Source organism: Cryobacterium lyxosi, assembly GCF_004403345.1.
Classification (GTDB): Bacteria; Actinomycetota; Actinomycetes; order Actinomycetales; family Microbacteriaceae; genus Cryobacterium; species Cryobacterium lyxosi.
Genome location: NZ_SOGT01000011.1, coordinates 230,687 through 345,333 on the forward strand (window position 1 = coordinate 230,687; position 114,647 = coordinate 345,333).

The 114,647-nt window shown below is 61.9% G+C and carries 109 protein-coding genes and 1 tRNA gene (2 of these 110 running past the window's edge); 64 read left to right on the forward strand and 46 right to left on the reverse strand.

What is annotated here, in order from left to right; translation table 11 throughout:
* The 7 genes from whiA to E3T27_RS09135 all read left to right on the forward strand — a co-directional run.
* Window positions 1-922 carry the 3' portion of a DNA-binding protein WhiA gene (gene whiA / locus E3T27_RS09105; protein ID WP_104197975.1) on the forward strand. The gene continues 68 nt to the left of window position 1, outside the view, so the window shows 922 of its 990 coding nt (coding positions 69-990); its start codon lies beyond the left edge, outside the window; its stop codon occupies window positions 920-922.
* 124 nt (window positions 923-1,046) lie between these two features.
* Window positions 1,047-1,673: a superoxide dismutase gene (locus E3T27_RS09110; RefSeq protein WP_104197976.1), complete on the forward strand. Its 627-nt coding sequence runs from the start codon at window positions 1,047-1,049 to the stop codon at window positions 1,671-1,673.
* Between the two features lie 93 nt (window positions 1,674-1,766).
* On the forward strand, window positions 1,767-2,774 hold the full coding sequence (gap, locus tag E3T27_RS09115; protein WP_104197977.1) for a type I glyceraldehyde-3-phosphate dehydrogenase: 1,008 nt from the start codon (window positions 1,767-1,769) through the stop codon (window positions 2,772-2,774).
* 10 nt (window positions 2,775-2,784) lie between these two features.
* A complete protein-coding gene (locus E3T27_RS09120) occupies window positions 2,785-3,999 on the forward strand; it encodes a phosphoglycerate kinase (RefSeq protein WP_134572308.1) in 1,215 nt (404 codons plus the stop codon).
* Window positions 3,990-4,790, forward strand: a complete 801-nt coding sequence (gene tpiA, locus E3T27_RS09125; protein WP_174722201.1) for a triose-phosphate isomerase — start codon at window positions 3,990-3,992, stop codon at window positions 4,788-4,790. The genes E3T27_RS09120 and tpiA overlap by 10 nt, the downstream gene beginning before the upstream one ends.
* A gap of 130 nt (window positions 4,791-4,920) precedes the next feature.
* A complete protein-coding gene (gene secG / locus E3T27_RS09130) occupies window positions 4,921-5,172 on the forward strand; it encodes a preprotein translocase subunit SecG (protein WP_092340102.1) in 252 nt (83 codons plus the stop codon).
* Window positions 5,173-5,301: 129 nt separating this feature from the next.
* Window positions 5,302-5,670 (forward strand): RNA polymerase-binding protein RbpA, encoded by a 369-nt coding sequence (locus tag E3T27_RS09135; protein WP_104197979.1) that lies wholly within the window; start codon window positions 5,302-5,304, stop codon window positions 5,668-5,670.
* A gap of 114 nt (window positions 5,671-5,784) precedes the next feature.
* Here the strand turns inward: E3T27_RS09135 and pgl are convergent, their stop codons facing one another.
* The 6 genes from pgl to tkt form a co-directional block, all read right to left on the reverse strand.
* Window positions 5,785-6,570: a 6-phosphogluconolactonase gene (gene pgl, locus E3T27_RS09140; protein ID WP_104197980.1), complete on the reverse strand. Its 786-nt coding sequence runs from the start codon at window positions 6,568-6,570 to the stop codon at window positions 5,785-5,787.
* A gap of 14 nt (window positions 6,571-6,584) precedes the next feature.
* Window positions 6,585-7,529 carry a glucose-6-phosphate dehydrogenase assembly protein OpcA gene (locus E3T27_RS09145; protein ID WP_104197981.1) on the reverse strand — a complete coding sequence of 315 codons (945 nt, stop codon included), beginning with the start codon at window positions 7,527-7,529 and terminating at the stop codon, window positions 6,585-6,587.
* On the reverse strand, window positions 7,526-9,067 hold the full coding sequence (zwf, locus tag E3T27_RS09150; protein WP_104197982.1) for a glucose-6-phosphate dehydrogenase: 1,542 nt from the start codon (window positions 9,065-9,067) through the stop codon (window positions 7,526-7,528). Before zwf ends, E3T27_RS09145 begins: the two co-directional genes overlap by 4 nt.
* Window positions 9,068-9,210: 143 nt before the next feature.
* Window positions 9,211-10,812, reverse strand: a complete 1,602-nt coding sequence (locus tag E3T27_RS09155; RefSeq protein ID WP_104197983.1) for a glucose-6-phosphate isomerase — start codon at window positions 10,810-10,812, stop codon at window positions 9,211-9,213.
* Window positions 10,812-11,939: a transaldolase gene (gene tal / locus E3T27_RS09160; protein ID WP_134572309.1), complete on the reverse strand. Its 1,128-nt coding sequence runs from the start codon at window positions 11,937-11,939 to the stop codon at window positions 10,812-10,814. Before tal ends, E3T27_RS09155 begins: the two co-directional genes overlap by 1 nt.
* Window positions 11,940-12,039: 100 nt before the next feature.
* Complete coding sequence (gene tkt, locus E3T27_RS09165) at window positions 12,040-14,133, reverse strand: transketolase (RefSeq protein ID WP_134572310.1); 2,094 nt, start codon at window positions 14,131-14,133, stop codon at window positions 12,040-12,042.
* A 324-nt stretch (window positions 14,134-14,457) separates the two neighbouring features.
* On the opposite strand from tkt, the gene E3T27_RS09170 reads away from it, so the two are divergent.
* A complete protein-coding gene (locus E3T27_RS09170; RefSeq protein WP_134572311.1) occupies window positions 14,458-15,375 on the forward strand; it encodes a heme o synthase in 918 nt (305 codons plus the stop codon).
* A 35-nt stretch (window positions 15,376-15,410) separates the two neighbouring features.
* Here E3T27_RS09170 and E3T27_RS09175 read toward each other — a convergent pair whose 3' ends face one another.
* Entirely contained in the window at window positions 15,411-15,998 is a 588-nt protein-coding gene (locus tag E3T27_RS09175; protein WP_134572312.1) for a hypothetical protein, read from the reverse strand.
* 123 nt (window positions 15,999-16,121) lie between these two features.
* Window positions 16,122-17,099: a COX15/CtaA family protein gene (locus tag E3T27_RS09180; protein WP_134572313.1), complete on the reverse strand. Its 978-nt coding sequence runs from the start codon at window positions 17,097-17,099 to the stop codon at window positions 16,122-16,124.
* 310 nt (window positions 17,100-17,409) lie between these two features.
* On the opposite strand from E3T27_RS09180, the gene sufB reads away from it, so the two are divergent.
* From sufB to E3T27_RS09220, 8 genes are all read left to right on the forward strand, one after another.
* Window positions 17,410-18,828: a Fe-S cluster assembly protein SufB gene (gene sufB, locus E3T27_RS09185; protein WP_104197989.1), complete on the forward strand. Its 1,419-nt coding sequence runs from the start codon at window positions 17,410-17,412 to the stop codon at window positions 18,826-18,828.
* A 42-nt stretch (window positions 18,829-18,870) separates the two neighbouring features.
* Window positions 18,871-20,076: a Fe-S cluster assembly protein SufD gene (sufD, locus tag E3T27_RS09190; RefSeq protein ID WP_241992188.1), complete on the forward strand. Its 1,206-nt coding sequence runs from the start codon at window positions 18,871-18,873 to the stop codon at window positions 20,074-20,076.
* A 2-nt stretch (window positions 20,077-20,078) separates the two neighbouring features.
* Complete coding sequence (locus E3T27_RS09195) at window positions 20,079-20,405, forward strand: non-heme iron oxygenase ferredoxin subunit (protein WP_104129097.1); 327 nt, start codon at window positions 20,079-20,081, stop codon at window positions 20,403-20,405.
* A gap of 66 nt (window positions 20,406-20,471) precedes the next feature.
* The gene (gene sufC / locus E3T27_RS09200) at window positions 20,472-21,236 is read left to right on the forward strand and encodes a Fe-S cluster assembly ATPase SufC (RefSeq protein ID WP_104129098.1); all 765 of its coding nucleotides are present in this window, start codon (window positions 20,472-20,474) and stop codon (window positions 21,234-21,236) included.
* Window positions 21,237-21,240: 4 nt separating this feature from the next.
* The gene (locus E3T27_RS09205; protein WP_104129099.1) at window positions 21,241-21,570 is read left to right on the forward strand and encodes a metal-sulfur cluster assembly factor; all 330 of its coding nucleotides are present in this window, start codon (window positions 21,241-21,243) and stop codon (window positions 21,568-21,570) included.
* Between the two features lie 148 nt (window positions 21,571-21,718).
* Window positions 21,719-22,366: a TetR/AcrR family transcriptional regulator gene (locus E3T27_RS09210; RefSeq protein WP_104197991.1), complete on the forward strand. Its 648-nt coding sequence runs from the start codon at window positions 21,719-21,721 to the stop codon at window positions 22,364-22,366.
* Window positions 22,367-22,473: 107 nt separating this feature from the next.
* On the forward strand, window positions 22,474-24,072 hold the full coding sequence (locus E3T27_RS09215) for an ABC-F family ATP-binding cassette domain-containing protein (protein ID WP_104197992.1): 1,599 nt from the start codon (window positions 22,474-22,476) through the stop codon (window positions 24,070-24,072).
* A 53-nt stretch (window positions 24,073-24,125) separates the two neighbouring features.
* Window positions 24,126-25,394: a glycosyltransferase gene (locus E3T27_RS09220; protein ID WP_420898053.1), complete on the forward strand. Its 1,269-nt coding sequence runs from the start codon at window positions 24,126-24,128 to the stop codon at window positions 25,392-25,394.
* A 13-nt stretch (window positions 25,395-25,407) separates the two neighbouring features.
* On the opposite strand, the gene E3T27_RS09225 is transcribed toward E3T27_RS09220, so the two are convergent.
* Both E3T27_RS09225 and E3T27_RS09235 read right to left on the reverse strand, forming a co-directional pair.
* Window positions 25,408-26,256, reverse strand: a complete 849-nt coding sequence (locus tag E3T27_RS09225; RefSeq protein ID WP_134572315.1) for an SURF1 family cytochrome oxidase biogenesis protein — start codon at window positions 26,254-26,256, stop codon at window positions 25,408-25,410.
* Window positions 26,257-26,524: 268 nt separating this feature from the next.
* Window positions 26,525-26,803 (reverse strand): DUF3099 domain-containing protein, encoded by a 279-nt coding sequence (locus tag E3T27_RS09235; RefSeq protein WP_104197995.1) that lies wholly within the window; start codon window positions 26,801-26,803, stop codon window positions 26,525-26,527.
* A 168-nt stretch (window positions 26,804-26,971) separates the two neighbouring features.
* Here E3T27_RS09235 and E3T27_RS09240 point away from each other — a divergent pair, with 168 nt between their 5' ends.
* Window positions 26,972-27,682 carry a beta-ketoacyl-ACP reductase gene (locus E3T27_RS09240; protein ID WP_104197996.1) on the forward strand — a complete coding sequence of 237 codons (711 nt, stop codon included), beginning with the start codon at window positions 26,972-26,974 and terminating at the stop codon, window positions 27,680-27,682.
* Window positions 27,683-27,709: 27 nt separating this feature from the next.
* Here the strand turns inward: E3T27_RS09240 and serB are convergent, their stop codons facing one another.
* Window positions 27,710-28,363 (reverse strand): phosphoserine phosphatase SerB, encoded by a 654-nt coding sequence (gene serB / locus E3T27_RS09245; protein WP_241992190.1) that lies wholly within the window; start codon window positions 28,361-28,363, stop codon window positions 27,710-27,712.
* A complete protein-coding gene (locus tag E3T27_RS09250; RefSeq protein WP_104197997.1) occupies window positions 28,360-29,604 on the reverse strand; it encodes a glucose-1-phosphate adenylyltransferase in 1,245 nt (414 codons plus the stop codon). The genes serB and E3T27_RS09250 overlap by 4 nt, the downstream gene beginning before the upstream one ends.
* 80 nt (window positions 29,605-29,684) lie before the next feature.
* Here E3T27_RS09250 and glgA point away from each other — a divergent pair, with 80 nt between their 5' ends.
* The 3 genes from glgA (at window position 29,685) to E3T27_RS09265 (ending at window position 32,179) form a co-directional block, all read left to right on the forward strand.
* Window positions 29,685-30,866 carry a glycogen synthase gene (gene glgA / locus E3T27_RS09255; RefSeq protein WP_134572316.1) on the forward strand — a complete coding sequence of 394 codons (1,182 nt, stop codon included), beginning with the start codon at window positions 29,685-29,687 and terminating at the stop codon, window positions 30,864-30,866.
* Window positions 30,867-30,949: 83 nt separating this feature from the next.
* Complete coding sequence (locus E3T27_RS09260; RefSeq protein WP_134572317.1) at window positions 30,950-31,732, forward strand: ABC transporter ATP-binding protein; 783 nt, start codon at window positions 30,950-30,952, stop codon at window positions 31,730-31,732.
* 195 nt (window positions 31,733-31,927) lie between these two features.
* Window positions 31,928-32,179: a type B 50S ribosomal protein L31 gene (locus tag E3T27_RS09265; protein ID WP_104198000.1), complete on the forward strand. Its 252-nt coding sequence runs from the start codon at window positions 31,928-31,930 to the stop codon at window positions 32,177-32,179.
* 222 nt (window positions 32,180-32,401) lie between these two features.
* Here the strand turns inward: E3T27_RS09265 and E3T27_RS09270 are convergent, their stop codons facing one another.
* The 4 genes from E3T27_RS09270 to treS form a co-directional block, all read right to left on the reverse strand.
* Window positions 32,402-33,088, reverse strand: a complete 687-nt coding sequence (locus E3T27_RS09270) for an exonuclease domain-containing protein (protein ID WP_134572318.1) — start codon at window positions 33,086-33,088, stop codon at window positions 32,402-32,404.
* A gap of 91 nt (window positions 33,089-33,179) precedes the next feature.
* Complete coding sequence (locus tag E3T27_RS09275) at window positions 33,180-33,893, reverse strand: GAF and ANTAR domain-containing protein (protein WP_134572319.1); 714 nt, start codon at window positions 33,891-33,893, stop codon at window positions 33,180-33,182.
* A 95-nt stretch (window positions 33,894-33,988) separates the two neighbouring features.
* Window positions 33,989-34,690 carry a GAF and ANTAR domain-containing protein gene (locus E3T27_RS09280; protein WP_104198003.1) on the reverse strand — a complete coding sequence of 234 codons (702 nt, stop codon included), beginning with the start codon at window positions 34,688-34,690 and terminating at the stop codon, window positions 33,989-33,991.
* A gap of 117 nt (window positions 34,691-34,807) precedes the next feature.
* On the reverse strand, window positions 34,808-36,505 hold the full coding sequence (treS, locus tag E3T27_RS09285; RefSeq protein WP_104198004.1) for a maltose alpha-D-glucosyltransferase: 1,698 nt from the start codon (window positions 36,503-36,505) through the stop codon (window positions 34,808-34,810).
* A 117-nt stretch (window positions 36,506-36,622) separates the two neighbouring features.
* Between treS and E3T27_RS09290 the strand changes: the two genes are divergently transcribed.
* Entirely contained in the window at window positions 36,623-37,558 is a 936-nt protein-coding gene (locus E3T27_RS09290; RefSeq protein ID WP_134572320.1) for an alpha/beta fold hydrolase, read from the forward strand.
* Entirely contained in the window at window positions 37,555-38,625 is a 1,071-nt protein-coding gene (locus E3T27_RS09295) for a glycosyltransferase family 4 protein (RefSeq protein WP_134572321.1), read from the forward strand. The genes E3T27_RS09290 and E3T27_RS09295 overlap by 4 nt, the downstream gene beginning before the upstream one ends.
* A 92-nt stretch (window positions 38,626-38,717) precedes the next feature.
* Here E3T27_RS09295 and E3T27_RS09300 read toward each other — a convergent pair whose 3' ends face one another.
* The gene (locus E3T27_RS09300) at window positions 38,718-39,371 is read right to left on the reverse strand and encodes a histidine phosphatase family protein (protein WP_134572322.1); all 654 of its coding nucleotides are present in this window, start codon (window positions 39,369-39,371) and stop codon (window positions 38,718-38,720) included.
* 6 nt (window positions 39,372-39,377) lie between these two features.
* Complete coding sequence (locus tag E3T27_RS09305; RefSeq protein ID WP_134572461.1) at window positions 39,378-40,220, reverse strand: Sir2 family NAD-dependent protein deacetylase; 843 nt, start codon at window positions 40,218-40,220, stop codon at window positions 39,378-39,380.
* 220 nt (window positions 40,221-40,440) lie between these two features.
* Here E3T27_RS09305 and E3T27_RS09310 point away from each other — a divergent pair, with 220 nt between their 5' ends.
* Together E3T27_RS09310 and E3T27_RS09315 are read left to right on the forward strand one after the other, a co-directional pair.
* On the forward strand, window positions 40,441-41,250 hold the full coding sequence (locus E3T27_RS09310) for a TrmH family RNA methyltransferase (RefSeq protein ID WP_104198009.1): 810 nt from the start codon (window positions 40,441-40,443) through the stop codon (window positions 41,248-41,250).
* A 45-nt stretch (window positions 41,251-41,295) separates the two neighbouring features.
* The gene (locus E3T27_RS09315) at window positions 41,296-42,537 is read left to right on the forward strand and encodes a D-alanyl-D-alanine carboxypeptidase family protein (RefSeq protein ID WP_134572323.1); all 1,242 of its coding nucleotides are present in this window, start codon (window positions 41,296-41,298) and stop codon (window positions 42,535-42,537) included.
* Between the two features lie 72 nt (window positions 42,538-42,609).
* On the opposite strand, the gene E3T27_RS09320 is transcribed toward E3T27_RS09315, so the two are convergent.
* The gene (locus E3T27_RS09320) at window positions 42,610-43,398 is read right to left on the reverse strand and encodes an SGNH/GDSL hydrolase family protein (protein WP_134572325.1); all 789 of its coding nucleotides are present in this window, start codon (window positions 43,396-43,398) and stop codon (window positions 42,610-42,612) included.
* An 87-nt stretch (window positions 43,399-43,485) separates the two neighbouring features.
* Between E3T27_RS09320 and E3T27_RS09325 the strand changes: the two genes are divergently transcribed.
* Window positions 43,486-45,303, forward strand: a complete 1,818-nt coding sequence (locus tag E3T27_RS09325) for a DEAD/DEAH box helicase (protein ID WP_104198012.1) — start codon at window positions 43,486-43,488, stop codon at window positions 45,301-45,303.
* 164 nt (window positions 45,304-45,467) lie between these two features.
* Window positions 45,468-45,947, forward strand: a complete 480-nt coding sequence (locus tag E3T27_RS09330) for an Lrp/AsnC family transcriptional regulator (RefSeq protein WP_174722202.1) — start codon at window positions 45,468-45,470, stop codon at window positions 45,945-45,947.
* A gap of 93 nt (window positions 45,948-46,040) precedes the next feature.
* On the opposite strand, the gene cspE is transcribed toward E3T27_RS09330, so the two are convergent.
* Together cspE and E3T27_RS09340 are read right to left on the reverse strand one after the other, a co-directional pair.
* Entirely contained in the window at window positions 46,041-46,244 is a 204-nt protein-coding gene (gene cspE, locus E3T27_RS09335) for a transcription antiterminator/RNA stability regulator CspE (protein ID WP_035840308.1), read from the reverse strand.
* 311 nt (window positions 46,245-46,555) lie between these two features.
* Window positions 46,556-47,392 (reverse strand): DUF3097 domain-containing protein, encoded by an 837-nt coding sequence (locus E3T27_RS09340; RefSeq protein ID WP_134572329.1) that lies wholly within the window; start codon window positions 47,390-47,392, stop codon window positions 46,556-46,558.
* Between the two features lie 38 nt (window positions 47,393-47,430).
* On the opposite strand from E3T27_RS09340, the gene E3T27_RS09345 reads away from it, so the two are divergent.
* A complete protein-coding gene (locus E3T27_RS09345) occupies window positions 47,431-48,162 on the forward strand; it encodes an SOS response-associated peptidase (protein WP_241992191.1) in 732 nt (243 codons plus the stop codon).
* 104 nt (window positions 48,163-48,266) lie between these two features.
* Window positions 48,267-48,431, forward strand: coding sequence for a hypothetical protein (locus tag E3T27_RS16545; protein WP_166786163.1), 165 nt, complete (start codon window positions 48,267-48,269; stop codon window positions 48,429-48,431).
* Between the two features lie 38 nt (window positions 48,432-48,469).
* On the opposite strand, the gene E3T27_RS09350 is transcribed toward E3T27_RS16545, so the two are convergent.
* Complete coding sequence (locus E3T27_RS09350; RefSeq protein WP_241992192.1) at window positions 48,470-49,117, reverse strand: DUF1345 domain-containing protein; 648 nt, start codon at window positions 49,115-49,117, stop codon at window positions 48,470-48,472.
* 134 nt (window positions 49,118-49,251) lie between these two features.
* Between E3T27_RS09350 and E3T27_RS09355 the strand changes: the two genes are divergently transcribed.
* On the forward strand, window positions 49,252-50,187 hold the full coding sequence (locus E3T27_RS09355; protein ID WP_104198015.1) for a J domain-containing protein: 936 nt from the start codon (window positions 49,252-49,254) through the stop codon (window positions 50,185-50,187).
* Between the two features lie 11 nt (window positions 50,188-50,198).
* On the opposite strand, the gene E3T27_RS09360 is transcribed toward E3T27_RS09355, so the two are convergent.
* Entirely contained in the window at window positions 50,199-51,077 is an 879-nt protein-coding gene (locus E3T27_RS09360; protein ID WP_174722203.1) for a hypothetical protein, read from the reverse strand.
* 94 nt (window positions 51,078-51,171) lie between these two features.
* Between E3T27_RS09360 and E3T27_RS09365 the strand changes: the two genes are divergently transcribed.
* The 4 genes from E3T27_RS09365 to E3T27_RS09380 all read left to right on the forward strand — a co-directional run bounded on the left by E3T27_RS09365 (window position 51,172) and on the right by E3T27_RS09380 (window position 54,683).
* Complete coding sequence (locus E3T27_RS09365; RefSeq protein WP_104198119.1) at window positions 51,172-51,552, forward strand: hypothetical protein; 381 nt, start codon at window positions 51,172-51,174, stop codon at window positions 51,550-51,552.
* A gap of 99 nt (window positions 51,553-51,651) precedes the next feature.
* A complete protein-coding gene (locus E3T27_RS09370) occupies window positions 51,652-52,809 on the forward strand; it encodes a LolA family protein (protein WP_134572331.1) in 1,158 nt (385 codons plus the stop codon).
* A 43-nt stretch (window positions 52,810-52,852) separates the two neighbouring features.
* Window positions 52,853-53,821, forward strand: coding sequence for an ABC transporter ATP-binding protein (locus E3T27_RS09375; RefSeq protein ID WP_134572333.1), 969 nt, complete (start codon window positions 52,853-52,855; stop codon window positions 53,819-53,821).
* Window positions 53,808-54,683, forward strand: a complete 876-nt coding sequence (locus E3T27_RS09380; RefSeq protein ID WP_134572335.1) for an ABC transporter permease — start codon at window positions 53,808-53,810, stop codon at window positions 54,681-54,683. The genes E3T27_RS09375 and E3T27_RS09380 overlap by 14 nt, the downstream gene beginning before the upstream one ends.
* A 112-nt stretch (window positions 54,684-54,795) precedes the next feature.
* On the opposite strand, the gene E3T27_RS09385 is transcribed toward E3T27_RS09380, so the two are convergent.
* Window positions 54,796-54,880: transfer RNA gene (locus tag E3T27_RS09385), tRNA-Leu, on the reverse strand.
* Between the two features lie 106 nt (window positions 54,881-54,986).
* Between E3T27_RS09385 and E3T27_RS09390 the strand changes: the two genes are divergently transcribed.
* The 3 genes from E3T27_RS09390 to mshC all read left to right on the forward strand — a co-directional run bounded on the left by E3T27_RS09390 (window position 54,987) and on the right by mshC (window position 58,650).
* Window positions 54,987-56,354, forward strand: a complete 1,368-nt coding sequence (locus tag E3T27_RS09390) for a M20/M25/M40 family metallo-hydrolase (RefSeq protein WP_134572337.1) — start codon at window positions 54,987-54,989, stop codon at window positions 56,352-56,354.
* A 75-nt stretch (window positions 56,355-56,429) separates the two neighbouring features.
* Entirely contained in the window at window positions 56,430-57,284 is an 855-nt protein-coding gene (locus E3T27_RS09395) for an undecaprenyl-diphosphate phosphatase (RefSeq protein ID WP_134572339.1), read from the forward strand.
* Between the two features lie 73 nt (window positions 57,285-57,357).
* On the forward strand, window positions 57,358-58,650 hold the full coding sequence (mshC, locus tag E3T27_RS09400) for a cysteine--1-D-myo-inosityl 2-amino-2-deoxy-alpha-D-glucopyranoside ligase (RefSeq protein WP_104198021.1): 1,293 nt from the start codon (window positions 57,358-57,360) through the stop codon (window positions 58,648-58,650).
* A 35-nt stretch (window positions 58,651-58,685) separates the two neighbouring features.
* Here the strand turns inward: mshC and E3T27_RS09405 are convergent, their stop codons facing one another.
* Window positions 58,686-59,642 carry a proteasome assembly chaperone family protein gene (locus tag E3T27_RS09405; RefSeq protein WP_104198022.1) on the reverse strand — a complete coding sequence of 319 codons (957 nt, stop codon included), beginning with the start codon at window positions 59,640-59,642 and terminating at the stop codon, window positions 58,686-58,688.
* A gap of 106 nt (window positions 59,643-59,748) precedes the next feature.
* Between E3T27_RS09405 and E3T27_RS09410 the strand changes: the two genes are divergently transcribed.
* The 9 genes from E3T27_RS09410 (at window position 59,749) to lnt (ending at window position 70,163) form a co-directional block, all read left to right on the forward strand.
* On the forward strand, window positions 59,749-60,489 hold the full coding sequence (locus E3T27_RS09410) for an HAD family hydrolase (RefSeq protein ID WP_134572467.1): 741 nt from the start codon (window positions 59,749-59,751) through the stop codon (window positions 60,487-60,489).
* A complete protein-coding gene (locus E3T27_RS09415) occupies window positions 60,486-61,487 on the forward strand; it encodes a tRNA (adenine-N1)-methyltransferase (RefSeq protein ID WP_104198023.1) in 1,002 nt (333 codons plus the stop codon). Before E3T27_RS09410 ends, E3T27_RS09415 begins: the two co-directional genes overlap by 4 nt.
* Window positions 61,488-61,617: 130 nt before the next feature.
* Window positions 61,618-62,565 carry an FKBP-type peptidyl-prolyl cis-trans isomerase gene (locus E3T27_RS09420; protein WP_104198024.1) on the forward strand — a complete coding sequence of 316 codons (948 nt, stop codon included), beginning with the start codon at window positions 61,618-61,620 and terminating at the stop codon, window positions 62,563-62,565.
* A 14-nt stretch (window positions 62,566-62,579) separates the two neighbouring features.
* Window positions 62,580-64,721 carry a helix-turn-helix transcriptional regulator gene (locus E3T27_RS16975; RefSeq protein ID WP_241992193.1) on the forward strand — a complete coding sequence of 714 codons (2,142 nt, stop codon included), beginning with the start codon at window positions 62,580-62,582 and terminating at the stop codon, window positions 64,719-64,721.
* Window positions 64,722-64,724: 3 nt separating this feature from the next.
* Window positions 64,725-65,039: a hypothetical protein gene (locus tag E3T27_RS09435; protein WP_134572341.1), complete on the forward strand. Its 315-nt coding sequence runs from the start codon at window positions 64,725-64,727 to the stop codon at window positions 65,037-65,039.
* A gap of 22 nt (window positions 65,040-65,061) precedes the next feature.
* Entirely contained in the window at window positions 65,062-65,328 is a 267-nt protein-coding gene (gene tatA / locus E3T27_RS09440) for a twin-arginine translocase TatA/TatE family subunit (protein WP_104198026.1), read from the forward strand.
* Between the two features lie 45 nt (window positions 65,329-65,373).
* A complete protein-coding gene (gene tatC / locus E3T27_RS09445) occupies window positions 65,374-66,126 on the forward strand; it encodes a twin-arginine translocase subunit TatC (protein WP_104198027.1) in 753 nt (250 codons plus the stop codon).
* 40 nt (window positions 66,127-66,166) lie between these two features.
* Window positions 66,167-68,629 (forward strand): DEAD/DEAH box helicase, encoded by a 2,463-nt coding sequence (locus tag E3T27_RS09450; protein WP_104198028.1) that lies wholly within the window; start codon window positions 66,167-66,169, stop codon window positions 68,627-68,629.
* Between the two features lie 7 nt (window positions 68,630-68,636).
* Complete coding sequence (lnt, locus tag E3T27_RS09455) at window positions 68,637-70,163, forward strand: apolipoprotein N-acyltransferase (RefSeq protein ID WP_134572343.1); 1,527 nt, start codon at window positions 68,637-68,639, stop codon at window positions 70,161-70,163.
* Between the two features lie 82 nt (window positions 70,164-70,245).
* Here the strand turns inward: lnt and E3T27_RS09460 are convergent, their stop codons facing one another.
* The 4 genes from E3T27_RS09460 to E3T27_RS09475 form a co-directional block, all read right to left on the reverse strand.
* On the reverse strand, window positions 70,246-70,614 hold the full coding sequence (locus tag E3T27_RS09460) for an RNA polymerase-binding protein RbpA (RefSeq protein WP_104198030.1): 369 nt from the start codon (window positions 70,612-70,614) through the stop codon (window positions 70,246-70,248).
* Between the two features lie 111 nt (window positions 70,615-70,725).
* A complete protein-coding gene (locus E3T27_RS09465) occupies window positions 70,726-71,490 on the reverse strand; it encodes a glycerophosphodiester phosphodiesterase family protein (RefSeq protein WP_241992194.1) in 765 nt (254 codons plus the stop codon).
* Between the two features lie 3 nt (window positions 71,491-71,493).
* Window positions 71,494-72,489, reverse strand: coding sequence for an SPFH domain-containing protein (locus E3T27_RS09470; RefSeq protein WP_134572345.1), 996 nt, complete (start codon window positions 72,487-72,489; stop codon window positions 71,494-71,496).
* A complete protein-coding gene (locus E3T27_RS09475) occupies window positions 72,482-72,976 on the reverse strand; it encodes an NfeD family protein (RefSeq protein WP_104198032.1) in 495 nt (164 codons plus the stop codon). The genes E3T27_RS09470 and E3T27_RS09475 overlap by 8 nt, the downstream gene beginning before the upstream one ends.
* A gap of 164 nt (window positions 72,977-73,140) precedes the next feature.
* Between E3T27_RS09475 and E3T27_RS09480 the strand changes: the two genes are divergently transcribed.
* Genes E3T27_RS09480 through E3T27_RS09490 form a run of 3 tightly spaced genes read left to right on the forward strand, consistent with a single transcriptional unit; the run spans window position 73,141 to window position 78,468 of the window.
* Entirely contained in the window at window positions 73,141-73,905 is a 765-nt protein-coding gene (locus tag E3T27_RS09480; RefSeq protein ID WP_104198033.1) for an SDR family oxidoreductase, read from the forward strand.
* Between the two features lie 14 nt (window positions 73,906-73,919).
* Window positions 73,920-76,100, forward strand: a complete 2,181-nt coding sequence (locus E3T27_RS09485; protein WP_134572347.1) for an alpha/beta hydrolase family protein — start codon at window positions 73,920-73,922, stop codon at window positions 76,098-76,100.
* Window positions 76,063-78,468, forward strand: a complete 2,406-nt coding sequence (locus tag E3T27_RS09490) for an ATP-binding cassette domain-containing protein (RefSeq protein WP_134572349.1) — start codon at window positions 76,063-76,065, stop codon at window positions 78,466-78,468. The genes E3T27_RS09485 and E3T27_RS09490 overlap by 38 nt, the downstream gene beginning before the upstream one ends.
* Window positions 78,469-78,488: 20 nt before the next feature.
* Here E3T27_RS09490 and E3T27_RS09495 read toward each other — a convergent pair whose 3' ends face one another.
* Both E3T27_RS09495 and E3T27_RS09500 read right to left on the reverse strand, forming a co-directional pair.
* Window positions 78,489-79,994, reverse strand: a complete 1,506-nt coding sequence (locus tag E3T27_RS09495) for a mannitol dehydrogenase family protein (protein WP_134572351.1) — start codon at window positions 79,992-79,994, stop codon at window positions 78,489-78,491.
* Window positions 79,995-80,001: 7 nt separating this feature from the next.
* Window positions 80,002-81,372, reverse strand: a complete 1,371-nt coding sequence (locus E3T27_RS09500; RefSeq protein WP_134572353.1) for an MFS transporter — start codon at window positions 81,370-81,372, stop codon at window positions 80,002-80,004.
* Window positions 81,373-81,516: 144 nt separating this feature from the next.
* Here E3T27_RS09500 and E3T27_RS09505 point away from each other — a divergent pair, with 144 nt between their 5' ends.
* The 6 genes from E3T27_RS09505 (at window position 81,517) to E3T27_RS09535 (ending at window position 87,980) form a co-directional block, all read left to right on the forward strand.
* The gene (locus E3T27_RS09505; RefSeq protein ID WP_166786164.1) at window positions 81,517-82,362 is read left to right on the forward strand and encodes a DeoR/GlpR family DNA-binding transcription regulator; all 846 of its coding nucleotides are present in this window, start codon (window positions 81,517-81,519) and stop codon (window positions 82,360-82,362) included.
* Window positions 82,363-82,731: 369 nt separating this feature from the next.
* A complete protein-coding gene (locus E3T27_RS09515) occupies window positions 82,732-83,661 on the forward strand; it encodes an aldo/keto reductase (protein ID WP_134572359.1) in 930 nt (309 codons plus the stop codon).
* A gap of 29 nt (window positions 83,662-83,690) precedes the next feature.
* Entirely contained in the window at window positions 83,691-85,589 is a 1,899-nt protein-coding gene (locus tag E3T27_RS09520) for a Na+/H+ antiporter (protein ID WP_134572360.1), read from the forward strand.
* Window positions 85,590-85,740: 151 nt separating this feature from the next.
* Window positions 85,741-86,445 (forward strand): DNA-3-methyladenine glycosylase, encoded by a 705-nt coding sequence (locus E3T27_RS09525; RefSeq protein ID WP_134572362.1) that lies wholly within the window; start codon window positions 85,741-85,743, stop codon window positions 86,443-86,445.
* Window positions 86,446-86,499: 54 nt separating this feature from the next.
* A complete protein-coding gene (locus tag E3T27_RS09530; protein ID WP_104198042.1) occupies window positions 86,500-87,348 on the forward strand; it encodes an alpha/beta fold hydrolase in 849 nt (282 codons plus the stop codon).
* A 221-nt stretch (window positions 87,349-87,569) separates the two neighbouring features.
* Complete coding sequence (locus E3T27_RS09535) at window positions 87,570-87,980, forward strand: ester cyclase (RefSeq protein ID WP_104198043.1); 411 nt, start codon at window positions 87,570-87,572, stop codon at window positions 87,978-87,980.
* A gap of 162 nt (window positions 87,981-88,142) precedes the next feature.
* On the opposite strand, the gene E3T27_RS09540 is transcribed toward E3T27_RS09535, so the two are convergent.
* The 4 genes from E3T27_RS09540 to dhaK all read right to left on the reverse strand — a co-directional run bounded on the left by E3T27_RS09540 (window position 88,143) and on the right by dhaK (window position 90,845).
* Entirely contained in the window at window positions 88,143-88,364 is a 222-nt protein-coding gene (locus E3T27_RS09540; RefSeq protein ID WP_134572364.1) for a hypothetical protein, read from the reverse strand.
* 74 nt (window positions 88,365-88,438) lie between these two features.
* A complete protein-coding gene (gene dhaM, locus E3T27_RS09545) occupies window positions 88,439-89,101 on the reverse strand; it encodes a dihydroxyacetone kinase phosphoryl donor subunit DhaM (RefSeq protein WP_241992195.1) in 663 nt (220 codons plus the stop codon).
* A 32-nt stretch (window positions 89,102-89,133) separates the two neighbouring features.
* Window positions 89,134-89,832: a dihydroxyacetone kinase subunit DhaL gene (gene dhaL, locus E3T27_RS09550; protein ID WP_134572368.1), complete on the reverse strand. Its 699-nt coding sequence runs from the start codon at window positions 89,830-89,832 to the stop codon at window positions 89,134-89,136.
* An 11-nt stretch (window positions 89,833-89,843) separates the two neighbouring features.
* The gene (dhaK, locus tag E3T27_RS09555; protein WP_134572472.1) at window positions 89,844-90,845 is read right to left on the reverse strand and encodes a dihydroxyacetone kinase subunit DhaK; all 1,002 of its coding nucleotides are present in this window, start codon (window positions 90,843-90,845) and stop codon (window positions 89,844-89,846) included.
* Window positions 90,846-91,110: 265 nt separating this feature from the next.
* Here dhaK and E3T27_RS09560 point away from each other — a divergent pair, with 265 nt between their 5' ends.
* Together E3T27_RS09560 and glpK are read left to right on the forward strand one after the other, a co-directional pair.
* The gene (locus tag E3T27_RS09560) at window positions 91,111-91,830 is read left to right on the forward strand and encodes an MIP/aquaporin family protein (RefSeq protein ID WP_241992203.1); all 720 of its coding nucleotides are present in this window, start codon (window positions 91,111-91,113) and stop codon (window positions 91,828-91,830) included.
* 94 nt (window positions 91,831-91,924) lie between these two features.
* Window positions 91,925-93,439, forward strand: a complete 1,515-nt coding sequence (glpK, locus tag E3T27_RS09565; RefSeq protein ID WP_104198048.1) for a glycerol kinase GlpK — start codon at window positions 91,925-91,927, stop codon at window positions 93,437-93,439.
* 29 nt (window positions 93,440-93,468) lie between these two features.
* Here glpK and trpD read toward each other — a convergent pair whose 3' ends face one another.
* Window positions 93,469-94,521 carry an anthranilate phosphoribosyltransferase gene (gene trpD, locus E3T27_RS09570; RefSeq protein WP_134572370.1) on the reverse strand — a complete coding sequence of 351 codons (1,053 nt, stop codon included), beginning with the start codon at window positions 94,519-94,521 and terminating at the stop codon, window positions 93,469-93,471.
* A gap of 143 nt (window positions 94,522-94,664) precedes the next feature.
* On the opposite strand from trpD, the gene ctaE reads away from it, so the two are divergent.
* The 5 genes from ctaE to E3T27_RS09595 all read left to right on the forward strand — a co-directional run bounded on the left by ctaE (window position 94,665) and on the right by E3T27_RS09595 (window position 99,807).
* The gene (ctaE, locus tag E3T27_RS09575) at window positions 94,665-95,294 is read left to right on the forward strand and encodes an aa3-type cytochrome oxidase subunit III (protein ID WP_478213405.1); all 630 of its coding nucleotides are present in this window, start codon (window positions 94,665-94,667) and stop codon (window positions 95,292-95,294) included.
* Between the two features lie 38 nt (window positions 95,295-95,332).
* Complete coding sequence (qcrC, locus tag E3T27_RS09580; protein ID WP_134572372.1) at window positions 95,333-96,145, forward strand: cytochrome bc1 complex diheme cytochrome c subunit; 813 nt, start codon at window positions 95,333-95,335, stop codon at window positions 96,143-96,145.
* Between the two features lie 95 nt (window positions 96,146-96,240).
* The gene (qcrA, locus tag E3T27_RS09585) at window positions 96,241-97,314 is read left to right on the forward strand and encodes a cytochrome bc1 complex Rieske iron-sulfur subunit (RefSeq protein ID WP_104198051.1); all 1,074 of its coding nucleotides are present in this window, start codon (window positions 96,241-96,243) and stop codon (window positions 97,312-97,314) included.
* Window positions 97,311-98,960 (forward strand): cytochrome bc1 complex cytochrome b subunit, encoded by a 1,650-nt coding sequence (gene qcrB, locus E3T27_RS09590; protein ID WP_134548223.1) that lies wholly within the window; start codon window positions 97,311-97,313, stop codon window positions 98,958-98,960. Before qcrA ends, qcrB begins: the two co-directional genes overlap by 4 nt.
* 25 nt (window positions 98,961-98,985) lie before the next feature.
* Entirely contained in the window at window positions 98,986-99,807 is an 822-nt protein-coding gene (locus E3T27_RS09595; protein WP_134572374.1) for a methyltransferase domain-containing protein, read from the forward strand.
* A 581-nt stretch (window positions 99,808-100,388) separates the two neighbouring features.
* Here E3T27_RS09595 and E3T27_RS09600 read toward each other — a convergent pair.
* From E3T27_RS09600 to E3T27_RS09625, 6 genes are all read right to left on the reverse strand, one after another.
* The gene (locus tag E3T27_RS09600) at window positions 100,389-100,649 is read right to left on the reverse strand and encodes a hypothetical protein (RefSeq protein WP_134572376.1); all 261 of its coding nucleotides are present in this window, start codon (window positions 100,647-100,649) and stop codon (window positions 100,389-100,391) included.
* 360 nt (window positions 100,650-101,009) lie between these two features.
* Window positions 101,010-101,426 (reverse strand): cytochrome c oxidase subunit 4, encoded by a 417-nt coding sequence (locus tag E3T27_RS09605; protein ID WP_104198054.1) that lies wholly within the window; start codon window positions 101,424-101,426, stop codon window positions 101,010-101,012.
* Window positions 101,427-103,157 (reverse strand): aa3-type cytochrome oxidase subunit I, encoded by a 1,731-nt coding sequence (gene ctaD / locus E3T27_RS09610; protein WP_104198055.1) that lies wholly within the window; start codon window positions 103,155-103,157, stop codon window positions 101,427-101,429. It lies immediately after the preceding gene.
* Window positions 103,158-103,160: 3 nt separating this feature from the next.
* Window positions 103,161-104,051: an aa3-type cytochrome oxidase subunit II gene (gene ctaC, locus E3T27_RS09615; RefSeq protein ID WP_104198056.1), complete on the reverse strand. Its 891-nt coding sequence runs from the start codon at window positions 104,049-104,051 to the stop codon at window positions 103,161-103,163.
* 249 nt (window positions 104,052-104,300) lie between these two features.
* Window positions 104,301-104,687 carry a HesB/IscA family protein gene (locus E3T27_RS09620; RefSeq protein ID WP_104198057.1) on the reverse strand — a complete coding sequence of 129 codons (387 nt, stop codon included), beginning with the start codon at window positions 104,685-104,687 and terminating at the stop codon, window positions 104,301-104,303.
* A 147-nt stretch (window positions 104,688-104,834) separates the two neighbouring features.
* Window positions 104,835-106,310, reverse strand: a complete 1,476-nt coding sequence (locus E3T27_RS09625; RefSeq protein ID WP_134572378.1) for a dipeptidase — start codon at window positions 106,308-106,310, stop codon at window positions 104,835-104,837.
* A 38-nt stretch (window positions 106,311-106,348) separates the two neighbouring features.
* Between E3T27_RS09625 and E3T27_RS09630 the strand changes: the two genes are divergently transcribed.
* The gene (locus E3T27_RS09630; protein WP_134572380.1) at window positions 106,349-106,942 is read left to right on the forward strand and encodes a DUF3043 domain-containing protein; all 594 of its coding nucleotides are present in this window, start codon (window positions 106,349-106,351) and stop codon (window positions 106,940-106,942) included.
* A 33-nt stretch (window positions 106,943-106,975) separates the two neighbouring features.
* Here the strand turns inward: E3T27_RS09630 and E3T27_RS09635 are convergent, their stop codons facing one another.
* Entirely contained in the window at window positions 106,976-108,121 is a 1,146-nt protein-coding gene (locus E3T27_RS09635) for an alkaline phosphatase family protein (RefSeq protein ID WP_241992196.1), read from the reverse strand.
* A gap of 120 nt (window positions 108,122-108,241) precedes the next feature.
* Here E3T27_RS09635 and E3T27_RS09640 point away from each other — a divergent pair, with 120 nt between their 5' ends.
* On the forward strand, window positions 108,242-110,731 hold the full coding sequence (locus E3T27_RS09640; protein ID WP_134572382.1) for a DNA gyrase/topoisomerase IV subunit A: 2,490 nt from the start codon (window positions 108,242-108,244) through the stop codon (window positions 110,729-110,731).
* Window positions 110,732-110,757: 26 nt separating this feature from the next.
* On the opposite strand, the gene E3T27_RS09645 is transcribed toward E3T27_RS09640, so the two are convergent.
* Window positions 110,758-112,836 (reverse strand): DNA gyrase/topoisomerase IV subunit B, encoded by a 2,079-nt coding sequence (locus E3T27_RS09645; RefSeq protein ID WP_104198061.1) that lies wholly within the window; start codon window positions 112,834-112,836, stop codon window positions 110,758-110,760.
* Between the two features lie 183 nt (window positions 112,837-113,019).
* Between E3T27_RS09645 and E3T27_RS09650 the strand changes: the two genes are divergently transcribed.
* A complete protein-coding gene (locus tag E3T27_RS09650) occupies window positions 113,020-113,256 on the forward strand; it encodes a DUF7455 domain-containing protein (RefSeq protein WP_104129172.1) in 237 nt (78 codons plus the stop codon).
* A gap of 103 nt (window positions 113,257-113,359) precedes the next feature.
* Here the strand turns inward: E3T27_RS09650 and E3T27_RS09655 are convergent, their stop codons facing one another.
* Both E3T27_RS09655 and E3T27_RS09660 read right to left on the reverse strand, forming a co-directional pair.
* Window positions 113,360-114,121 (reverse strand): type 1 glutamine amidotransferase, encoded by a 762-nt coding sequence (locus tag E3T27_RS09655; protein WP_134572384.1) that lies wholly within the window; start codon window positions 114,119-114,121, stop codon window positions 113,360-113,362.
* Window positions 114,118-114,647: the final stretch of a Mur ligase family protein gene (locus E3T27_RS09660; protein WP_134572385.1), read on the reverse strand. The gene runs 748 nt beyond the window's last position; the window shows 530 of its 1,278 coding nt (coding positions 749-1,278); its start codon lies beyond the right edge, outside the window; it ends in the stop codon at window positions 114,118-114,120. The genes E3T27_RS09655 and E3T27_RS09660 overlap by 4 nt, the downstream gene beginning before the upstream one ends.

Below are 114,647 nucleotides of genomic sequence, written 5' to 3' on the forward strand. Positions count from 1 at the left end.
GGCCGAACTGGCCACGATTCTCCGGTTCTCCGGCGGATTACACATGATCAGCAGCCGCATCGCGATCGAGTCCGAACTCGACACTGCCATCTTGGCTCGAAGGGTGCGCAAAGATCTCGCTGAACTCTATGGGGTACGCAGCGCTCTGCAGGTCATCGCGGCCACCGGCATCCGTCAGTCCAGCCATTACCTCGTCCAGGTGATCGAGGGAGGCGAGACACTGGCGCGACAAACCGGCCTGCTGGATGCCCGCCGCCGCCCGATTCGCGGTCTGCCCAACCGTCTGACCACGGGCTCGAAGGAAGAAATCGCCGCCGTCTGGCGCGGCGCTTTCCTCGCCCATGGCACCCTGACCGATCCGGGCCGATCGGCGGCGCTTGAGGTCGTCTGTCCTGGCAACGAGGCAGCCATGGCACTTGTCGGAGCGGCTGGCCGCCTCGGCGTCGCGGCCAAGGCGCGCGAAGTCCGGGGGGTGCACCGCGTCGTTATCCGCGATGGCGACGCCATTGGGGCGATGCTCGTCCACATGGGTGCCACCAACACGGTGCTCAACTGGGAAACCTTGCGCCAACGCCGTGAAGTGCGCGCCACAGCAAACCGATTGGTCAACTTTGATGACGCCAACCTGCGTCGTTCCGCCGAAGCGGCGGTTGCGGCCTGCACCCGGGTGCAGCGAGCGATGGATATCCTCGGCGAGGATATCCCCGAGCACCTGCGCTACGCGGGAGACCTGCGTCTGAATTTTCGTGACTCCAGCCTCGACGAGCTCGGCCACCACGCCGATCCGCCCATGACCAAGGACGCCGTCGCCGGCCGAATTCGACGCCTGCTCGCTATGGCAGACAAGAAAGCGGTCGAACTCGGCATCGAAGGCACCGACGTCGGCTATCCGATTCACCCCGACGACGTAGTGCCCGTCTGAATCGAACCGTGACGGTGCGCGAGGTCATGAATTCTGTGACTTCGAACGCGCGCGGTTAGACTGAATTGTCGCTTACAACGCCGCCGCACCCGGTACGGTGGCACAACTCACAAGGAGAAAAGTAATGGCTGAATACACCCTGCCCACCCTTGATTATGATTACGCGGCTCTCGAGCCCAGCATCAGCGGCACCATCATGGAACTCCACCATGGCAAGCACCACCAGGCGTACGTCACCGGCGCCAACACGGCACTTGCCCAGCTCGCGGAAGCCCGCGACAGCGGAAGCCTCGCCAACGTGAACAAGCTCCAGAAAGACCTCGCCTTCAACCTCGGCGGTCACGTCAACCATTCCATTTTTTGGACCAACCTGTCCCCGAACGGCGGCGACAAGCCCGTTGGCGAGCTCGCGGCCGCAATCGATGACAACTTTGGATCATTCGACAAGTTCCAGGCGCACTTCACCGCTGCCGCGCTCGGTGTGCAGGGCTCCGGTTGGGCCGTGCTCGCGTGGGACTCCATCGGTCAGCGTCTGATCATCCAGCAGTTTTTCGACCAGCAGTCCAACTTCGCTGCCGGTACGGTTCCAGTTCTCATGCTCGACGTGTGGGAGCACGCCTATTACCTCGACTACCGCAACGTGCGCGCTGACTACATCAAGGCCTTCTGGAACATTGCCAACTGGGCAAACGTGCAGGAGCGCTTCACCGTCGCACGTGAGAAGACGAACGGCCTGCTACTACTCTCGTAGGCTGTTGGTGCCCCGGGCAATACGGGGCACCAACGTTCGTTTCGCATTTTTTCATCGCGCCGTCGGCGCCTTTTTCAACAACAGGAGCTATTTGTGTCCGTAAAGATCGGTATCAACGGTTTTGGCCGAATTGGTCGAAACTACTTCCGAGCCGCGCTTGCCAAGGGTAGTGACATCGAAATTGTCGCCGTCAACGACCTCAGCGACCCCGCGTCGCTCGCCCACTTGCTCAAGTACGACTCCGTCGGTGGACGCCTGAACGCCACCGTCGAGGTCGACGGCGACAACATCATCGTCAACGGCAAGGCCATCAAGGTGCTCGCCGAGCGCGACCCGGCCAACCTGCCGTGGGGCACCCTGGGTGTTGAAATCGTCATCGAATCCACCGGCCGTTTCACGAAGGCCGTCGATGCGCAGAAGCACATCGCTGCCGGTGCCAAAAAGGTCATAGTCTCGGCCCCGGCGACGGGTGCTGACGTGGCAACGCTCGTGCTCGGTGTGAACGAAGACACGTATGATTCTGCGATCCACGACATTATCTCGAACGCGTCCTGCACGACGAACTGCCTCGCGCCGCTCGTCAAGGTTTTCCTCGACAACTTCGGCATTGAGCGTGGCCTCATGACCACCATCCACGCCTACACCGCAGACCAGAACCTCCAGGACGGACCGCACAGTGACCTCCGTCGTGCCCGTGCCGCTGCGCTGAACATCATCCCGACCTCCACCGGTGCCGCTAAGGCTCTTGGCCTGGTCATCCCGGAGAGCATCGGCAAGCTCGACGGTTATGCGTTGCGCGTTCCGGTTCCGACCGGTTCGATCACGGACCTCACCCTCACCGCCTCCCGTGCGGTAACGGTCGAAGAAGTGAACGCCGCATACAAGGCTGCAGCCAATGGCCCGCTCAAAGGCATTCTCAGCTATACCGAGGACCCGATTGTGTCCAGCGACATCGTCGGCGACCCGCACTCCTCGGTCTTCGACGCCGGCCTGACCAAGGTGATCGGCGATCAGGTCAAGGTTGCCTCGTGGTACGACAACGAGTGGGGTTACTCCAACCGTCTCGTTGACCTCACCGAGTTCGTCGCCGAGCGACTCTAACGGCCGCGCGGTGACGTTACGCACGATTGACTCGCTCGGTTCGCTGACCGGCAAGCGGGTTATTGTCCGCTTCGACCTGAATGTTCCGTTGAAAGACGGGCAGATCACCGACGACGGACGAGTGCGGGCGTCACTGCCCACTCTCAACGCCCTCGTCGCCCAGGGCGCCCGCGTGGTGATTGTTTCTCACCTCGGGCGCCCCGGCGGGGCCGTTGACCCCCAATACAGCCTGAGGCCCGTCGCCGACCGCCTGAGCGAACTGGTGAACCACCCCGTGGCCTTCGCCGCCGACACCGTCGGCGATGCGGCCACGCAGGCCGTCGCGGCCTTGCAGAACGGGGACATCGTCGTTCTGGAGAACCTGCGCTTCAATGCCGGTGAAACCAGCACAGTGGATGCCGAGCGCCTCGCCTTCGCGCACAAGCTCGCACTGCTCGGCGACGCACTCGTCTCCGATGGCTTTGGCGTCGTACACCGCAAGCAGGCCAGCGTGTTCGATCTCGCCACGCTGCTTCCAAGCGCTGCCGGCCTGCTCATCGCCGCCGAACTCGGCGTGCTCGATCAGCTCACCGAAAAGCCACACGCGCCGTACACGGTCATCCTTGGCGGTTCGAAAGTGAGTGACAAGCTCGGCGTCATCGGACACCTGCTGCCGCGGGTGAACTCGCTGCTGATTGGCGGCGGCATGCTGTTTACCTTTTTGGCCGCCCAGGGGCACAAGGTTGGTGCCAGCCTCTTGGAAAGTGACCAGATTAAGACGGTTCGTGGATATCTGACCGAAGCCGAACGTCTTGGAGTGAAAATTGTGCTCCCGACAGATGTAGTGGTCGCCTCAAAGTTCGGCGCCGACGCTGAGCACGTGACCACCCCGGCAGAGGGAATCGAGGACACCCCCTTCGGTGCGAATGGTCTCGGCCTGGACATCGGGCCGGATACCGCTCAAGCATTCGCCGAGATTATTCGAGCATCGAAGACGGTATTCTGGAACGGTCCGATGGGTGTTTTCGAACTGGCACCGTTCGCAGAGGGCACCCGTACCGTGGCTGCCGCGCTCACCGAGGTCACCGGCCTCAGCGTGGTCGGTGGTGGCGACTCCGCCGGTGCTGTGCGCATTCTCGGTTTCAACGACGACCAATTCGGTCATATTTCTACCGGCGGCGGCGCAAGCCTCGAATTTCTCGAAGGCAAGCGTCTCCCAGGACTGGAGGTCCTCGGATGGCAGTGAACATCAACCCTCGGCGAACACCGCTGATTGCGGGCAACTGGAAAATGAACCTGGACCACCTCCAGGCGATTGCTTTCGTGCAGAAGCTCGCTTGGAATCTCAAGGATGCCGGCCACGACACCGCCGCCGTCGAGGTAGCCGTGTTCCCTCCGTTCACGGATCTGCGCAGCGTGCAGACCCTCATCTCGGCGGACAAGCTTCCGCTCGCCTTCGGTGCGCAAGACGTCTCAGCACACGATTCGGGAGCGTACACCGGTGAGATTTCGGGTGCCTTCCTCGCTCAGCTGGAGTGCCAATACGTCATCATCGGTCACTCCGAACGCCGCACCCTGCACAACGAGTCCGATGAGCAGGTTGCGTCCAAGGTGACCGCCGCCCTCAAGCACAACCTCGTGCCGCTGATTTGCGTCGGAGAGAGCGCCGAAGACCTCGCCGTTCATGGTCCCAGTGCGGTTCCGGTCGCCCAGCTGCGTGCCGCTCTCGCGGGCGTCACGAACGCGGTGGACATTGTCGTGGCCTATGAGCCCGTCTGGGCCATTGGGTCCGGCCAGGCCGCCACGCCGGAGCAGGCCGAGCAGGTAGCGGCCGCACTGCGTGGGGTTCTCTCCGACACCCTCGGGCAGGACGTCGCGGACAAGACCCGCATCCTCTACGGCGGTTCGGTCAAGAGCACCAACATCGCCGCGTACATGCGGGAGCCCAATGTCGACGGTGCCCTCGTTGGTGGTGCGAGCCTGGATATTGCGGAATTTTCCAGCATTATTCGGTACCAGAAGCACGTCGGCCTCTAGGACGCAGCGCACCTGACAGTGAGCAGCGAGATGGTTGCCCGTCCGGCAACCATCTCGCTGTTGCCTGCAGAGTATAATTACGATGGTCTTGGCGCCCGAGTTGCGCCCACCGTGTTTTGAAAGGTTTCGTGTGGAGATTCTCCAGGTCGTCATGCAGGTGCTCGTTGGTATCACGAGCCTCCTGCTCACCATGCTCATTCTGTTGCATAAGGGACGGGGCGGTGGATTGTCGGACATGTTTGGCGGCGGCGTAACTTCCAACCTGGGGGCGTCGGGCGTTGCCGAACGCAACCTCAATCGCATCACGGTCATTCTGGGTCTGCTGTGGATCTCCTGCATCGTAGTACTCGGATTGATCACCAAGTTCGATACAGGGGCTTAACTTTTCGCCCCGCGCGGGGTTACCCTGAGTTTTCCGGGCACAGATTTTGACGGTACATCACAACAGCAATCACACCAATAACAGCTCGAATTTGCAGCGCACAACTGCACGAGTCAACGGAGGAACAAGATGGCATCAGGCGGAAGTGCAATTCGTGGCTCGCGTGTAGGCGCGGGCCCCATGGGCGAGCAGGACCGTGGTTTTCACGCGGACCGCATCAAAATCTCGTACTGGGATGCGCATGGAAATGAAACCGTGCGGTACTTTGCGGCAAGCTTGCCGGACGAAGAAATTCCCGTCACCATCGATTGCCCATCATCGGGGCTGCCGGCCGGGCGCGACAAGGAGAATCCTCCGTCGGTCGTGAAGCTCGAGCCGTACAAAACGCACCTCGCCTACGTCAAGGAGCGCCGGACCGAAGAAGAGGCCGATTCGCTGCTCGAAGAGGCCCTCAACCAGCTGCGCGTTCGTCGTGGCAAGTTATCACCGACGAACTGACGCGAGAGCGCAAAACACCGGTTCTCGATTGGTCGAGAACCGGTGTTTTTTGTATCCGAACACGCCGATGGTGGGCGAGGGGTAAACGGATGGCCCGAATCTAATAGCCCGAATCTAATAGCCCGGAGCGATGAGGCTTTCGGGCACTTGTGCTGCTGCGTCGTTGTCAACGAAGAACACGGTGCGGTAACGGCCTTTGATTCCTGCTGCGGGTACCTCGTCGCGGCTGGCCCCGGCGAGGGCTAGCCCGAGCGCCGACGCCTTGTCCGAGCCTGCCAGCACCAGCCAGACGCGATCCGAGGAGTTGATCACGGGGCGGGTCAACGATAATCGGGCGGCCGGAGGCTTGGGGGAGTCGCGGACGGCGACGACACTGGCTTCACGCTCGCGGATACCCGATCGGTGTGGGAACAACGACGCAATGTGTCCGTCCGGTCCGACTCCGAGTAACATCACATCGATTCGGGGGTATTGGGCCCCATTAGGGGCTCGACCCAGTAACTCCGCCGTATACCGTGCGGCCGCAGCATCGAGCGCGTCCGTACCGGCTTCGACCGCATCATCCGATGCTCCGAAGGCGTGAATATTCTCTGGCGGTACCGAAATGTGGTCTAGGAGCGCTTCGCGCGCTTGCAATTCATTGCGCTCCGGATCGGTGCGTGGCAACCAACGTTCGTCGCCCCACCAGAAATTGACCCGCGACCAATCGATGGTGTCGCGGGCGGGCGATTCGTTGACGGCAGCCAGAACAGCGATACCAACGGAACCACCGGTGAGTACGACATTCGCCTCCTCCTGCTGGTGCAGAACGTCCACCATATTAGTCAGGAACCGTGCAGCGACCGACGCGGCTAGGGCGTGCTTGTTCTGGTGCAGTAGCACGCGTCGGTCATTTGTCACGGTTAGGCTCCGGTCTACTGGCTCACCACTTTTTTGAGCTGCGATAACCCGCGGGTGATGACCTCACCATACAGCTCATCGGGGTCGAGGCGGCGCAGCTCGTCGGCCAGACAGTCCCGCAGGCTGCGACGCTTGAGCGTCAGGTCCTGCAACGGCTGCCCAGGCTGGCTGAGCGTAGCGATATCAGGAATCTCGCGTTCGAGTGAAATCGTTCCCGACGCTCGCTGCAGATGTACGCCGTGCACACCATTAGCCAGGGGGCCGGTTGTCAGCTTGCACTCCACGGGTACCTGCAGCTGCATCTGGAGCCACGCGGCGAGTAGCGTCGTCGAGGGGGACGCCGCTGCGCCAATGACTTGAATACCGATGATGGGCTCGTAGGGGGGCTGATCCAGAACCGCGGCGAGTTGGGCGCGCCAGAGCGTCAGCCGAGTCCAGGCGAAGTCGTTGTCGCCTGGCCGGTAGCTGCCGGAGAGCTCGCGCAGTGCTGCCTGTGGGTCAGGCTGGGCTGAGGCATCCGTAATGCGTCGATAGGCGATCCGGCCAATAGGGGAGTCACTGGGAACGGCGGGAGCCGTGCCGGGCCACCAGGCGACAACCGGCGCATCCGACAACAGCAGACCGGTGACCAGGCTCTCCGGGTCGGCGGCGGCATCCCCGTAAACACGCAAGACGATGACTTCGCTCGCGCCAGCGTCGCCTCCGACGCGAATCTCTGCATCAACCCGCGCAACGGAATTAGCCGCATCGTGTTCCTGCGTTGACACGACGATGACGCGCATCGGGTGTTCCCTCGACGCGTCGTTGGCCGCTTCGATGGCCTCTTCCTCGTTTCCGAGCTGTGACGCGATGATCAGGGTCAGCACCCGCCCGAGGGCAACGGCACCGCCCTCCTCGCGAATACGCACGAGCGTCTTCGATATCTTCGCGGTCGTGGTGTTGGGCAGATCAACGATCATGGTCGCCTCCAGGTTCGGCCGTCGCGGGCCAGCAGGTCGTCAGCGGATGTGGGTCCCCAGGTTCCGGGGCGATAGGGTTCTGGCTGTCCTTGCGTAGCCCAGTACTCTTCGATCGGGTCGAGAATCTTCCAAGACAATTCGACCTCCTCGTGGCGCGGGAACAAGGGCGGGTCGCCGAGAAGTACGTCGAGGATGAGTCTCTCGTACGCTTCGGGGCTCGCCTCGGTGAAAGCATGTCCATAACCGAAGTCCATGGTCACGTCGCGAACCTGCATGACGACACCCGGAACTTTCGATCCAAAACGGATAGTGACGCCCTCGTCGGGCTGCACCCGAATAACCAGGGCGTTGTGGCCGAGTTCGGCGGTCTGGCCCGGTGCGAACAGGTATTGCGGTGCTCGTTTGAAGACCACGGCAATTTCCGTCACACGACGTCCGAGGCGTTTACCGGCGCGCAGATAGAACGGAACACCAGCCCAGCGTCGGGTGTCGATTGTCAGCCGCATGGCGGCGTAGGTTTCGGTGACGGAATCGGGGTTCATGCCGTCTTCCTCCAGGAACCCGACGACCTTTTCTCCGCCCTGCCAGCCGCCGGCGTACTGCCCGCGGGCGGTGCCCTCACCGAGGTCCGCGGGGAGTCGAACCGAGGCGAGTACCTTTTCCTTCTCGGCGCGCAGGTCGGCAGCGTCGAAGGAGATCGGTTCTTCCATGGCCGTGAGCGCGAGAAGCTGCAGCAGGTGGTTCTGGATCACGTCGCGGGCGGCACCAATACCGTCATAGTAGCCGGCCCGACCTCCCACGCCGATGTCTTCAGCCATGGTGATCTGCACGTGTTCGACGTGGTTGGCATTCCAGAGCGGTTCGAACATCTCGTTGGCGAAGCGCAGCGCAAGAATATTTTGCACCGTCTCCTTGCCGAGGTAGTGGTCGATCCGAAAGACCGAGTCCGGAGGAAAGACCGATTCGACGACGTCGTTGAGCTGCCGTGCCGTGGTCAGGTCACTGCCGAACGGCTTCTCGATGACGACGCGTCGCCATTGCCCATTTTTCTGCTCGGCCAGGCCGGAGCGGCGCAGCTGCTCTGTCACCTGTGGAAACGCCTTGGGCGGAATGGCCAGGTAGAACGCGTGGTTGCCCATCGTGCCACGCTCACGGTCCAACTCGTCAATGGTCTGGCTGAGGCGCGTGAACGCTTCGTCATCGTCAAAGGTGCCAGAAACAAAACGGATGCCTTCGGCCAGCTGCGCCCAAACATCCTCGTGGAACTCTGTGCGGGCATGTTCCTTCACGGCATCATGCACGACTTCCATGAAGTCTTCGTTGTCCCAGTCTCGGCGGGCAAATCCGACGAGGGCGAATCCGGGTGGCAGTAAGCCTCGATTTGCAAGGTCATAGACCGCGGGCATGAGTTTCTTGCGCGCGAGGTCACCGGTTACGCCGAAAATCACGAGGCTGGACGGCCCGGCGATACGATTCAGTCGATAGTCGGATGGCGACCTGAGCGGATTAAACTCCGGGGTAATTTCCACCGGGGACATGCAACTCCTTTAACGGTTCAGTGCGGGAAAATCGAGAACGCAGGCAACGGGGTGCTGCGGAGAAACTAATCCGTTCGCTTGGTTGGTTCCTCACGGGGCTCCGCCTGCGAAGAACCAACCAAGTGTTCGGTTTGTAGGTTTTTTTAGGCCAAAGCCTTGAACAATGTGGGGATATTCTGCTTGGGTTGCGTCAGGGTCAACGTCAATACCGGCCGCCCGTGTTCGGCGAGCACACTCGCGTCGCCACTGGCCTGCGCCTGAATCAGTTCGCCAAACGTGAAGGGGCGCTCGGGGACGTCGAGGTCTTTCGCCGGCGTGGCCAAAATCTGCAGGTATACGGCCGTTGCCGGTCCGCCCTTGTGGAACTGTCCGGTGGAGTGCAGAAAGCGTGGTCCCCAGCCGAACGTGACCGGACGCTTCGAGAGCGTGGTGAGCTTGTTGCGAATCTCGGCCAGTTCCGGCAGGGCCAGCCGGTCTACATAGGCTTGGACAGCAACATATCCGTCGGGGCCGAGTTCTTCAAGCAGAGCGTCGATTGCCGAGGCGAGATCGCTCGCCGCACCGATAACGTGCGGCGTGCCACGCACTTCGATACCGTCCGCGATGAAGGCGGCCGGTTCCGGCGCTGGGCGGGCGTCAAGCAACCCGCGCGTGGCAATCTTGGCGGACTCCACATCTGGCTGGTCGAACGGGTTGATGCCGAGTAAACGGCCGGCGACGACGGTCGCGTATTCCCAGACCAAAAACTGTGCTCCGAGGCTTCCGCTGACGCGAACCTCGTCGCCGGTTTCAGCGAAAAGATCGGTGCCGGCGTCGGCGACAACCCGCACGAGCTGCAGGTCCGGCAGCACCTCGGTCAGCTCGGGAGCGTCAAGTTCGAGAACAACCGGCAGAATGCCGGTGCCGAGCTTGCCGGTGGATTCTGCGATGAGTTGTTCGACCCAGTCAGCGAAGCCCACAATGTGGGTACCGTCCGAGACGATGGCGAGCTTGTCCCGACGAGGACTGGTAGCGGCGATCGCCGCTCCGAGCACGAGTCCCGGATTCTCGGGGGAATCAGCAGCCAGTGCCTGCGAGATGGATTCGGCTTCGTCGAGGAGCGCTCCGATGTCAACACCGGCCAAGCCTGACGGAACGAGACCAAATGCGGTCAGCGCCGAGTAGCGTCCGCCGACTGTGGGGTCAGCGTTGAACACGCGGTAACCAGCTTCCCGGGCGGATGCCTCGAGCGGCGACCCCGGGTCGGTCACGACGATGATGCGTTCGGCCGGGTCGATTCCGATATCCCGGAACGCGCGCTCGAACACGCGACGCTGGCTGTCGGTTTCAACGGTTGAGCCGCTCTTAGACGAGACAACGAGTGCCGTTCCGGCCAGATTGTCGTTCAACGCGGATAGGACTTGACCGGGGTCGGTCGCGTCGAGCACAGTGAGGTTCACTCCCGCGGTGCGGGTGATGACCTCGGGAGCGAGCGACGATCCGCCCATTCCGGCGAGTGCGATCTGGGTGACACCGCGGGCCTGGAGGGCGGCCCGCAGCTCCACAATTTGGGCGACGAGCGGGCGGGATACGGTGACAGACTCCGTCCAGCCGAGACGTACCGCGGCCTCGGCTTCGACTGCCGGACCCCACAGCGAGGGGTCCTGGGCGGTGATTCCGGACGCGACTAGGTCTGTGATCAGGGTAGGTACTGTGGCGCGCACAGCATCGGCTGCGGCACCACTCACCGAGATGCGAAAGCTCATTACGCGACCGGAGGGGTCGAGGCGGAGGTGAGGGCCGTCTGTACGGTGTCGAGCAGTTCGTTCCACGACACCTCGAACTTCGACAGGCCTTCCTCTTCAAGCAGGCGAGTGACGTCGTCGTATGAGACACCCTGTGCGGACAGCGCATCGAGTATCGCGTTTGCGGCTGCATACGAGCCGGTCACCGAGTCGGCTGGGATGACTCCGTGGTCAGCCGCCGCCTGCATGGTCTTCTCCGGCATCGTGTTGACGACTTCGGGGGCGACCAGTTCGGTGACGTACAGGGTGTCGGGAAGGCTGGCATCCTTGACGCCGGTCGAAGCCCAGAGAGGACGTTGCTTGGTCGCCCCGGCCTTGATCAGGCCGAGGGCGCGTTCACTGCTGAACGCCTGCTCGTAGACCTGATAAGCAAGCTGGGCATTGGCGACGCCAGCCTTGCTCTTGAGCGCAAGGGCTTCGGGGGTGCCGATAACTTCGAGGCGGGCGTTGACCTCAGAGTCGACGCGCGAGACGAAGAACGAGGCCACGGAGTGAATCGTGGAGAGGTCGAAACCGGCAGCCTTGGCCTGCTCGAGGCCGGCCAGGTAGGCGTTGATGACCTGGCGGTGGCGCTCGAGGCTGAAGATCAGGGTGACGTTGACGCTGATGCCGAGGGCGATCGTCGCCGTGATGGCTTCCAGGCCCTCGACCGTCGCCGGAATCTTGATCATCGCGTTGGGTCGGTTGACTTTAGCCCAAAGCTTCTGGGCTTCGGCGACTGTGCCAGCTGCGTCGCGTGCGAGGCTCGGCTCAACTTCGATCGAGACGCGTCCATCCTGGCCGTTCGTCGAGTCGTAGACCGGGCGAAAGATATCGCAGGCAGCCGCGACGTCGTCCGTGGTGATGGCGAAGACGGCGTCGGTCACGTTCGAACCGGCGGCCGCGAGGGTCGCGACCTGCTCGGTGTACGCCTCGCCCTTGGCCAGGGCGCCGGCGAAGATCGTTGGGTTGGTCGTGACGCCGACGACGTTGCTGTTCTTGATCAGGTCTTGGAGTCCACCGGAGTTGATGCGTTCGCGGGAGAGGTCGTCGAGCCAGATGCTGACGCCCGCTGCGGACAGCTGGGCGAGGGGGGTCGGATTTGTCATTGTTGAAATCTCCTGGTCGTGCTGCCGTCAGGCAGCTGGATCGTGCGGTGTGTGGAGAGGTTGGTGAAGTGCGGTGCTGGACCCGTACTAGGGGGCAACATCACGCTGCACTAATTGATTCCTTAGCGGCGGCAACTACAGCGTCGGTGGTGATGCCGAATTCGCGGAACAGCGTCTGGTAGTCAGCGGATGCCCCGAAGTGTTCGATCGAGATGCTACGGCCCGCATCGCCGACGTAGCCACGCCAGGTCAGCGCCAGGCCGGCTTCAACCGACACCCGTGCCGTGACGGCGGAAGGCAGCACTGACTCGCGGTATTCGATGCTTTGTTCTTCAAACCATTCGAGGCAGGGGGCGCTGACCACGCGCGCGTGAATGCCCGAGGCGGCGAGCTGGGCGCGAGCGTCCACGGCGAGCTGCACTTCGGAGCCGGTAGCGATGAGGATCACGTCGGGGATTCCGCCGACCGCTTCGGCCAGTACGTAGGCGCCACGAGCGACATTTTTCGCTGAGGCGAAGATTTCGCCGGATGCTGCTCCTTCGCCGCGCTCGTAGACGGGAATGTTCTGGCGGGTCAGGGCGATTCCAGCCGGGCCGCCCCGGCGTTCCAGAATGGTCTTCCAGGCCCATGCGGTTTCGTTGGCGTCGCCGGGACGAACCACATCGAGACCCGGGATAGCGCGCAGGGTCGCGAGCTGTTCGATCGGCTGGTGCGTGGGCCCGTCCTCGCCGAGAGCGACTGAGTCGTGGGTCCAGACGAAGATCGACGGCGCCCGCATGAGCGCTGCCAATCGAACGGCCGGTCGCATGTAATCGCTGAAGATCAAAAAAGTTCCACCGAACGGGCGGGTGTTGCCGTGTAGCACGATGCCGTTGAGAATCGCGGCCATGGCATGCTCACGAATACCGAAGTGCAGCACGCGACCGTGCGGGTTGCCGGTCCATTCGCCAGTCGAGTGCTCGCTCGGAATGAACGAAGCCGCACCGCCGATGGTGGTGTTGTTCGATTCGGCGAGGTCCGCCGAACCGCCCCAGAGTTCCGGGATGACGCCGCCGAGGGCGGTCAGGACCTTGCCGGAGGCTGCACGGGTGGAAACCGCGGTGCCGGCAGGGAAGACCGGGAGTGCCGCGTCGACGCCGTCCGGCAGATCGCCGGAAAGCACTCGGTCGAGCAGAACCTTGCGCTCGGGGTTCAAAGCGGCCCAGGCATCGAACTGTACGGTCCACTCAGCATGCTGGGTCGCACCGCGTTCGAGGGCCAGCCGGGTGTGAGCGATGACTTCGGGGGCCACGTCGAAGGTCTTCTCCGGGTCGAAGCCGAGAACGGTCTTCACACCGGCGAGTTCTTCGGCACCGAGGGCTGACCCGTGGATCTTGCCGGTGTTCTGTTTCTTCGGGCTCGGCCAGCCGATGATCGTTTTGAGGATGATCAGGCTGGGCTTGCCGGTTTCCTGCTGCGCAGCTTCAATGGCCGCGTGCAGCTCGGCGACGTCTTCGACGTAGGAGCCGGTTTTCTTCCAATCCACCGTTTGCACGTGCCAGTCGTAGGCGGCGTATCGAGCAGCGACGTCTTCGGTGAAGGCAATGTTGGTGTCGTCTTCAATCGAGATCTGGTTGCTGTCGTAGATGGCAATGAGATTGCCGAGCTGCTGGTGGCCGGCGAGAGAGGATGCCTCGCTCGTGATGCCTTCCTGCAAGTCGCCATCGCCGGCGATGACATACACGAAGTGATCGAACGGGCTGTCGCCGGTGGCGGCATCCGGGTCGAACAGGCCGCGCTCGAAGCGGGACGCGTAAGCGAAGCCAACAGCGGATGCCAAGCCCTGGCCGAGCGGGCCGGTGGTGATCTCGACGCCGTCGGTGTGGCCGTATTCCGGGTGGCCGGGAGTCTTGGAGCCCCACGTGCGCAGGGCCTTGAGATCGTCGAGCTCGAGGCCGTAACCGCCGAGGTAGAGCTGCACGTATTGGCTCAGCGAGCTGTGGCCGACCGAAAGAATGAATCGATCGCGACCGATCCAGTCGTTGTCGGACGGATCGCGGCGCATGACTTTCTGAAACAGGAGATATGCGGCCGGAGCGAGGCTCATCGCCGTGCCGGGATGCCCATTCCCAACTTTCTCAACGGCATCGGCCGCCAGAATGCGTGCGGTATCGACCGCCTGATCGTCAACGGAATTCCATTGGAAAGCTGCCACGTCACGTAACCCTTCATTGAAGCGAAGGCGGGTTGGGCTCAACCCATCCTTTGATAGTTGTGCAAGCGTCGGCAGCCTTCTCGCAGGACGGACCCGCACGTTGGTCACGCGGGACTGCAAGCAAAAAATCACCCCCGGCGAGTTGGCCTGCTAGATGCTGCCATCTCCCACCCGGGGGCTCGCCGATCTACTGATTCACTGTGGGGAGCCACTTAAGTATACGCATCGAAGACGCTGGGCCGTCGATATGACGTGACCTGTCATTTGCAGTGACGGGCCACTGGGTGACCTAGAATTAGAGAACTGCCTAGCATTCGAGGATTTATGGACGTCGCACTTCAGACCATCGAGAGAACTCCACGTACGCTGAAGCGCACCCTCACGGCTTACGTTTCGCTGACTAAACCGCGAGTTGTCGAGTTGCTCTTGGTTGTCACGGCGCCCACGATGCTTCTCGCCGAGCGGGGAATGCCAAGCCTCTGGCTCATCCTCGCGACGCTCGTAGGAGGTTCGCTCAGCGCCGGATCCGCGGGTGCATTCAACTGCTATCTCGACCGTGACATCGACCGTCTCATGAAGAGAACTAAAAATCGCCCCCTGGTCACCGGAGAACTCAGCGACCGGGAAGCCCTGATCTTCGCGTGGGCCCTGGGTACGGCATCCATTTTGTGGTTAGGCCTGCTGACCAACTGGCTGGCGGCCGCGCTGTCCTTCGGCGCGATTGTGCTCTACGTCGTTTTTTACACGATCATTCTCAAGCGTCGTACGCCCCAGAACATCGTTTGGGGCGGTGTAGCTGGTTGTATGCCCGTCCTCATCGGTTGGGCGGCCGTGACCGGAGACCTGTCCTGGCCGCCGGTTATTCTGTTTATGATCATTTTCCTGTGGACACCGCCGCATTACTGGCCGCTGTCAATGAAATACCGCAGCGACTACCTGGCCGCCGGCGTCCCCATGCTCGCTGTCGTGCGTGGTCGCGCTCAGGTGGGCCTACAGGTCATTCTGTACGCGTGGGCCACCGTCGCGTGCTCGCTGCTGCTGATTCCGATCGCCGACATGGGCGTGCTTTACACCTGTGTCGCGCTCGTTACAGGCGGCTGGTTCATCTACGAAACGCACCGGCTGTACAGCCTCGCGATTCGGCACGAGCACGTGTCACCGATGCGCGTCTTCCATGGCTCGATCGCCTACCTGACATTGTTGTTTGTAGCCGTCGGAGTGGATCCGCTGCTTCCGTTCTAGGCTCTTCGTGCCGTGCCGTGCCGTCCCGGTCGAGGTTAGACCCGACGGGACAGTCGATTGTCGATCTTGGCAACGTCGGCCGAATGGATGACGACGGTCACTACTCGGCCGGCCAGGGCCATACCCGTGGCAGTAAAGTCCGAGGCTGTGACCGTAATGGCGGGTAAGGCAGTATCGTCGACGACCAGGTTCGACCGGTGGGCAATCGCGAGTTCAATTTCGGACTGCTGTTGAGTGTGCCGGTCGGCCCACAACTGCGACCCGAAATCGTAGGGGTTTTTGGCATAGTTCATCACGACATACTGCAGGTGTTGGTCGAGGGCATCCCGGATCGGATCGCCCCCGCGATTGGTGGAACCGGGCACGTCCGTGAAGACGAATCCGCGCAGTTCGGCGATGCCGACCGGACCGGCTGGAGAATCTTCGAACCAGAAATTACCAGACGGGTCGGCTAGCCAATAATGTACCTGGGCTTCCAGCGTATGGCCATGGTTGCCGTACCAGCTCCATCCGCGTTCCTGGAGGCGCAGCTGGGTCACAAAACCGAATACCGCAGGACCGAACAGGGCGAGACGCGCCGCGTCGTCTGGCGGCTTCGATTTGGCTCCCGGTACGAGATGCATGTGTTGAGAATACACCGGCGGCCACCGCCGGGGGAGAGTCACGCGGCAGTTTGCCAAAGGTGGTGTATCGCCCTACGACCGGGTTGTGACCATCAACGCTTCGGCATTCGGGGAAACCGCAGGCTATCTGTGGCGGCTGCTGACCTCGTTCGTGTTGGCCAATTCGGTTGCGTCGGGCGTTATGCCGATCGGGGCCTTGAGGTTGAGCACGACGGCGGTCATCGCTGCGGCGAGGACACAGGCCAGCACCATGTGCAGGCCAACGAGAACGGGCGGCAGGCCGAGGTTTGCCTGCAACAGGCCAACAACGATCTGCAGGAGCTCGATCATCAGCAGCGTGACGATGAATGAATGAACCCTCAGCTTGATCCGAACGGATGCCACGAGGAGCATAATCGTCAAGGCCAGCGTCGCGTAGCCCGGCCAGGCGTGCAGGTGCTCCAGCAATTCAGCGTTGAAGCCCGTGCGACCCGCGGCAGCATCACCCGAATGCGGCCCGGAGGCGGTGGTCAGCACGCCCATCATCACGGTCAGTGCCACGACAAAGCTGGTGGCGTGGGCCAGCCCGGCGACGCCGACCGGAACGATCAGGGCACGCGGCCCCGGTGCGAGATAGACCCGGTGCACGAGCACGGTCGCAAGGCAGACCATGATAAGGGACGCCGTGAAGTGGAAGCCAACGATAAATGGGTTGAGACCGGTCCACACGGTGACGCCGCCGACGAGCGCCTGCGCGAGAACACCGCCACCGAGAATCACGGCGAGGACGAACAAATCTTTGCGTTCCTTGCGCAAACGCCAAAGCAAAACGACAGCGGCGATCGCGATGATTCCGATGAGCCCGGTCATCAAACGGTTGCCAAACTCAATGACGCCATGCAGGCCCATCTCCTGCGTCGGCACGAGCGACCCGGGGACGCAGGACGGCCAAGTCGGGCAGCCGAGTCCGGAGCCAGTGAGGCGTACGGCGCCGCCGGTGCCGACAATCACTATCTCGGACACCAGGGATAGCCAGGCGACCACCCGAATACGTGCGTCGATAGAGCTGGGTAACCATTGGTAAATGGAATTCACTGCTTCTGCTCCCACTGTCTTACTCATGATCGCGTGCTTTCTGATTGTGCCCTGTGCAAATGTAAATCAACCGGTAAGCACGCGTATCTTGCCGATCAACCTGTAGAATTGGAATTTCCATGGAGAACTCTCTTACGGTCATAGTGACTGCATGAGGTCGACCGGAATCGCACAGTGGCCGAAGGGGCACTGGCGACTCGGGTTCGGTTTGGCTCTATGAACATTCTAGGTACGCAACGTAGCTGTCCACACAACCCGTTCCCCGTGGTCTCCACTGAGGTCGCCCGGGAATCACCGGACTAATATCCGGGTTGTGCTGGGTAGAGAAGAGGTAAATATGTCGGATGTCCTGCTCGACCGTCCCGACCTTGAGGGGATTGGCACCTACGAATTCGGGTGGGCCGATTCAGACAAGGCCGGCGCATCCGCGCGCCGTGGCATTTCTCCCGAGGTCGTCACAGACATCTCGAACCTGAAATCCGAGCCGGATTGGATGCTGCAGCGACGGCTGAAAGCCCTGCAGCTATTTGAACGCAAGCCCATGCCCACCTGGGGCGCCGATCTTTCCGAGATCGATTTCGACAACATCAAGTACTTCGTGCGGTCTACGGAGAAGCAGGCCCAAACCTGGGAAGACCTGCCCGACGATATTAAGAACACCTACGAGAAGCTCGGGATCCCAGAAGCCGAGCGCCAACGCCTCGTCTCCGGTGTGGCAGCCCAGTACGAGTCCGAAGTGGTTTACCACCAGATCAATGAAGAACTTGCAGCCCAAGGCGTCATCTTTATGGACACCGACACGGCGCTCAAGGAGCACCCCGAATTCTTCGAAGAGTACTTCGGCACCATCATCCCCTCCGGCGACAATAAATTCGCCGCGCTCAACACGGCCGTGTGGTCTGGCGGATCCTTTGTCTACGTGCCGCCCGGCGTGCACGTAGAGATTCCGTTGCAGGCCTATTTCCGCATCAACACGGAGAACATGGGCCAGTTTGAGCGCACACTCATCATCGCCGACGAGGGCAGCTACGTGCACTACATCGAGGGCTGCACCGCCCCGATCTACAAGTCTGATTCGCTGCACTCCGCCGTCGTCGAGATCGTCGTGAAGAAAAACGCTCGCGTTCGTTACACGACCATCCAGAACTGGTCAAACAACGTCTACAACCTCGTCACCAAGCGGGCCACGGCCGGCGAAGGCGCCACGATGGAATGGATCGATGGAAACATCGGCTCCAAGGTCACCATGAAGTACCCGTCCATCTACCTGATGGGCGAGCATGCCAAGGGCGAAACCCTCTCCGTAGCCTTCGCTGGCCCCGGGCAGCACCAGGACGCCGGCGCCAAAATGATCCACATGGCCCCGTACACGCAGTCCTCAATCGTCTCCAAGTCCATCGCTCGCGGTGGGGGACGCAGCGGGTACCGGGGTGAGGTCCGAGTGGATGCCGCGGCACATCACTCCGCCAACACCGTACGCTGTGATGCACTGCTGGTCGACACCCAGTCACGTTCGGACACCTACCCGTCTATCGACATTCGGGTGGACGACGTTCAGCTTGGCCACGAAGCCACCGTCTCCCGCGTCAGCGAAGAACAGTTGTTCTACCTGATGAGCCGAGGCATGCCCGAAGACGAGGCCATGGCCATGATCGTTCGCGGATTCATCGAACCAATCGCTCGGGAGCTCCCGATGGAGTATGCCCTTGAACTCAACAAGCTCATTGAAATGGGCATGGAAGGATCCGTCGGCTAAATGTCCGCCGCTTCAGCGCTTTCGAAGAGCGCTTCAAAAACTGTGCCCGCACCTTCCACATCCGCTGCCGATTCGTCGACCCTTCCGCCGGGTCAGCATGGAATCAAAGAACACTCCGACGGCCGTTTCGGTTACGTGCCGGTGCAAACCCGCTCTGACCGCTTTAAGAGCGTCAACGTGGCCGACTTCGAGGCCGTCACCGGCCGCGAAGGCGTCTGGAAGCATTCGCCTGTCGCGAAATTCACCGACCTCACCGCCGGTGACCTCGACGGTTCCCGCTATCCGATTGAGTCGACTCCGTCAGCGGACATCTCCGTCGAATGGGTACCGAGAACGGACGCCCGGATCGGGACCGCCGGTCTGCCCGAAGAACGTGCCGCCGCCAATGCCTGGTCGGTGTTCGACGACGCCCTCGCCATCACGGTGAGTGGTGAAGACGCCAAGGAAATCGTGGTCACCCGGTCGGGACTTGGTAACAGCGCCCGCGGCGCCCACACGATCATCGAAGCCAAGCCGTTCAGCCAGGCCACGGTCATCCTGGAGAACACGGGCAACGCCCGGCTCACCGAGAATCTCGAGATCATTCTCGGCGAATCCGCAAACCTCACCGTCGTTTCACTGCAGGAATGGGACGACTCCGCGGTGCACCTCGCCAACCACTTCGCATCCGTCGGACGTGACGCCCGCCTCAAGCACGTCGTCGTCTCACTCGGCGGCAGTATCGTGCGGGTGAACCCATCGGTGCGCCTTGCCGGAACCGGTTCAGACACCCTGCTCCTCGGGCTGTACTTCGCGGATGCCGGCCAGCACCTGGAACAGCAGGTGTACGTCTTTCACGATGCCCCGAAGAGCCGCAGCCGCGTGAACTACAAGGGAGCACTGCAGGGCCAGGATGCCCGCACCGTGTGGATTGGCGATGTGCTGATCGGCAACAGGGCTGCCGGCACCGACAGCTACGAACAGAACCGCAACCTCGTACTCACCGAGGGTACCCGTGCCGATTCCATCCCCAACCTGGAGATTGAGACCGGCGACATCGTCGGGGCCGGTCACGCCAGCGCGACCGGACGGTTCGATGACGAGCAGCTGTTCTACCTTCAGGCTCGCGGCATCACCGAGGAAGAAGCACGGCGACTGGTCGTGCGCGGATTCCTCACCGAGGTTGTGCAGCAGATTGGTTCCCCCGAACTTGAAGCTCGGTTGCAACTCGCAATCGAAGCGGAACTTATTGGAACGGACGACAAGTAAGCATGACCGCAACGAAGATTTGCGCTCTCGATGAGCTCGAAGTGAACCAGGCCATCAAGGTTGAAATCGATGGAGTCGCCATCGCCCTCGTCCGTGATGCCGCCGGCGATGTTTTCGCCATCGGAGACACATGCACGCACGGTGATATCTCGCTATCCGAAGGATTCGTGGAGGGCCAGACTCTCGAGTGCTGGGCCCACGGTTCGATGTTCTCCCTCACCACCGGAAAGCCTCTGTCCCTGCCGGCCTACGATCCGGTCCCGGTTTACAACGTCGAGCTCATTGACGGTTTCGTCTTCGTCGATCCTTCCGTCACTGTCGCGGTCTGAGTCTGTCTCACGCACCGACCGTCCCACCAGCCATTCAAGCCAAATTCAGAAGGGAATAAGACATTCATGTCTGTTCTTGAGATTAAAGACCTGCACGTCAGCGTCGAGACCGACCAAGGCACCAAGCAGATCCTGCGCGGCGTCGACCTCACCATCAATGAAGGCGAAATTCACGCCATCATGGGCCCGAACGGTTCGGGCAAGTCGACCCTGGCGTACACGATCGCTGGTCACCCGAAGTATCACGTCGAGAGCGGCTCCATTTTGCTCGACGGCGCCGAGGTGCTCAAAATGACAGTGGATGCCCGTGCTCGCGCCGGTCTCTTCCTTGCCATGCAGTACCCGGTCGAGATTCCCGGTGTGACCGTCACCAACTTCCTCCGCACCGCCAAGACTGCCATTGAGGGTGAAGCCCCGCCAATCCGCACGTGGATCAAGGATGTGCGCCAGGCCATGACTGACCTGCGCATGGACAAGGCTTTCGCCGAGCGCAACGTCAATGAGGGCTTTTCCGGCGGTGAGAAGAAGCGTAACGAGATTCTCCAGCTCGAACTGCTCAAGCCCAAGTTCGCCGTACTCGATGAGACCGACTCCGGTCTCGATGTTGACGCACTCAAGATTGTGTCGGAGGGTGTCAACCGCGCCAAGGCCAACACCGGCCTCGGGTTGCTCCTCATCACGCACTACACGCGTATCCTGCGTTACATCCACCCGGACTTCGTGCATGTCTTCGTCAACGGCCGTATCGCCGAACAGGGCGGACCTGAGCTCGCTGACCGCCTCGAGGACGAGGGCTACGACCGTTTTCTCGTTCCGTCGAACGTAGGCTAAACCAATGGTTTCAACACTGAGTCCGGCGCGCTTCGATGAAATCGAAGAGGCTCTCAAAGACGTCATGGACCCGGAGCTCGGCATCAACGTCGTGGACCTCGGGCTCATCTACGACCTCGGCTGGGACGATGAGAACAATGCACTCATCATCCACATGACCCTCACCTCGGCCGGCTGTCCGCTGACCGATGTGCTCGAGGAGCAGACGGCTGAGGCGCTGGATGGTGTTGTCGACCAGTTCCGCATCAACTGGGTCTGGATGCCGCCGTGGGGTCCCGAAAAGATCACCGACGACGGCCGCGACATGATGCGTGCTCTCGGCTTCGCGATGTAACTCCTGTCCGAATTGGAAGCCCCGTCTGTATTAGCAGGCGGGGTTTTTTCGTGCCCGCCCTTCGTGTTGCCCGCCCTTCGTGTTGCCCGCCCGTCAACCGTCCATAATTAGATGCATGTTCTACTGACTAGAATGATATGCTAACAATATGGATATCGGGGAAAATGGCGTGGTCCGGCGGCGGGCTTCCCAGGCGGCGAGCACGCGGGCTGAGATCGTAATGGCGGCGGGAAAGTTGATGCTCGAGCGCGGGTATGTTGGCACATCGGTGTCGGCAATCGCGGGGGAGGCTGGCGTGGTTGTGCAGACCATCTACAATTCGGTGGGGTCGAAGGCCGAACTGTTGGCGGCGGTGCTCGATCGAGTCGCTGCAGAACCGGGGGCGCCGGCACTGCTGTCGGGGGCCACACGGGAACGCATTGCCGCGGCGCGCACGGCAACCGAGGTTATTCGGATTGTGGCGCGGTCGAGCGCACTGGTGAATGAACGCACTTCGGGAATTTTGCGCATCGTCAGCGAAGCGGCCGTGGTCGATCCCGATGTGGGGGAATTCGAGCAGAAGCGTGACGCGGCCCGGCTGCACGGCTTTGGTGAGGTGGCAGCTGCACTGCGAGAGAAGCGCGGCCTGCGCGCGGGCCTGATCTATAGCGGGGGGATGAGTGACCATGAGGCGGCGGCGACGATGTGGGCGCTGGCCCATCCCCACACCTTCCGCACCCTCGTACTGTCCCTGGGGTGGTCGACCGAAGCGTACCTGAACTGGCTCGAAAAATCGCTTCTGGCCGCTTTGCTCTAGGCCTCCATGTGCCGAGCACAGCCTGAAGGCAAATATACTAGTGAGTTGGACCGCTTTGGCCCACCCACACTTCACATCCGTAAACACACCTCGAATGGACTATCGCTGTGCTCAACGTGCAAGATCTCGAAATCCGCGTTGGAGCCCGCGTGCTCATGGAGGGCGTCAACTTCCGCGTCGCGAGCGGCGACAAGATCGGCCTCGTCGGTCGTAACGGCGCGGGCAAGACGACCCTGACGAAGACGCTCGCGGGGGAGACCAACCCGACCAAGGGTTCGATCAGCCATTCCGGTGAAATTGGCTACCTGCCCCAGGACCCCCGTGCGGGTGACCCGACCATGCTCGCCCGCACCCGCATTCTGGACGCGCGCGGCCTCGGCACCATTGCCCTCGGCATGCACGAGTCCAGCTTGGCCATGGCTGACCCCGATCCCAAGATCAGCGCCGCCGCCATGAAAAAGTATGGTCGCCTGACGGATGAGTTCAACGGTTTGGGCGGTTATTCCGCTGAGGCTGAAGCCGCATCGATCGCGAGCAACTTGAAACTGCCCGACCATATCCTCGACCAGGCCCTCAGTACCCTCTCCGGTGGTCAGCGTCGCCGCATCGAACTGGCCCGCATCTTGTTCTCGGCCGCCGAGATGATGATTCTCGATGAACCCACCAACCACCTCGATGCCGACTCGGTGGCCTGGCTGCGCGAGTTTGTGAAGAATTACAAGGGCGGCTGCATCATCATCAGCCACGACATCGAGCTTGTCGGAGAGACGGTCAACCGCGTCTTCTACCTTGATGCGAATCGCATGATGATCGACATTTACAACATGAACTGGAAGAACTACCTGCTGCAGCGCACGGCGGATGCCGACCGTCGTAAGAAGGAACGCTCCAACGCCGAGAAAAAGGCCTCAACCCTGCAGCTTCAGGCTGCCAGGTTTGGCGCTAAGGCCAGCAAGGCCGCCGCTGCCCACCAGATGGTTGCTCGAGCCGAGAAGCTTCTCTCCGGGCTCGACGCCGTGCGCGCCGTGGAACGCGTCGCCAAGTTGCGCTTCCCCGAGCCGGCACCGTGTGGTCGAACCCCGCTGATGGCCAAGGACCTGTCCAAGAGCTACGGTTCCCTGGAAATCTTCACCGCCGTCGACCTTGCGATCGACCGCGGCTCCAAGGTTGTCATCCTCGGCCTCAACGGGGCCGGAAAGACCACCCTCTTGCGCATGCTTGCCGGTGTCGACGAGTCCGACACCGGCTCGATCGAACCCGGGCACGGGCTACGGATCGGCTATTACGCGCAGGAACATGAAACGATCGACGTCACACGCAGCGTGCTCGAGAACATGGTTTCCTCCTCGCCCAGCATCACCGAGATGGAAGCCCGTCGGGTACTGGGCTCGTTCCTGTTTACCGGTGACGACTCCAACAAGCCAGCCGGTGTGCTGTCCGGCGGCGAGAAGACCCGTCTTGCCTTGGCCATGATCGTCGTCTCCGGTGCCAACGTGCTGCTACTAGACGAGCCGACTAACAACCTCGACCCGGCCAGCCGCGAGGAAATTCTTGATGCTCTTGCGCACTACGCGGGTGCTGTTGTACTCGTGAGCCATGATGAGGGCGCAGTGCAGGCCCTTAACCCGGAGCGCGTGTTGATCATGCCCGAGGGTACGGAAGACCACTGGAACAAGGATTATCTCGACCTCATCGAGCTGTCCTAACTGATTCTTTAATTCGGCGTCGCCTCATCGGATTCGATTCACAGGAAGGGCGTGTGTTGTCCCTCGACAGATCGCTGCGCATCGCGCTGGTGTGCCTGCATACTTCACCGGGTGCTGATCCCGGTGCCGGCGATGCTGGCGGTATGAACGTCGTCGTACGACATCAAGCCGAAGCTCTTGCAGGTCTCGGTCACTCCGTGACCATTCTGACCCGCCGTTCGGCGGCCAAGCAGCCGACGACGATGCAGCTCCTACCCGGTGTGACTTTGGAGTTTCTTGACGCTGGTCCGGCAACTGCACTGCACAAGGGCGACCACGAACATTGGATCGAGGAGTTTTCGACCCAATTGGCGGCGCGACCGCCCTGGGACATCGTCCACTCGCATCACTGGTTTTCCGGCATGGCCGCTTTGCCGGTAGCCAGGGGGTGGGGCGTACCGCACGTACAAAGCTTCCACAGCATCGCTGCCAACGATTTAACGCCGCTCTCAGCGGGGGAACGTTCCGAATCGCCAGGACGGATGCTCGGCGAGGCGTGGCTGGCCCGTGAATCGGATTCACTCGTCGCAATCAGTGCGTCCGAGGCGGCGACGATCACTGGTCGACTGGGCGGTGCTGCGCAACGCACGGTTGTTGTTTCGCCCGGTGTCGACAGCAGCATGTTCTCACCGCGCGTGCCGCTTGATCTGGCGGCACCAGTCGATGACCGTGGTTACGTTCTCGTCGCAGCGCGTCTGCAACCACTCAAAGGCATCGACCTGGCCATTGCCGCGGTTGCGGCCGTGCCGGCGGCCATTCGTCCGGCTCTCCTGGTCGCAGGCGCGGCTTCGGCCGACTACGACGGCTACGTCGACGAATTGCGGGCGATCGCCGAGCGGGTCGGGTTCGCTGATCAGCTGGGGCTGATCGGTCCACAGTCCCGGGTTGATATGACCGCCCTGTTTCGGGGCGCCCGGCTCGTGCTCGTGCCGTCTCACTCGGAAACCTACGGGCTCGTTGCTCTTGAAGCTGCCGCGAGCGGTGTGCCCGTCATCGCCGCAGCCTCCGGCGGCCTACGTGAAGCCGTTGCTGACGGGGTGACCGGCCTGGTCCTGGAGTCGCGTGAACCACTGGTGTGGGCCGAGGCGATCGCTCATCTACTGACCGATCCGCAGCGGGCGCGGCAGCTTTCGGTGGCGGCGCGGGAGCACGCACTCGGCCTGAAATGGACCCGGTCGGCCGCGTCGCTGCTCGAGGTCTACCGTGGACTTCTCGCGCTAGGCGCCCATGGGGGACGTCAGGGTCCAGCGAAAAGCCCGCAGGACCGCCGCGACGTCGCCTGACGCTTCTTTTGACTTAGGTCAGTTGGCGGTCGAGCAGCGCATCTTCAATTTCCGCGTCGTCGCGCGGTTTTGCCGCCCGCTTGCGGGCACGCTCATCGGCGCGTGCGCGTTCTTCTGGATCTTCGGCATTCACGCTGCGGTATTCCTCGCGCAGTGCCCAGCCGAGGCCGATGAAGGCGAGCAGACCGAACACAAACCATTGAAAGGCATACGACAGGTGGGGGCCCTCGTCGCGGACCGGTTTGACCACAGCGATCGGGCGTTTCTCGTTCGCCGCGGGACTTTCCGAGTCCATGAGGCCGTATGCACCGGTGTAGGTCGGCGCGTTGAGCCGCTCGGCAATAGACGTGAGGTTGATCGTTGCCACTTGGGTACCGCTCGCCGTGCGACCGGGCAGGTCGGGTTCGGTGGCTTTGAGCCGGGCTACGACGGTGACGGTTCCGCTCGGCGGTGCCGGGACGGTGTCGGGAGCATCCTGCTCCTGGCCGGTCGGCAGCCAACCGCGGTTGACGATGAAAATCGTGCCATCGGAAAGCAGTAGCGGTGTCAGCACCTCGAAGCCCGGATTGACGTTGAGCGGGCGGTTGCGTGCGAGCATTTCCTCGTCGATGAGGTAGGTGCCGGTGAGCTTCACCGGCATCCACTTCTGGGAGTCGTCGAAGGACGTCAGGTCGGGGAGCGCTTCGACAACGGGAACGGGGTTCGCGTCAAAATTGGATTCGATCTTGAACAGCTCGGTGAGGGCTTCATCACGCCGGGCGAGTTGCCAGACGCCAAGCCCGGAACACACCACGGCGAAGAGAATGGCGAGTGCCAGATACCCCGCCCAGCGTCGGCTGAAGGCGAATTGCCAGCCCGTCATTGCGCATCTCCAGCGTGCTCTGGCCCGACGAGCGCAAGCGGGCTTACGGTGAGAGGAAAATCACGGGCGGCGAGAAATTCACGCAGGTAGTCGACATGGTCGTCGCAGGCCAACCAAGTTTTGACGCGGTCAGTTGAGTGGATGCGCGGGTTGCGCCAATCTAGGCGCCAATGACCTACATTTCGGCAGTCTGCGCGCGAGCAGGTTGACGTGTGCATGGGCGCGCCCAGCCCGATCATCGGACCGCCCCGAGCGGCCGCGCGAGCAATTACCGAGCCTCATCGTCGGTGTTGCGGTACGTTGCGACGGTGCCGGGCCGTAATACTTCGGCTCCGCGCGGCGCGACGTGCACGTTCGCGACCACGACCGCGAAGTAAGGAAGCACGATCGCACCGATGGCGCAGAGCAGCAGCCACCAACCCTGCACGAACAGCATCAGCACAATGCACACGATACGGACACCCATCGCAATGGAGTACTTGATCATCCGGTTGCGTCGTTCAACCTCTGGGGAGGCGGGGAGCGAAGTGATCGACTGCTGCTTCATGGGTCCGTCGGGTTCGTGATCGGGTTAGTCAGCGGGGAATAGTCCGCTCTGTCCAGCCTACGTCTGTGTGGCGTGATTCTTGCACGCCTTAAACTTGAATCTGCCGGGTATTTTGTAAAACTCTCCACCGGCAGCCCGCAGCTGAGTGAACAACAGAAGAGGAACTTTATGACAACGGCTCGAACAGTGCTCGTCACCGGCGGTAACCGCGGCATCGGGTTTGCCATCGCGGAGGAATTTCTCGCCCAGGGCCATCGCGTCGCTGTGACTTCGCGGTCTGGACACGGACCGGCCGGTAGCCTCACCGTGCGCGCCGACGTGACCGATGCCGCTTCGATCGATGCCGCGTATACCGAGATTGAGGCGACATACGGTCCGGTTGAGGTTGTCGTTGCGAACGCCGGAATCACCCGTGACACCCTGCTTATGCGTATGTCCGATGATGATTTCACGTCGGTGATCGACACGAACCTCAACGGAGCGTTCCGCGTGGTCAAAAGGGCGAGCAAAGGCATGCTCAAGGCCCGTTTCGGTCGCATCGTGTTGATTTCCAGCGTGGTCGGACTCTATGGGTCACCGGGACAGGTGAATTATTCGGCATCGAAGAGCGGGCTAATCGGCCTGGCCCGCTCGATCACACGCGAGCTTGGTGCTCGCGGCATTACTGCAAACGTCATCGCTCCAGGTTTTATCGAAACCGACATGACCGCTGCTCTTCCCGAAGCGCAACAGGCGGACTACAAGCGCAACATTCCGGCCGGCCGTTTTGCCACTCCATTGGAAGTTGCTCGCGTCGTCACTTGGCTCGCCAGCGATGACGCCGGGTACATTTCCGGTGCCGTTATTCCCGTCGATGGCGGCCTGGGAATGGGGCACTGAGCAAATAATCGAGGGGCGCGGACCTCGTCAGCCGCGCAGGCCGAGCAACGGCAGCACCTGGCTGAGGTCGCACCGGTCGATCACGAGGTCGGCCTCACGCTTGACCTGTGGTTTGGCGTTGAACGCGACGGCGAGGCCGGCGGCATCCATCATGCGCAGGTCGTTGGCGCCATCCCCGATTGCGACCGTCTGCGACAGGGCGATGCGTTCATGTGCCGCCCATTCGCGCAGGGCGACCGCTTTGGCCTCGGCGTCGATGATTGGTCCGAGCACCCGCCCGGTCAGGCGGCCGGCTGCGACTTCAAGTCGGTTCGCCCGCCAATGGTCGACTGTGAGATCGGCTGCGAGGGGGTCGAGCAACTCGTGAAAGCCGCCGGACACGACGCCGACGAGGCCGCCGGCAGCATGAATGCCGGCGATCAGCTCCTGCACCCCCTCGGTCGGGCGGATGCGCTGCCCCACCTCGGTGAAAACGGTGTCGGGCAGTCCCGCCAGGGTCAAAACTCGCTCGCGCAGGCTGTCGGCGAAATCAAGTTCGCCGCGCATGGCGCGCTCGGTCACGTTGGCGACGAGATCTCGCGAGCCGGCGGCATCCGCCAGCAGTTCGATCACCTCATCCTGAATCAGGGTCGAGTCTGCATCGAGCACGACCAGAAAGCGTGGTGCAGTAGCGCGGATCACGGAGTAACGAACACTCCCTTACCGACGACGGTGATACCGGATTCGGTCACACTGAAACCGCGCGCGAGGTCGCGATCACGATCGACACCGACCGTGGCGCCAGCTTCGACGATGACTTCCTTGTCGAGAATGGCACGACGCACGATCGCATCGGGTCGAATCTGCACCCGGTCAAACACGATCGAGTCGATGACTTCGCAAGCCGACCCGATCGAGGTCCAAGGCCCAAGAACGCTGCGCTCGATGTGTGCGCCGGAAATGACGCAACCCAGCGACACAATCGAGTCGATCATGGTGCCCAGGGCGCCCTTGCCGTCGCGCACGAATTTAGCCGGTGGCGAGTTCAACTGCATGCTGAATATCGGCCATTCGTGGTTGTACAGGTTGAACACGGGCAGCGCCGAAATAAGATCCTGGTGGGCCTCGAAGAACGAGTCGATCGTTCCCACATCGCGCCAGTAGTACCGATCGCGATCGGTTGACCCCGGTACCACATTGCGTTGTAGATCGTATACACCGGCTTCGCCGCGGGAGACAAAATCGGGAATGATGTCACCGCCCATGTCGTGGCTCGAATCGGTACGTTCACCATCGCGCAGCACCGCCTCGATCAGGGCGTCGGTGTTGAAGACGTAGTTACCCATCGAGGCGAACACCTCGTGGGGGGCGTCGGCAAGCCCAACGGCATCCTTGGGCTTCTCACGAAAATTGGAGATCCGATCAGGGGTGGCGGTATCCACTTCAATGACGCCGAACTGATCGGCCAAGCCGATAGGCTGGCGAATCGCGGCGACCGTGGCCGACAGGCCAGAAGCGATGTGTGCGTCGATCATCTGGCTGAAATCCATGCGATAGACGTGGTCGGCACCCACGACGACAACGATGTCGGGTTTCTCGTCGTGAATGAGATTCAGGCTCTGCAGAATCGCATCGGCCGAGCCGCTGAACCAACGCTTGCCGAGACGCTGTTGAGCGGGCACGGAGGCGATGTACGAGTTAGACAATCCACCGGACATATGCCAGGTCTGGGAGACGTGGCGGTCGAGACTGTGTGATTTGTATTGGGTCAGCACAACGACCTGGGTGAGGCCCGAATTGATCAGGTTGGACAGGGCGAAATCCACCAAGCGGTAATGCCCCCCAAAGGGGACCGCTGGCTTGGCCCGGTCCTCGGTTAGCGGCATCAGCCGTTTTCCCTCACCGCCGGCGAGCACGATTCCAAAGATTTTCGTGGCTTTCATGTGTACAGAGTAGGGCCAACCGTGCGGCTCGAGTTGCACGGCGGGATGTGGGGCGGGTTCTGCTGCGCTACCTTTGCTCCATGCGAGTGGATCTGATGACCAAGGAATACCCTCCGGAGATTTATGGGGGAGCGGGCGTTCACGTGATGGAGCTCGTGCGAGCACTTCGCGAAGATATTGACGTGTCGGTGCGCTGCTTCGGTGCACCCCGCACGGACACCGACACCTTTGCCTATGACGTTCCGGCACAGCTGGCCAACGCCAACGCTACCCTGGGTACCCTCGGCGTTGACCTGCAGATGGCACAAGACGCCGCTGACGCCGATCTGGTGCACTCGCACACCTGGTATGCCAATGCGGCCGGCCACCTCGCGAAGATGCTGCACGGAATCCCGCACGTCGTCACGGCCCACAGCCTCGAACCCCTGCGACCGTGGAAGGCCGAGCAGCTCGGTGGCGGCTACCGCGTTTCCAGCTGGATCGAGAAAACGGCCTTTGAGGCAGCAGATGCCGTGATCGCCGTCAGCGACGGCATGCGGCGCGACATTCTGCGCAGCTACCCGGCACTCGATGAGAGCCGAGTGCACACCGTGTACAACGGTATCGACCTCGACCGCTGGAAGCCCAGACTCGACGCCGACGTCGTACGGGAGCTGGGAATCGACCCTGAGCGGCCGTCTGTCGTCTTTGTTGGTCGCATCACCCGGCAAAAAGGCCTGCCGTACCTGTTACGCGCCGCCGCGTTGCTGCCGTTAGAGGTGCAGCTCGTATTGTGTGCCGGTGCGCCGGACACTCCAAAAATCCTGGCGGAAGTGACCGCTGGCGTCGAGGCGTTGCAGCGCGAACGGTCGGGGGTCGTCTGGATCAACCGACTTCTCGCCCAACCAGAGCTCGCCGCGGTTCTCACGCACGGCACCGTCTTTGTGTGCCCGTCCATTTACGAACCACTGGGAATTGTCAACCTCGAGGCAATGGCCTGTGGGTTGGCAGTTGTCGGTACCGCTACCGGCGGTATTCCCGAAGTTGTCGCCGACGGTCAAACCGGACGTCTGGTGCCGATTGAGCAGCTCACCGACGGCACGGGCACCCCGTTGAATCCCGACCAATTCGTCGCTGACCTCGCCCGCATCCTGACCGAGGTGGTGAGCGATCCGACTCGAGCGGCTGAAATGGGACGCGCTGGTCGTCTGCGCGCCGAGCACGAGTTCGGCTGGAGCCAAATCGCCACCCGCACCCGGGAGATCTATGCGTCTCTACTGTGACCCAAGCCGTCGGTGGTGCCGGTCTCAGTCTTAGGTCGAGCCCGGCGTATTTGTGCGTCGGCGCCGCCCGATAGCATGGCTATATGGTCAACGTTTTGCATTTCACCGACGTCTCGGTCGTCCGGGGTGGCACTACCATCCTCGACTCAGTGAATTGGAGTGTCGACGACGACCAGCGGTGGGTCATCCTCGGCCCGAACGGGGCTGGCAAGACCACGCTGTTACAGATTGCCGCAGCTTTCATGCATCCGTCGGCCGGTCAGGCCGAGGTACTCGATGAGACGCTGGGCGGAACGGATGTCTTTGAGCTGCGGCCCCGAATCGGGTTTGCCTCGACGGCCATGGCACGGAAAGTTCCCGCCAAAGAGAAGGTACTCGACGTAGTCATGACTGCGGCCTATTCGGTAACCGGCCGGTGGAATGAAGAATACGAGACCATCGATGAACGACGCGCTCAGCGCGTATTGCAGGAATGGAATCTCGATCATCTTGCCGAGCGCGAATTCGGCACCCTGAGCGATGGAGAACAGAAGCGGGTTCAGATCGCCCGCTCCGTCATGACCGACCCGGAAATTCTCTTACTCGACGAGCCTGCTGCGAGCCTCGACCTCGGCGCACGGGAAGCGCTTTTGCAGCTTCTCAGCGGCTTCGCTCAGGAACCCAACTCACCGGCCATCATCATGGTCACCCACCACGTTGAAGAGATTCCACTTGGATTCACCCACGTGCTACTTCTGTCCGGCGGCAAGATCGTCTCGGCCGGGCCGATCGGCACCGCACTCACCGAGACGGCTCTGAGCGAAACGTTCGGCCTGAATATCGAACTCATAGAGACCGACGGCCGCTTCGCGGCGCGCGCTGTCTAAACAGAACGCCGCGACACGACGACTTCAACTCCCAGGCTCTTTTAGTGAAAGCAAGGTCTGCTAAAGTAAGGGGCTGGCCATCAGGCCAACCAGCTTGTCGTCGTCCTTTGAGTATGCGTCGAGCGGTGCCCAACAATCGAACAGCACTGTGACCAGTTACAAGTCTGTTCACCAGAAGTGCAAAAGGAAATCTTCATGAAGTCTGACATTCATCCCGAATACTCTGCCGTCGTGTTCCGCGACCTCGCCTCCGGTGCGACCTTCCTGACCCGGTCGACGGTCTCGAGCAAGAAGACCATCGAGTGGGAAGACGGAACCACGTACCCGGTCATCGACGTGGAAATCTCCTCCGAATCGCACCCGTTCTACACGGGCAAACAGCGCATCATGGACTCCGCCGGCCGCGTCGAGAAGTTCAACTCGCGCTACAAGGGCTTCGGCAAATAACACCAGGTTTTTTTACGAACTCCCTAGCGCGAAACAAAAAAGCGACCAGCTTCGGCTGGTCGCTTTTTTGTTAGGTCTCCGAGTTGAATATTGGGGCCAATTCAGCGATTTCGGCTCAAATAATTTTTCTGGTCACCGACTACCCAGCTACCGACTACTTGGTCAGCAACTACCCGGTCACCGACTACCTGTGCAACGCTGACCGAATCAACGCTGACCGAATCAACGCTGGGGCCAGGCGGTGTCGGCTAGAAACTCGGGGTCGCGGCCGCGCCGCATGTACTCCTGAAAGCTTTGGGCCTGTTGGCGATACCAGGTGACCTGCAGGGCGTGCATCTCGTCGAGAGTGGTCGGTAGAGCACCTTCGTGCGCCCGGTGGATCGCCTGAGCGACACGACCGGCGGCGATCGCATCGGCTCCGGCATCGTGCGCATCTTCCAGGCTGACGCCGTAGAACGCGCTCGTGACCTCGAGGGTGCGCTTGCCTTTTCGATACTTGTCGACGGCTTTGTCGATGACCAGAGGATCGACGACCGGGCTGGGAGAGATCAGGGGAGCGATGCCATAGCGCAGGGCTTCGCGGTCGAGCAGGGTGAGGTCGTAGGGGGCGTTGTAGGCCACAATCGGTAGGCCGTCGCTCAGGTGACCACGAAGTGCACCGACGATCTCGGCCACAGCCTCGGCTGCCATGCGACCGTGCTCCACGGCATGCTCTGTTGTGATTCCGTGCACGTTGGTGGCGCCGACCGGAATCTCGATGCCCGGATCGACCAGCCAATCGATGCGCTCCACGGCCGTACCGCTGGCGTCGATAACGGCGACAGTGGCCGACACGATGCGACACGTTTCTACATCGATGCCGGTAGTTTCAAGGTCGAATACAGCGAGATGATCGCTCCAAGTGCTCATACTTCCACCCTAGGGGCGACCGCCGACACGTTCCGCTGCACCAGCTGGTGCTCTGCTTTGGCATGCCGGGGAACGTGGGTCCAGAGTGGAATTAGAGGTGCACACTTCGGTTGATGACGTTTTCAGCACTTTCACGCATGGTGTGATTGTTCGCCCGAGCATCCGCTCGCAGTCGTTTGAAGGCTTCGTCCATGTTGACCATGCTGACCTGGGCGATGACTCCCTTGGCCTGTTCGATCAGAATGCGACTGTTCAGTGCGCGCTGCAACTGTTCATTGACGACGGCGTCTTCGTACACGGTACGTTCCTGCAAAATACTGATAGTCGCGACATCGGCCAGGGCCTGGCCGATCGCGGCGTCTTCGGGGGTGACGTCACCGGTGTCAGAGCGAAAGAGGTTGAGCGCACCGATTGTGCGATGGTGCACCCGCATTGGAATGGCGTGCACTGAGTGAAATCCCTGAGACAACGCGGCGGCTGCAAAGTCTGGGTAGGTGTCCTGACATGCTGCGATGTCGCCCAGAGTGACGACTGTGCCGGTGAGATAGCAGTCCACACACGGACCCGCGCCAGCCTGCTGTTGCAGAACCTCCACGAGGTAGCTCTCTTCGCTCGTCGAAGCCACGACCTGTAATTCTCCACTCGGGTCGGCCAACAGCAGACCAGCCGCGGTGGCGTCGAGCACTTCGACGCACGACTCAACCAGGGTATGGAGTACGTCGAGAACGTCATATTCGCCCACGAGAGTGTCCGTCAACTTTATGAAAGCGGCGCTCACCAGTGAGGCGCGAGCCATGGTGATCATGGAAGGATTCTAGAACTTTTACTGACAATATGTCAGCTATACCGAGTGAATGTGTCCGAGTCGATTTCCGTCGAATCAATTTGCAGCGGCGTATTTCACAGGCCTTCAGCTTCCGGGCTGAATTGCAGGCGCCGTGCAACCACGTCGCCTGCAATGGCGCGCACTGTTTTACCGTGGGAAAAGGCGTGCGCGCGCAGTAGCAGCAGGGCATCCGTCGGTGTGACGTTCATCTGCACCAACACCATCCCGGTGGCCTGATGAATTTCCCGGCGTGACAGTGGGGACTCCGCGGAGGCTTGAGACGTCAACGATGTTTCGTCGGTAGCGGCCTCCTGCACTTGAAGCAGATGGTCGAGCAGATTCCAGGCGGCCTCGTTGGCCAGTACCAAAGCTTTTGCGCGGTCCGTGCGATCAAGTGCTCCCGTGGTTGTGCTGTACAGCTCGACGATACCGACATTGAGCGCGCCGAGAGTAAGCGGGAAGACGTAGAGCGCTTTGACCGTCGTGTCCATCAGGGCCATGTGGAAGACCGGCCACAACGGATGCTCTACCTCTTGTACCCGAGGTTCCAAAACGGGAAGTCGCGTACGGGCCGCTTCCCAACGAGGTCCCTCGCCGAGATCGAACTGCAGTTCGTCGAGCCGAGCGGCGAGGCGATCGGTGGCACAGACGACCGCCTCGGGTACCGCACCGACGAAAACCGAGACGGCGGCGCCGTTCACGGGTAAGGCCTCAAGAAAGTGGGCGCACAGGGCAGCGTTCTCGACACCGTCTTCGGTACTAGTCCATGTAGCCACGACCGGCCTCCAGGCTTTGAATGGCATGCTACGCCAAGGATACGTTGTGCACACGATCGCGACAATGAACGTTCACCCGGAGTTCGTCACGATCGGGCCGGCGAACGGCCAACGTGGTCAGCCGCAGTGCAACCAATAAAAACTCTGCGCCCCGAGCGTAAGGGTGAGTGAGCCTTCTTCATTGAAACTGGGAAAGACTGCGCCGCCGAATAAGTCGTACAGCCGCGTCCCGGCCATGTCGACATCATCGATCGTGAACGCGACCGGGTTGTGCGAGAAACTGAACACGCACATCACGGTTTCCGGCTGGTCGCCGAACATAGAACCGGAGCCCGCATAGTTGCGGATGAATACGAGTACGGATTCGTGGTTGGTCGTGAGCACGCGGATCGCGCCAAGCCCGAAGGTTGGATGCGCCTTGCGCACGTGGATCACATTGCGAATCCAGTGCAAAAGCGAACCGGATTGGGCGAGTTGTGACTCCACATTGGTCTGCGTGAAGTTGTAGACGAGAGACTGCACGATTGGTAGGAATAGCTTGCCGGGGTCGGCATCGGAGAAACCGGCATTGCGATCAGGGGTCCATTGCATCGGGGTACGGGAGCTATCCCGGTCGGGCAACCAGATATTGTCGCCCATGCCGATCTCGTCGCCGTAGTACAGAAACGGGCTCCCCGGGAGGGCAAAAAGCAGGGCATGGGCTAGCTCGAGTTCCGCTCGGGAGTTATCGAGTAGGGGTGCCAGTCGTCTGCGAATGCCGATGTTGGCGCGCATTCGTGGGTCGTAGGCATACCAGCCGTACATGGCCTGGCGGTATTCCTCGCTGACCATTTCGAGGGTGAGCTCGTCGTGGTTGCGCAGAAACACGCCCCAGCCGGCACCATGAGGAATGTCGGTCGTTTCGGAGAGTACGCGCACCAGTTCGTTGGCCTGCTGGGAGCGTAGGGAGTAAAAGATTCGCGGCATCACCGGAAAATCGAAGGCCATGTGGCATTCCGGTTCATCGTCGGTGCCGAAGAACGCGGCAACCTCGCGCGGCCATTGGTTGGCTTCGGCGATCATGACTCGGCCGGGATATTCCCGATCGACCAGGGCACGCAGCCGTTTGACGAACTCGTGGGTGGGCGGCTCGCCCTCACCGTTGCCCTCTTCGGACTCGAACAGGTACGGAATCGCATCCAGGCGAAAGCCATCGACACCAAGATCGAGCCAGAACCGTATGACATCAAAAATTGCTTCCTGCACGGCCGGGTTCTCAAAATTGAGGTCGGGCTGGTGTGAGAAGAACCGGTGGAAGAAGAACTGTCGACGCACTGGGTCGAAGGCCCAGTTCGATTCCTCGGTGTCAGTGAAGATGATGCGAATGTTGGGGTACCGCTCGTCAGTGTCGCTCCAAACGTAGAAATCTCCGTAGGGCCCTTCAGGGTCCTCACGGGATTGCTGGAACCATTCGTGCTGGTCGGACGTGTGGTTCAGTGGGAAATCGATCACGATGCGCATATTACGTTCGTGCGCTTTGGTCACGAGGTCTTTGAATTCCTCGAGGGTACCGAATTCCGGCAAAATCGTGCGGTAATCGGCCACGTCGTAGCCACCGTCTTTCAACGGTGAGTTGAAGAACGGTGGAATCCACAGTGCGTCGATGCCGAGCCACTGCAGGTAGTCGAGCTTCGATACGAGGCCCGCCAGGTCTCCGGAGCCGTCGGCATTGCTATCGACGAACGACCGAACCATCACCTCATAGAAGACGGCGCGGCGATACCACCGCGGATCGAGGGCCAAACCGGGCAGCTGAATGGGTGCGGTAAAGCTCACGGCTTTCCTTCCTTCCTCGCAAAAGGGCTCTCTCGATGCGTTCGATGGCTTGAGTCTAGATCGGCCACCCCGGTGCACGTCCAGCCTTGAATAAGTGTCGCGTCTAAACTAGGGCCGGTGATCGTTTCTTCTGCCTACGACAAGCTTTTACAGCGCCTCCCCGTGCGTGAGGTCACCGCATCCGTTCCCGGCACGGACCATCAGCGCACAGACACGCGGTACTGGGATTACGGCAACCCCAACGCACCGACAACCCTTCTACTCGTTCACGGGTTTCGGGGCGATCACCACGGTCTGCAACTGGTCGTGGCCGAACTGCTGGGCGACGGCGCAAACCCGGCTGACCTGCGTATAGTGGCACCCGACCTGCCCGGTTTCGGTGGATCAGCGCCGCTGCCCGGAGGCGTGCACTCGCTGGCAGCATACGTCGACTGGCTTCAGGAATTTGTCCAGGTGTTGGCCCCGGCGGGGCGGTTGGTCGTGCTGGGCCACTCGTTCGGCTCGATCGTGGTCGCTGCGGCCGTGGCCGACGGACTGGTGACGCACGACGTCATCCTGGTCAACCCGATCGCCGCGCCCGCACTGTCCGGGCCGCGCGGTGTGCTGACCCGACTGGCCGTGTTCTACTACTGGACGGCTGCGAGCCTGCCGGATCGCTGGGGCTATGCGTTGCTGCAGAACCGAGCCATCGTGCGCATCATGAGCGTGAGCATGGCCAAGACGCGTGATCCGGGCCTGCGGCGCTGGATTCACAACCAGCACGACCGTTACTTCAGCGTCTTCGCCAACCGTCGAGTCGTGATGGAGGCGTTCGCCGCTTCGGTCAGTCATGACGTGAGCGAGTTCGCTGCGCGCATCCGGCAGCCCACGCTGTTGATCGCGGCCGACAAAGACGACATCACGCCGCTGACCGCGCAGTACCGACTGCAGTCGCTGTTTCCGAACGCCACGCTGCGGGTCATCAACGGGGTCGGCCACCTCATCCACTACGAGAAGCCGAAACCGGCCGCCGCGTTCATCCGTGAATTTCTCGCGGAGGACCGACCAGCATGAGAATCGTCGTCGACTGCCGCTACGTGCGTCTGGATCACCACGACGGCATCAGCCGATACACCGCTGGCCTGGCCACCGAACTGGGCCGACTGCATCCGCTCACCATGCTGATCAGTGACCACCGCCAGCTGAAGATGCTACCCGCCCTGCCGTGGCAGCTCGTGCGTGCCCCGACCAGTCTGCTCGAACCACTCATCGCCCTCACGGTCAATCGGCTGCAGCCCGACGTCGTCTTCAGCCCCATGCAGACCATGGGCTCCTGGGGCCGCAAATACCGGTTATTTCTGACCGTGCACGATCTCATCTATTACCGCAATCGCACACCCCCGCACGACCTCCCACCGTTGATCCGGTTGCTCTGGCGCGCCTACCACCTCTCCTGGTGGCCACAACGGATGCTGCTGAACGGCGCCGACGGCATTGTGACCGTTTCCGAAACCACCCGTTCACTGATCAACGAGCATCACCTCACCCGGCGGCCGGTCACCGTGGTGCCGAACGCCGCCGACCCCGTTCCCGGCGCCCCTACCCACCGGAGTATCCCGGAAACGACTCGCCTGATTTACATGGGGTCGTTCATGCCGTACAAGAACCTGGACACGCTGGTCAAGGCTCTCGCTGACCTGCCAGACCACGAACTGCACCTGCTCAGCCGGGTTTCGGCGACGGAACGAACACGGCTGACCCGTTTGGCAACGCAAGCCCGGCTGGTCTTTCATGATGGGGTGACCGATGAGGAGTATCACCGCCTGGTGCGCTCGGCGACGGCGCTCGTGACCGCCTCACTCGATGAGGGTTTCGGAATTCCCCTGGTTGAGGCGATGAGCCTCGGCATTCCCGTCGTGGTCAGTGATATTGCGATCTTTCGTGAGATCGGCGGAGCTGCCGCGCTGTACTTCGATCCGCGCAGTGCTGACGCAATCGCGGCAGCCGTGCGTCGCCTGGCGCTTCCGGGGGAGTGGGAAGCGCGATCCGCTCTCTCGATCGAGCAGGCCGCTCGGTTCACCTGGGCGGCGTCGGCCCGCACGCTGCTCGGGGTGTTGGAGGGGACAAAACCCAGCGCGTAGCGGGCGCCGCGACTCGTCATTTCACGTCCCGGAACGGGAGACTGTGCCATTGTCTCCGACACGGCAACTCCGCACGGCCAGACCTCGCAGGGTCAGGGCAACGGCGGCGCGACAGCCTCACCACGATCGCCGGGCGATCGGATCGTCGCATCGAAATGGGTCAGTGATAGCTGATCATTCTCCCATCGAAAATCGTGCACCGAACCATTGGCAATGAACTCGCCGTGACGCGGGCGGTCGCCGTCGGTGAGGTGACGCAGCAACGCACCAATGATGCCGCCATGGCTCAGTATCAGAACGGATTGCCCGGCGCGCCCGGCGGCCAATCCCGCCAGCGCTGCGAGTACTCGGTCGACGACGTCGCGGCGGGTTTCGAGGCCAGGAACGGCCACCCCGTCGGGAAACCGGTGCTGGCGTTCAGTGAAGGTGAGCCCCTCGATGGCCCCATGGTGACGTTCGGTCAGGGTGGGAATCACGACGGGTTCGTCCAGTCCGAGTTCGGTGGCAATGATTGTGGCCGATTCAGCGGCGCGCAGCAGCGGGCTGGTCGCTATCGCATTCCAGTGTCGGGTCCGCAGGCGCGCCGCCGCTGCAACCACCTCAGCCCGCCCAGCAGCGTTGAGCGGGATATCCGTGCGACCTTGAATCCGGTGGTGCAGATTCCAATCGGTCTGGCCGTGGCGCACGATGGAGAAAACGGTCGTGCGTGATTCACCAGTCGGATTGGTGCTTCGCCGGGCGGACACGAACGGTCAACCCAGCAGTCGTTCGGTCAAGGCGGCGAGGGTTTCGGAGGTACCGGCTTCGAGTTTGTGCAGCGCACGCCCATCACCCTTGGTGACGCCGCGGTTGATGACAATGATGGGCAGCCTGCGCCGGCGAGCCTGTTCCACCAGGCGGATGCCGGAGTTGACGGCCAGCGAAGATCCTGCCACGACGAGGGCGTCGGCGCCCTGGATCACAGCGGATGCCTCGAGAAATGTTTCCGTGGGAACGAGCTCACCGAAAAAGACAACGTTTGGCTTGAGCATGCCCCCGCACACCGTGCAGTTCGGCACGACGAAGTCATCGATATTTCCCACGTCGGCATCGCCGTCGGGAGCTATGCGGATGCTTTCCGGGTGGCGGAGCACGGGATTGTCCGTTTCGAGCCTGGCAGCGATGCTGTCCCGGCCGAACGCCTGGCCACAGGCGAGACAGATCACCCGGTCGAGGGAGCCGTGCAGTTCGACGACATGGAGTGAGCCGGCGCGGGTATGCAGGCCATCTACGTTCTGGGTGATGATGCCGGCGATGGCACCGGCGTTTTCCAACTGCACCAGCGAGCGATGCCCGAGGTTGGGTTCAGCCTGGCGGAACACTCGCCAGCCCAAATGGCTGCCAGCCCAGTAGCGTTTGCGCGATCGTTCATCGGCGACGAAGGTCTGAAAGGTCATTGGAGTGCGGATCGGCGCCCCGGCGCCGCGATAGTCCGGAATGCCGGAATCGGTGCTGAGGCCGGCACCGGTGAGGACGGCGGCGCGCTTGCCGCGCAGCAGGGTGGCTACAGCATCCACTGCCCGCTCAGAATCGAGGGCGACCGCCGAGGCGAGCACAGCGGCGGCATCGGGAGCGCCGGTAGGTTCGAGCGCGTCGCCAGGCGCCGTTTCGGTGGGCAGGGCCGAGTCGGCTGTCACCGGTGCTCCTTTCACGCAGAGATGGGCGGACGAGCTGAACAAAATACCCGTTACCTGATTCTAAACTCGTCTGTTTTCCTGTTTGACTACCTACCTGTCAGGCTTGAGGTCAGTCACTCGAGTCGGAAGGCACTACTTCGTGCAGATCACCCGCATTACCGACCTGTCCAGTGCGGGTCTCGCCGACTATTCGCGGTTGACCGATGTCGCCCTCCGACGGGTTCTCGAACCGGCCGGCGGGTTGTATATCGCTGAGTCACCCAAGGTGATCGCGCGGGCGCTGAACGCCGGGCATCGGCCCCGGTCCCTGCTGATTCAGGAACAGTGGATGCCGGACGCCGCGCGTTTGCTGGTCGACTGGCCCGACGTGCCGGTTTACGTGGGTGAGCCCGGCGTGCTGGAGCAGCTCACCGGCTACAACCTGCACCGCGGAGCGCTCGCCGCCATGCACCGTCCGGCGCTGGAACCGGTCGAAGCGCTGCTGACGAGTGCCCGCCGCATTGTGATCCTTGAAGACATCGTCGACCACACGAACGTCGGCGCCATTTTTCGTTCGGTTGCCGGGCTCGGTGCCGATGCCGTGCTGATCACCCCACGCTGCGCGGACCCGCTCTACCGGCGAAGTGTGCGCGTGAGCATGGGCACGGTGCTGCAGGTACCGTGGACTCGCCTGCCGGAGTGGAGCGTGGCCACCCCGCTGTTGCACGCCGCGGGGTTTCACCTGGCCGCCCTGGCGCTGGCCGACAACGCGGTCTCTCTCGACGTATTCGCCGAGGCGGCGCCCGAACGGCTCGCCATCATCCTCGGCGCGGAGGGCGATGGGCTCAGCCAACACGCTTTGGCTGCCGCCGACACGGTCGTGACGATTCCCATGTTGCACGGCGTCGACTCGCTCAATGTCGCCTCGGCGAGCGCGGTTGCGCTCTACGCCCTGCGAATTCGCTCGTGAACTCGGCGGACCGGCTGCGCGCCGCGAAGAAGTTAGGCTGAACGAATGTCTCCCTCCCGGCGTGTCCTCCTCCGGCGCCGAAGACTGGCCGTCTTCAGCATTCTCCTCGTCGTACTGGGCGGAATCGGCTACGTTGGCGCCACTAACCTGGCTCCCGTACCGGGTAGCGCCGCGTCGATCCTGCAGCCGAACGAGCTCTCCCAACCGGCGGCTGCACCGGCCTGGCCGGCCTTCGGCGCGAGTGCTATCGGCGCGGTCGGTTTCCCCGGTGTTCTGGCCTCGACCGGCCAGGAAGACACGGTGCCGATCGCGAGCATTGCAAAAATGGTGACAGCCCTGGTCGTCCTCGAGGCCAAGCCACTCGGTGCAGGCGAGGACGGACCCGACATCACCTTCACCGACGCCGACGTGGACAGATACTACGACGCGCTCGCCGAGAACGGTTCGGTGGCACCCGTCGTCTCGGGGATGGTGCTCACGCAACGTGAGGCTTTTGAGGCAATGCTGCTGCCGTCGGCCAACAACTATGCGTCTTCCCTCGCGGTGTGGGCGTACGGATCGGTGGACAACTACCTGGCAGCGGCGAAAACCTGGCTGGCCGACAAGACCCTGACCCAGACCAGGATCGCGGATACGAGCGGTCTCTCCGCGTCGAGCGTGAGCAGCCTGGCCGACTTGGTAGAGATCGGCAAGCTCGTCGTCGGCCATCCGGCCCTCGCCGAAATCGTCGCTCTCCCGTCGGCGGTCCTGCCGGTCATCGGAACTATTATCAACACGAACAAGATGCTCGGCCGCGATGGCGTCGACGGCATCAAGACGGGCACAACGGATGTCGCCGGTGCCTGCCTGTTGTTCTCGACCGATTTCACTATCGGCACCCACGCGGTCACCCTTGTCGGTGTTGTTCTCGGGGGGGACACTCACGCCGAGCTCAATTCTGCGATTGCCGCGCTGATCGAGAGCGTCCAGCCTGGCTTTCACGAGGTCGTCCTGGCCGAAGAAGGCGCCGTGTTCGGCAGCTACACGACACCGTGGGGTGACGTGAGCGACATCGTCGCCGAGCGGGCGGCATCCGTTCTGGTCTGGTCGGACTCGCCGATCGCGGGCACCGCTACGGCCAAGGACGTGCAACTCGGCCGGGCCGGCGACGAGGTTGGCGAGGTGTCCTTCACGATCGGTACCACATCGCCGACTACGGTGACCGTGCCGCTTGAATTGCAGCTCACCCTCGCGGATCCCGGACCGGCCTGGCGCATGGGAAACCCCGGCGAGCTCGCCGCCGGCTGACCTCGCCGCGCCATCCCGACTCACCCCCTCCGGACTCATCTAATCCGGAACGTACGGCGTCGGCACAAGCGGTCAAACCGGAGGCAGGGTGAAAGGGCCGGCGTCTGGTCGTTTGGGCAGAACGTGGTCGCCGGAGGATTGGTGGCGCACCCGGCGCAGGACCCAGGGCACAAGGTATTCCCGCGCCCAGACAAGGTCTTCCGTTCGCGCCTGACGCCACGTGGTGCCCGGCATGGGTTCCGGTTCGCTCGGTGCGAGGGAACTCGTCACGTTGAGGGTCTGCAGCACCATGCGCGCGACCGTGTGATGTCCGAGAGCGTTGAGATGCAGCCGGTCCGGAGCCCACATGCGAGGGTCTTGAATCTCGGTCAACTGCCACATGTCGGCCACGATGCAGTCGTACTTGGTGGCGATCGCCCGAATGTTTTCGTTGTAGATGGCGACCTTACCGCGAATGCTGCGAAAAACAGGGGAGAAGCCCACATCCGCGCCGGTGAACAGCACGACTGTCGCGCCATCGTGCGTCAGCCGGGAAATCGCCGCGTCCAAGCGCGCTGCGATGGAATCAGGGTCGGTCCCTGGTCGAATCACGTCGTTACCGCCAGCCGAGATGGTGATCAGGTCGGGTCGTAGCGCGAGGGCAGGTTCGATCTGTTCATCGGCAATCTGCCGGAGAAGTTTGCCACGGACCGCGAGGTTGGCATAGGCGAAATCGTCGGTACCGTCACTAAGGATCTCGGCAACCCGATCTGCCCAGCCACGATGCCCGCCGGGGCTCTGCTGTTCAGGATCGCCAATGCCCTCGGTGAACGAATCGCCAAGAGCGACGTAGCGCGACCATGGATGCTGTTGCTTCGTCATCGATCCATTCTGTCGGAACTCCCAGTCTTGGGTCGAACCGACCGGTGCGAACGCGAACGTCGGTGGGCTTTGGTAGATTTGTAAGAAGTGAATACTCCATCGGTTTTCGGTCCCGCGCAGGGAACAAGTGCAGCCGAACACCTATCGCCGTCATTCCCCGAACGCGCGGCCTGGGGTACGGCCGGCAAGCTGCGTGCCTGGCAGGCTGAAGCTCTGGAAGCCTATTTCGTGCACGAACCTCGGGACTTTCTGGCCGCGGCTACACCGGGCGCAGGCAAGACCACCTTCGCCTTGCGACTGGCTGCGGAACTGCGCTCCCGACGCACGATTGATCGCATCACGGTAGTGGCGCCGACCGAGCATCTCAAGAATCAGTGGGCGGACGCCGCAGCGCGCGCAGGGATCCGTCTTGATCCAATGTTTAAGAACGCCGATCGCAGCTACGGCAGCCACTATCACGGGGTCGTCGTGACCTACGCGCAGGTAGCCGCTCGCGCCGCCTTGCACAAGCAGCTCACCGAGTCGAGTCGCACCCTTGTCATCCTCGACGAGATTCACCACGGGGGAGACGCCCTGAGCTGGGGCGACGCGATCCGCGAGGCCTTCGGCCCGGCTACCAGGCGCCTCTCGCTGACCGGGACGCCGTTTCGCTCGGATACTTCACCGATCCCCTTCGTCAGTTACCTGCCGGACAAGCACGGCATTCGCATGTCGCAGAGCGATTATGCCTACGGCTATGGGCGCGCCCTCGCCGATGGCGTGGTTCGCCCGGTGATGTTCATGGTTTACGCCGGGCACATGAAGTGGCGCACCAGGGCCGGTGATGAAATGGAAGCCAAGCTCGGCGAGGGCAATACCAAGGACATCACCAGCCAGGCCTGGCGCACCGCGCTCGAGCCCACCGGGCAATGGATTCCGTCGGTATTGCGCGCCGCGAACTCTCGCCTGACCGAGGTGCGGCACGGCATTCCGGATGCCGGTGGTCTCGTCATTGCCACCGACCAGACCGCCGCACGTGCCTACGCCGTCATTCTCGAGGACATTTGCGGCGAGCCGGTCACCATCGTGCTCTCCGATGAGAAGGAGTCGAGCGACCGCATCGATGAGTTCTCCAAGAACACCCGTCGGTGGATGGTCGCCGTGCGCATGGTGTCGGAGGGCGTGGATGTGCCACGCCTGGCCGTCGGCGTGTACGCAACCAGTGCGGCAACCCCGCTGTACTTTGCCCAGGCGATCGGCCGGTTCGTGCGAGCCCGGCGACGCGGTGAGACGGCATCCATTTTTCTGCCCAACGTTCCCGGGCTGCTCAGCCTCGCCAACGCGCTCGAATTGGAACGCGATCACGCCCTCGACCGCAGCAACCGTGAAGACGGCGATGACGGCATGTACAACCCCGAAGATGCCATGGTCGCAGCGGCGAACAAGGAGGACAAGGCCTCGGATGATCTTGGCCTGGACGACTTCACCTGGCAGGCACTGGACTCGCAGGCGACCTTCGACATGGTCATGTTCGACGGTGACGAGTTCGGAGAGCTCGCCGAACCCGGCACCGATGAAGAATTTGATTTCATCGGCATCCCTGGCCTGCTCGAACCGGAACAAGTGTCGGAGTTGCTGCGGCAACGCCAGTCGCGCCAGTCCAAACGGTCATCTGACAAACGCAAAGACCCGGTGACGGGTGAGATAGCCCCCCTTGAACCGCCGCCCCTGTATCGCACGCTCAAGGAACAGCGCACACTGCTGTCGAGCCTGGTCGGCATGTGGTCCAAACTCGCCAATGAACCCCACGGAATGATTCATGCCGAACTTCGTCGGTTGTGCGGCGGCCCGGCCGTCGCCCAGGCCAGCGTCACCCAGCTGCAGATGCGCATCGACCTGCTGCGCCGCCGCCTCGGGCGCAGCTAGCGGCGGCCATTCCGGCATGCACGGCGTGAGTTTCACGATCTGACGACGGTGACGACACAGCCACACAGGAGTAGATGCTGTCTCCTTCTGCCTGTGTCGATGCAGACCCTTGCAATTTATTTGCTCGAATCGCATAAACTCCTTAGTAACGAGGGAGTCTGTTGATGGAATCGAAGAAGCCGGAACTCGACCGGGTTGACCGCGCACTGCTGCGAGCCTTATCGGTCAATGCGCGGGCTTCGGGAGCGGCCCTGGCAAGCGTAATCGGTGTTGCCGAGTCCACTGTGTCCCTGCGCCTTCGACGTTTACAGCAGCTTGGCCATATTCGTGGCTACCGGGCCAATATCGACTTGGCTGCGCTCGGTGCCAGCCTGCAGGCCCTTATCTCGGTGCGGTTGGCCAAACACGCCAGGGTGCAGATCGATGACTTTCGTAACGCGGCCCCGCACTGGCCGGGCGTGATCGGGCTGTTCCACACCGCAGGTGCCGATGACTATCTGCTGCACGTTGCCGCAGCGGATGCCTCTCATCTGCGTGACTTCGTGCTGGAACACCTTGCGGAGCATCCGGCCGTCGCTCACACCGAGACAAACCTGATCTTCGAGTACGTCGACGGCGACGGCTGGCAAGACCTGGTGAAGTAAGGCGACCAAGCCACAACGACAGCATGCTGGTACCAACCGCTTAAAACAAGAACGCCCCCCGCAAAAGCGGGAGGCGTTCTTCGCAAGCTCTATTTAGAGGGCGCGGATGTTCTCGGCCTGAGGACCCTTGGGGCCCTGGGTTACCTCGAACTCGACCTTCTGGTTCTCATCGAGGGACTTGTAGCCATTCGACGCGATCGCGGAGTAGTGCGCGAAAACATCGGCGCTTCCGTCGTCGGGTGCGATAAAGCCGAAGCCCTTTTCAGCGTTGAACCATTTCACGGTACCTGTTGCCATTTGTAAAACTCCTCCAGGAGTGTTAGACCGGCCCCGACTGTCGGGACCGTTCGTCGCGGTATTCGTCGTCCGCTTCCGAAAGGAATGTGGCGCATCAACCGCGATTCAAGTGAATCGCAATCGGTGCGTTTAAGACGTGCAAGCACTACAACTTCGAGTCCAACACTAGCCCACAAGTCTGGACGGTTTCAAAGTTCCCAGCCTTTTTGACACGAAAGCGTTACGTTTACCAAAGAATTCACGTGAACTCCGGGGCGACCACTGCTCGGCCAGGCCCCGGGCACCCGTTGACCGAAATTGGTTACGGCGTGTCATTCGGCTGTCACGAAGTCGATCAAATGTTCCACGCGCCCTAAAAGTTGCGGTTCCAGATCGGCAAAAGTGCGCACGCGGCCGAGAATTCGCTGCCAGGCCCGGGCGATATCGGCCTGTTCCTCGTGCGGCCAGCCAAGCGCGTCGCAGATGCCGTGTTTCCATTCGATGCTCCGCGGTACGTCGGGCCAGGCTTGGAGACCGATCCGTGCGGGTTTTACCGATTGCCACACGTCGACGAACGGATGCCCCACTACGAGAACGTTCGCCGCGAACGGGCCGCGCGCCACGGCTTCTGCGATGCGACTCTCCTTGGATCCAGGCACGAGGTGGTCTACCAACACGCCGACGCGACGTGCAGAGGTCGGACGGAATTCGCGGAGGATCTCGTCGAGGTTGTCGACCCCCTCGATATATTCCACGACGACGCCTTCGATGCGCAGATCGGCGCCCCAGACTTTTTCCACCATCTCGGCGTCGTGACGCCCCTCGACAAAGATGCGACTGGCGCGCGCGACGCGAGCAGGCGCATCGGGCACGGCCGTCGAACCTGAAGCCGTGCGTACCCGTCCCAGGGCGGCCGCCATGGTCGGTGCGACCAGTGTGACGGGACGTCCGTCGATCAGAAAACCAGAGCCGAGCGGAAATAGTCGCAGCTTGCCATGCCTGTCTTCGAGTGTGACGATCTTTCTTTCTACGCGAATGACGGCACCACAAAATCCTGTGCCTGTTTCTTCGACAACCAAGTCCCGGACGGCTTCCTGGGTTGGAATAATGATGCGTCCCTCGTCGCGCCACCCGGGGGAGAGCACGTCTGCGCTGTAACGTTCGTCCATTGAATCGACGCTAGCGGAAGTCCGTGAGGTCGCCCGGCATGACGCGGTATTCTGACTATATGTGTGGTCGACTCGTCATTACCGATTCAGCGCCCGATCTGGCTGCGATGTTCGATATCGAACATGAAGGTGAGAATCTGCCGGAACCGTCCTGGAATATCCGGCCGACTGAACAGATTCCGATCGTGCTTGAATCGGCCAAAACCGACCCCGCCGTGCGTCGATTGGAATCAGCACGCTGGTCATTGATTCCATCTTTCGCGACGGAGTCGACGTCGAAATTTCCGGCCTTCAATGCTCGGGCAGAAACGGCCGCCGAGAAGCCGACCTTCACGATGTCCGTGCGGTCGCGGCGCGCTCTGGTCCCGGCGACGGGCTACTTCGAGTGGCACACCGAGGGGACCGTAAAGACCCCGTACTTCATTCAATCCGACGATGGCCTCCCGCTCGCTCTAGCTGGTCTGTATTCCTGGTGGAAGAACCCGGCTGCCGTTGACAGCGATCCGGCGCGCTGGGTGTTGTCCGCAACCATCCTGACGACTAGTGCCCAGGGTCCGCTCGCGCAGATCCACGACCGCACACCGGTTGCCCTGCCGGAGGAGTGGTGGGACCACTGGTTGGATCCGGCCACCGAGGGTGATCAAAGTCTCGTGGATGCCGCCGTCGCAGCCTCCCGGATAGTCGTAGAATCGTTCAATTTTCATGAGGTCGGCCGGGTGACCGGGAACGGCCCTGAACTGATCGAGCCGATCACCAACGCTTCGATGTAATTGCATCGGGCCCCAACCGGTACGCTCGAAGCAGTACGAATAAGCAGAACGCTCAATTCAGTGCCTAGCGAAATTACGTGGGCACTGCCGTGAAAGGAACACCCATGAACATCGTCGCCTTCGTCGTCGCGTTTGCGATTTTCGTTTTCGGTTTTTGGCTGTTTGGCCTGGCCTTCTCGGTCACGTCCCTGATGGCACCGATCTTCATTGCGGGAATCTTGTGCGTGGCCATCTCCATGGCAATCCCTTTCCACCTGCTGCGCAACTAAGCCTCGATCGGCTCGCCTGAGCGCGCGAGCTGCTGCATTCAGTGCAGGAATCCCGCTACGAGATTGATCAGCGTAGCCAAAATCACCGATCCGTACGGAAATGACAGCAGCGCATGCTGGAGCGTCGCCATCCGCAGCGAGTGATTCTGGATGTTCGTGTCCGAGACCTGGTAGGTCATGCCAATCGTGAAGGCCAGGTAGGCGAAGTCGGTATACCGCGGCGGTTCGGGCTGATTGAAGTCGATGCCGCCGGGAGTGTGACTGTAATACAGCGAGGCGTAGCGCAGGGTAAACAGTGTGTGCACCAGCACCCAGGACAAGGCGACGCTGGCAATGGCCACTGCGGCGAGAAATCCGCGCTGGGAACTCAAGGTCGCCGTCGTCCCGAGTAGCAACACGACGATCGCGCCGAGACTGGCGAGCCCGGCCAGCAGAATCAGGAATTCTGAAACGACCCGGGACGGATCTTCGCGAGTAGCGTGCTCGGCCGTCGCGTAGGCATCCTGGCGGCTGATGACAATCCAGACCCAACTTATGTAGGTCACGCAGGCAGCACCCCAGCCGAGAATTACAGCGAGAACCCAATCGCCCGAGAGACCAGCCGTGACCCCAACGGCAAGACCGGCCACGAGCATGACGACCAAACGGGTACTGTACCGGTGCAGGTGCGCAAGTGGAATGGTCACAGGCTGATCGTGGCACAGAATGGCTCCTCACCCACCCAGCTCTCACTCGGCGCGGTATCAGAATCGCACGGTAATATTGGTCTTCGATCGATTTCGCATTGATTGTCTTCAAACACGGAAAGGTCCCGCCCAGGATGCAAGACAGCCCGGCCGCATCCACCCCCTACGAGGTCCTCGGAGTGAGTCCGACCGCGACCGAGAATGAGCTACGTCGCGCCTATCGGGTGTTGTTGCGCCAGACCCATCCCGATGTCGGCGGCAGCGCGAGCAGATTTCATGCCGTGCAACTCGCCTGGGAACGGGTGGGAAGTCCACAGAACCGGGCCGACTACGATCGTCGACGCTTCGGCGACCCCGAGCAGGCCGCTCCAACGGATGCCTACGCCGCCTCCGCCGCCCGCGGCCCCGCCACAAAATCCAGCCTGAAAACCCGCATGCACGGTCATCCTGGTGGTCAGGCGCGCCTGAGATACCTCGATCTCGTGCGCGAATGGGCTGGCCGCGGCACGGTCATCGATGACCCGTACGCCCCCGCGCTCATCCGGAGCGCCCCGAAACTTGTACGGCACTGCCTCGCCAAAGCCCTGGCAGAGGAGGCTACAGCCCAGCTCGTGGCCAATCTCGGTATCGGTTTCACCGCGTGGCACGACATCGACACCGGTAGTCAGACCGACAAACTCGACCACATCGTCCTCGGCCCGGCTGGATTGTTCGGCATCTTGTCCGAAGACTGGGGCGCACCCGTGCAGCTGCGCCGCGGCGAACTGGTCGGCGACGAACTGCCGGAGGAGGATCGCCCGATCCACCAGTTCGAGGATGCCGCCCGCTCACTCAGCCGCGCATTGAAAGTACGCTTCACCGCGCTCATCGTCGTGCTGCCCGACGGAGCCCTTGACGAACCGGTATCGCTGCCCAAGCGTGGCCGGCGGCCGATGATCATTGTGATTCCGCGGTCGCGGCTCGTCGGCGTGCTGCGCGAGGGATTAGCCGGCATGGAGCGCGGAAGCTTCGAAAAGGTCTTCGAGCTGCGCAGCACCCTGCTCAACGGCATCCATTTCGTGAATACCTAGGCGTTTCGAGATTACGAGCGCAGGGCCAGCTTGTCGACCCAATAGCGCAGAAATGTGGCCCCGGCCTCATCGTGGATCTGGTCGCCGATCACGATGACCGGATATGGCCGATCAAGAATGCCATCGGACGGGCGCACGTCAACGTGGGTGACGTCGTAGCCGGCTTCGTACAGGTGATCGGCCATGCGATAGTCGCTGCGGGAATCGCCCATTGATCGCCACAGCCGGGGTAACGGACCGCTCGCCGCGAAGTAGGCAAGGGCACGTTTCGCGGCATGGTCCTTGTCGAGCGTGACCGACTCGATATCGGTTGAGATGATCGTGGCGTCGATTCGAAACGGAATCCGACCGAATTCGTCCGGCGACCGGCGATCGTCGAATTGCACACCGAGACCGTGTTCCACCAGGATGGCGAAGGCTGCCTCGTTGAATTCGGATTGGCGGGCGAGAAAGTCGGCATGGCTCACATCGGTGCGCTGTTCGACCGAGATCATCGCCTGCTTGGTCTCGTCAAAGAACATCTCGGCTGCGAACGAGTCAGAGACCAGCTGGCGCACCGCGTCAATGACCGCCACCGGCAAGGCAACGCTCTGATCGACGACGACGTCCCCCATGCCGTTCGGTCCGATCGGAAACCACACCGCGCCCTTCTCGCAGACCCCGTACATCCGAAAAGTCTCCGGCAGTCCGGCGTGCACGAGCGGGGCGATCACCTGCTCGCGAATAAAGTCGGCTGACCTCCCGGTGATGAACGCGATCGGCACGTGTCCGGCCGCCAGTGTGATCAGATCGGCCGGGATGCTCGGCGTTGAAATGGTGCGCGTGATCGGGCTCGCAATCGGGCCGTCGACGTCGAGGAGAAGTCCGAGTGGGGACACGGGAATTGACATTTCGCCATTCTCCCACGACAGGCGGAAGAGATCTCGGCATCGATCGAAAAGCGGATGCTGCGCCCGCCCATGCCAGCACTTATCGTTATCTATGATGATTACGCGACGAGAAGTAGCACTGCGCCTGGATATCCCGCTGGAAATGGCGGCACGTCACGGTATTCCCTCGCGTGTAAGCGAGGGCCAGCTGGCTAAACTCGAGGCCGAGCCGCCGGTCTGGCTGCTGCAGTCGCGCACCAATCGCACCGGCAAGAAGCCGGTGTGGGTGCAGCTCACCTGCACGATTTGTGGGTACACCGAAGCCGTACGCCCGAAAAAATGGTGGCCGACGTTCACGTATATCAGTTGCTCGAACCACGGCTTCGACGAGCTGCCTGAGCCAGCCGCCGGGTTCGGCCGCACCGAGTGCGACGGGATCGGTAGCCAATTCATTGGAATCACCGATGAGGCATCAGGCCAGAGCACACCCGTCTGATCCCCTGCCGGCACCTGAAAATACGCTGATCTCACCACCGATGCGCTCGCCCAAGGCGTACGATCGCCGTATGAATCCGAATGCACCAAGGCGTTGATCGTGTCTCGCAATTCTCTCAAATGGCTCCCCGCCGTCGTCGTACCGGCGGTCGTGGTCGCTGCGGTGATAGCCGTACCGTTCCAAGCCGGTGCCGCCGTCGATCTTCCCGATAAGACACCCGAGCAGGTTCTCCTCCTGGTGAACGACAGCACGTTGTCGACCTTCTCCGGAACGGTCTCCCAATCGTCTGATCTCGGTCTTCCCACGCTGGATTTGAGTGCGGGCATGACTAAATCCATGCAGAAATCCATGACCGAGTCCATGCCGGAAGGCGCGACCGACCTCCTCCCGGCAACGTCAACCACCGCGGCACTGAGCACGGCACTCGAATTGCTCAGCGGCTCCCACGAGTTCCGGGTCTACGTCGGTGGCGAAAACAAGTCTCGCGTGCAGATCAAGGACCGTATGGCTGAGCGTGACGTCGTGCACAACGGGAACGACGTCTGGCTGTACGACTCGAGCAGCAACGCAGCGACCCACATGAGCGTGCCGGCCGATCTCGCTGCTACTGCCGAGTCGAAGTTTGCCGAGCTCAAGTCGGAACTTCCCACCGACCTCTCGACCCCGGCGCAGGTTGCCGATCGATTGCTCAGCGAGCTGGACCCGAGTACGACGGTGTCGGTCGGCACGGACGCCCGGGTCGCTGGACGCAGTGTGTACCAGTTGGTGCTCACGCCGAAAGCAGCGGACAGCCTCGTCGCATCCGTCTCGATCGCGGTCGACTCTGAGACCGGTCTGCCAGTCCAGGTGGTCGTGATGGCCGAGGGCCAGAGCGCACCGGCACTGCAGGTCGGCTTCACCGCTCTTGATTTTGCCGCTCCCGACCCTGACCTTTTCGATTTCGTGCCGCCGGCCAACGCCACGGTGACGGAGCAGGCCCTGCCCGAGCACGTTACCGGTGACCACTCGGGGGCGCAGAGCCCGACAGCAGCTGAACTGCCCCGTGTCACGGGAAGCGGCTGGTCCAGTATCGTCGAGGTTCCCGCTGCCGCCGTATCGGCCGAGCTCGGCAACAACCCCTTGATCGACCAGCTGACCACTGCTGTAGACGGAGGTCGCGCCCTGACAACGTCCCTCATGACGGTGTTTCTGGCCACAGACGGGCGGGTATTCGCCGGCGCGGTTTCGCTCGCCCAGCTCCAGGCCGCCGCAGAGTGACCGTCACCGCAGTGACGCGCATTACAGTGAGGCGCATCACACTGTGACCGGCGACACTCCGGCTCTCGACCTCGCGATCGAGAGCCGGGGTCTCACCAAGCGGTTCGGCACGCAAGCCGCCGTGAATAGCATCGACCTTGCGGTTCCCCGCGGCTCGGTCTTCGGCTTCCTGGGTCCGAACGGTTCGGGCAAAACCACCAGCATTCGTATGCTGCTGGCACTCACCCAGGCAACCAGCGGCACAATCACCGTGCTCGGCCACAGCATGCCCGCCCGACTGCACGAGGTGTTGCCCCAAGTAGGCGCCCTGGTCGAAGGACCGGCGTTCTACCCCTTCCTTTCCGGGGCGGCGAACCTACGCCGCCTCGACACCGCCGACCGGCACGCGCCGAGTGGCACGCGTCGTGCTCGGGTGCAGCGGGCCCTCGAACGGGTCGGACTCTCCCATGCCGCCGACAAGAAGGTACACGCGTATTCGCTCGGCATGAAGCAGCGGCTCGGCATCGCCAACGCCCTGCTGCTCCCGCGGCAGCTGCTCGTACTCGATGAACCCACGAACGGCCTCGACCCCCAGGGCACACGGGAGGTGCGCAGCCTCGTTCGCTCACTGGCCGCAGAGGGAACGACAGTCTTCGTTTCAAGCCATCTGCTCGCCGAGGTCGAGCAGATGTGCACGCACGCCGCCGTGATGAGTGCTGGCCGCCTCGTTGCCCAGGGCACGCTGGCCGCGCTACGGCAGGTCGGTGAGACCCGGGTGCGGGTGCGCACACCGGATGCCCCGGGTGCGATCCGCGTGCTCAGCAACCTGGGGCTGGAGCCCACGATCCGCGTGCTCGATGATGCTGACCCGGTTGTGGTCGCGCCGCTCCTGGGTACCCACTGGCAGCCCGAGGCCATCGTGACGGCCCTCGTCGCCGATGGGGTGCGTATTCGCGGCTTCGCCATCGAGGAACCGAGCCTCGAAGAACGCTTTGTCGCACTGACCGGGGAGGGTTTCGATGTCGTCCAGTGATGTTCTGCCAGCAACGAGCCGCAGCGATATCCCGATACGCCGCGGCGCTGGCTGGGACCTGCTCGGTTCCGAAATTTCCGTGCTGTTTCGCCGTCGACGGACCTGGGCCATGTTGGTCGCCGTCGCGCTGATCCCGGTACTGCTCGCCGTCGCCGTTCGTCTGTCGTCGTCCACGCTGGCCCCGGGGGAGGGACCTCCGTTTCTTGATCGGGTGACCCAAAACGGCCTGTTCGTCGGCTTCACTGCGATGGTCGTCGCCATCCCCCTGTTTCTGCCGCTGACCATCGGTGTGGTGGCCGGAGACACGATTGCCGGGGAAGCCGGCCTGGGTACGCTGCGCTACCTGTTGGTGGCGCCAGCCGGCCGGGTACGGCTGTTATTGGTCAAGTACGCGGGCGCGGCCCTGTTCAGCCTCGTGGCGACGCTGACCCTCACCGTGTCGGGCACGCTCATCGGGGCAGCCCTGTTCCCGGTCGGACCGGTCACGCTCTTGTCGGGCGACACCATCAGCGTGACCGAGTCGCTATGGCGGTCGTTGCTGATGGCCGCCTATGTCACCGTGTCCTTGCTCGGTTTGTCGATGATCGGGCTGTTCATCTCCACGCTCACCGATGTTCCCGTGGGGGCGATGGCGGCGACGATCGTGGTCTCCGTCGTCGCACAGATCCTCGATGTCATTCCACAACTGTCCTGGCTGCATCCGTGGCTGTTCAGCCACTACTGGCTCGGTTTCGCCGATCTGCTCCGGCAACCACTCGACCTCAGCTCGTTCGGCCAGAATGCGATTGTGCAGGTCTGTTACCTGGCAGTTTTCGGGGCGTTGGCGTACAGCAGGTTCGTGACCAAGGACATCTTGTCGTGACGATCCACCCGAGGACAAGACGCTGGCTTAACGAGATAAGGCCGGATCCATGGGATCCGGCCTTATGAACTGTCTCAACCAGTCCTCGTTGATCTCCCTAAAGAAATCTCCGTGTCCGAGATGGGAATTGAACCCACACGCCCTTAACGGGCACTGGCACCTCAAGCCAGCGCGTCTACCAATTCCGCCACCCGGACTGGGTGAAACGGCCTCCGGATGAACCGGCTGCCGAGGTAATAACCTAGCACGGATTAGAACCGGCGTTGTGTCGCCTCCCCCGGCGACGACGGGTAGCGTTTGAACATGCCTTCCATTTCGAACGTGCACCCGGCCGAAAAACCCGCTGATCCAGCCGGAATCTCACCCGCAGGTCATCCTCAAAAACTTGATCTGACCGCCGAAATCGCGCGTGATCTCATCCGCTTCGACACCACGAACTATGGTGCAGGCCGTTCAAACGGCGAAACGGAGGCCGCAGAATACGTCGCCGAGAAGCTGCGAGGCCTCGGCCTCGTGCCCGAACTGTTCGATTCCGAACCCGGCCGAACCAGCGTCATCGCCCGGGTCAAGGGGCGCGACGCCGCCCGGCCGGCTCTGGTCGTGCACGGTCATCTTGATGTTGTTCCGGCCGATGCGGCGAACTGGAGCGTCGACCCGTTCGGCGGCGTCATCAAGGACGGCCTGCTGTGGGGGCGAGGCGCTGTCGATATGAAAAATATGGACGCTATGATTTTGGCCTCTCTGCAGGACGTGATCAATGCCAATGGTGCGCCAGAGCGCGACCTCGTCATCGCCTTTTTCGCCGACGAGGAGGCCGGCGGCGTGCTCGGCTCGCACTTTCTCGTTCGCGAACATCCACACCTGTTTGACGGAGCCACCGAGGCGATCAGTGAGGTGGGCGGATACTCCATTACGCTCGGCGGTCAACGCGCTTACCTCCTGCAAACGGGGGAGAAAGCGCTGATCTGGGTCAAGCTGGTTGCCCGTGGCGAGGCCGGCCACGGCTCCCGAATGCACCCCAACAACGCCGTCACTCGGCTCGCCGAGGCCGTGGCGAAACTCGGGCGTTACGAATGGCCCATTCGCCTGACCGACACAACCGAACAACTTCTTGGCGAAATCGCCCGCATTCTCGAGGTTGACCCGCAACGGGTCGGTCCGGACGAGCTCGCTCTGGCGACCGGCACGGCCTCCGGCTTCATTCAGGCCAGCCTGCGCACGACGACCAACCCGACCGGCCTCACCGCTGGCTACAAGCACAACGTCATCCCCGACACGGCAGAGGCCCTCATTGACATCCGCGCGTTGCCAGGCGAGGAAGATCTCGTGCTCTCCCAGATTCAGGAGATTGTCGGCGCTGACATCGAAATCGTCACCATGCACCGCGATATCGGTTTGGAGACTGAATTCAGCGGGCCGCTGATCGAAGCGGTCGTGAGTACCCTGGAGCGCCATGACCCCGGCGCGCCGGTGCTCCCGTACCTGCTGTCGGCGGGAACGGACAATAAAGCGCTCAGCACCCTGGGCATCAAAGGCTACGGTTTTGCGCCCCTTCGCCTCCCCGGGGACTTGGACTTTCCTGCGATGTTCCACGGAGTGGATGAGCGGGTACCGCTCGACGCACTAGTGTTTGGCAGGCAGGTTTTGACCGACCTGCTGTCACAATATTGAAGCTGTGATGTACCGCCCGAGCCCGTCGGGCACGGGTTCGCTGAGTATTATAAGTAATCCAAGAAAGCGCGGCGCGTGGACTTTCTGAATGCGATCATTCTGGGCCTCGTTCAGGGGTTGACCGAATTCCTTCCCGTGTCGTCGAGTGCGCATATCACGATCGCCGGGCAGTTTCTCGGCACCGGTGATGACCCGGGTGCCCGATTCACTGCCATCACCCAGATCGGCACTGAAGCTGCTGTCGTCATCTTCTTTTGGCGCGATATCGTGCGCATCATCGGCCAGTGGGCAAAATCGCTCACCGGCCGGGTGTCCCGCAAAGATCCGGATGCCCGCATGGGCTGGCTGATCATTCTGGGATCGCTTCCGATCATCATCCTCGGCCTGCTGTTCCAAAACCAGATCGAAACCGTGCTGCGCTCACTCTGGCTCACCGCGACCATGCTCATCACCTTCGGCATTCTGCTCGGTATCGCCGACCATGTCGGCGCCAAAAGGCGCCGACTGCAGGACATCACCGTCGGCCACGGCGTAATCTACGGATTCGCGCAGGCGCTCGCACTCATCCCCGGCGTATCACGATCGGGCGGTACCATCACTGCCGGGCTGTTCCTCGGCTACGAGCGCGCAGCAGCGGCCCGGTATGCATTCCTGCTGGCCATTCCCGCCGTGCTCGGCAGCGGCTTTTACCAGGTGTACAAGTCCGTCGCCGATCCCTGTTTGGCGGGCGTAACCACGTGCACTCCCGAAATTTTTGGACCGCTCGAAATTCTGGTGGCCACTATCGTCGCCTTCGTTGTGGGCCTCGCCGTGATCGCGTTCTTTATGAACTACATTTCGCGACGGAGTTTTCTGCCGTTCGTGATCTATCGCATCCTGCTGGGTATCGTGCTGTTCGTGCTCCTTGGAACGAACGTCATCTCCGCCTAGTCGGTTCGCGAAGCGGTCACCGCATCGACGACGGTTCGCAAACCCACCGCCGCATGGAAGCTAGGCTTGAACCATGCGTGCATGGGAACGACCCGAAATTGTCTCTGTCCCCGGCGAGTCGAATGCACCCTGGCTCCACGACACAAAAACCGACAGTCTGGTGCTGGCCGAGCCGCTCGATTCAGCCCGACTCTACGTTTGCGGCATCACGCCCTACGATGCGACCCACATTGGCCATGCCAACACCTACCTCGCTTTCGACACCCTCCAGCGGGTCTGGATCGACGCCGGCTACCGCGTGCACTATGCCCAAAATGTGACGGATGTCGATGACCCGCTCCTCGAGCGGGCGACCGCCACCGGCGTCCACTGGCGTGACCTGGCCGAATCACAGGTTGAACTCTTCCGCACCGACATGAAAGCTCTGGGCATCATTCCGCCGAATGATTTCGTCGCCGTGACCGAGGTCATCGACGAGATAGCCGCCGCCGTGGCCGTTTTGCAGGAGGCGGGGCTCGCCTATCCGGTACCGACCGGCGACGCCATCGCCGAAGCAGACGGAACGATCGCCGTCGATCTGTACTTCGACATTCGTGCCGCCGAAGCCAGTACCGGCTGGGCGCTCGGTGACGAGAGCAACCTCGACCTCGACAGCATGCTGCGCCTATTCGCCGAGCGCGGAGGAGACCCCGACCGGGCGGGCAAACGCGACCCACTCGATCCGCTGCTCTGGAAGGCTGCGCGTTCGGGGGAACCGGCGTGGGAGTCTCCGGTCGGTGCCGGGCGACCAGGCTGGCACATTGAGTGTTCGGTGATCGCCCTCAAAGAACTCGGCATAGATTTCACCGTGCAGGGGGGAGGATCTGACCTGATCTTTCCGCACCACGACATGAGCGCTGGGCATGCGCAGGCGTTGTCCGGACATCCGCTTGCCGGGGTCTACAGCCACACCGGCATGGTCGCCTATCAGGGCGAGAAGATGAGCAAGTCGCTCGGTAATCTTGTTCTAGTCTCCGGACTACGCGCTCAAGGAATTGACCCGCGCGCGATTCGCCTGGCCCTGTTGGCCCGCCACTATCGCACCGACTGGGAATGGACCGACGCGCTTTTGGAGGAGGCCATCGCGCGCCTCTCCGTGTGGTCTGCAGCCTTCGGCGCTTCGGCTGTTTCCGCAGCCAAAAACGCTGCCAGCATGGAGGCGCCTGGAACGGCTGCTTCGCTCGTGCAGTCCCTGCGCCTCGCACTCCGCCACGACCTGAACACCCCCGAGGCTCTGAAGCTCGTCGACGACGCCGCCGCCGGTCAGCTCGATGACGTGAGCCTGGTGAATCGTGCCATCAGTGCGCTGCTCGGCGTCGCTCTGTAAAGCAGAGCGTCGTCTGCAGCTGACCCGCTGCGTTCCTAGTGCCGTGGCCCGTCGGGTCGGCTTCCGGGACCATCGGGCCGGCCGTCTGCGCGCCCGTCGCGCCCGTCGGTGCCGCGCCTGCGCAGGTACTTCTCGAATTCCTGAGCGATCGCCTCGCCGCTTGCCTCTGGTGAGTCGACGGTGTCTCTGGCCTGCTCCAGCTGGGCGATGTACGCGGCCATGTCCTCGTCTTCGCCTGCTAAGACGTCAATACCGGTTTCCCACTCAGCCGCCTCGGTCACGAGCGCGCCGCGGGGGATAACCACATCTATGACCTCTTCGAGCTTGTCGATCAATGCGAGCATCGCCTTGGGCGATGGTGCGTTATGCACATAGTGGGGCACGGATGCCCAAATCGACAGGGTGGGAATTCCCACCGTCTCGGCGGCATCGGACAACACGCTGAGTATGCCGACCGGTCCCTCATAATTACTGCGCTCGATTTGCAGTTCAGCCCGCACCTGCGCGTTATCACTCGAGACGAAAATAGAGATGGGGCGGGTATGCGGAACGTCGGCCAGCATGGCGCCCAAAAAGACGACGCCGCTGACGTCGGCGGCCAGGGCCGCGTCGAGTATCTCCGCGGCGAAGCTCTTCCAACTGCGGGACGGCTCCGTACCGATCAGCAGAAAGATATTGCCCGCGTTCGTTCCACTGACCCTCAGCTCGGCATCGTCCGCCAGCGGCACGCCCAGTGTCCCGGGGGTCTTCGGACCATACATGATCGCTCCGGGCCAACCGAGGGTACGCACGCCAGCCTCGTTCGTTGACACGGTCGGTCGGTTGAACTGGTAGTCGAAGTACAACTCCGGGTCGACCTCGGTGATCTTCTCAACGTCGAGTAATTCTTTCAATGCACGAACCGCCCCCGTCGCGGCTTCTCCGGCGTCGTTCCAGCCTTCGAAAGCGACGACGAGCAGCCGTCCGCCCAGAAACCCATTACCGTCAGTCACCGTTTATATCCTCAATTCTTCGGCTTCCCATATGAAGGGCCTTCATCAAGGATAGGCGGTGGCCCTACACTTGAACCCCGTGAATGTTTTTTCTCCGCCCCTGCCCTTGCCCGCTTCCCTTCCCGCCGCCGTCCTGTGGGACATGGACGGCACGATCGTCGATACCGAACCGTACTGGATGCGTGCCGAGACCGAGCTCATGGCCGAGTTCGGCGGTGTCTGGACTCATGAAGACGGAATGTCGCTGATCGGATCAGGATTGTGGAATTCTGCGGCCATTCTGCAAGCACGAGGCGTCGATCTCACCGCGGACGCCATTGTCGCCCGCCTCACCGACCGCGTGCAGCAGCAGCTGGCCGAACACGGGATTCCCTGGCGTCCAGGATCTCGTGAGCTTTTACGGCAGCTGAAAGCCGCCGGCGTTCCGACCGCACTCGTCACGATGTCGGTGGAGCGCATGGCCCGCCAGATCATCGACCTCATCGATTTTGCAGCATTCGACGTCGTCGTCGCCGGCGATATGGTCGAAAACAGCAAGCCGCATCCTGATCCGTATCTGGTCGCCGCCAAACAACTCGGCGTGGATCCGGCAACGTGCGTCGCGATCGAGGATTCCGTGCCGGGTGTCGAATCCGCTGTTGCCGCCGGCACGATCACCATCGCCGTTCCCCACCAGATCGACCTGCCGAAGAGCGTGCTCTACACGCGCTGGCCGACGCTCGACGGGCGCACGATCCACGATATCGCCGCGTTGTATCACCAATCGAAACGTTCCGACGAGCTCTCTCCCGTTCATCCCCTCGCTCCTACCGGGGCCGCCCGAAACGAAAGCGCACCACTCGCATGAGCAGCAACCAGGTCATTCAAAACAGCGGACTTTTTCGTGTCGGCGACCGGGTGCAACTCACCGGGCCCAAGGGGCGGATGAACACCATCACCCTTCAGGAAAGCCTGACCTTCCACACCCACCGCGGCATTCTCGCGCACGACGACATCATCGGGCAGCCCGACGGGTCGGTCGTCACCAACAACGTTGGCGTTGAGCACCTGGCGCTGCGGCCGCTTTTGGTGGACTTCGTGATGAGCATGCCGCGCGGTGCAGCCATCATCTACCCCAAGGACGCAGCCCAAATTCTGGCGCAAGCCGATATCTTTCCCGGCGCCACCGTCGTTGAGGCCGGCGTTGGTTCCGGGGCACTGTCGCTCTGGCTGCTGCGCGCAATCGGGCCGGCCGGCCGTCTTGCATCCTTTGAACGGCGCGAGGAATTCGCCGACGTCGCTCGCGACAACATCGCTACCTTCCTCGGGAATGATCCGCAGAACTGGACCATCACTCTGGGCGACCTTGCCGAGACGCTGCCCGACACCATGCCGCCGCAGAGTGTCGACCGGGTGGTCCTCGACATGCTCGCGCCCTGGGAATGCCTGGGCGCCGTCTCCGAAGCTCTCAAGCCCGGAGGAGTGCTGCTGTGCTACGTCGCCACGGTGACGCAATTGTCCCGTGTGGCCGAGGCCATCCGCGGCACCGGTTTCTATACCAATCCGGATTCCCATGAAACGATGATCCGCGGTTGGCACGTGGAGGGACTCGCAGTGCGTCCCGACCACCGCATGATCGGTCACACCGGGTTCCTGATCACCGCACGTCGGCTCGCCCCCGATACAATCCTCCCCGAGCTGAAGCGACGTCCGTCCAAGACGGACTTCAGCGACGCGGATGTCGAGGCCTGGACCCCGGGGGCGCTCGGTGAACGCAACGTCAGCTCCAAAGTCATGCGCAAACGCGTGCGGGCCGCTGGCGCGAGCGCCGAGCTTTCCAAGGCTCGCGACCTCGACGCCGGTTAGGATAGGGCCCGGCCCATTTCGGTTGAACTGCGCCGAGACCGCAACCGCCTGGACCCAGACACACCCGCACCAACCTCACACTCGCGCAGCAGATTCACGCTGCAGCAACCCCGTACCGAAAGAAGGACTTGTGCGCAAAGCATCCGCGCTGATCGTCACCGCCGGCCTCGTGATGACGGCATTGACCGCCTGCGCCGGCCCCGGCACGGCCGGGACCTCCTGCGAAACCGCGGCCACGTCCGGTGCGGCCTCGGCGTTGGTCTCGACCTCCGGCGACTTCGGTTCGGCGCCCGACGTCAGCTTTCCGACACCGCTCAAGTCGTCGACTACTCAACGCACGCAAATCATCGAAGGTTCCGGTGAGAAGCTCGAAGCCGGACAGATGATCTCCGCCCTCATGACCATGTATAACGGAACGACCGGCGCTGCCATTCAACAAGCTCCGTTCGACGGCAGCGTTGCCTTTCCCATCGCCCTCGCCGACACTACTCTTCCCGGAATAGTCGCCGGCCTGCTGTGCGCCCGCGAAGGTGAGCGCATCGCGGTCGTCATTTCCCCGGATGATGGGTTCGGTCCGGCCGGCGGTAGCGAGCAGCTTCAACTTGGAGCGACGGATGCTGTAGTGGTTGTCGTTGACATCGTGAAGGCATATCTGCCGCGAGCTGACGGAGCTAACCAGATCGTGGCCAATGGCCTTCCCGCCGTGGTGCTCGATGAAAACGGTGTCCCGGGCATAGTCGTCCCCAACGGGGACGCTCCCACCACGCTCGAAATGGGTGTGCTGAAGCAGGGTGCCGGCGACAAGGTCAAGGAGGGGTCGACGGTCACGGTGAATCTCGCCGGCGTGCTGTGGAAGGAAAAGACAAGCTTCGTGTCGACCTGGACCAACGGAAGCCCCGTTCAAATGGTCCCCAACGCGGTGATCCCCGGCTTGGCAACAGCGCTCATTGGACAGACGGTCGGTTCACAGATCGTCGCTGTCATTCCTCCCGACCAGGCCTACGGTGACACAGTGGATGCCACTATTCCGGCCGGGTCCACACTCGTTTTCGTCGTCGATATTCTCGGCGTCGACTAGGTCGGCTGGCCCGCATGTCTACCCCGCCAGAGTCGGAACCTCCAAAAAGCGCGACCGAGGTCAAGCCGTTGCTGGTCACGGCCCCCGAACGGCTGTTCAGCTTGGTCCTCGCGCTCGTCGCAACGGAAACAGGGCTGACCAAGGCCGATATTCTCGCGAACGTGCAGGGTTACCGACAGCGATTCTCGTCCGCCGGCTCGAATGAGAGTCTGGAGCGCCAGTTCGAGCGAGACAAGGATGACATCCGGGAATTGGGAATTCCGCTCGAAACACTCGAATCGCCCGACGATCCGGGCAGCAATCACTTTTTGCGGTATCGAATTCCGAAGGGTCTGTACGACCTACCCGCCGACGTGAGCTTCACTTCCGATGAGGTATCCCTACTCAAACTCGCTGGCACGGTCTGGCGGGAAGGATCATTGTCCGGGGAATCCCGCCGGGCCCTGATGAAGTTGAACTCCCTCGGTGTCGAATCGAGCGAACCGGTCCTGGGCTACGCACCCTCGTTACGCACGCACGACCTGAGCTTCGAACCGTTGAGCAAAGCCCTCGACCGGGCGCAGATCGTGGCATTTCTTTACCTCAAACCGGGGGAGACCAAGCCGGTCCGTCGCGAGGTCGCTCCGCGTGCGTTGGTGCAGCACGAAGGTCGCTGGCACCTCTACGCAACGGATGAGGTCGCTCGCGCACCGCGCACCTTCCTGCTGGCTCGCATCGTGGGCACGGTGACAGTGCTCGCAAACTCCACTCCGACTTCGATTGGCGACGAAGCAGCGGGCAACACGACCGATAGTGCACGCGCTCTCTGTGAACTCGATGCCCTGTGGGCGAGTAATGTCGCCCACATCGTCGTGGTGTCAGGATCCGACGCCGCAGTTCGGCTCGCCGCGCGCCAGGCGGCTCAGTGCCCCGCGGCCCAGCCAGACCATCCAGTGACGCTCGAGCGCACCCTGCATTTCACCGACTTGAACATCCTCGCCGACGAACTGGCCGGGTTCGGCCCCGAAGTGTTCGTCGAGAGCCCACTCGTGTTACGCGCCGCCGTGCGCGATCGACTCGTTGCCGCGCGTGACGCTCATGCCAGCGCTCTCCCCGCGTTCCCACCCGGCCGCGCACAGCGCCGCCGGCCAAGTCCGCTGCATGCGCCGACCTCCCAGCCAGGCAGCCAGCCTCGAGTCGCCGGAGACCAGCTCACCCTCTTACTCTCCCTCGTTCCGTACTTGATCGATCAGGGGCCAGTCACCGTCACCGAGGTGGCCGAGCACTTCGGACTGTCAGTGGAACGAGTGCGCACACTGGTCAGCCTCATCGCGCTGTCTGGAATTCCTGGGGAAACACGTCAATACCTGCACGGTGACCTGTTCGACATTCTCTGGGACGAATTCGAAACCAATGATCGAATCGTACTTACCCACCAGGTCGCCATCGATGACTCCCCGCGATTCTCCGCGCGCGAGGCCGCAGCACTCATCGCCGGACTGCAGTACCTGTGTGCCCTGCCGCACAATGCCGACACCGATGCGATCGCGTCGCTGATGGCGAAGTTGACGCGCGGCTCATCGGCGCCACCCACCCAGGTCGCGGTCGCGCAGCGCGATGCCGGCGCGACTCGCGAGATTGTGCAGGCTGCCCTCAGTACAGGAATGCAGGTCGAGTTCGACTATCTCAATGCGCGTGGCGACCAGGAACACCGCCTCGTCGACCCCTTGCGCATTGAATCCGTCGACAGCGACTGGTACCTCCGGGGTTGGTGCCACCTTCGCGAAGCCGTGCGAACCTTCCGTCTTGACCGGATGACCGACCCTCGCGTCACCGCCTCACCGCGCAGTTCGCACACGGTGGACGTGCTGCTGCCGGACACCCTGTTCCAGCCGTCCAGGGACGACGTTGATGTGCGACTCGAGCTCCCTACCGCGGCGCTGCCGTTGCTGGCCGACTACCGACCCGAGCGGTCCGAGGTGGTCGGAACAGGCGTGCGCACGCGCACCACCCTGCGCGTCGCCCATGCCCACGTGCTCAAACGTCTCGTCACCGGCCTCGCCGGCATCGTCACCGTGCTTCAACCGGCAGAGTCACGCAAGGTTGTTTTCGACTGGGCCGCAGCCGGACTGGCTCAGTACTCCGGCGACAATCAGCCCCAGGTGGATGTGGGTTAGCGGATGCCGTGGTGGTCGTGGTTGCTTATCTGGGGCGTTCTGGTGGCCGGTCTTTTCGTGGTCCTCATGTGGTGCGCGGTGGCGCTCTACCGCAAAGCCGTCACAACCCTGCGAGCTCTCGAGGCCCTCACCGATCAAGTTTCCTCGGTGGACCTCGATGTGCCGTCGGTCTGCGCCTCGTTTATCCCCGCCGTATTCTCGGACTCGGCTGTGTTGCTCCGGAATGTCGAGCAGAATCGCGCTGAGCGCGTCCACCGGAGTCAGGTGCGTCGCGATGCGCGGATCGTGCGGGGTAAACTGATGCCAAACGCCCGCTAGCTAACACAGAGGACACACCCTCATGCTGCAAAATTTGACCGGATGGCACTTTTTGATCATCCTCGTCGTCGTACTGCTCCTTTTCGGTGCGCCAAAGCTTCCCGGACTCGCACGCAGCCTCGGGCAGTCTATGAAGATCTTCAAGAGCGAGATCAAGACCGACACTGTCGACCCTGATCCCAACGCCGCACCGCGGTCGAAGAGCACGACGAGCACAACGGGTGACGACGTGTCGAATACGTCCCTTCCGACCACGCCCGGCCCGGCCGACCCCGCCTCGAAGCCTTAGCCGCGAATGGTCCGTGCTGGGCGGAGTGCGACCGAAGCGGGAAAGATGTCGCTGGGGCAGCATCTGATCGAACTGCGCAAACGCCTCTATCTGGCTGCAGCCGGTCTCCTGATCGGTGCCGTTGCTGGTTGGTTCCTCTCCGATTTCGTCTGGGATCAATTGCGAGAGCCGATCTACGCCATCATCAATGCGCAGCATCGCAACGCCCAGATCAATTACCCCGACATTACGAGCGCTTTCGATCTCAAACTCAAAATCTCACTCTATGTCGGTCTCATAGTGTCCAGCCCGGTGTGGCTTTATCAGGTCTTTGCTTTTTTGGTTCCCGGTCTGACCCGTACCGAGAAGAAATACACGTTCGGGTTTCTTTTGACGGCCATTCCCCTGTTTCTGGCTGGTTGTGCGGCGGGTTGGGTTGTACTGCCTCACGTGGTCGAGCTCATGACGAGTTTCGCGCCCACCGAGGACTCGGCGTTCATCAATGCGCAGGGTTATTTCGACTTCGTACTCAAACTCGTCGTGGCGATCGGCATTGCCTTCGTCCTGCCGGTCTTCATTGTGCTGCTCAACTTCGCCGGCGTGATCAGTGCGGCGTCGATCATCAAATCCTGGCGGATTGCAATTTTGGTCATCGTTCTCTTCACTGCGATCGCCACTCCCGCCGCTGACGTCGTCTCGATGTTCTTGCTGGCCATTCCCATGGTCATGTTGTACTTTGCCGCCTACGGCATCGCTTGGTTGCATGATCGCCGAGCGGCTAAGAAAGTGTTGGCTTTCGAGAAAGAATTCGCGCTCTAGTCTCTGCTGAGAGTCGTTTGTAGCAATTGTTAAGGATCACGTGACGCACACGCAATCGCCGGCCGAACGGTATTCGGCCGCGCGCACCCGGGCAAGCCAACCGAAGTTGCTGGCTTTTGATCGCGGCCTCAAATTCGATCTCGATCCGTTCCAGCGTGAGGCTTGCGCGTGCCTGGAGGCCGGCAACAGCGTGCTCGTTGCTGCGCCGACCGGTGCGGGCAAAACCATCGTCGCCGAATTTGCCATCTACCTGGCAATGCAGCAGTCGCGGGCGAAGGTTTTTTATACCGCGCCCATGAAGGCCCTCAGCAATCAGAAATTTCAGGAGTTCGTTGCTGAGTACGGTGCGGACCAGGTTGGGTTGCTCACCGGGGACAGCAACGTCAACGCGGGGGCACGCATCGTCGTCATGACGACCGAGGTGCTCCGCAATATGCTCTACGCCGATTCCGACTTACTCACCGATCTCGCTTTCGTGGTGATGGACGAGGTGCACTACCTTGCGGATCGCTTTCGTGGTGCGGTGTGGGAAGAAGTGATCATCCATTTGCCGCAGTCGGTGCGCATGGTGTCGCTCAGCGCGACCGTGTCGAACGCCGAGGAATTCGGTGACTGGTTGCAGGCAGTTCGCGGTGAGACTGACGTGATCGTTTCTGAAGAGCGGCCGGTTCCGCTGGAACAGCACGTACTGGTCAAGAACAATATGCTCGATCTGTTCGATTCCTCCGGATTGATCGGCGCGCATCGGGTCAATCCCGAACTCGTTCGGTTGGCGCACGCCGGCGGGCGCTCGGCCGGTGGGCGTGGTCGCGGTTCTGGTCGTCAGGGTGGCTCATCCGCGGGCGGTTACCGGGGTCACGACAAGCAACGCGCACAGGTCGACGCCGGCCGAATGGATCGCGGCGATATCGTGCGCATGCTCGATGGCAAACACCTGCTGCCGGCTATTTTCTTCATCTTCAGCCGGGTCGGCTGTGACCAGGCCGTGCGGCAGGTGCTCCGCTCGGGGATACGTCTGACAGAGGAACACGAGCGGGATGAAATTCGTCAGATCGTGGACGATCGATGCCGCACCCTGCTCGACGAAGACCTCGGCGTGCTCGGCTACTTCGAGTGGCTCGACGGACTCGAACGCGGTGTCGCCGCGCACCACGCCGGTCTGCTGCCGGCATTCAAGGAGGTCGTTGAAGAACTTTTCCAGAAAAAGCTTGTCAAGGCTGTCTTTGCCACCGAAACGCTGGCTCTCGGAATCAATATGCCCGCCCGCACGGTCGTTCTTGACAAACTGGAGAAGTTCAACGGTGAAGCCCGCGTGCCGATCACCCCGGGGGAGTACACCCAGCTAACGGGTCGGGCCGGTCGGCGTGGAATCGACACCCTCGGGCACTCGGTCATTCAGTGGGCGCAGGGACTGGATCCGCAGGCGGTGGCCTCGCTCGCCTCCCGGCGCACGTATCCGCTGAATTCCAGCTTCAAGCCCACGTACAATATGGCCGTCAACCTCATCGACCAGTTCGGCGTCACACGCACGCGCGGTGTGCTCGAGTCGTCATTCGCCCAGTTTCAGGCCGATCGGGCCGTCGTTGATCTGGCCCGGTCTGTGCGCCAGCAAGAAGAATCCCTAGCCGGGTTCAAGGCCAGCATGACCTGCAACCTGGGCAACTTCGAAGAGTACTCGGCCATTCGTCGACGGCTCACCGAGGTGGAACGCGAGGGTGTCAAAGCCGACAATTCCCTGCGCGGTGAACGTGACAAACGCCAGCGTGAGGTGACGAGCTTACGCAAGCAGATGCGCGCCCACGGCTGCCACCACTGTCCCGATCGAGAGGCGCACTCCCGCTGGGCAGAACGCTGGTTCAAGCTCAAACGCCAAACGGATGCCCTCAACCAGCAAATATCACAGCGCACCGGGGCCATCGCCCGCGTCTTCGATCGCGTGACCGACGTCCTGCTCGGCTACGGCTACCTCGAATCGAATGCCAACGGCGTTATCGCGCTCAGCGAGAGCGGACGCATCCTGCGTCGAATCTATGCGGAAAGGGACCTCCTGGTCGCGGAGTCTTTGCGCCGAGGTCTGTGGAACGAACTCGATGCCGCGAGCCTCGCCGCGATGGCCTGTGCGCTGGTCTTCGAGCCGAGGCGTGAAGAAGGTTTGATCGACGCTCGGTACCTGCCCAAGGGACCGTTCAGACCGGCCCTCGACGAAACCCAGGAGTTGTGGAGCCGCATCGACGACCTCGAGCGGGACCACAAGCTTCCCGGGAGTAATCCGCTCGCCGTGGGCCTGAGCCTCGCCATGTGGAAGTGGGCTCGCGGCGCATCGCTCGCCGACGTACTCTATGAGGCCGAGATGGCTGCCGGTGATTTCGTGCGCTGGACCAAACAGACCATCGACCTGCTCGACCAACTCAGCATTGCCGGCGACGGACAGGTCGGGCCGACCGCTCGTAGCGCCATGGATGCGATCCGCCGCGGTATCGTGGCCTACTCCTCGGTGGCCTGAATTCACCATGTGGGGGAATGAGCGCTCGTTCAGCCTGCCGCTGTGGGCGGCTCTTGTCGTCGCGGCCGGTGCCGGCGCGGTTCTGGACGCCGGTTTTCCGGATCGCGACTGGTGGTATCTTGCGCCGGTGGGGGTCGCGCTCATGTTTCTGGCTCTGCTCGGTCGCAGCCTCGCGACGGGACTGCTCGTGGGACTGGTTGCCGGATTATCGTTTTGGCTGATTCATATCTTCTGGATCACCCTGTACCTCGGTCTCGTGCCGTGGTTTGCGCTCGGCGGGTTGGAGAGCCTGTTTTTCGCCGTGGGGCTCGGCTTGACCGCCGTCGTCCTCCGGCATGGCCCTCGGGTCTGGCCGAGTATCTGGGGTCGTCTCGGCGTTGTGCCGGTTATCGTGGCCGGTTTGTGGACGGCCAGGGAGGCAATCAGCGCGGTCTGGCCCTACGGTGGCTTTGCCTGGGGCCGAGTTGCCCTGTCACAGTCGGAGAGTCCGTTTGGTCCGCTCGTGGCCTGGGTCGGCCTGTCCGGCCTGAGCTTTATTCTGGTCTGGCTGAGTGCTCTCGCCGTACAACTATTCCGCGAACCGGAGCTGGGGCGCACGCTGCGCAAGGGCATCGCAGTCGGCGCCGTCGCGGTAGTCCTCATCGTCCCGGCATGGCCGACTACCCAGAACGGCGAGGTTCGCCTCGCTGCAGTGCAGGGAAACGCGGATGCCGGTCTGTTTGCCGAATATTCGCCGGGTCAGATTCTGCAGGACCACACGTCGGCCACCCTGCCTCTGATCGGCGAGAAGGTCGATTTCGTGGTCTGGCCGGAGAACTCGAGTGACATCGACCCCACCCGTTCGCAGGGAGCCGCGCAGGTGCTCGACTACATCAGTACCGAAATGGATGCCCCTCTCATCACCGGCACCATCACCAAGCCCGATGACACCTACTACAACAGCTCGCTGCTCTGGGAGGCCGGCCGTGGCGCCGTCGATGTCTATGACAAGGTGCACCCGGTGCCGTTTGCCGAGTACATGCCGGATCGGGCTTTCTGGCGACCATTCGCTCCGGACCTGATCGACCTCATCGGCCGGGATTACGGTATCGGCACCCGCGACAATATTTTTGACATCAACGGAGTTCTGGCTGGAATAGCGATCTGCTTCGACATCGCCGACGATCAGCTGGTGCACGAAATGATCGACGACGGAGCCCGCGTTATTCTCGCCCAAACCAACAACGCCGATTTCGGGCACACCGATGAGAGCGTGCAACAGCTGGCCATCGCCCGGTTGCGCGCGATGGAGACCAGCCGTACGGTCGTCAATATCTCAACGGTCGGCTCGAGCGCGATCATCACCCCCGATGGGGCGACGCTCGATAGCCTTCCGACCTTTACGTCGGGAGCCATGGTGCAGACCGTTCCGCTCAGCGACACCATCACACCGGCGATAGTGGCCGGCCGTGGGTTCGAATGGCTCGTCTCCGGGCTGGGCTTGGCCGGATTGGCTCTGTGCGCGCGTTCCGCGCGGCGTCGCCGACACCGTTGACCGCAGCCCCTGGCCAGAACCGACCTATTAACCAACAACGACCCCGGCACAAAGTGCGGGGTCGTGCGGGTGTGACCGGCGGTTAGGCGCCGATCTTCTGCTGGCCACCACGGCGCAGACGCAACACCGAAAGGCGCTCTTCGAGTAACTCTTCGAGTTCGTCTCTGGAGCGGCGTTCCAGCAACATGTCCCAGTGGGTCCGGGCAATTTTTTCATCAGAGTGGTCGACGATCACCGGCAGGGAGTCGACCAGTCGGGTCGCCGTCCTGGCACAGTACTTGCATTCCCACTCGTCCGGAGCCTCGGCGTCGGCCGAAAAAATCATCACTGTCTCGCGCCCACATGTTTCACACCGGTAGGTGTGAGTAACCCGGGGGGAGAAGGTGACGCCTTCTTCGCTTTGAAGGCTTTGTGCGCCCAATCTCATGCCACGCAAACTGCGGTCAGCCATAGTGTGGTCTCCTCTCGCTCGCGATCACATTCCGATCGCGATACCTATGTAGTTCTAAACCATCAAGCTGGGTATAAACCTTCCCAGACCCCCTGTTCTGGGAGGTAATTCTCAGATTCCGAGAGTAGCAGCTTTGACAGCAAGATCCGTGCGATCTGTCACGATACCGTCAACTCCCAGATCGAAGAGTCGAACCATGTCCATCGGGTCGTTGATGGTCCACACGTGCACCTCGACGTCCACCCTGTGCATCATCGCGATGAAACGGGGTGTGACAATTCGAATTGGTCCCGCCCGCTCGGGGACCTGCACGGCGACGCAGCCCGCGAGCGTTTTGCGAACGAGGGAGGTCAGGCCCAGATTCGTCGCCGCTACGGCCCGCGCCACGAGCGGCGACGACGCGGAGGAAACCACACCGGGCAGTAGATCGACCATGCGGCGGCGACGCGAGTCGTTGAACGAGGTCACGAGGACTCGAGCCGTAGCTCGCTGGTCACGAATGGCCTGTGCGGCCGGCTCGGCGGCGGCATCTGTCTTGATGTCGATATTGAACAGTGCCGATGGAAACGCTTGGAGGGCATCGGCGAGGGACGTGAACGATTGTCCGTAGCCCCTGTTGATGCGCCTCAGCTCAGGCATGGTGAGCTGGTCAATGCGAATATCGCGTCCGAGCGCAGTCAAGTCGGGGTCATGGCTGATTACAGCCACGCCGTCAAGCGAGACGTGCACGTCGGTTTCGAGATGGGTGGCCCCGGCCGCCAGGGCCTTTACGAAGGCGAGCAAGGAATTTTCCGGCGCCTCCCGTGCCAGACCGCGGTGCGCGAAAACCCGGGGGTGCGGTGCGGCCAGAAAAATGGACTGTGCGCTCTCGGCCACCGATTAGGCCTGCTGCGCTGCTGCAGCCGTGGCCGGAGAAGCGGATGCCGCCGGTGCAGCGGATGCCGCCGGTGCAGCGGACGCCGCCGGTTTTGGGTTTTCAGTATTCGCACCAAAAGCACTGCCGATACCCTTCATTGCCTCGGTCAGTTCGCTCGGCACGATCCAGAGCTTGTTGGCGCTGCCCTCGGCCAGCTTGGGTAGCGTCAGCAGGTACTGGTAGGCGAGCAGCTTCGGATCTGGATCTCCGTCATGAATGGCCTTGAACACGGTGGTGATGGCTTCGGCCTCACCCTGCGCGCGCAATACCGCAGCTTTGGCGTCACCCTCAGCCTCGAGGATCGCCGCCTGGCGCGCTCCCTCGGCGGTGAGAATCGCGGACTGCTTGGTACCCTCCGCCGTCAGGATGAGGGCGCGACGATCGCGTTCGGCGCGCATCTGCTTTTCCATCGAATCTTGGATGGAGTGAGGTGGCTCGATTGCCTTGAGCTCGACTCGACCCACCCGGATGCCCCATTTGCCGGTGGCTTCGTCGAGCACGATGCGCAACTGGCTGTTGATGTTGTCGCGGCTGGTCAGAGCCTCTTCGAGGTTCAACCCGCCGACCACGTTACGGAGGGTGGTCGTGGTGAGCTGTTCGACCGCACCGAGGTAGTTATTGATCTCGTAGGTAGCGGCGCGGGCATCTGTCACCTGAAAGTAGACGACGGTGTCGATGGACACGACGAGATTATCCTCGGTGATCACCGGCTGTGGCGGAAAAGACACCACCTGCTCGCGAATGTCGAGAAGCGGTCGCACCCGGTCGACGAACGGCACCAGAAGATTCAAACCGGGAAGCAGCGTCTTGTGGTACTTGCCGAGGCGCTCCACTACCCCGGCGTTGCCCTGGGGAATGATGCGAATGGCGCGCACGAGGATGACGATGACGAACACCGCCAACACCGCCAGGAGGGCAATCACGAAGATCTGACCGATAAAAGCTGCGGGGTCAAGCATTGTTCTGGGTCCTTTCAGCGAAGATGACGACCGCGGTGGAGCCTTCGATGAGGTGCACGGTGACCGGCTGGCCGGGCTCGACACCAGAACGGAAACCGGCGTCGTTGTCGGGGTGGGCCGGCAGAAGACGAGCGGTCCAGGTTTCGCCGTTGGCCAGTTTCACGAGCCCCCCGGTTTCGGTGACCGTCGACATGACACGGCCGGTCATTCCAATCAGCGCGGCGATGTTGCTGAGCGCCGGATCGCCCCCCTTGCGAAGGGCTCGCAGTAGGAAGGGGCGGATGGTCAAAAGCAAAAGCACCGACAACCCACCGGCTACCACGATCTGCAGCCACCAGTCCAGTCCGAGCAAGTTGGCAGCCAAACCGCCCAGACTGCCGATGGAGATCATCAGGAAGGTGAATTCCAAGCTCAGCAGTTCGATGGTGATGGCCACGAGAATGAACACGAGCCACAAAATCCAGAGATAGTCGGTCAGGTCGACCATGTGTGACACCTTCCACATTCGGTTTCACCTCGAAACTAGCAGGTACCGGGTTCAACACGCCGAGGGAGCGACTGAGGCTTGTTGATAAGGTCGAAAGAGTGGGTAGTGGCCGATCAGGTCGCACTTCATCACGGAATTAAGTTGATCAAATCAGAGGAGCATGCGTGACCAATCCACTTGCAGCAGGATCACTCGAGGGCAAGCGCGTACTCGTCACCGGCTCTTCCCGCGGTATCGGCGCCGATACTGTCGGGTATTTTGCTCAGGCCGGAGCGCGAGTCGTCATTAATTACCGTAATAAAGAGGCGCGAGCGAACAAACTCGCCGATGCCATTCGCGCCGCTGGCGGGAAGGCCATCACGGTCGGCGCCGACTTGACCGACCCGGCATCGGTTGCCGCGATGTTCGCGACCATCAGGTCCGAGTACGGGGGCCTCGACATTCTCGTGATGAACGCATCGGGCGGTATGGAAAGTGGTATGGCCGCTGACTACGCCATCAAGCTCAATCGCGATGCCCAGGTCAACTTGTTGAATGGGGCCATCCCGCTGCTCGGCGACGATTCCCGGGTTGTCTTTGTCACCAGCCACCAGGCGCACTTCATCAAGACGACAAGCACCATGCCGGAGTATGAGCCAGTCGCCCACAGCAAGCGCGCGGGCGAAGACGCCCTGCGCGCTGTCATTCCCGAACTCGAACAGTCCGGTATCGGATTCGTGGTCGTTTCCGGCGACATGATCGAGGGCACCATCACGGCGACGCTCCTCGAACGGTCCAACCCGGGCGCTCTGAACGCTCGCAAAGAGGCAGCGGGACGCCTGTACAACGTCAGCGAGTTCGCGGCGGAGATCGTCTCGGCCGCGGTGGATCCGGTCCCGGTCGGAAATACCCGATTGGTCGGCGACACGACCGGGTTTACCAGCGACTAGAAAGTGAAAAAGCAATGAAAGCTGCCGATCTTCCGTTGCTCTGTACTGTCTCGCGCCCGACGATCCATCCCGATGGGTCGCGGGCGGTTTTCTCGCGGGTGAACGCCGACTTTGCAGCGGATGACTACGTCGGCCAGCTGTGGACCGTCGCGCTAACGGGGGAGCCGTCTCCACGCCGCATCACCCGCGGCTTTCGGGACTCGGCACCCCGGTTTTCCCCGGATGGCAGCCTGATCGCTTTTCTCAGGGCCGATGCCGGCGGTAGCGCACAGTTGCACGTTGTCGATGCGGCCGGGGGCGAGCCCCTGGCAATGACCGACGCGGTTCTCGGCGTGACTGACTTTCGTTGGCATCCAAACGGTAGCCGGATCGCCTTTTTGGCTCGGGTTCCCGAACCCGGACGATACGGTACGGTCGTCGGCTTGTCAGCGGACTCGGAACCGGCCCGCCGCATCGATACCCTGCGTTACCGGTCGAATGGGGTCGGATACACCAGCGACCGTCGCGTGCACGTGTTCCTGGCCGTGGTGCCCGATGTCTGGGGCGAACCGACGCCCGCTCCCGCTCCTGTGACGGCCGATGCAACTCGCGGTGAGCCCAAAACCCCGCCGGATGCCGGGGTGAACCCCATTCTTCCGGTGCGGGCCAGCCTGCCGTCCGGACTTCCGATCGCGCGCCGGGTGACCGAGGGAGATTTCGATCACTCCGGCCTGGCCTTTGCGGCTGACGGGTCCAGGCTCTTCACCATCTCGGCGCGTCATACCGGCCGCGACAACGACCTGCGCAGCGAAGTCATCGAACTCAACCTCAGCCGCGACGAAGACGCCACCCTGGCGGAGGAAATAATCGCTCCAGCTCGTACCGTCGTGCGTTCGGCTGAGAACCTGAGTATCTCGGCTCTCGCCTGTGCCGATGACGGTACTCTCTGGCTACTCGCCACCGATGTGGGAACGACCGGCCGAGATTTCGTCGGACGGGTAAGCGCACTGTACCGCAGCGGATTCCTGATTGATGGTTCAGCACCGATACGCGTCACCGACCCGCACCAGACCGACCAGGATCTACTCGATCTGGAGGCCACCGGGGATATCAGTTTGCTGGCGGACGGCTCCGTACTCGTGCTCCGTGGCAGTCGCGGCCGCGTCGATCTGGTTCGGGTGCACCACGACGGGCACGTGGTGCCACTCGACTGCGGAGCAACCGTCGCGACCGCAGTGGGTGCCAACGGCGAATCTGTGGTCGTCGCCGTGCAGACCGCCGTCACGTCTGGTGAGCTCGTTCTCGTACACACGCACCCCCTCGGCACGCATATGCCGCGCACCGAACCCAAACGCCTCACCGATTTCTCCGTGCACCTTCGTTCTACCGGCCTGGCGATGGGCATCGAACTCACCATCACCGGGCGAGACGGCTACCCGGTGCACGGCTTTGTGCATACCCCGCCGGGGCCGGGCCCGCACCCGGTCCTCCTGACCATCCACGGAGGCCCGTACGCCCAGTACACCGACGCGCTCCTCGATGAAACCCAGGTCTACGTCGATGCGGGCTACGCCGTCGTTCTCTGCAACCCGCGCGGATCATCCGGTTATGGCGAAGCCCATGGGCGCGCCATCCGCCAGCGTATGGGTACCCTCGACCTCGCTGACGTGTTGGACTTTCTCGACGGTGCCCTCGAAGCCGAACCAGTCCTCGATGCGCAGCGCGTTGGCATCATGGGTGGGTCCTACGGCGGCTATTTGACCGCCTGGACGATCGCGCACGATCACCGATTTGCCGCCGCCATCGTGGAACGCGGTTTTCTCGATCCCGACGCATTTGTCGGTACAAGCGACATCGGCGATTTCTTCGGTGACGAGTATGCAGGAACGGATGCCGACCTGGTGCGGAGCCAAAGTCCGCAGTTCCTGGTCGGCCAGGTGAAAACCCCGACCCTCGTTCTCCATTCCGCGCAGGATCTGCGCTGCCCGTTGTCGCAGGGTGAGCGCTACTACGCGGCGCTCAAACGCGGCGGAGTTCAAACCGAACTCGTCATCTTTCCGGGGGAGAACCACGACCTCAGCCGGACCGGTCGCCCACGGCACCGTTTGCAACGGTTCGAGATTATTCTGGATTGGTGGGCCCGATTTCTGCCCAGTGCCGTCAATCATAGGAGATCCGATGAGCCCGACCATGAAAACGGACACCCCGTTCCCTGAATCGAAAATCGCGGACAGCCACGACCTGATCCGCGTGCACGGTGCCCGAGAGAACAATCTCAAGAACGTCAGCGTGCAGATCCCGAAGCGACGGCTGACCGTGTTCACCGGCGTGTCCGGCTCGGGCAAAAGCTCGCTGGTGTTCGGCACCATCGCCGCCGAATCTCAGCGAATGATCAACGAAACCTACAGCACGTTTGTGCAGGGATTCATGCCGACCCTCGCCCGGCCAGAAGTCGACCTACTCGACGGGCTGACAACGACGATCATCGTCGACCAGGAACGAATGGGTGCCAACGCGCGGTCGACCGTCGGGACCGCCACCGATGCCAACGCGTTCCTGCGCATCCTGTTCAGCCGGCTCGGCCAGCCGCACATCGGCTCTCCGCAGGCGTTCTCCTTCAACGTTGCCTCGATCAGCGGCGCGGGCGCCGTTTCGATCAAACGCGGTGAACAGACAGTCAAGGAACGGCGCAGCTTTAGCATCACCGGCGGAATGTGCGCCCGCTGCGAGGGCAGTGGCTCGGTCGACGACATCGACCTGACCGCGCTCTACGACGACACCAAATCTCTTATCGACGGCGCGCTCACCATTCCCGGCTACAGCATGGACGGCTGGTTCGGCCGCATCTTCAACGGTTGTGGGTTCTTCGACCCCCATAAACCGGTCAAGGACTTCACCGACCAGGAGCTGGATGACCTACTCCGCAAGGAGCCGACCAAGATCAAGGTCGACGGTATCAACCTCACCTACGAGGGGCTGATTCCCAAGATCCAGAAATCGATGCTTTCCAAAGACCTCGACTCGCTGCAACCGCACATCCGAGCCTTTGTGGAACGGGCGGTGACTTTCACCGTCTGCCCCGACTGCGACGGGACCCGACTCAGCGCGGGGGCCCGATCGTCGAAGATTGGCGAAATCAGCATCGCCGATGCCTGCGCGATGCAGATCAGCGACCTCGTCGAGTGGGCCGGAGGTCTGACTGATACCTCCGTCGGACCGCTACTGGAGTCGTTGCAGCGTCTGCTCAAATCTTTTGTCGAGATCGGGCTGGGCTACCTCTCGCTCGACCGCCCCTCCGGCACGCTCTCCGGCGGTGAGGCCCAGCGCACCAAGATGATCCGCCACCTCGGCTCGTCTCTCACGGATGTCACGTACGTCTTCGATGAGCCCACGATCGGCCTGCACCCGCACGACATCCAGCGAATGAACACGCTGCTGCTTCAGCTGCGTGACAAGGGCAACACCGTGCTCGTTGTCGAGCACAAGCCGGAGATGATCGCGATCGCAGACCACGTCGTCGACCTCGGCCCGGGAGCAGGATCGGCTGGTGGCGACATCGTGTTCGAGGGAACCCTGGCTGGTCTTCGATCGAGCGATACCGTGACCGGCCGGCACCTCGACGACCGTGCGACTCTGAAACCGAGCGTGCGCAGGCCTGCCGGGGTATTGCAGGTTCGCAGCGCCAGCGCACACAACCTGCAAAACGTCGATGTGGACATTCCGCTCGGTGTGCTGACCGTGGTGACCGGCGTGGCCGGGTCGGGCAAGAGCTCACTGATCCAGAGCTCGGTAACAGGCCGCGACGGAGTGGTCTCCATCGACCAGGGCGCGATTACGGGCTCCAGGCGCAGCAACGCGGCGACATACACGGGGATGCTCGAACCTATCCGCAAGGCCTTTGCCAAGGCCAACGGCGTCAAACCGGCGCTGTTCAGCTCCAATTCAGAGGGAGCCTGCCCCAACTGTAACGGCGCCGGCGTTATTTACACCGACCTGGGTGTGATGGCCGGCGTAGCAATACCCTGTGAGGTATGCCAAGGAAAGCGTTTCGAGGCATCCGTTTTGGAATACCGCCTCGCGGGACGCGACATTAGCGAGGTGCTGGCGATGTCGGTAACCGAGGCCAGGGAATTCTTTGGTGAGGGCCAGGCACGAACCCCGGCAGCCCATACGATCCTGGGCCGACTCGCCGATGTCGGCCTCGGCTATCTTGGCCTTGGCCAACAGTTGCCGACGTTGTCCGGCGGCGAACGCCAGCGGCTGAAGCTCGCCACGCACATGGCCGAAAAAGGTGAGGTGTATGTTCTGGACGAGCCCACCGCCGGCCTGCACTTGGCCGACGTCGAGAATCTGCTCGGCCTGCTCGATCGGCTCGTCGATTCCGGGAAGTCGGTCATCGTCATCGAGCACCATCAAGCCGTCATGGCGCACGCCGACTGGATCATCGACCTCGGCCCGGGCGCAGGTCACGAGGGCGGCCGAGTCGTCTTCGAAGGAACGCCCGCAGACCTCGTGGCCGCGCGTTCGTCCCTCACCGGCGAGCACCTCGCGGCCTACGTCGGTGCCGCGCCTGCGACTCCGTAGCCCACCAGTACCCCCGCAGGCTACGCGAGGAGCGCGACCAGGGTTTCGCGGGCACCGACCGTGTGCAGCAGCTCGAGCGCCCGGTCGTAGGCCCCGACAAACGTCGTGTCGTCGACAAGATCGGCGAACAGGTCGCGGTCGCGCAGGAAGGAATGCCGGTCAGAGGCGAATCCGGCAGCGTTGTTCATAACACGTTCCCTGAGACGGTCGGCGACCTCGATAGGCTGGCCCTGTTCATCCGTTCCCTCCGCGTAGCGGGCCCAGCTAGCCACGATCGCCGCTGACAGTTGCACCGAACGGCCAGCCGCGAGCTGGTCGACGATTACCGGCACGAGCCACTTCGGGATCCGGTCGGAGGACTCGTTGCAAAGCCGCGCGACGGTGTCGCGTACGCTCGGGTTCGAGAACCGCGCGATGAGCTCGTCTTTATAAGCTTCGAGGTCGATGCCGGGTACCGGCTTGAGCGTGGGGGAGCCCTCGCGGTCCATGTAGGCGCGAAGGAAGCCGGCGATCAGCGGATCAGCCGCAGCGTCGTGCACGAGTCGGTAGCCGCACAGGTGCGCGAAATAGCACAGGCCTTGATGGCTGGCATTCAACAAACGCAGCTTCATGAGCTCGTAGGGCTCAACGTCGGCGACGAGCTGAGTGCGCACGTGCTCATACGGTGGTCGACCGTTGATGAAGGAGTCCTGTAAGACCCATTGGAAAAAGGGCTCGCAGACCACGGGCCAGGCGTCGAGCACACCGAAGGTCGCGGCGACGAGAGCGCGATCCTCATCTGTCGTGCTGGGGGTGATGCGGTCGACCATGCTGTTCGGAAAACTTACGTGTGCGTCGATCCAGGTGGCCAGTTCGGCGTCGCGGGCGGTTGCGAACGCTACGAAGGTGCGGTGGGCAACCTCACCGTTGTTTTGCAGGTTGTCGCAGGACATGACCGTGAACGGGGGCACTCCGCGGTCGCGCCGGCGACGCAGAGCCTCAACGGTGATGCCAAAGACTGTGGCCGGCGCGGCGCCGGGCGCCAGGTCGGCCTGCACCTGCGGGTCGCCGAGGTCGAAAGCCCCGGTCACAGGGTTGATGTTATAGCCACCCTCGGTCACGGTGAGCGAGACGATTTTTACTTCGGGGCTAGCCATCCGCTCGATGACAGCATCGACGTCGTCGGGGGCGAACATAAAGTCGATGATCGATCCGATGACGCGGCCCTCCAGATGCCCGTCGGCGTGCTTTTCGACCAATGTATAGAGGCCATTCTGAGCGGCTAAGACGTCCCGCATGCGTGCGTCACCGGCCAGCACGCCGACTCCGCAAATGGCCCAATCGCGGGCCAGGCCCTGGCTGAGCAGGTCGTCGATCATGAGTGCCTGATGCGCCCGGTGAAACCCGCCGACACCGAAGTGCATGATGCCCGCCGTCAATCCGGTGCGGTCGTAGGACGGAACGCGCACGGTGGCGGCGAGGGTGGGTAGGGACTCCGTGGTGAGGGCGACGCCGGTGAAAAAAGGGGGAGTGGTGAGTGTGGTCATGTGGGTCTCAATTCAATCGAGCGTCATTAAATGGAATGCGAGCGGGCACACCGTGGAAGCCAGGCTGCGTTCCCCGCAAGGCGGAGGCCATCACAGCGGCCACAAGGTACAGCGCGGCAAAGAGCACCACGAGTCCGAGTGCGCCGAGGGGGCCGTAGAGCAGTGCCACGAGGAGCGGGCCGGCGAACACGGCCGCGCCGATGCCGAGGTTGTAGGAGCTCATTGCCGCACCGGGCTGCTGCGGGGCGAGCGACACGGCGATCGCGGACAGTGGCACAAACCCGGCAAGGCCGATTCCAAAAATCGCCCCGACGAGGAGGGTGAGGCCGTAGGCGAACGGCCAGCCCTGACCGATGGCGTAGACGGGAACGACGTAGAGGCCGATCATAGACACGGCGCAGAGCACGGCGCCGAACCAGGTGACGGTGCGGCTCCAGCCGAAGCGGTCGCCGAGCGCGCCGAAGACGAGGTTGAAGGGAATGTTCACCGCGTAGATCACGGTGGTGAGAATCAGGAATTGGCCGATCGACCAGCCGAACCGATCCACGAACAGGGCTGGGAAGAAGATTGCCATGCCATAGGTGGGGATCGAGTTGATCATGCGGGTGAGCATGACGAGCTGCACCCTCGGTTTGGTCGCGAGAAGTTTGAGACCGTAGGACAGGACTGTGACGACCTCCGAGGGATTGTCGACGAGGGGCTTGCGACCGGTCTTATCCTTGACGCCGACAAAGGCGACGACGGCCCCGCTGACGACGAGCACGAGGGAGACCCAGAGGGTTTGATACATCGAGAGATGGAAGATGTCGAGGGCACCGGTCGCAACGAGCGCGCCGAGGGTGGGAAGCCCGGCGGTGAAAGCCACGTAGAACCAGCCAATGGAGCTCGCGAGGTGCCTGGGGTTGGCTGTTGCGGTGATCCAGACCAGGAACCCGTAGGCGAAAAAGGGGTAGCCAAAGCCGCGCAGGCCGTAGGTGACGAAGATGAGCATGACGTTGCTCGAGGTGAGGGCGACGGTGAGAAAAAGCAGGTTGAAGACGACCCAGATACCGGCGCCGATCATCATGACGCGGCGCGGGCCCCAGAGGTCAGAGAGAGCGGCGGAGAGGAACGCGGCGATGGCGACGGCCACGCCGTAGACGGTGACGAGCGTGCCGACGAGGGGGATGCTGAAGCCGTGGTCGCCGGTGAGGAATGGCGCAAGAATATTGGTCTCGACACCGTCACCGACCATGAACAGCGCCAGTCCGATGTAGCCCCAGAGCAGTGGGCGGGGGAGTCCGAGTCGGTCGAGCAACCTGGGCCGGGCGAGGCCGTTGGTGGCGCCTGCTGCGGTGCCTGGGTGGGTGCCCGGGTGGGTGAGAGCCTGAGGTGCCATTCTTCGCGTCCTTACGATGGTCCAGAGATCGAACGCCCCAAAACTAACACACAGTCTCACGTATTTAACATGCAGTCTGTTATAAGTCAGGTAATTGAACACATCGATTTAACAAGACGCCTCAGGGCATCTATGCTGGCGATCATGAAGTTTGCCGACGTCACCGACGACGATTCCCTCACGCGCGATTCCCTCACGCGCGATGGCCTCACCGGTCCGGTGCGGCGTAGTGAACTGGTGCGCCACATCGAGGCGAACGGTCCCGTGCGACTGGAAAAGCTTGTCGAGACCTTCCGCGTCAGCGCCATGACTATTCACCGCGACCTTGATGTCCTCGCCCGCGAGGGACTCATCGAACGCGTGCGGGGCGGGGCGCGTGCAAAACCGCATCCGTTTGCCGAGCAGGATGTCCGCCTGCGCCGGGCCACCCGGGTCGGCCTCAAGAAGGCTCTCGCCGCAGAGGCAGCCCTGCTGATCCGGACCGGCGATGTTGTCGCCTTCGACGACTCGACTACGGTCGCAGCCATGCTCGGCAACCTCGCCGAGCGCGCCCCGAGCGCGGTGGTTACCCACGCGCTGGGGCTGATGCGCGAACTGACGCTGATGCACCCTCAGATCTCGCTCGTGGGCCTCGGCGGACAATACGTGCACGAGACAGACTCGTTTCTCGGCGCCATCGTGGTCGAACAGCTCAGTCGGGTCTCTGCCGACGTGGTTTTCGTGTCGACGACTGCATTGAAGAATGATGCTCTCTTTCACCCGGATGCCGCGGCCGCTGAAACGAAGCGAGCATTGCTCACTCGGGCCGACCGCAAGGTTCTGCTGCTAGACGACAGCAAGTTCGAGGCTAAGGGGCTGTACCACGTGGCCGACCTGGCCGTCTTCGATGACGTGATCGTCAATGCCGAACTCGCACCGGAGCTTCGTGAGCACCTCAACACACTCGGTCTGCGCGTGCACTACGTATCGACCCCGCCTGCCGAATTCTAGACGGGTCAAGAGCCCTCGAGCCAGACCGGTGAGTGCAGCCGGCGCGCAGCAATAAACACGGTTATACAACGTTCACCATGTGACCGATAATGCACATTATGTCAATACGTCGATAATCGTCTGCCATTACCTGGCCCGCGCTGCTTCAAGCAACCTCGACTCCCCGCCCAAGTTGAGCCCACAATTAGCGTGCCTTGAGACGCAGACAAGATTTTTCACCGCCGATATTGTTGCAGACCGCAGACCGCAGACCGCAGACCGCAGACCGCAGACCGCAGGCCGTAGACCGCAGGCCGCAGATAACACTCCGGTCGCGTTCAATCAGGTGATGAGTTGTTGTTCTTGCCCGACTGCACCCAGACTGGAGGCATGAAGACAATGACGTTACCGAATACCCACTTGGAAGTCTCGAATATCGTTCTCGGGCTGATGCGGATCGTTCCCCTCGGTGACGAAGAGATCCGATCCCTCGTTGGGGCCTCCCGAGACGCCGGCATAAACTTCTTCGATCACGCCGACGTGTATGGCAGCACGCCCCACGAATGCGAGCGTCGTTTCGGGGACGCGGTGACGTTTTCGGCAGAAGATCGGGCACGAGTGGCCATCCAGTCAAAAGTCGGTATTCGATCCGGCTTCTGGGACTTCTCCAAGGAGCACATCCTTGAATCCGTCGACGAATCGCTCTCGGCGTTGAAGACCGACTATCTCGACACGCTGCTGCTGCACCGCCCGGACGCCCTCGTGGAACCCGACGAGGTCGCCGAGGCTTTCAACGTTTTGCACGATGCGGGAAAAGTGCTCAATTTCGGCGTCAGCAACCACACCCCAGGGCAGGTCGAGCTGCTGAAACGTTCGGTGGCCCAGCCGCTCATCGTAAATCAGGTGCAGCTCAGCATCACGCACGCGCCGCTTATCGCCGCTGGTATGTCGGCCAACATGGCCGGCCTCGACCAGTCCATCGACCGGGACAACGGCATTCTCGATTACTGCCGACTCAACAACATCACGCTGCAGGCATGGTCGCCGTTTCAGAAGGGTTTCTTCGATGGTATTTTTCTGAACGATCGAGAGAGCTATTCCGCGTTGAACGATGTCATCGATGACCTTGCTCGAACCTATGACGCTCCCCCGGCTGCCATCGCCGTCGCCTGGATCACCCGTCATCCTGCCCACATGCAGGTAGTGCTCGGAACGACCAGCGTTCGGCACCTTCTCGATTCGGCCGTGGGGTCTGATATCGCTCTTACTCGGGGAGAATGGTATCGACTCTTCACTGCCGCTGGACATATCTTGCCGTAGTCCAGCCCCAGAAACCCTTGGCGGAAAAAATGGATGTTTCACTCGCTCTGCTCACTCTTGTCGTCGTTGTCTGCGCCGCCAGCGCCCTAGCGAGACGCTTGAACTTGTCTGTTCCGCTGCTGCTGGTGGTTATCGGTGTCGTCGGCTCGTATCTGCCGTTTATTCCGGCGGTACAGTTGGACCCGGAACTGGTGCTGGTGGGAATTCTTCCTCCGCTGCTGTACGCAGCCGCCATCCGTACCTCCCTGGTCGAGTTCCGCACCAACCTGCGCTCCATCGGCCTGCTGTCGGTCGGTTATGTCATTTTCGGTACCGTGGCCATCGGTCTCATCGTCTGGTGGCTGATCCCGGAAATTCCCTTGGCAGCGGCGTTCGCCCTGGGGGCGGTGGTGGCTCCCCCGGATGCGGTGGCGGCGACTACGATTGCCCGCCGAGTTGGGCTCCCGCGCCGGGTAGTGAGTCTTCTGGAAGGTGAGTCGCTGGTCAACGATGCGACCGCTCTGGTACTTCTTCGCACGGCGATCGTTGCCATTGGTGGCAGTGTCACCGTCTGGCAGGTGGCGTCAGATCTTGCTTTTGCTGCCGTTGGCGGTGTCGTGATCGGCCTGATTGCTGCATGGCTCCTGCTGCAGATCCGAAAACGCGTGCGTAATGTGGCCATAAACACGTCCATGTCGCTAGCAGCCCCGTTCGTGGCCTACATTCCGGCCGAGGAAATCAACGCATCTGGCGTGTTGGCTGTCGTTGTGGCTGGCCTGGTGATCGGCACCAAGACGCCCGCTATGCCGGGCGGCGCGTCGCGACTGAGCCAGCGCAGCAACTGGGCCACGGTGCAGTTCCTGCTCGAGAACTCTGTTTTCCTGCTGATCGGGTTACAAGTGCGATCGATCATTGAAGCGACCTCGGGTGACTCGCTGGGTGCCGGGCGCATTTGGGGTGCTTGCGCTGTCATACTCGTCGCGGTTCTCTTGTTGCGCCCGATTTGGGTGTTCCCGGCGATTTATCTCCCTCGCCTGTTCCCCAAAATTCGAAAGGCCGACCCCGCACCACCCTGGCAGTTGCCCGCCATCGTGTCGTGGGCCGGCATGCGCGGTGTGGTCACCCTGGCTGCCGTGTTCGCCCTGCCCGAAGACGTCGCACACCGTCCCGTCCTCGTTCTCGCGGCCCTGGGGGTGGTGGCTGGAACCCTGGTCGTGCAGGGCCTGAGCCTGCCGTGGCTGGTTCGTATCTTGGGGGTACGTGGTCCAGATACCAAAGCGGATGCGCTCAGCCAGGCCGCGCTCATGGATCAGGCCACCGCCGCGGGGATAGCAAACCTGCGCCGGCACGCCCGGCCCGACGATCCACCGGAGGTACTCGACATGCTCGAACGCCGCACACAGGAACGCAACCGGGCGGCCTGGGAGCGCCTCGGACGTTCAGAGCTTGCAGACCGCACTCCCAGTAAGCGTTATGTACAGTTGCGGCTGACCATGCTCGACGCTGAGCGCGCCAAGGTTCTGAAACTGCGCCATTCGGGTGAATATGCCCACGAGGTGATCAGCGAAGTGCTTGAGATGCTCGATGTTGAGGAATCTATGTTGGACACCTCGCCCGACGACCTGAGCATCGACTTCAGCGCCGAAACTCATCCCGTGACCAAGCCCGACACCTCTGGAGTGCCTCTGGGCGCCGGCGGCTGTGAGCACTTACGAGCCGTCGGTGAGCATCCGGTACCGCCGGATGCGGAATGCAGCGACTGTGTGCGCGAAGGCACCAGCCCGGTACACCTTCGGATGTGCCTAATCTGCGGCAACGTGGGGTGCTGCGATTCATCCGTCGGTCAGCACGCGACCAGGCACTTCCAAGAGTCCGGCCACCCCATCATGTGCAGCGCCGAGCCACGGGAATTGTGGCGTTGGTGCTACGTTGACGAACTCCTCGGTTAGCGAGTGCTCGTCGACACGCCCATGACGCACCGTAGATCTTCGCCGCGGACCCGCGTCGTGCGCTGGTACTGCTGTTCTGCCACGTCGACGTCCCAGATTCACGGAACGGCTCGGGCGAGCGCTTCTCACCGGGCGTCGATACGCTGACCAGATGAGTGTTCTCAATGGGTTTCATTTAGCGGACCGAGGGTTCTTTTCCCGCGAGGTGCTCCTCGTTGCGCCGGAAATTCTCGGCTGCATCCTTCAACACACCGATGACGATGGCACTGTGGCCATTCGTATTACCGAGGTTGAGGCGTATGCGGGAGAACGCGACCCCGGCGCGCACAGTTATCGGGGCGAGACGAATCGGAATAGGACAATGTTCGGCCCCGCCGGCCACCTGTACTGCTACTTCACCTACGGAATGCACCACGCTCTCAACGTCGTCGCTGGACAACCCGGCCAGCCATACGGTTGTCTCATTAGGGCGGGAGACGTGATCGAAGGTTCCGACATTGCCCGAATCCGGCGAGAAAGCAAGCCACGAAAGGTTCCTCTCCTGGATAAGAGTTTGGCGCGAGGCCCCGGCTGCGTTGCCCAAAGCTTTGGAGCAACCCTGGTCAACGACGGTGACGATCTTTTCGGTGGACAGTGGAAGTTCTTCATTCCGGATGACGGTGTGATTTTAACGCACCAAACCGGACCCCGCGTTGGCGTCAGCGGGCCCGGCGGAGATGCGACCAACTTCCCTTGGCGGTATTGGTTAGCTGATGCGTCATCCGTCTCAACCTACAAACCAGCGAAATACCGCGGTTCGACCGGCTCCCCTCGCACCGTCGTTTCAGCGATTTCCCAGCGAACCTCGATTGTCTAAGACGCACAAACTCCGTTACCTCCAACGAACCATCAACGATTGCGAGGAGAGACCATGCCTTTCATTACCGTCCCTGGTCAAAACGGGCCTGACGTCGAACTGCACTATCAAGACGTCGGTGCCGGCAAGCCCGTTGTACTGATTCACGGCTGGCCACTCAGCAGCAGGTCCTGGGAAGGTCAGGTACCTGCGCTGGTCGACGCCGGTCGCAGAGTCATCACATACGATCGCCGCGGGTTCGGCCAGTCATCTCAGCCGTGGAACGGGTACGACTATGACACGTTTGCCGCCGACTTGAAGGCCGTTCTTGATGCCCTCGACCTGCGAGACGTCACTCTTATTGGATTTTCAATGGGTGGCGGCGAGGTTGCACGTTACGTGGGAACGTACGGCACCGACCGCATCGCGAAGCTCGTCTTCGCCAGCGCAGTACCGCCGTACCTCTGGAAATCGGATGATAATCCTGATGGAGGTGTCGATGCCGAACTGGCACAGTGGTTCCACGACGGCTTGACCGAAGACCGCCCGGCATTCCTGCATGAATTTGTTCAGATGTTCTTTACTGCGGGTAAGCCCTCGTTGGTCAATAAGCCGAAGGTCAGTTCCGAGCAGATTGCGTACAACCGTAGTCTGGCCGAAATGGCCTCGCCTAAAGGCACACTCGACTGCACGGCCGCATTCGCTACGACAGACTTCCGCGATGATCTGTCGAAAATTACCGTACCGACCCTGGTGATACACGGCGACTCCGACACGATCGTGCCATTCGAGGTCAGTGGAAAGCGTACTCACGCAGCCATTTCCGGCAGCGAACTCGTCGTGATCGAAGGTGCCCCGCACGGTCTGACCGTTTCACATCGGGAGGAATGGAACCGGCACGTACTCGCCTTCCTCGCCAAATAGCGAAACCGGAAAGGGTTTGCTCTGACGGGCAGAGTCCAACGCGCAAATTTGTCATCTCTTTTGGAGTCGTGGCCGTGCGGCAGCGTGCAGGAGCTGAAGCTTTTTTCGGCCTGATCCCATAGCCTCCTGCCGCTGGCGGAGCGCTGAGCGTTAGCCGGGGTCCGGTCACCCAACACCTACATAGAACAATCCATGTCAAACCCCACGAAAAGAGTGAATACATGAGTACAGAAGCGAATATCGCGGCACAGCAGAAGTTCGGTGAAGCCGTGAATAACGGAGAACTTGATCTTTTGGACGACCTCGTGGCCGAAGATGCAGTCGATAACGACCCTGCGCCAGGTCAAGGCCCGGGCCCAGCAGGCTACAAAGCATTCTTCGGTGAGATGATTGCCGCTTTCCCGGACCTGCACATCGAAGTCGAGCGCCTTGTAGCAAACGACACCGACGTCGCATTTGCCTATACGCTCACCGGTACCCACCAGGGGTCCTTCATGGGCCACTCCGCCAGCGGTAAAACGATGTCGGTCCGTGGCATGCAAATCAGCCGGTTCGAGAACGAGAAACTTGTAGAGCGGTGGGGCAGCAGCGACCAACAGGGCATGCTCGAACAACTGGGCCTCGCACCTTAGCCTGCGACAGGGGGCTTCCTCAATCGAAATGGCTAGGGCCGAAGATGGATTTATGTATCTGACCTACGACGCGAGACGGCCTTGACCGCGCCCGGCCGATCATTTCGCCCGGTTCTGGGCTATTTGTCCCGCACTCCCGCAGCGCCAGGTTGCCCTAACGAATCAGGTGCGTGTCTGGTGTATAGTCATGCCAAATTCATTGACCGGTTCGAAGGCATCGCGGTCCCACGCTCCCGGATGCGCAACCGGGCAGTTGACCACGGTATTTCGGGTGGAATGATCAATGGTGTGTTCGTGCATGGCATGGCCGCAGATGGGGCATGCCTGTGCATTGGTCGTGGTCGGCTCTTCCGAACCTTTTGAGGTATTCCTGTCCTGAATCATGCCCTCACGATACGCCGGATTGGACAATAAGGCACGGAACTGCTAGGCGTTTTCCTCAAGTTTGCGACGGCGGCTCACTGCTCGCCGAAGCCTGATTCCAGCAGGTCCGCGAGGGCGTTGATCGCCGGTCCAGCCGCGGGGTCTGTGGACGTGAGTTGCACACTGCTCCCCCGGGCCAGGCCGAGCGACATTATGCTCAGCAGACTGCGGGCGTCCGTGCCGTTCACGCTGATCGGAACCGAGAATGTGCTCGCGAGGTTGACGAATTCTGCGGCTGGTCGTGCGTGAAGGCCGTCCTTGTTGATGAGGATCACCGTGCGTGACACCCCGGTCGCAGCGGGAGGCTGGATCGCCAGCGTGGCTTCACTCATCACATGCAGCGCTGACTGCGCCGCCGCCACGACCTCGTCGAGGTCTCCCCCGGTTTCTGCGGCCACCGCCGCAGCCACCCCGCCTTCGACGAAGGGCGCGTCGACAATCCGCACCTGGTCTTGCTCGGCCTCCTCGAGAAAATCGCGCACTGTTTCCGCGGTCAGGATGGCCGAACCGAGATCGCACAAGATCACCACCCCGGCACCATCGTTCGCCGCGCTGATTCCGACGCTGATCTTCTCAAAGCTCGTACCGATTCCACCGGAATCTGTTCCACCCGCGGCGGCAAGACGCACCGTCGGCGCCATTTGGCGCGCCAGTTCGACCAAGCCCGTCGCGATCTTCTCGCTGTGCGAAACGAACACGATACCGACGCGTCCAGCGGATTCCGCCACCATCAATGGTGCGACATCAGGTCGGCCGCGGCGCGCAGCAGCAGTGACGTCGACTGGGAGCCCGGGTCTCGGTGACCGATTGCTCGCTCTCCGAGATAACTCGCCCGTCCCTTGCGTGCTACCAGTGGCTCGGTAGACTGCGCGCCGTGCTCTGCAGCGTCTGCTGCGGCCAGCAGGACGGTGCCAACGGGTGAGCCCGCCGTCTGCGCGGCCGACGCCGCGTTCACCGCCGGTGTCCAGGCGTCGATCATGGTCTTGTCACCCTCCACTGCTTTGCCCCGCAGCACGATGCCATCCCGCGCCGCCGTCAGCAGGGCGACCAATGCAATCGCATCCAATGACTGCACCGCCCCGACAGCACCGGCGGCTTTGAGAAAGGCTGTGCCGTACAACGGACCGGCAGCGCCGCCCACAGTAGAGATCAGGGTTGTGGCAACGAGTTTCAACACGGCCCCCGGCGTTGTCTCATCGGTGACTTCCTCGAGCTTGGGCAGGATCGCCTGAAAACCACGATCCATGTTCTCCCCGTGGTCGCCGTCGCCGATGTCGCGGTCGAGGGTGTTCAGGGCGGCACGATTGGCTGCGAGTACCTCGGCGCTTCGCCGAATCCAGCGAATAGTCCAGCCAGTGTCCAGCCGGAGAGCTGCGTTGGCGAGGGCGGCGTCACCGACAACTGCGCCAGGTTCGTCGTTCGGGGTCATTGAATCTCCTTCTATCGTCCCCACCGTAGCGCGGCCGTCTGCACCGGGGCGTCCCATAGCGCCGTGAGTTCGTCGTCGAGTTTCAGAACGGAGATCGATGCTCCCGCCATCTCGAGGCTCGTCGTGTAATTGCCGACCAAGCTCCGGGTGACCGTGATGCCGCACTCCTGCAGAACTTCGGCGGCCCGGCGGAACACGATGTACAGCTCAATCTGTGGTGTGCCGCCCATACCGTTGACGAGCAGGAGCACCTCGTCGCCACTGGCAAATGGCAGGTCCTCAAGAATGGGGCCGAGGAGCCGGTCCACGATGGCGTCGGCGGGCTCGAGCTTGATTCGCTCTCGCCCTGGCTCGCCGTGAATGCCAATGCCGATTTCGATTTCGTCGTCGGCCAGGGTGAAACTCGGTTCCCCCGCGTGCGGCACGACGCACGGGGTGAGCGCAACACCCATGGTGCGCACGTGGGAATTCACTTTCTCGGCCACGGCGGTCACGGCATCCAGGTCATCTCCGCGCTCAGCGGCAGCTCCGGCAATCTTCTCAACGAGGATCGTTCCGGCCACGCCGCGGCGTCCGGCCGTGTACAGCGAGTCCTTGACGGCGACATCGTCGTTGATGATGACCGTGCGAACCTGGATGCCATCAGCGGCTGCAAGATCAGCAGCGGTCTCAAAATTCAGCACGTCGCCGGTGTAGTTCTTGACGATGTGGAGCACTCCCGCTCCACCGTCGACGGCCTGTGTCGCTGCCAGGATGGGGTCCGGTGTTGGCGAGGTGAAAACGGGGCCGGGAACGGCGGCATCCAGCATTCCGAATCCTACAAATCCTCCGTGCATTGGTTCGTGTCCGCTGCCGCCTCCACTGACGATTCCGACCTTGCCGTGCAGCGGCGCGTCCGCGCGCACAATGAAAACCGGATCGTGCGAGACCCGCACAATGTCGGCGTGCGCCACCTCGAACCCGGCGACGGCTTCATTGACGACATTCTTCGGATCGTTGATGAGCTTCTTCATGACCAGCCATTCACTCGGTGGTGCCACGGATTCATTCGGGTGCTTCGCCCAAGCGCATTTTCCCACGCCCAACATACGCGGTATTACCACGATCAGTAAGAGTCAGGGCGAACTCGCCTGGCCTATTCCCCTTCGTGACGCCCCGCGCTATGTTATGTCCGTCCGCTCACCGCAGAGGGGAAGCTGCAGCATCCCCTGCTTGACCAGAAAGGTTCTCGTGGAAAATATCGGAGCTGTATTCGTCTCGGAGGTCGTGGGCACTGCGATGCTGGTTCTCCTCGGAACCGGCGTGGTTGCCAACGTCGCCTTAGCCAAGAACAAGGGCCTCGGGGGTGGATTCCTCATGGTGACCATCGGCTGGGGCTTTGCGGTGTTCGCCGGTGTCATCGTCGCCTACCGTTCGGGGGCGCACCTCAACCCGGCCGTCACTTTAGGTCTCGTCGCCAACAACGCAGAGAGCTTCGGGATGGGAGTTCCCATCAACCCGATCTCTGTGTTGGTCTACATCGGGGCCCAAATGCTCGGCGCCTTTCTCGGTGCCATCGCCTGCTGGCTTGCTTACAAGCAGCACTTCGACACCGAACCAGACCCGGCTAACAAACTCGGCGTCTTCTCGACCGGGCCAGCCATCCGCTCGTACGGCTGGAACCTGGTCACCGAAATCATCGGTACCTTCGTGCTGGTTTTCGTCGTTATCGCCTTCGGTGGGGACCGGCAGGGAGTCAGTGGCGGTTTGGCGGGTCTCGGTGCGCTTCCCGTCGCCATCCTGGTTATTGCGATCGGTGCTTCCCTCGGTGGTCCGACCGGTTACGCCATCAATCCGGCTCGAGACCTCGGTCCACGCATCGCCCACTTCATCCTGCCGATCAAAGGCAAGGGAGGCTCCGACTGGGCCTACTCTTGGGTGCCCGTCGTCGGGCCAATCATCGGTGGCCTGCTCGCCGGCTGGGCTGCGCTGATTCTGCTGCCCTTACTGGCCATTTGATTTGAACGAAGGGGCCCGTCCCTTGAACGGATGGGCCCGTTGTCATGCGACCACAGCTGAACTTCACACATACTCACAGGGAGGACACGCACCAATGACTGACTACATTCTCGCCATCGACCAGGGAACGACCAGTTCTCGGGCAATTATCTTCGACCGGGCCGGATCAATCGTGTCGACCGGGCAACTCGAACACGAACAGATTTTTCCCCAGGCCGGCTGGGTTGAACACGACCCGAAAGAAATTTGGGACAACACCCGCGAAGTGATCGGGCAGGCATTGTCCAAAGCGAACCTCACACGGCACGACATCAGGGCCATCGGCATCACAAACCAGCGGGAAACCGCCGTGGTGTGGGACAAGACGACCGGTGTTCCCGTCTACAACGCGATCGTGTGGCAGGACACCCGCACCCAGCCCATCGTCGACCGCCTCGCCGCCGACGGGGGCGTCGAACGGTTCAAGAAGAAGGTTGGGTTGCCCTTGGCTACCTACTTCTCCGGCACGAAAATAGTTTGGATTCTGGAGAACGTTGAGGGCGCCAGGGCCAAGGCCGACTCCGGCGACCTGCTCTTTGGAACGACGGACTCCTGGGTGTTGTGGAACCTCACCGGCGGAGTGGACGGCGGCGTGCACGCTACCGACGTTACCAACGCAAGCCGTACCCTGCTCATGGATCTGGAAACCTTGCAATGGGACGACGAGATTCTTGCTATTTTCGACGTGCCCAAGTCGATGCTGCCCTCGATCCGATCGTCGTCGGAGGTGTACGGCACTGCACACACCTCGAGCCTGCTGCGTGAGGTGCCTATCGCCGGCATCCTCGGTGACCAGCAGGCCGCGACCTTCGGTCAGGCGGCGTTTGACCAAGGCGAAGCCAAGAACACGTACGGCACCGGCAATTTCCTGATCTTCAACACGGGTACCGAGATTGTGCATTCCAAGAACGGACTTCTCACGACTGTGGGGTACAAGCTCGGCGACGATGCCCCGCACTACGCCCTGGAGGGATCCATCGCCGTGACGGGCGCCTTGGTGCAGTGGATGCGCGACAATCTTGGAATGATCAGCTCGGCCTCCGAGATTGAGGCTTTGGCAAAAACCGTCGATGACAATGGCGGAGCCTACTTTGTACCAGCGTTTTCGGGATTGTTTGCGCCGTACTGGCGTTCCGACGCGCGCGGTGCCCTCGTCGGTCTCACCCGATTTGTGAACAGAGGCCACATCGCACGAGCAGCGCTAGAGGCGACGGCGTTCCAAACCCGGGAGGTCATCGATGCGGTCAATGCCGACTCGGGTGTTCCCCTCACGGAGATCAAGGTCGATGGCGGAATGATCGCCAACAACCTGCTCATGCAGTTTCAGGCCGACATTCTCGGCGTTCCCGTGGTTCGCCCGGTCGTTGCGGAGACGACAGCGTTAGGTGCAGCCTATGCTGCCGGTCTTGCGGTGGGCTTCTGGGCGGGGCTCGACGAACTGCGCACCAATTGGCAGGAAGACAGCCGGTGGACGCCCCAGATGGACTCAACCGAACGCAACCGCCAGCTGCGCAACTGGAAAAAAGCGGTCACGAAGACTTTCGGGTGGGTCGACGAGGACGTTCTCTAGTGAGCCTCAACCGCACGGCGGCCTCGGTTTCAGACCTCGGTCGCCGCAATCCACGCTGATAATTTGGCCGTGGCCACACCGGAGTCAATGGCTTCGGCGGCCACGGCCAACTTATTGCGGAAGCGGTCCACTATCGCCACTTGCACTTGAGACGCGTCATTGGCCAGGTCGAAGGCCACCAACCCGGCTGCGGCATTGAGCAAAACGATGTCGCGAATGGGGCCTGGCTCCCCGGCGAGGACGGAGTGCACGATGTCCGCGTTGTGCTGAGGTGAACCGCCGACCAGATCGCTAATCTGCGCTCGCTGGATGCCGAGGTCCCGCGGGTCGATGTCGTGTTCGGTCACCAGGCCGCGTGACACTTCCCAAACGTGGCTGTGCCCGGTTGTCGTCATTTCGTCGAGGCCATCGTCTCCCCGAAAGACCAGGGCCGTTGCACCGCGAGTTTGAAACACACCAACGAAGAGCGGCACCCGATCAAGGTCGGCCACGCCGACGGCGGATGCCTCGGGTCGCGCCGGATTGCACAGTGGACCGAGGTAGTTGAATACGGTGGGAATACCCAACTCTTTGCGAGTGAGGGCCACGTGGCGAAACCCAGGATGAAAAGCCGCAGCAAAGGCAAAGGTGATCCCGGTTTCCTTGAATACCTGGGCAACACGCGTCGCGTCCCGCGACAGGTCAATCCCCAATTCGCCGAGGACGTCGGACGATCCAGAAGCGGAACTCGCGGCGCGGTTACCGTGCTTGACTACCGGCACACCCGCTGCCGCGCAGACGATCGACGCCATGGTCGAAATATTAACGGTATTGAACTTGTCGCCCCCCGTTCCGACGATGTCGAGGGCCATGGGGTTGACCGGCAGGGCAACCGCATGCTCAAGAATTGCATCACGAAATCCAACAATTTCGTCGACAGTCTCTCCTTTTGCACGCAGCGCCACTAGGAAAGCGCCGAGTTGGGACGGGGAAGCCTCCCCGAGCATGATCTGTTCCATGCTCCAGGCAGCATCCGCCACGCTCAGATCCCGTCCCTCCAAGAGGGAATTCAGTATGTTAGGCCAAGACTGCGATTCAAGCATGTTTCCGATCATAGGAGAACGAGCGCAACTCCCCCGAATTCACGCCGTTCGTGCGCTGAATCAGCAGACTCCCAGCGGGTAGAAACTCCCAATTACACGCCCGAATGAGAAAAACCTGTGGGATTATCGGCCATAATAGAAGGGTGACCAGCACCTCAATTACTCAAACGGCGAGTGCGCCCGTCGTGAACCGGCCCAACAGCGTGGCTGTGGGCACCATTGTGTGGTTGGGCAGCGAGGTGATGTTTTTCGCGGGTCTGTTCGCAATCTACTTCACGCTTCGTTCAACCTCCCCCGAGCTCTGGCTCTTCGAGGCCGACAAGCACAACGTCACCTTCGCGTTGATCAACACGCTGATCTTGGTGTCGTCCTCGGTGACCTGCCAATTCGGAGTGTTTGCCGCTGAACGGCTGCAGGCGCGTTCGACCGGTTGGAAGCCGAGTGAGTGGGGCATGGTCGAGTGGTTCTTTCTCACGTACGCTCTGGGTGCGATCTTCGTCACCGGCCAGGTGTTCGAATACGCCACTTTGGTCTCAGAGGGAGTTTCCCTTTCATCGAACGCCTATGGTTCGGCGTTCTACATCACGACCGGCTTTCACGGGATTCACGTGACCGCCGGCCTACTCGCCTTCCTTCTCATCATTGGGCGTGGTTTCGCGGTCAAGAACTTCGGCCACAAGGAAGCCACCAGTGCCATCGTGGTCTCCTACTACTGGCACTTCGTCGACGTCGTCTGGATCGGGCTCTTCCTGGTCATCTACGTTCTTAAATAGAAATCAATACTTAGAAAACGGGAGCGGACTACTTCAGCATGACCAAGATCAAAACCCCTCGCGCACGTCGGCCACGCAAGACCGGACGTCGCAATCCTCTCGCCAGTGTTGCGCTCATTGCCGTCGGACTGCTCTTCACTGGAGGCGCCTATGTCGCCTTCAGCACCAGCACTGCCGTTGCGACAACGGATGCGTCCTCCCAGCAGACCATCGACCAGGGTGAAAAGCTCTTCGCTGCCAACTGCGCCACATGCCATGGGCTTAGTGCTCAGGGGTCGTCAGAAGGTCCCAGCCTGATCGGAGTTGGAGCAGCCTCGGTTGATTTCCAGGTCGGTACCGGTCGCATGCCGATGCAGATGCAAGGCCCGCAGGCACAGAAGAAGCCGGTTCAGTTCACAGCCGAGCAGACCGCCGCGCTGGCCGCTTACGTCGCTTCGCTCGCTCCCGGCCCGGCCATTCCCTCCGCCGAATTGGTCAAAGCTTCCGGAGATGCTTCGACGGGTGCCGAACTGTTTCGCATCAACTGCGCCATGTGCCACAACGTCGCCGGTGCCGGTGGCGCGTTGACCGAAGGTAAGTTTGCCCCCGCGATCGAGAACGTATCGGCCCAGCACATCTACGAGGCCATGCTTACCGGCCCGCAAAACATGCCGGTCTTCAACGATATGAACATGACGCCTGAAGACAAGCGGGACATCATCACTTACCTGAAGTACGTCGAGGACAACCCGTCTCCAGGCGGATTGGCTCTCGGGTCCTTGGGGCCGGTAGCGGAAGGCCTCTTCATCTGGATCTTTGGCCTGGGTGCAATCGTGGCCCTCACCGTGTGGATCACAGCGAAATCGAATTAGGCCGCGTTTTTCGGTCTTGACGTGACGTTCGGAATCGATCGGACGCCACGGAGCACCACAGTGCACAGTATTTACACAGCCCACAAAGGAGAACAATGGCCAAGGACGATAACGGCGCGGAAGACGTAACCGCCGCCGACTCGCCTGGCGCGCAGCTCGCGACATCCGCCGCAAGCACAGCCGTCGTTACACGGGATGCCTTGGTCAATCCAGGGTTCCCGCCGCACCGCCCGCGTATCACCGACCTTGATCCCAAGGAAGAACGCAAGGCTGAGCGCACCGTCTATACGCTGTTCTACGTGTCCATCGTGGGTAGTGTTTTCGCGATCGCCGCATACATGGCTTTTCCGATCGTTGCCGAGGATCCCGGATCCGTACGACTGAACAATCTTTTCATCGGACTCGGCCTCACTCTCGCCCTGTTGGCGATCGGTATCGGAGCCGTGCACTGGGGCAAGGCCCTGATGAGCGATCACGAGGGTGTTGACGAACGCCATCCCGTTCGGGGAACCGAACCGGTTCGTGCCCGCGCCGTCGAGATCTTCCAGCAGGCTAATGAGGAATCAGGCTTCGGACGCCGTACGCTCATTCGGAACAGCCTGATCGGTGCCCTCGTCGTCTTCCCGCTGCCGGCCGTCGTCTTGTTTCGTGGCCTTGGCCCAATGGACCAGGATCCGGTAGCCCTGCTCCACGAGACCTTGTGGAAAAAAGGCGTCCGTCTCACGATGGACCCGAGTGGAACCCCGATCAAGGCAGCGGACGTCACGCTCGGATCGTCATTCCACGTCATTCCCGAGGGCCTGTCCGAAATGGGCCACGGTCGTTTGGAAGAGAAGGCTAAAGCCGCCGTTCTGCTCATTCGAATGGATCCAAGTGACCTCATCGAGCAGGAAGACCGCAAGTCTTGGTCGTATGATGGCATCGTTGCATACTCTAAGATCTGCACCCACGTTGGCTGCCCGGTCGCACTTTATGAACAGCAAACGCACCACCTGCTTTGCCCGTGCCACCAGTCGCAGTTTGACGTTGAGAACCACTGCAAGGTCATCTTCGGACCGGCTAAACGGGCACTACCGCAGCTCCCGATCGCCGTGGACGCTGAGGGCTACCTAATCGCGCAGAGCGATTTTACTGAACCAGTTGGCCCGAGTTTCTGGGAGCGAGCATGACAACAATAATCACCCGCGAGTCCGCTGATGACCAAGCCGTCGGGGCAAAGAAGTCTGGTGGTTTCACCGCGTCAGCGGCCAACTACATTGACGAACGAACGAGCATTTCGGGCGCGGTCAAGGAACTTGGCCGAAAGATTTTCCCTGACCACTGGTCATTCCTTCTAGGAGAGGTGGCGCTGTACAGCTTCGTCATCATCCTGTTGTCGGGATCATTCCTGACATTCTTTTACCAGGCATCGATGGCTGAAGTCGTCTATGACGGTTCGTATGCCCCACTCAAGGGCATTCCGATGTCCGTCGCAATGTCGTCCACGATGGACATCTCGTTTGATATTCGCGGTGGCCTTCTCATGCGTCAGGTCCACCACTGGGCAGCGTTGCTTTTCGTCGCAGCCATCGGGTTGCACATGCTGCGCATCTACTTCACGGGTGCATTCCGCAAACCGCGGGAGCTCAACTGGGTGATCGGTTTCATCCTCTTCATCCTGGCCATGGCTGAAGGCTTCACTGGCTACTCCCTCCCCGATGACTTGCTCTCCGGTAATGGCCTGCGCATCATCGATGGACTGATCAAGGGCATCCCGGTTGTGGGCACCTGGGTCTCGTTCTTGCTCTTCGGTGGAGAATTCCCCGGCACTGACATCGTCGGTCGGCTGTACTCGCTGCACATCCTGCTGCTGCCGGCCATCATTGTCGCGCTGATCGCCATGCACCTTCTGTTCGTCGTCGTGCACAAGCACACGCAGTACCCGGCAGCCGGGCACACCAACCAGAACGTAGTCGGTTACCCGGTCCTCCCGGTGTACGCCGCCAAGGCTGGCGGGTTCTTCTTCATCGTTTTCGGTGTCGTCATGCTCATCGCGTCGCTGTTCACGATCAACCCGATCTGGAATTACGGACCGTACGACCCTTCACCGGTGTCGGCGGGTACCCAGCCCGACTGGTACATCGGCTTCGCCGACGGCGCCATGCGTTTGATTCCGAGCGGTTGGGAGTTTGTCTGGCTCAACCACACCTACTCGCTCAACATCATGGTCGTATTGATTGTGGTGGGTCTGTTCATCGTGACCGTTATGGTCTACCCCTTCATTGAAGCGTGGATCACCGGAGACAAGCGGGAACACCACGTTCTCGATCGTCCGCGCAACGCTCCAACCCGCACGGCTATCGGCGCGGCAGGTGTGACATTTTACGCGTCGCTCTGGTCAGCAGCCTCATCGGACATCATGGCGACGCACTTCCACCTCACCATGGAAGGTGTCATCCACACGCTCCAGGTGACCACGTTGCTCGGCCCGTTCCTCGCTTTCTTCATCACCAAGCGGGTTTGCCTGGCCTTGCAGAAGAAGGACCGTGAAATCGTGCTGCACGGTTATGAATCAGGTCGGATCGTTCGGCTTCCCGGCGGGGAGTTCGTCGAGGTGCACCAGCCCGTTGATGAGTACGAGCGCTGGAAGCTGGTCAGTTACAGCGACTTCAAGCCGCTTATGCTGCGACCCAATGCCCAGGGTAAGATCGGGCCGGTCGAGAAGGTACGTGCAGGCTTGTCCCGCTGGTTCTTCGAGGACCGGATCACTCCGGTCACGCAGACAGAACTGAGTCGGGCCCACGGCGATCACCCTGCAGAAATCACCGATAAGTAAATCACACCCAGCAGATCGGGCATCGATGTCACTCCAGACGCTATCGGAGTGGCTTCGGTGCCCGAACTGTTTTCTGCCGTTACGTCGCAGCGGCGAGCTTTTGCTGGGCTGTGACAACGGGCATTCCTTCGACGTGAATAAGCGCGGCTTTGTCAACCTGCTTGCCGGACCGCGTAAATTCATTGGTGATAGCGCCGCCATGCTGGACGCCCGAGATAGGTTTCTCTTCGCCGGCTGGTACGCACCACTCCGTGACGCCATCCGGCACATCGTGGCCGATGAGGTGCCCAAGTACATCCTCGATGTGGGCTGCGGTACGGGATATTACCTAGGGGCGGCGCTGCCCTCAGGAGACGATGTACGGGCGCTGGGAATGGACCTCTCCCCCACTGCCGTGGGCCGTACCATCCGGTCGCGTGATCGCATTGAGGGGCTGGTGGCGGATGTGTGGTCGCCGCTCCCTGTGCGCGATGGCGCCGCGGATATCATTCTCAACATTTTTGCTCCGCGCAATGCTGCTGAATTCGCCCGCGTGCTCCGAGCGGATGGTTTGTTGCTGGTCGTCGTTCCACAACCGAGCCATCTGCAAGAGCTACGGGAGTCGGGCCTCGCTGTAGAAATGCAAGCTGATAAAGCCGCTCATTTGACGGCTAGTCTCGCCGCTTGGTTTACTCTCGAGATGCACGAACAGCTCGGCCGTACCGTAGAGCTGGCGCCTTCGGAAGTGACGTCGCTCATTGGGATGGGTCCATCCGCGCATCACGCGGGCTCGTCCGGAGTGGACCCGGTGGGAATGGATCGAGTCGTCACGTTCGCGTTCGACATTTTTGGCTTTCGGCGTCGCTGAGGAAATATTGCCTTTTGTGGACTCCTTTTGTGGCGCGGGTGGGCGCCATCGTGCGGTTGGGATGGTTGAGTGCCACATCAGGAATACGTTCACGCATCCGGTCAAACGCAAGCGGTCAAACGCAAGCGGTCAAACGCCGGCGGTCAAACGCCGGCGGTCAAACGCCGGCGGTCAAACGCCGGCGGTGATGAGTTATGACCGGTTCTGCCGGCTTTATGGCGATTATGCTGCCGCCGCGGGTTGATCACGAGGCGGGCCGCAGCATCGAGGTCTGTTAGTGCTGACTGAAAATAGGGCCAGTATCGCCGAGAGGTTTAAAGGGTCGCTGCAACGGTGTGGCCGTGCGGCCTCCAACTGTGCTTTATAGGAGGAGTGAAAATGGGACGGAAACCACAGCCACCGGAGCAATGGATGCCGTTCTTCACGGCGCAGGTGTCGGGTACATCACTGAAATAGTCCGCAGCACTGACCGGTATGTCCAGGTCTACTGCCTGTCCGTGGCTCAAGGGCTGTGGCTCAAGGAGTCGGGCGGAACGCGGCCACGGGTGACGGGTGACGGGTGACGGGTGACGGGTCCACGATCAGCGTTGCGTTCGCCGCTCGGTGAGCGCGAGAGCATCTCGCGCGATCTTGCCGAGCATCGGTCGCTGGCGCCGAGCGTCGCCGAATTGGGCAGGTCCATTCCCACCGCTCGGCGAGAAGTATTGCGCAATGGCGGGTCGAGCGGATACCGCGCGGTCCAGACGAACGTCTCGTATCCGCTCGAACACGCCGGCCGCGACTGCGGGAAGTAGCCACTCGACGATCGGCTGGGGCAGCGCGTCGGATCCCACCCAGCTCAACGTCTGCTGGTCTCCGCAGCAGACTTTCCGATGGCTGCTGTCGGAGTTTCCAGACGACGAACACCTGCACGTATCAGACGAGACCGTCTACAGCGCGCCGTACGTGCTGACACAACCCGGTCGCCGTGCAGAATCGACCGCCGCACTTTGCACCAAGCGACTGAGCCGATATCGGTAACGACGTGTTGCCTGCGGTGGAAAGCAGTCCCGGATACCCGGCTTAAGCCCGTCAAGAAACGCCCGATTGAGCGCCACGCCTATCCCCCGGCACCGGATGTGCGGATCATGTGCCGGTACCAGCACGTTAAACGCCGATACCGACCTTCCATGGGGAAGATCGGTATCGAATGGGTCACGTGCTCAGCGAGCGAACATGCCGCGGTAGTACTCGTAAACCCAGCCGGTAAGGGCCACGAGGCCGATACCCAAACCGATGAAACAAATCCAGTAGCCGACGGCCAAGCCGAGGAAGATCAGGGCCGTTGATGCTGCCAGGAAAATAGGCCACCAGCTCCAGGGGCTAAAGAAGCCCATCTCTGGATCACCATCATCCACGTTGCCATCAAGACGGTCTTCCGGTAGCTCGCCGCCCTGGGCTGCATGAACTTTACCGAGGTAGAAGGCTACGAACGCCATGAGCGCTGCCGTCAGACCGAGCATGAACGTGCCCGCCCATTCGACCGCGCCGTGGTCCAACAGGTTCCACGCAATGTACACAATCGTCACGATGACGAAGAATACTGTGAGGACCCAGAGTAGGTTTGCATTGGTTTTCATTTATTTAACCCGATTCGAGTCGATGTCGTATACCGACGCGTCGGGGGCATCTTTACCCGGGCCGATACCGACGGGTAGGCCGGCTTCGGGGTGGTTCAAGTCGAACGCCGGCCGCTCAGAGCGGATTCGGGGAATAGACGTGAAGTTGTGGCGTGGAGGCGGGCAGGATGTTGCCCACTCCAGTGATGAGCCATAGCCCCACGGGTCGTTCACGGTTACTAACGGGGCCTTGCGCGCCGTGATGTACACGTTCAGGAAGAACGGAATCATCGACACGGCGAGGACCATCGCGCCGACGGTGGATACCTGGTTCATCCAGGTGAAACCATCCTCCGGTGAGTACGTTGCATATCGGCGAGGCATCCCCATGACACCGAGCCAGTGCTGGATCAGGAAGGTGGTATGGAAACCGATGAAGAGCAGCCAGAAGTGCCACTTTCCCAGGCTTTCGTTGAGCATCTTGCCGGTCCACTTGGGCCACCAGAAGTAGAATCCACTGAACATTGCGAAGACTACGGTGCCGAAAACTACGTAGTGGAAGTGCGCGACGACGAAGTATGTATCCGACACGTGGAAGTCGAGCGGCGGTGATGCCAGGATGACACCCGTGAGTCCACCAAAGGTGAACGTAACCAGGAAGCCGATGGCCCAGATCATGGGAGTTTCGAAGGTGATCGACCCTCGCCACATGGTGCCGATCCAGTTGAAGATCTTCACCCCGGTCGGCACGGCGATGAGCATGGTCATGAGTGAGAAGAACGGTAGCAGCACCGAACCGGTGACGTACATGTGATGCGCCCAGACCGATACCGACAGGGCCGCGATCGAAATGGTCGCGTAAATGAGCGTTTTGTAGCCGAACATCGGCTTACGACTGAAGACCGGGAACACCTCGGAGACGATGCCGAAGAATGGCAGCGCAATGATGTACACCTCGGGGTGACCGAAGAACCAGAACAAGTGTTGCCAGAGTATGGCGCCGCCGTTTGCGGGGTCGTAGACATGCGAGCCGAAGATGCGGTCGGACGCGGCAGCAAGCATGGCAGCTGCAAGAACCGGGAAAACCATGAGGGCGAGCAGGGACGTGATGAGGGTGTTCCACGTGAATACCGGCATCCGCCACATCGTCATGCCCGGAGCGCGCATGGTGATGATGGTTGTGATGAAGTTCACGGAACCGAGAATCGTGCCGAATCCGGAAAGTCCGAGGCCGACCATCCACAGATTCCCACCCACTCCGGGCGAGAACGTCGTGCTGGCCAGCGGTTGGTAGGCGAACCAGCCAAAGGACGCCGCGCCCTGAGGGGTAAGGAACCCGGCCACGGCGATGAGGCTTCCGAAGTTGAAGAACCAGTACGCGAGCGCGTTGAGCCTGGGGAAAGCAACGTCGGGAGCCCCGATTTGCAGGGGAATCAAGAAGTTAGCAAAGCCGAAGAAAAGCGGCGTTGCAAACATCAGGAGCATGATCGTGCCGTGCATCGTGAAGAGCTGGTTGTACTGCTCCTTCGTTTGTACCACGTCAAGCCCGGGCGCGAACAGCTGGGCACGAATTATCAGTGCCATGACGCCGCCGAGGCAGAAATAAATGAAGGAGGTGATCAGGTACATGTACCCGATGACCTTGTGGTCGGTGGAAGTTATCCACCTGACAAGCACGTTGCCCTTGCGCTCTGCCGACGTCGAGACCGGTGCGGCTGGGCGTGACTCGGGGGGTGCGATGGTCGAAGTCATGGCTTAGTTACCCTCCGGAGCCGTCGGGGCGCTGGTACCCGGCTGATTCTGATTGCGGTCGAATTGGTTGTCGAGTTGGCCGACGTTACCCGCAGTACGCAGGGACGCGACGTACGTGTCGTAGTCAGATTGAGAGACGACCTTGACGTTGAAAAGCATGAGGGAGTGGTATTCACCGCAAAGCTCGGCACACTTGCCGGCGAACGTTCCAATGCGCTCCGGAGTGACCGACATGTAGTTGGTCCGGTCCGGAATGATGTCTTTTTTGTATAGGAAGTCGATGACCCAAAAAGAGTGGATGACGTCGCGAGATTCGAGTGCTATTTCGATGGTCTTATTCACCGGGAGCACCAGTACGGGAAGTTCGGACTGATTGATCGCACCGGTTTCGCCGTTGGGATCAAGCTGGCCCTGGATTCCGGGCGAGTAGACGTTTTCGTCGACGTAGTTAAAGTCCCACGCCCACTGCTTGGCTTGAACTTCAATCTTCACGTCGGGATTGTCATATCGTGCCTCGATGGCGACTTGGTCGCGCACAGTGAAGGCGAAGAAACCGATGACGAGGATCAGCGGTACGACGGTGTAGAAGATTTCGATCGGCATGTTGTACCGCAGCTGAACCGGGAGGCCGGTCTGGCCCTTCCGACGTCGATACACGACGATCGTCCAGATAATGAGACCCCACGTGATGAGACCCACGATCAGGAGCACGATCCAGGAAGTGGTCCATAGACCCGCGATGCGGTCGGTCTGATTGGTCACCGCCGTTTCGCCCTCTTCTTCAAAACCGGGCAGGAAACCGTGGAGCTGGGCTTGCGTGCATCCTGCCAGTACAACGGCTAACGTCGCTGCGAGCGGAATGGCAGCCCAACGAAGGCGGTGATTATTGCGCACCGGGGGACCTTTCGGGAGATTCGAGGACGCTTCTCTGGAAGCGCTTTGATCGATTACTAGCTTACTCCGCGAGAGCGCACGCGAAGTGCACTCCGGGGCAGGTCGTACACGATTTGTACTCATGACTTTCTCGTGACGGTGCTAATTCAGATGTTTCGGGGAATTTTGGGCTGAAAAAACGGGGACACCATCGAGATGATGATGTCCCCGTGATCAGTCCGGGACGAACGCCCGCTGAAGCACTTTCTGTTAGTGGAAAGAGTCTCCACAGGCGCAGCTGCCGCCAGCGTTGGGGTTGTCGATGGTGAAGCCCTGCTTCTCGATCGTGTCCTCGAAATTGATTGAGGCTCCATCGAGGTAGGGGACGCTCATCTTGTCGACGACGACACCCACTCCATCGAAATCAACGACGGCATCGCCCTCGAGCACGCGCTCGTCGAAGTAGAGCTGGTAGATCAGGCCAGAGCAACCGCCGGGCTGGACGGCGACGCGCAGACGAAGGTCTTCGCGTCCTTCCTGAGTCAGCAGGCTGCGGACCTTGAGCGCGGCCGTATCGGTGAGTCCGACGCCATGCGCAGCAGCTGGGACATGGGCGGTGTCAGCAGTGCTGACTGTTTCGGTCATGGTGTCGGTCATGCTTCTCCTCGGTTTACGCAGTCACGCACGGTGCGATCTCATAGATTGCGATGTCATAAATCCTACCTTCGTCAACCATAAAGTCGCCGTGGGCATTCCCACGCTGTCAGACTTCCTTTGATCTTCGTTCGCTGACACGGTGTTTACTCAGTGGCCGGTGCGGTCATTCAAGCTACCCAGCAGGAAGGCCTCGCTGAGTACGGCCCGTTTGAAGACGCCCAGGTGCAAAGACTCATTCGGGCTATGGGCCCGGGAATCCGGGTCTTCGACCCCGGTCACGAGAATTTGGGCGGCCGGAAAGACCCGGACCAGATCGGCGATAAACGGGATTGACCCACCGACACCGATGTCGACTGGAGGAACACCCCAGGCATCCGTCATGGCGGAACGGGCGTCGGTCACGGCCCATCCGCTGGTATCAACGAGAAAGGGCTCGCCGGTATCCACATCGTCGATCTCAACAACCGCACCGAACGGCGCGTTCTCCCGAAGGTGCGTCTCGATCGCCGTGGCGGCGTGCACGGCGGACTGTCCGGGGGCGATCCTCGTGCTGAGCCGAACCGTGATCGCCGGGGTGAGTGTATTGGACGCGTTGTCGACGGTCGGTGCGTCGATTCCCGTCACTGTGAGAGCTGGCTGCGACCAGATTCGGCTCAGGATAGAGCCGTGGCCGATCGGGCTGACGCCGGGCAGTAGGCCAGTTTCTGCCCGCAGCTGATCCTCGGAATAGTCTGGGGTGGGAACATCGATGCTGGTGAGGCCGGCGACGGCCACTGAACCGTCTTCGTGATAAAGGGTGGCGAGAAGCTTGATAGTGGCGAGCATGGCATCGGGGACTGCTCCGCCGAACATGCCGGAGTGTGAGGCGTGCGCGAGGGTGCGCACGGTCAGCCGGAGTGTGACATTACCGCGAAGGGCCGTCGTTATGGCGGGCGTGTTGATGTCCCAGTTGTTCGAATCGGCCACGACGATCACGTCTCCGCGCAGGGCCTCGCGGTTCTCATCGAGGAAAGTGGCAAAGGAGCGGCTGCCGAATTCTTCCTCCCCCTCGATAAACAGTGCTATTCCCAGATCGAAGTCGGGACCGACTGCCGCGACGAGAGCGCGGATGGACGCGACGTGGGCCATGACGCCGGCCTTGTCGTCGGCAGCTCCTCGCCCGTACAGGCGGTCTCCGCGCACCGTAGGCGTAAACGGATCGGACTCCCAATCTTCGTCCTTGCCGGGGGGCTGTACGTCGTGGTGGGCATAGAGCAAAACCGTCGGCCGGCCATTGCGGGCTGCGCGCGACGCCAATATCGCCGGCTGCCCCAGCTCCGTGCTGGTGCCGGTGCTGCTCGGCCCAATGCCGGCCTGCACGATATCGACCGACTCGAAGACGTCAAGCCCGCGCACCAGCGCCGCGACGGCGTCGGCACTTGCGGCGACGTGTGAAGGATCAAATGCTGCCCAGGACACCGATGGAATGCGCACCAGCGCGCACAGGTCGGCGATCGTGCTGGGGAGGCCGAGTTCGACCGCGGTGCGGAGGCGGGCCCGTGCACCCGAGTCGGCGCCTGAATTGCGGGCATCGTCGGGCGCCCGGCCGGTGGAAGGAGAATTTGTCTGTGGGTTACCCGTCATACCGGTAATCTTAAGGCACCCAATTGCAAGGATTTGATGTGGCTAAGCACCCCGTAAACCCCGACGCCCAGCCGTCGATTGAAAGCGCCGACGAGACCGCAACGCGGCTGGGTCTCTCGCGCACCGCCGGTAAGGGTCAGGCGACCCCGACCCGCAAAAGGCAGGAGGCGGCTAACAAACGCCCGCTGGTTCCCGATGATCGCAAGCTCGCCGCCAAGCAGGCACGCGTCAAGTCGAGCGCTGCGCGTGATGTTGCCAGAGCTGGCATGGCCGCCGGCATCGATAAGTACTTGCCGCTGCGTGAACGTGGCCTGCAGAAACGCTATGTCCGTGACTATGTCGATGCCCGGTTCAGCGTCGGTGAATTGATGATTCCGATCATGTTCTTGGTTATTCTGCTGAGCACGATTCCCAGTGTTGCCAGCGTGTCCCTGATTGCGCTCTGGGCATTTTTCATTTTCGCCGTCGTCGATTGCGTTGTTCTCGGCTTTGTGCTGACCAAGAAGATCGAGGCCAAGTTCGGTTCTGACAAGGCCGAACGCATCCGCTGGTATGCGGCCATGCGTGCGCTGCAGCTTCGCCCGATGCGTCTGCCCAAGCCGCAGGTCAAGCGCCGTCAGTACCCGGTCTAATCTCGCAAGGTGCCCACGGGCGGCTTCGGCAGATTATCGCGCGAAGGCGCCCGCGCGGATCAGTGGCACACGCACTTCCTCATCGGTGAGGGAACCGTGTTGCCCGATCATGCCGCGGGCTTTCTGGTTGGTCGGACGGGAGTCGTAGTAGGCGATCGACTTGCGGGCGGCGACGACTATATCCCCGATGCGCGGCAGTACCTCGTCGGCAACGCGTCCGTACAGGCCCGCCGAGACGGCTTCAGAGCGCGTATAGACCCAGGCGCGGTCCCCCTGAGACGCACGCCAGGCGTCGGCCAGCGTGTCAGCGGTCACCGACGACTGTTGGTGATCGAGGTAGAGCTGTACACAGCGCGGGTCCCCCGCGACGTGACGGACGCCGGCCACGAGGGCGGGTTCGGTGTCGAACAACACGTGTCTGACGCTCGGAACGTCAATCACACCATGATCGGCGGTGAGCAGCAGACCCTCGTCGGAACGGAGTGTCGAAGCGAAGCGGGTTACTTCGGCATCGAGGGTCTCGAGCTGGGCCAGCCACCGATCGGACTCCCAGCCGTGTGCGTGCGCTGCCACATCAAGCTCGGCCACATACAGATATATCAGGGCCGTCGGGTTGTCGTTGAGGATGCCGCGGGCGGCCGCGAAGCGATCGGCTACCGAGTCAGCGGGTACATAGTGGGCGCCGCGCAGCACCGCCTGGGTGAAGCCTGAGGCCACGAATCGTTTCGGGCCGATCGCGAAACTCGGCACATTTTCATCGGTGGCCAGATCGAAGACGGTCCGGGCACGCTGCCAGGTGGCCGGTTGCATGCCGTCGTCCCATCCGGTGAGCTGGTTGACCACGCGGTCGTTGGCCTCGTCGAGAACCTGGTAGCCGACCAGCCCGTGCTGGCCCGGTTCCACGCCGGTCGTGAGCGACGCGATTCCCGCAACCGTCGTGGCGGGGAAGACACCATCGATGATGCTCGATTTGTTGAGCCGGGAAGACAGGAATCGGGCGTGTCCGGCGCGTGCCCGAAGCGAGCTGACGCCGAGCCCATCCGCCAGAATCACGATCGCCTTGTGTACCGGGGGCAAAGCCAGTGCATTCGGCCGGGCGCACACGGCGCTGAGGGAACTGGTCAGAACATCGGCAAGGCGCAGGGCACTGAATTGGCGGGCCGGTAGCATGGTGGGCATCGGGTCTTATTCTTTCACAGGGATGAACTCGGGCCCAGCGCTCCCGAGAGCGCTTCCTACATAGTGCAGTGGTGACCGGTCCAATCGGTTTCCGCCGCACGCTTGAAGCAGAATTTTTCAATGAGCCGCTCAGACAGCACCCCGTTATCCGCCACCGCACCCAGCACCGAACGCATCGAAGACGTCGATGTGTCGGTGGAGATGCAGGGGTCGTTCCTCGAATACGCGTACTCGGTGATCTACTCCCGGGCCCTCCCCGACGCCAGGGACGGCCTCAAACCCGTGCAGCGGCGCATTCTGTACCAGATGAACGAAATGGGGTTGCGTCCGGACAAAGGGCACGTGAAGAGCGCCCGCGTAGTCGGCGAAGTGATGGGCAAGCTCCACCCGCACGGCGATACCGCGATCTATGACGCCCTCGTGCGCATGGCCCAGTCGTTTTCACTTCGTGTTCCACTCATCGACGGGCATGGCAACTTCGGTTCCCTCGATGACGGGCCGGCTGCTCCGCGTTACACCGAGGCCCGCCTCGCGGCCCCAGCGTTGGCGATGACCGAAAATCTCGACGAGGATGTCGTCGATTTCGTTCCGAATTACGATAACCAGCTCACCCAGCCCGACGTGCTGCCGGCTGCTTATCCCAATCTCCTCGTCAACGGCACCAGCGGTATCGCCGTCGGCATGGCGACGAACATGGCCCCGCACAACCTGATCGAGGTCGTCGGGGCGGCCCGGCACCTGTTGGCGCACCCGAACGCGACTCTCGATGATGTTATGGAATTCGTTCCGGGGCCCGACCTGCCGACCGGTGGAACCATCGTCGGCCTCGCCGGCATAAAAGATGCGTACAGTACCGGCCGCGGCAGTTTCAAAACCCGCGCCCGCGTCTCGGTCGAGGCGATCAGCGCCCGCAAGACCGGACTCGTCGTGACCGAACTGCCCTATCTGGTCGGCCCGGAAAAAGTGATCGAGAAGATCAAGGACGGCGTCAACTCGAAAAAGCTCAGTGGCATCTCGGACGTGACCGACCTCACTGACCGTACCAAGGGATTACGCCTGGTCATCGGAATCAAGACCGGTTTCAGCCCCGACGCCGTGCTCGAGCAGCTCTACCGCTACACGCCGCTGGAAGATTCCTTCAACATCAACGCTGTCGCCCTGGTCAACGGCGCTCCGCAGACGTTGGGGTTGCTTGAACTGCTGCACGTTTATGTGAACCACCGTATCGAGGTCGTCACCAGGCGCTCAGCGTACCGGCTGGCCCGTCGCAGGGAGCGGCTGCACCTCGTGCTCGGCCTGCTCGTCGCGATTGTCGACATTGACGAGGTCATTCAGGTGATTCGAGCCAGCGACGACGCCGAACAGGCTCGTGCCAAGCTGATCGACGTGTTCGACCTCAGCCAGATCCAGGCTGAGTACATTCTCGAACTGCGGTTGCGGCGCTTGACCAGGTTTTCTCGTATTGAACTCGAAGCCGAACGCGACCAGTTGCTCGCCGAGATCGCGAAACTCGAGAAGTTACTGTCGTCGAAAGCGGCCATTCGCACGCTCGTCTCCGAGGAGCTCGGTGCTGTCGCCGAAAAGTTCGGCACTCCGCGGCGCACGGTACTGACCGAGGCCAAGCCGAGCATCGCTGGCCTGTCGGCGGCTGCCGCCAAACGCCAGGCCGCGGTGCTCGAGGTGCAGGACATTCCCACTCGGGTGTTCCTGAGCGTGACCGGGCGCGTCGCCCGGGTAGATCTGGTCGCGGTCGACGACGCCGTACCTCCGCGGATCCAGCCGCCGCAGCGTCGCAGCAAGCACGATGCCGTGCTATCGACGCTCGACACAACGAGCCGCACGGAGGTGGGGGCCGTGACTAATCGGGGCCGGCTCATCCGCTTCTCCCCCGTCGACCTTCCGGTGATGCCGCCGACGTCCATTCAGCTGGCGGCCGGCGTGCGGATCAGCGAGTATCTCGTACTGCCCGACAAAAAAGAACATGTGTTGGCCATTGTCTCGCTCGACTCCGATCGAGCAATCACACTCGGCACGCGGCACGGAGTCGTCAAGCGGGTCACTCCTGGCGACTGGGCCAACAAACCCGACTTCGAGATCATCACGCTCAAGCCGAAGGACGAGGTGGTCGGTGCCGTGCAGGGCGCCGAGGAGGACGAGCTGGTCTTCATCTCCTCGGATGCGCAGCTGCTGCGGTTCCCCGCGTCGGGTGTGCGCCCACAAGGCCGAGCGGCCGGAGGCATGGCCGGCATCAAACTGACGCCGGGCGAAACCGTCGTGTTCTTTTCCAGCCTGTCGACTGAGGACGTCGCCACGGCTGTCGTGGCCACAGTGGCATCGAGCAGTCAGACACTGCCCGGCACAGACCCCGGCAGTGCGAAGCAGAGCGACTTCTCGGAATATCCGGCCAAGGGACGCGCCACCGGCGGAGTGCGCGCCCAACGCTTCCTCAAGGGTGAAGATACCCTCGCGGTGGCCTGGGTCGGTCGCTCCCCCGCCCGCGCCGTTGCCCCGGACGGCACTCCGCGGACCCTGCCGGATTCCGGCTCCCGGCGCGACGCTTCCGGAGTGATGCTCGACGCCCTGGTCGGAGCCATCGGCGCCGAGATCTAGCCTGACGGGGCCGCGAAAGCGACTCGTTAGACGTCGATGCGGTCTCGGGAGAGCTTGTCGGAGCTGTCGATGATGAACTCCTTGCGCGGGGCGACGTCGTTGCCCATCAATAGCTCGAACACCTTGCCGGCGGACTCGGCATCGTCGACGCGTACCCGCCGCAGGGTGCGGTGGGCTCGTTCCATGGTCGTGGTCGCGAGCTGGTCGGCATCCATCTCACCGAGGCCTTTGTAACGCTGGATGGGGTCCTGATAGCGCCGGTTCTTCTTTTCTAATGCGCTGAGCACCCCGAGCAGTTCGGCCTCCGAGTAGGTGTAGATGGTCTCGTTGGGTTTGGTGCCCGGGTTCATCACGACGACCCGATGCAACGGTGGTACGGCGGCAAACACGCGGCCCTCGGTGATCATCGGCCGCATGTAGCGGAAAAACAGCGTCAGGAGCAGGGTACGAATATGGGCGCCGTCGACGTCGGCGTCGCTCATGATGATGACCTTGCCGTAGCGCGCCGCCGACAGGTCGAAGCTGCGCCCGGAACCGGCGCCGATCACCTGGATGATCGAGGCGCACTCCGTGTTGGAGAGCATGTCGGCAACCGATGCCTTCTGCACGTTCAGGATCTTGCCCCGAATCGGCAACAACGCTTGGTGCTCGCTGTCGCGGGCCAGCTTGGCGGTGCCGAGGGCCGAGTCCCCCTCCACGATGAAGAGCTCGCTCGTCGACACGTCGTTGCTGCGGCAGTCGACCAGCTTGGCCGGCAGAGAAGAGCTCTCCAGGGCGTTTTTGCGTCGTTGGGTCTCCTTGTGCGCCCGGGCTGATATGCGCGACTTCATCTCGGCGACGATCTTGTCGAGGACCAGCGCGGACTGTGTCTTGTCGTCGCGTTTAGGCGAGGCGTACCGCTCGGCCATGGCCTTCGCAACGACGTTGGCGACGATCGCCCGAACCGCGGGGGTACCGAGCACTTCCTTGGTCTGCCCCTCGAACTGCGGTTCGGGCAGACGTACCGTAAGTATGGCGGTGAGACCCGCCATAACGTCGTCTTTGTCGAGCTTGTCGCTGCCGACTTTCAGCCGTCGGGCGTTCAGTTCCACCTGACCGCGCAGAAATTTGAGCAGACCGGCATCGAGGCCGGCCTGGTGGGTTCCGCCCTTGGGCGTGGCAATAATGTTGACAAAACTCTGCACGATCGTGTCGTAGCCGGTCCCCCAGCGCAGGGCGATATCCACTTGGCAGTCGCGCACGAGCTCGGTGGGCACCATGGCGCCCGTGTCGGTGAGCACTGGCACGGTTTCGCTGAAGGTGCCGTTTCCGGTCAGCCGCCAGGTGTCGGTGATCGGGGCATCCGGTGCGAGGTGTTCGACGAATTCTGAGATGCCCCCGTCGAACTGGAACAGGCTGGTCACCGGCTCATCGGTGCGGCGGTCGGCGACCTCGATCGCAAGGCCGGGTACGAGGAATGCCGTCTGACGGGCACGGCTCAGCACCTCGTCGGTCTGAAACGCTGCGCCCTTGGTGAAGATCTGTCGGTCGGCCCAATAGCGGATACGGGTTCCGGTCACGCCGCGCTTGACCTTGCCGATGACACGCAGTTCACTCTGGTTTTCAAACGGAGTGAACGGGGCGTCGGGGCTCTTCTCCCCCGAGTCGGCAAACAGGCCGGGTTCGCCCCGGTGAAACGACATGGCCCAGGTCTTGCCGTCGCGATCGACTTCGACGTCGAGACGTTCGGACAGAGCATTGACGACGGACGCTCCCACGCCGTGCAGACCACCGGACGCCGCGTAAGAGCCGCTGCCGAACTTTCCCCCCGCGTGCAGTTTGGTGAACACAACCTCAACGCCGGTCAATCCGGTCTTGGGCTCGATATCGACCGGGATTCCCCGGGCGGTGTCGCGCACCTCGACGCTGTGGTCTGGGTGTAGTTCAATGTTGATGCTGGCACCGTGTCCGCCCAGGGCCTCGTCGACGGAGTTGTCGATGATCTCCCACAGGCAGTGCATCAATCCGCGTGAGTCGGTGGAACCGATGTACATGCCGGGGCGTTTGCGCACTGCCTCGAGTCCCTCAAGGACTGACAGGTGGCGCGCGGAATAGTCAGAGCTCACAACATCCAAGAATACCGGCCCCGACCGGCAATCTTTCGCCCGGAGTCGGTTGGCCGCGATTCACCAGTCACCACAACACGTCTACGCGGTGAGCGAAATACCGGCCAAACATCTCGTCGAAAGCCCTTCCGCGTGTTTACATTAGATAACAGGGTTTATGCATTCAATCTGGAGGAGGAGAAAATGTCCCAGATCGCCACCGAAAATGGTTCCGTAGCCAACCAGGGTGCCCCCCACCAGCTCACCGCAGCCGATCGCTGCGACGCTTGCGGTGCCCAGGCTTATATTCGTGTCGTCGTGAAGAACAGCGAGTTGCTGTTCTGCGCACACCACGGCCGTAAGCACCAAGAGAAGCTCGCGGCCATCGCTGAAAGCTGGCACGACGAATCGAGCCGACTGCTCGAAGATCAGCGTTCCTAGCCGCCCAGCGATTTCAGAACGGCTGCCGCGCAGGCGGCTGGCTTCGGCCGGCAACCTGCGCGGTTTGCTCGTTATCGAGGGCCGAGCTTTGTCTATGAGTCCGCTATTCGGGTGACTGTCCGAGGCGAACGGCCACTTGATTGCGTGCTGCCCGCGCGATTTCATCAACCGATTCTGACGTTGCCCCCCGTGAGTAACGGAGTCCAAAGCGGTCGAAGGCCGCCTGTAAAAGGTGATCAGCCAAGGCCGGGTTACGCGCGAGCACCGGCCCGTGCAGGTGCGTACAGAACACCTCGCCCATGGTCAGTCCCTCAATCTGCGGCCCGTTCGCCCGGGGGTCCGAGTTGCCGGTGCCGTAGATAACCCGTCCGAGCGGACTGGCTTCGGCGCCGACATAGTCGCGGGCGTGATTTTCGAACCCGATCAGCCGCCCATACTTCGACGCGACGATGATGTCATCGGTCACGCGTGTAGCACGCGGCACGGCGTGGCCGGCCACGAGCCCGAGTCCCTCCAGCACGGTGCCATCCGCCCGGTCGATGCCCCAGCTCAGCAATTCCCAACCCGTTCCGACGGCCAAAATGGGCACGCCGGAGTTGGACCAGATGCGCAGTTCTTCCACGAGCGTGCGCAGAGCGTCCCTGACCGGCAGGAGGGCAGCATCCGTTCCTGAACCCACTGACACCGCGTCCACGTGTTCGGGCAGGTCAGCCCGAGAATGCACATCGACTACCAGCGCGTCGTGGCCGCTCCACCGAATGCGCTGCGCGAGCACTCTGGCGTTGCCAGCATCACCATTCGTGTCGAGCAGGCGCGGCAGCAGCGAGACGACCGTGAATGGCCGGTCAAGCGAAGTGGCGGTCATACCGGGTCCTCAGAGTTGGAGACGAGACCGAGGTGCGCACGCGTGCGCCGCATTCCGTCGGCGGAAAAGATAATGGTTTTCACCCCGGATACGGGATCGGGCAAGGACAGGAACGCGTCGAGGGCAGTCGGTACATCCGGCTCGATGCGGTCAACGACAACGTCGTCGTAGGCCAACTGCAGCGCGATCTCGTGCGCCTTGAGTCCTGAGGCAATGAGCACGTGGCCGAGCCCGGACGTGTGCACCGGCCAGAAATATGACGGATCCCGAACGTCCGAGCCAATGATCACCAGAATCTGCTCTGTGCCAGGTTCCAGACTGTCGAGGTTGAGCTGAAAGCTCGACGGGTTTTGGACGAGAACGAATTCGATGGTTTTGCCACCGACGGTTACCACTTCGCCACGACCGAAAACGGCCGGCATAGCCGACAACGCCGCACAGGCGACTGTCGGAACGAAACGTTCGCCGAGGGCCGCGCCAGCCGTGCTCAACGCGGTCAGCGCGTCGACGGCATAGTGGATGCCGC

What these genes read in the sequence shown, in the direction of transcription:
- E3T27_RS09110 (WP_104197976.1), top strand. Translation starts at nt 1,047, where the DNA reads ATGGCTGAATACACCCTGCCCACCCTTGATTATGATTACGCGGCTCTC.
- tpiA (WP_174722201.1), top strand. Translation starts at nt 3,990, where the DNA reads ATGGCAGTGAACATCAACCCTCGGCGAACACCGCTGATTGCGGGCAAC.
- E3T27_RS09135 (WP_104197979.1), top strand. Translation starts at nt 5,302, where the DNA reads ATGGCATCAGGCGGAAGTGCAATTCGTGGCTCGCGTGTAGGCGCGGGC.
- E3T27_RS09145 (WP_104197981.1), bottom strand. Translation starts at nt 7,529, where the DNA reads ATGATCGTTGATCTGCCCAACACCACGACCGCGAAGATATCGAAGACG.
- zwf (WP_104197982.1), bottom strand. Translation starts at nt 9,067, where the DNA reads ATGTCCCCGGTGGAAATTACCCCGGAGTTTAATCCGCTCAGGTCGCCA.
- E3T27_RS09155 (WP_104197983.1), bottom strand. Translation starts at nt 10,812, where the DNA reads ATGAGCTTTCGCATCTCGGTGAGTGGTGCCGCAGCCGATGCTGTGCGC.
- tal (WP_134572309.1), bottom strand. Translation starts at nt 11,939, where the DNA reads ATGACAAATCCGACCCCCCTCGCCCAGCTGTCCGCAGCGGGCGTCAGC.
- E3T27_RS09170 (WP_134572311.1), top strand. Translation starts at nt 14,458, where the DNA reads ATGGACGTCGCACTTCAGACCATCGAGAGAACTCCACGTACGCTGAAG.
- E3T27_RS09175 (WP_134572312.1), bottom strand. Translation starts at nt 15,998, where the DNA reads ATGCATCTCGTACCGGGAGCCAAATCGAAGCCGCCAGACGACGCGGCG.
- E3T27_RS09180 (WP_134572313.1), bottom strand. Translation starts at nt 17,099, where the DNA reads ATGAGTAAGACAGTGGGAGCAGAAGCAGTGAATTCCATTTACCAATGG.
- sufB (WP_104197989.1), top strand. Translation starts at nt 17,410, where the DNA reads ATGTCGGATGTCCTGCTCGACCGTCCCGACCTTGAGGGGATTGGCACC.
- E3T27_RS09195 (WP_104129097.1), top strand. Translation starts at nt 20,079, where the DNA reads ATGACCGCAACGAAGATTTGCGCTCTCGATGAGCTCGAAGTGAACCAG.
- sufC (WP_104129098.1), top strand. Translation starts at nt 20,472, where the DNA reads ATGTCTGTTCTTGAGATTAAAGACCTGCACGTCAGCGTCGAGACCGAC.
- E3T27_RS09205 (WP_104129099.1), top strand. Translation starts at nt 21,241, where the DNA reads ATGGTTTCAACACTGAGTCCGGCGCGCTTCGATGAAATCGAAGAGGCT.
- E3T27_RS09210 (WP_104197991.1), top strand. Translation starts at nt 21,719, where the DNA reads ATGGATATCGGGGAAAATGGCGTGGTCCGGCGGCGGGCTTCCCAGGCG.
- E3T27_RS09225 (WP_134572315.1), bottom strand. Translation starts at nt 26,256, where the DNA reads ATGACGGGCTGGCAATTCGCCTTCAGCCGACGCTGGGCGGGGTATCTG.
- E3T27_RS09235 (WP_104197995.1), bottom strand. Translation starts at nt 26,803, where the DNA reads ATGAAGCAGCAGTCGATCACTTCGCTCCCCGCCTCCCCAGAGGTTGAA.
- E3T27_RS09240 (WP_104197996.1), top strand. Translation starts at nt 26,972, where the DNA reads ATGACAACGGCTCGAACAGTGCTCGTCACCGGCGGTAACCGCGGCATC.
- E3T27_RS09250 (WP_104197997.1), bottom strand. Translation starts at nt 29,604, where the DNA reads ATGAAAGCCACGAAAATCTTTGGAATCGTGCTCGCCGGCGGTGAGGGA.
- glgA (WP_134572316.1), top strand. Translation starts at nt 29,685, where the DNA reads ATGCGAGTGGATCTGATGACCAAGGAATACCCTCCGGAGATTTATGGG.
- E3T27_RS09260 (WP_134572317.1), top strand. Translation starts at nt 30,950, where the DNA reads ATGGTCAACGTTTTGCATTTCACCGACGTCTCGGTCGTCCGGGGTGGC.
- E3T27_RS09265 (WP_104198000.1), top strand. Translation starts at nt 31,928, where the DNA reads ATGAAGTCTGACATTCATCCCGAATACTCTGCCGTCGTGTTCCGCGAC.
- E3T27_RS09270 (WP_134572318.1), bottom strand. Translation starts at nt 33,088, where the DNA reads ATGAGCACTTGGAGCGATCATCTCGCTGTATTCGACCTTGAAACTACC.
- E3T27_RS09275 (WP_134572319.1), bottom strand. Translation starts at nt 33,893, where the DNA reads ATGATCACCATGGCTCGCGCCTCACTGGTGAGCGCCGCTTTCATAAAG.
- E3T27_RS09295 (WP_134572321.1), top strand. Translation starts at nt 37,555, where the DNA reads ATGAGAATCGTCGTCGACTGCCGCTACGTGCGTCTGGATCACCACGAC.
- E3T27_RS09315 (WP_134572323.1), top strand. Translation starts at nt 41,296, where the DNA reads ATGTCTCCCTCCCGGCGTGTCCTCCTCCGGCGCCGAAGACTGGCCGTC.
- E3T27_RS09320 (WP_134572325.1), bottom strand. Translation starts at nt 43,398, where the DNA reads ATGACGAAGCAACAGCATCCATGGTCGCGCTACGTCGCTCTTGGCGAT.
- E3T27_RS09330 (WP_174722202.1), top strand. Translation starts at nt 45,468, where the DNA reads ATGGAATCGAAGAAGCCGGAACTCGACCGGGTTGACCGCGCACTGCTG.
- cspE (WP_035840308.1), bottom strand. Translation starts at nt 46,244, where the DNA reads ATGGCAACAGGTACCGTGAAATGGTTCAACGCTGAAAAGGGCTTCGGC.
- E3T27_RS09340 (WP_134572329.1), bottom strand. Translation starts at nt 47,392, where the DNA reads ATGGACGAACGTTACAGCGCAGACGTGCTCTCCCCCGGGTGGCGCGAC.
- E3T27_RS09345 (WP_241992191.1), top strand. Translation starts at nt 47,431, where the DNA reads ATGACGCGGTATTCTGACTATATGTGTGGTCGACTCGTCATTACCGAT.
- E3T27_RS16545 (WP_166786163.1), top strand. Translation starts at nt 48,267, where the DNA reads ATGAACATCGTCGCCTTCGTCGTCGCGTTTGCGATTTTCGTTTTCGGT.
- E3T27_RS09355 (WP_104198015.1), top strand. Translation starts at nt 49,252, where the DNA reads ATGCAAGACAGCCCGGCCGCATCCACCCCCTACGAGGTCCTCGGAGTG.
- E3T27_RS09360 (WP_174722203.1), bottom strand. Translation starts at nt 51,077, where the DNA reads ATGTCAATTCCCGTGTCCCCACTCGGACTTCTCCTCGACGTCGACGGC.
- E3T27_RS09365 (WP_104198119.1), top strand. Translation starts at nt 51,172, where the DNA reads ATGATTACGCGACGAGAAGTAGCACTGCGCCTGGATATCCCGCTGGAA.
- E3T27_RS09380 (WP_134572335.1), top strand. Translation starts at nt 53,808, where the DNA reads ATGTCGTCCAGTGATGTTCTGCCAGCAACGAGCCGCAGCGATATCCCG.
- E3T27_RS09390 (WP_134572337.1), top strand. Translation starts at nt 54,987, where the DNA reads ATGCCTTCCATTTCGAACGTGCACCCGGCCGAAAAACCCGCTGATCCA.
- mshC (WP_104198021.1), top strand. Translation starts at nt 57,358, where the DNA reads ATGCGTGCATGGGAACGACCCGAAATTGTCTCTGTCCCCGGCGAGTCG.
- E3T27_RS09415 (WP_104198023.1), top strand. Translation starts at nt 60,486, where the DNA reads ATGAGCAGCAACCAGGTCATTCAAAACAGCGGACTTTTTCGTGTCGGC.
- E3T27_RS16975 (WP_241992193.1), top strand. Translation starts at nt 62,580, where the DNA reads ATGTCTACCCCGCCAGAGTCGGAACCTCCAAAAAGCGCGACCGAGGTC.
- E3T27_RS09435 (WP_134572341.1), top strand. Translation starts at nt 64,725, where the DNA reads ATGCCGTGGTGGTCGTGGTTGCTTATCTGGGGCGTTCTGGTGGCCGGT.
- tatA (WP_104198026.1), top strand. Translation starts at nt 65,062, where the DNA reads ATGCTGCAAAATTTGACCGGATGGCACTTTTTGATCATCCTCGTCGTC.
- tatC (WP_104198027.1), top strand. Translation starts at nt 65,374, where the DNA reads ATGTCGCTGGGGCAGCATCTGATCGAACTGCGCAAACGCCTCTATCTG.
- lnt (WP_134572343.1), top strand. Translation starts at nt 68,637, where the DNA reads ATGTGGGGGAATGAGCGCTCGTTCAGCCTGCCGCTGTGGGCGGCTCTT.
- E3T27_RS09460 (WP_104198030.1), bottom strand. Translation starts at nt 70,614, where the DNA reads ATGGCTGACCGCAGTTTGCGTGGCATGAGATTGGGCGCACAAAGCCTT.
- E3T27_RS09470 (WP_134572345.1), bottom strand. Translation starts at nt 72,489, where the DNA reads ATGCTTGACCCCGCAGCTTTTATCGGTCAGATCTTCGTGATTGCCCTC.
- E3T27_RS09475 (WP_104198032.1), bottom strand. Translation starts at nt 72,976, where the DNA reads ATGGTCGACCTGACCGACTATCTCTGGATTTTGTGGCTCGTGTTCATT.
- E3T27_RS09485 (WP_134572347.1), top strand. Translation starts at nt 73,920, where the DNA reads ATGAAAGCTGCCGATCTTCCGTTGCTCTGTACTGTCTCGCGCCCGACG.
- E3T27_RS09490 (WP_134572349.1), top strand. Translation starts at nt 76,063, where the DNA reads ATGAGCCCGACCATGAAAACGGACACCCCGTTCCCTGAATCGAAAATC.
- E3T27_RS09495 (WP_134572351.1), bottom strand. Translation starts at nt 79,994, where the DNA reads ATGACCACACTCACCACTCCCCCTTTTTTCACCGGCGTCGCCCTCACC.
- E3T27_RS09500 (WP_134572353.1), bottom strand. Translation starts at nt 81,372, where the DNA reads ATGGCACCTCAGGCTCTCACCCACCCGGGCACCCACCCAGGCACCGCA.
- E3T27_RS09505 (WP_166786164.1), top strand. Translation starts at nt 81,517, where the DNA reads ATGAAGTTTGCCGACGTCACCGACGACGATTCCCTCACGCGCGATTCC.
- E3T27_RS09515 (WP_134572359.1), top strand. Translation starts at nt 82,732, where the DNA reads ATGAAGACAATGACGTTACCGAATACCCACTTGGAAGTCTCGAATATC.
- E3T27_RS09520 (WP_134572360.1), top strand. Translation starts at nt 83,691, where the DNA reads ATGGATGTTTCACTCGCTCTGCTCACTCTTGTCGTCGTTGTCTGCGCC.
- E3T27_RS09525 (WP_134572362.1), top strand. Translation starts at nt 85,741, where the DNA reads ATGAGTGTTCTCAATGGGTTTCATTTAGCGGACCGAGGGTTCTTTTCC.
- E3T27_RS09530 (WP_104198042.1), top strand. Translation starts at nt 86,500, where the DNA reads ATGCCTTTCATTACCGTCCCTGGTCAAAACGGGCCTGACGTCGAACTG.
- E3T27_RS09535 (WP_104198043.1), top strand. Translation starts at nt 87,570, where the DNA reads ATGAGTACAGAAGCGAATATCGCGGCACAGCAGAAGTTCGGTGAAGCC.
- E3T27_RS09540 (WP_134572364.1), bottom strand. Translation starts at nt 88,364, where the DNA reads ATGATTCAGGACAGGAATACCTCAAAAGGTTCGGAAGAGCCGACCACG.
- dhaL (WP_134572368.1), bottom strand. Translation starts at nt 89,832, where the DNA reads ATGACCCCGAACGACGAACCTGGCGCAGTTGTCGGTGACGCCGCCCTC.
- dhaK (WP_134572472.1), bottom strand. Translation starts at nt 90,845, where the DNA reads ATGAAGAAGCTCATCAACGATCCGAAGAATGTCGTCAATGAAGCCGTC.
- E3T27_RS09560 (WP_241992203.1), top strand. Translation starts at nt 91,111, where the DNA reads ATGCTGGTTCTCCTCGGAACCGGCGTGGTTGCCAACGTCGCCTTAGCC.
- glpK (WP_104198048.1), top strand. Translation starts at nt 91,925, where the DNA reads ATGACTGACTACATTCTCGCCATCGACCAGGGAACGACCAGTTCTCGG.
- trpD (WP_134572370.1), bottom strand. Translation starts at nt 94,521, where the DNA reads ATGCTTGAATCGCAGTCTTGGCCTAACATACTGAATTCCCTCTTGGAG.
- qcrC (WP_134572372.1), top strand. Translation starts at nt 95,333, where the DNA reads ATGACCAAGATCAAAACCCCTCGCGCACGTCGGCCACGCAAGACCGGA.
- qcrA (WP_104198051.1), top strand. Translation starts at nt 96,241, where the DNA reads ATGGCCAAGGACGATAACGGCGCGGAAGACGTAACCGCCGCCGACTCG.
- qcrB (WP_134548223.1), top strand. Translation starts at nt 97,311, where the DNA reads ATGACAACAATAATCACCCGCGAGTCCGCTGATGACCAAGCCGTCGGG.
- E3T27_RS09595 (WP_134572374.1), top strand. Translation starts at nt 98,986, where the DNA reads ATGTCACTCCAGACGCTATCGGAGTGGCTTCGGTGCCCGAACTGTTTT.
- E3T27_RS09605 (WP_104198054.1), bottom strand. Translation starts at nt 101,426, where the DNA reads ATGAAAACCAATGCAAACCTACTCTGGGTCCTCACAGTATTCTTCGTC.
- ctaD (WP_104198055.1), bottom strand. Translation starts at nt 103,157, where the DNA reads ATGACTTCGACCATCGCACCCCCCGAGTCACGCCCAGCCGCACCGGTC.
- E3T27_RS09620 (WP_104198057.1), bottom strand. Translation starts at nt 104,687, where the DNA reads ATGACCGACACCATGACCGAAACAGTCAGCACTGCTGACACCGCCCAT.
- E3T27_RS09625 (WP_134572378.1), bottom strand. Translation starts at nt 106,310, where the DNA reads ATGACGGGTAACCCACAGACAAATTCTCCTTCCACCGGCCGGGCGCCC.
- E3T27_RS09635 (WP_241992196.1), bottom strand. Translation starts at nt 108,121, where the DNA reads ATGCCCACCATGCTACCGGCCCGCCAATTCAGTGCCCTGCGCCTTGCC.
- E3T27_RS09640 (WP_134572382.1), top strand. Translation starts at nt 108,242, where the DNA reads ATGAGCCGCTCAGACAGCACCCCGTTATCCGCCACCGCACCCAGCACC.
- E3T27_RS09650 (WP_104129172.1), top strand. Translation starts at nt 113,020, where the DNA reads ATGTCCCAGATCGCCACCGAAAATGGTTCCGTAGCCAACCAGGGTGCC.
- E3T27_RS09655 (WP_134572384.1), bottom strand. Translation starts at nt 114,121, where the DNA reads ATGACCGCCACTTCGCTTGACCGGCCATTCACGGTCGTCTCGCTGCTG.